Origin of the sequence: Acinetobacter sp. CIP 102129 (genome assembly GCF_000368305.1) — a bacterium.
GTDB classification, from domain to species: domain Bacteria; phylum Pseudomonadota; class Gammaproteobacteria; order Pseudomonadales; family Moraxellaceae; genus Acinetobacter; species Acinetobacter parvus.
The window spans coordinates 454,193-569,535 of sequence record NZ_KB849341.1 but is presented as its reverse complement, the minus strand read 5'-3'; the positions used below and the strand labels follow the sequence as shown (position 1 = coordinate 569,535).

At 41.5% G+C, this 115,343-nt stretch carries 100 protein-coding genes, 1 tRNA gene, 1 other RNA gene and 8 pseudogenes (2 of these 110 running past the window's edge); 64 read left to right on the top strand and 46 right to left on the bottom strand.

Features of this window, described 5'->3' with window-relative positions:
* On the top strand, nt 1-364 hold the end of the coding sequence (locus F973_RS10755) for a TIGR01777 family oxidoreductase (protein WP_004761770.1). 542 nt of this gene lie to the left of the window's left edge; 364 of the gene's 906 nt are visible here — the last part of the coding sequence; its start codon lies off the left edge, out of view; the stop codon is at nt 362-364.
* Here F973_RS10755 and thiO read toward each other — a convergent pair.
* Both thiO and hemB read right to left on the bottom strand, forming a co-directional pair.
* Nucleotides 350-1,471 (bottom strand): glycine oxidase ThiO, encoded by a 1,122-nt coding sequence (gene thiO, locus F973_RS10750; protein WP_004761768.1) that lies wholly within the window; start codon nt 1,469-1,471, stop codon nt 350-352. The genes F973_RS10755 and thiO overlap by 15 nt on opposite strands.
* Before the next feature lie 391 nt (nt 1,472-1,862).
* The gene (gene hemB, locus F973_RS10745) at nt 1,863-2,876 is read right to left on the bottom strand and encodes a porphobilinogen synthase (RefSeq protein WP_004761767.1); all 1,014 of its coding nucleotides are present in this window, start codon (nt 2,874-2,876) and stop codon (nt 1,863-1,865) included.
* Between the two features lie 171 nt (nt 2,877-3,047).
* Between hemB and F973_RS10740 the strand changes: the two genes are divergently transcribed.
* Nucleotides 3,048-3,545, top strand: coding sequence for a thioesterase family protein (locus F973_RS10740; RefSeq protein ID WP_004676633.1), 498 nt, complete (start codon nt 3,048-3,050; stop codon nt 3,543-3,545).
* A gap of 35 nt (nt 3,546-3,580) precedes the next feature.
* Here the strand turns inward: F973_RS10740 and F973_RS10735 are convergent.
* The 3 genes and pseudogenes from F973_RS10735 to F973_RS14785 all read right to left on the bottom strand — a co-directional run.
* Nucleotides 3,581-3,736: pseudogene (locus tag F973_RS10735) on the bottom strand (Arm DNA-binding domain-containing protein); the annotation flags it as partial.
* A gap of 179 nt (nt 3,737-3,915) precedes the next feature.
* Nucleotides 3,916-4,275, bottom strand: a transfer-messenger RNA (tmRNA) gene (ssrA, locus tag F973_RS14790).
* 173 nt (nt 4,276-4,448) lie between these two features.
* Nucleotides 4,449-4,765, bottom strand: a pseudogene (locus F973_RS14785) (integrase core domain-containing protein); the annotation flags it as partial.
* Here F973_RS14785 and F973_RS10730 point away from each other — a divergent pair.
* The 6 genes from F973_RS10730 to F973_RS15290 all read left to right on the top strand — a co-directional run bounded on the left by F973_RS10730 (nt 4,751) and on the right by F973_RS15290 (nt 9,076).
* A complete protein-coding gene (locus F973_RS10730; RefSeq protein ID WP_004676637.1) occupies nt 4,751-5,074 on the top strand; it encodes a hypothetical protein in 324 nt (107 codons plus the stop codon). The pseudogene F973_RS14785 and the gene F973_RS10730 sit on opposite strands and share 15 nt — an antisense overlap.
* Before the next feature lie 63 nt (nt 5,075-5,137).
* Nucleotides 5,138-6,601, top strand: coding sequence for an NAD-dependent succinate-semialdehyde dehydrogenase (locus tag F973_RS10725; protein ID WP_004761764.1), 1,464 nt, complete (start codon nt 5,138-5,140; stop codon nt 6,599-6,601).
* A gap of 322 nt (nt 6,602-6,923) precedes the next feature.
* A complete protein-coding gene (locus F973_RS10720; protein ID WP_004761763.1) occupies nt 6,924-7,244 on the top strand; it encodes a metalloregulator ArsR/SmtB family transcription factor in 321 nt (106 codons plus the stop codon).
* 6 nt (nt 7,245-7,250) lie between these two features.
* A complete protein-coding gene (locus tag F973_RS10715) occupies nt 7,251-7,724 on the top strand; it encodes an arsenate reductase ArsC (RefSeq protein WP_004761761.1) in 474 nt (157 codons plus the stop codon).
* A 7-nt stretch (nt 7,725-7,731) separates the two neighbouring features.
* Nucleotides 7,732-8,778, top strand: coding sequence for an ACR3 family arsenite efflux transporter (arsB, locus tag F973_RS10710; RefSeq protein WP_004761759.1), 1,047 nt, complete (start codon nt 7,732-7,734; stop codon nt 8,776-8,778).
* A 187-nt stretch (nt 8,779-8,965) separates the two neighbouring features.
* A complete protein-coding gene (locus tag F973_RS15290) occupies nt 8,966-9,076 on the top strand; it encodes a hypothetical protein (RefSeq protein ID WP_004799650.1) in 111 nt (36 codons plus the stop codon).
* A 328-nt stretch (nt 9,077-9,404) separates the two neighbouring features.
* Here F973_RS15290 and F973_RS10705 read toward each other — a convergent pair whose 3' ends face one another.
* The 5 genes from F973_RS10705 to carA all read right to left on the bottom strand — a co-directional run bounded on the left by F973_RS10705 (nt 9,405) and on the right by carA (nt 15,820).
* Nucleotides 9,405-9,842: a universal stress protein gene (locus F973_RS10705; protein ID WP_004761755.1), complete on the bottom strand. Its 438-nt coding sequence runs from the start codon at nt 9,840-9,842 to the stop codon at nt 9,405-9,407.
* A 230-nt stretch (nt 9,843-10,072) separates the two neighbouring features.
* Nucleotides 10,073-10,699 carry a CatB-related O-acetyltransferase gene (locus F973_RS10700; RefSeq protein WP_004761753.1) on the bottom strand — a complete coding sequence of 209 codons (627 nt, stop codon included), beginning with the start codon at nt 10,697-10,699 and terminating at the stop codon, nt 10,073-10,075.
* Nucleotides 10,700-10,767: 68 nt separating this feature from the next.
* Nucleotides 10,768-11,244, bottom strand: a complete 477-nt coding sequence (greA, locus tag F973_RS10695) for a transcription elongation factor GreA (protein WP_004761751.1) — start codon at nt 11,242-11,244, stop codon at nt 10,768-10,770.
* Between the two features lie 91 nt (nt 11,245-11,335).
* The gene (carB, locus tag F973_RS10690; RefSeq protein ID WP_004761749.1) at nt 11,336-14,569 is read right to left on the bottom strand and encodes a carbamoyl-phosphate synthase large subunit; all 3,234 of its coding nucleotides are present in this window, start codon (nt 14,567-14,569) and stop codon (nt 11,336-11,338) included.
* Nucleotides 14,570-14,665: 96 nt separating this feature from the next.
* On the bottom strand, nt 14,666-15,820 hold the full coding sequence (gene carA, locus F973_RS10685; RefSeq protein WP_004757565.1) for a glutamine-hydrolyzing carbamoyl-phosphate synthase small subunit: 1,155 nt from the start codon (nt 15,818-15,820) through the stop codon (nt 14,666-14,668).
* Between the two features lie 360 nt (nt 15,821-16,180).
* On the opposite strand from carA, the gene F973_RS10680 reads away from it, so the two are divergent.
* The gene (locus tag F973_RS10680; RefSeq protein WP_004761747.1) at nt 16,181-16,723 is read left to right on the top strand and encodes a hypothetical protein; all 543 of its coding nucleotides are present in this window, start codon (nt 16,181-16,183) and stop codon (nt 16,721-16,723) included.
* Between the two features lie 72 nt (nt 16,724-16,795).
* Here F973_RS10680 and F973_RS10675 read toward each other — a convergent pair whose 3' ends face one another.
* Complete coding sequence (locus F973_RS10675; RefSeq protein WP_004761746.1) at nt 16,796-17,332, bottom strand: DOMON-like domain-containing protein; 537 nt, start codon at nt 17,330-17,332, stop codon at nt 16,796-16,798.
* 3 nt (nt 17,333-17,335) lie between these two features.
* A complete protein-coding gene (yhbY, locus tag F973_RS10670) occupies nt 17,336-17,662 on the bottom strand; it encodes a ribosome assembly RNA-binding protein YhbY (protein ID WP_034432756.1) in 327 nt (108 codons plus the stop codon).
* 227 nt (nt 17,663-17,889) lie between these two features.
* Here yhbY and rlmE point away from each other — a divergent pair, with 227 nt between their 5' ends.
* The 6 genes from rlmE (at nt 17,890) to F973_RS10640 (ending at nt 24,586) form a co-directional block, all read left to right on the top strand.
* A complete protein-coding gene (gene rlmE, locus F973_RS10665) occupies nt 17,890-18,540 on the top strand; it encodes a 23S rRNA (uridine(2552)-2'-O)-methyltransferase RlmE (protein WP_004676658.1) in 651 nt (216 codons plus the stop codon).
* Between the two features lie 137 nt (nt 18,541-18,677).
* The gene (ftsH, locus tag F973_RS10660; protein ID WP_004676659.1) at nt 18,678-20,573 is read left to right on the top strand and encodes an ATP-dependent zinc metalloprotease FtsH; all 1,896 of its coding nucleotides are present in this window, start codon (nt 18,678-18,680) and stop codon (nt 20,571-20,573) included.
* Between the two features lie 139 nt (nt 20,574-20,712).
* A complete protein-coding gene (gene folP, locus F973_RS10655; protein ID WP_004682759.1) occupies nt 20,713-21,564 on the top strand; it encodes a dihydropteroate synthase in 852 nt (283 codons plus the stop codon).
* A 76-nt stretch (nt 21,565-21,640) separates the two neighbouring features.
* Nucleotides 21,641-22,399 carry an SIMPL domain-containing protein gene (locus tag F973_RS10650; RefSeq protein ID WP_004682758.1) on the top strand — a complete coding sequence of 253 codons (759 nt, stop codon included), beginning with the start codon at nt 21,641-21,643 and terminating at the stop codon, nt 22,397-22,399.
* A gap of 138 nt (nt 22,400-22,537) precedes the next feature.
* A complete protein-coding gene (locus tag F973_RS10645; protein WP_004761742.1) occupies nt 22,538-24,160 on the top strand; it encodes a vWA domain-containing protein in 1,623 nt (540 codons plus the stop codon).
* Between the two features lie 111 nt (nt 24,161-24,271).
* Nucleotides 24,272-24,586: a DUF5713 family protein gene (locus F973_RS10640; RefSeq protein WP_004682756.1), complete on the top strand. Its 315-nt coding sequence runs from the start codon at nt 24,272-24,274 to the stop codon at nt 24,584-24,586.
* Nucleotides 24,587-24,624: 38 nt separating this feature from the next.
* Here the strand turns inward: F973_RS10640 and F973_RS10635 are convergent.
* Nucleotides 24,625-26,220, bottom strand: a pseudogene (locus tag F973_RS10635) (CocE/NonD family hydrolase).
* Between the two features lie 125 nt (nt 26,221-26,345).
* Nucleotides 26,346-27,296, bottom strand: a complete 951-nt coding sequence (locus tag F973_RS10630; protein ID WP_004761737.1) for a DMT family transporter — start codon at nt 27,294-27,296, stop codon at nt 26,346-26,348.
* 399 nt (nt 27,297-27,695) lie between these two features.
* Here F973_RS10630 and F973_RS14775 point away from each other — a divergent pair.
* Nucleotides 27,696-27,803 (top strand): annotated as a pseudogene (locus F973_RS14775) (nicotinamide mononucleotide transporter); the annotation flags it as partial.
* 48 nt (nt 27,804-27,851) lie between these two features.
* Here F973_RS14775 and F973_RS10625 read toward each other — a convergent pair.
* A complete protein-coding gene (locus F973_RS10625; protein WP_004761734.1) occupies nt 27,852-29,465 on the bottom strand; it encodes a phosphoethanolamine transferase in 1,614 nt (537 codons plus the stop codon).
* A gap of 325 nt (nt 29,466-29,790) precedes the next feature.
* Here F973_RS10625 and F973_RS10615 point away from each other — a divergent pair, with 325 nt between their 5' ends.
* Entirely contained in the window at nt 29,791-32,898 is a 3,108-nt protein-coding gene (locus F973_RS10615; protein ID WP_004761732.1) for a multidrug efflux RND transporter permease subunit, read from the top strand.
* 130 nt (nt 32,899-33,028) lie between these two features.
* Here the strand turns inward: F973_RS10615 and tnpA are convergent, their stop codons facing one another.
* On the bottom strand, nt 33,029-33,442 hold the full coding sequence (gene tnpA / locus F973_RS10610) for an IS200/IS605 family transposase (RefSeq protein ID WP_004761731.1): 414 nt from the start codon (nt 33,440-33,442) through the stop codon (nt 33,029-33,031).
* A gap of 20 nt (nt 33,443-33,462) precedes the next feature.
* Here tnpA and F973_RS10605 point away from each other — a divergent pair, with 20 nt between their 5' ends.
* Together F973_RS10605 and F973_RS10600 are read left to right on the top strand one after the other, a co-directional pair.
* Nucleotides 33,463-34,521, top strand: coding sequence for an RNA-guided endonuclease InsQ/TnpB family protein (locus tag F973_RS10605; RefSeq protein WP_034432625.1), 1,059 nt, complete (start codon nt 33,463-33,465; stop codon nt 34,519-34,521).
* A 100-nt stretch (nt 34,522-34,621) separates the two neighbouring features.
* On the top strand, nt 34,622-35,212 hold the full coding sequence (locus F973_RS10600; protein WP_004761728.1) for a DUF4112 domain-containing protein: 591 nt from the start codon (nt 34,622-34,624) through the stop codon (nt 35,210-35,212).
* 59 nt (nt 35,213-35,271) lie between these two features.
* On the opposite strand, the gene htpX is transcribed toward F973_RS10600, so the two are convergent.
* Nucleotides 35,272-36,177, bottom strand: coding sequence for a protease HtpX (gene htpX, locus F973_RS10595; protein WP_004761726.1), 906 nt, complete (start codon nt 36,175-36,177; stop codon nt 35,272-35,274).
* 214 nt (nt 36,178-36,391) lie between these two features.
* The gene (locus F973_RS10590; protein WP_004761724.1) at nt 36,392-37,273 is read right to left on the bottom strand and encodes a lytic transglycosylase domain-containing protein; all 882 of its coding nucleotides are present in this window, start codon (nt 37,271-37,273) and stop codon (nt 36,392-36,394) included.
* 496 nt (nt 37,274-37,769) lie between these two features.
* Between F973_RS10590 and ttcA the strand changes: the two genes are divergently transcribed.
* A complete protein-coding gene (gene ttcA / locus F973_RS10585) occupies nt 37,770-38,675 on the top strand; it encodes a tRNA 2-thiocytidine(32) synthetase TtcA (RefSeq protein ID WP_004676692.1) in 906 nt (301 codons plus the stop codon).
* A 289-nt stretch (nt 38,676-38,964) separates the two neighbouring features.
* On the top strand, nt 38,965-39,348 hold the full coding sequence (locus tag F973_RS10580; protein WP_004682749.1) for an SCP2 sterol-binding domain-containing protein: 384 nt from the start codon (nt 38,965-38,967) through the stop codon (nt 39,346-39,348).
* A 57-nt stretch (nt 39,349-39,405) separates the two neighbouring features.
* Here F973_RS10580 and F973_RS10575 read toward each other — a convergent pair whose 3' ends face one another.
* Entirely contained in the window at nt 39,406-40,515 is a 1,110-nt protein-coding gene (locus F973_RS10575; RefSeq protein WP_004761721.1) for an MltF family protein, read from the bottom strand.
* Nucleotides 40,516-40,886: 371 nt separating this feature from the next.
* On the opposite strand from F973_RS10575, the gene greB reads away from it, so the two are divergent.
* Nucleotides 40,887-41,375, top strand: coding sequence for a transcription elongation factor GreB (greB, locus tag F973_RS10570; protein WP_004761720.1), 489 nt, complete (start codon nt 40,887-40,889; stop codon nt 41,373-41,375).
* 96 nt (nt 41,376-41,471) lie between these two features.
* A tRNA-Ser gene (locus tag F973_RS10565) sits at nt 41,472-41,561 on the top strand.
* Between the two features lie 16 nt (nt 41,562-41,577).
* Here the strand turns inward: F973_RS10565 and F973_RS10560 are convergent.
* Entirely contained in the window at nt 41,578-42,111 is a 534-nt protein-coding gene (locus F973_RS10560) for a site-specific integrase (protein WP_228127462.1), read from the bottom strand.
* A gap of 225 nt (nt 42,112-42,336) precedes the next feature.
* The gene (locus F973_RS10555; RefSeq protein WP_004761719.1) at nt 42,337-42,786 is read right to left on the bottom strand and encodes an Arm DNA-binding domain-containing protein; all 450 of its coding nucleotides are present in this window, start codon (nt 42,784-42,786) and stop codon (nt 42,337-42,339) included.
* A gap of 97 nt (nt 42,787-42,883) precedes the next feature.
* Between F973_RS10555 and F973_RS10550 the strand changes: the two are divergent.
* The 4 genes and pseudogenes from F973_RS10550 to F973_RS15285 form a co-directional block, all read left to right on the top strand.
* Nucleotides 42,884-43,081, top strand: a pseudogene (locus F973_RS10550) (transposase); the annotation flags it as partial.
* 7 nt (nt 43,082-43,088) lie between these two features.
* Nucleotides 43,089-43,322, top strand: coding sequence for a hypothetical protein (locus F973_RS15605; protein ID WP_314371664.1), 234 nt, complete (start codon nt 43,089-43,091; stop codon nt 43,320-43,322).
* Nucleotides 43,323-43,822: 500 nt separating this feature from the next.
* Entirely contained in the window at nt 43,823-44,032 is a 210-nt protein-coding gene (locus F973_RS10545; RefSeq protein WP_004682744.1) for a hypothetical protein, read from the top strand.
* Between the two features lie 141 nt (nt 44,033-44,173).
* The gene (locus F973_RS15285) at nt 44,174-44,314 is read left to right on the top strand and encodes a hypothetical protein (protein WP_004676713.1); all 141 of its coding nucleotides are present in this window, start codon (nt 44,174-44,176) and stop codon (nt 44,312-44,314) included.
* A gap of 67 nt (nt 44,315-44,381) precedes the next feature.
* Here the strand turns inward: F973_RS15285 and F973_RS10540 are convergent, their stop codons facing one another.
* The 3 genes from F973_RS10540 to F973_RS10530 all read right to left on the bottom strand — a co-directional run bounded on the left by F973_RS10540 (nt 44,382) and on the right by F973_RS10530 (nt 47,967).
* A complete protein-coding gene (locus F973_RS10540; protein WP_004761717.1) occupies nt 44,382-46,460 on the bottom strand; it encodes a catalase in 2,079 nt (692 codons plus the stop codon).
* Nucleotides 46,461-46,845: 385 nt separating this feature from the next.
* Nucleotides 46,846-47,529: a DUF421 domain-containing protein gene (locus F973_RS10535; RefSeq protein ID WP_004761715.1), complete on the bottom strand. Its 684-nt coding sequence runs from the start codon at nt 47,527-47,529 to the stop codon at nt 46,846-46,848.
* 54 nt (nt 47,530-47,583) lie between these two features.
* Nucleotides 47,584-47,967, bottom strand: coding sequence for a hypothetical protein (locus tag F973_RS10530; protein ID WP_004682741.1), 384 nt, complete (start codon nt 47,965-47,967; stop codon nt 47,584-47,586).
* A gap of 242 nt (nt 47,968-48,209) precedes the next feature.
* On the opposite strand from F973_RS10530, the gene F973_RS10525 reads away from it, so the two are divergent.
* From F973_RS10525 to F973_RS10510, 4 genes are all read left to right on the top strand, one after another.
* Nucleotides 48,210-49,778 (top strand): type I restriction-modification system subunit M, encoded by a 1,569-nt coding sequence (locus tag F973_RS10525; RefSeq protein ID WP_004761713.1) that lies wholly within the window; start codon nt 48,210-48,212, stop codon nt 49,776-49,778.
* The gene (locus F973_RS10520; protein ID WP_004761711.1) at nt 49,778-51,034 is read left to right on the top strand and encodes a restriction endonuclease subunit S; all 1,257 of its coding nucleotides are present in this window, start codon (nt 49,778-49,780) and stop codon (nt 51,032-51,034) included. The genes F973_RS10525 and F973_RS10520 overlap by 1 nt, the downstream gene beginning before the upstream one ends.
* 158 nt (nt 51,035-51,192) lie before the next feature.
* Nucleotides 51,193-51,567 (top strand): endonuclease domain-containing protein, encoded by a 375-nt coding sequence (locus F973_RS10515; protein ID WP_004761709.1) that lies wholly within the window; start codon nt 51,193-51,195, stop codon nt 51,565-51,567.
* A 137-nt stretch (nt 51,568-51,704) separates the two neighbouring features.
* Nucleotides 51,705-54,743: a type I restriction endonuclease subunit R gene (locus F973_RS10510; RefSeq protein WP_004761707.1), complete on the top strand. Its 3,039-nt coding sequence runs from the start codon at nt 51,705-51,707 to the stop codon at nt 54,741-54,743.
* 31 nt (nt 54,744-54,774) lie between these two features.
* Here the strand turns inward: F973_RS10510 and F973_RS10505 are convergent.
* The 8 genes and pseudogenes from F973_RS10505 to F973_RS10475 all read right to left on the bottom strand — a co-directional run.
* Nucleotides 54,775-55,023, bottom strand: a pseudogene (locus F973_RS10505) (transposase domain-containing protein); the annotation flags it as partial.
* A gap of 73 nt (nt 55,024-55,096) precedes the next feature.
* Entirely contained in the window at nt 55,097-56,440 is a 1,344-nt protein-coding gene (chrA, locus tag F973_RS10500; RefSeq protein WP_004761705.1) for a chromate efflux transporter, read from the bottom strand.
* Nucleotides 56,441-56,581: 141 nt separating this feature from the next.
* Nucleotides 56,582-56,866, bottom strand: coding sequence for a gamma-butyrobetaine hydroxylase-like domain-containing protein (locus F973_RS10495; protein WP_004761704.1), 285 nt, complete (start codon nt 56,864-56,866; stop codon nt 56,582-56,584).
* Entirely contained in the window at nt 56,856-57,131 is a 276-nt protein-coding gene (locus F973_RS15695) for a HEAT repeat domain-containing protein (protein ID WP_414630961.1), read from the bottom strand. Before F973_RS15695 ends, F973_RS10495 begins: the two co-directional genes overlap by 11 nt.
* A gap of 114 nt (nt 57,132-57,245) precedes the next feature.
* Nucleotides 57,246-57,530, bottom strand: a pseudogene (locus F973_RS15690) (serine acetyltransferase); the annotation flags it as partial.
* 62 nt (nt 57,531-57,592) lie between these two features.
* The gene (locus tag F973_RS10485) at nt 57,593-58,102 is read right to left on the bottom strand and encodes a rhodanese-like domain-containing protein (RefSeq protein WP_004761700.1); all 510 of its coding nucleotides are present in this window, start codon (nt 58,100-58,102) and stop codon (nt 57,593-57,595) included.
* Between the two features lie 332 nt (nt 58,103-58,434).
* Complete coding sequence (locus F973_RS10480; RefSeq protein WP_004761698.1) at nt 58,435-59,217, bottom strand: IS3 family transposase; 783 nt, start codon at nt 59,215-59,217, stop codon at nt 58,435-58,437.
* 81 nt (nt 59,218-59,298) lie between these two features.
* A pseudogene (locus F973_RS10475) lies at nt 59,299-59,532 on the bottom strand (AraC family transcriptional regulator); the annotation flags it as partial.
* 68 nt (nt 59,533-59,600) lie between these two features.
* Between F973_RS10475 and F973_RS10470 the strand changes: the two are divergent.
* The 3 genes from F973_RS10470 to F973_RS10460 are packed head-to-tail and all read left to right on the top strand — an operon-like array spanning nt 59,601 to nt 63,808.
* Nucleotides 59,601-61,337 carry a neutral/alkaline non-lysosomal ceramidase N-terminal domain-containing protein gene (locus F973_RS10470; protein ID WP_004761695.1) on the top strand — a complete coding sequence of 579 codons (1,737 nt, stop codon included), beginning with the start codon at nt 59,601-59,603 and terminating at the stop codon, nt 61,335-61,337.
* Nucleotides 61,334-62,626: a D-arabinono-1,4-lactone oxidase gene (locus tag F973_RS10465; protein WP_004761693.1), complete on the top strand. Its 1,293-nt coding sequence runs from the start codon at nt 61,334-61,336 to the stop codon at nt 62,624-62,626. The genes F973_RS10470 and F973_RS10465 overlap by 4 nt, the downstream gene beginning before the upstream one ends.
* An 18-nt stretch (nt 62,627-62,644) precedes the next feature.
* On the top strand, nt 62,645-63,808 hold the full coding sequence (locus tag F973_RS10460; RefSeq protein WP_004761691.1) for an alanine racemase: 1,164 nt from the start codon (nt 62,645-62,647) through the stop codon (nt 63,806-63,808).
* Between the two features lie 59 nt (nt 63,809-63,867).
* Here F973_RS10460 and F973_RS10455 read toward each other — a convergent pair whose 3' ends face one another.
* Complete coding sequence (locus F973_RS10455; RefSeq protein ID WP_004761690.1) at nt 63,868-64,308, bottom strand: universal stress protein; 441 nt, start codon at nt 64,306-64,308, stop codon at nt 63,868-63,870.
* Nucleotides 64,309-64,485: 177 nt separating this feature from the next.
* Here F973_RS10455 and F973_RS10450 point away from each other — a divergent pair, with 177 nt between their 5' ends.
* The 4 genes from F973_RS10450 to F973_RS10435 all read left to right on the top strand — a co-directional run bounded on the left by F973_RS10450 (nt 64,486) and on the right by F973_RS10435 (nt 68,091).
* Entirely contained in the window at nt 64,486-64,776 is a 291-nt protein-coding gene (locus tag F973_RS10450) for a hypothetical protein (RefSeq protein WP_026040014.1), read from the top strand.
* A gap of 109 nt (nt 64,777-64,885) precedes the next feature.
* Entirely contained in the window at nt 64,886-65,377 is a 492-nt protein-coding gene (locus F973_RS10445) for a DUF2505 family protein (protein WP_004682721.1), read from the top strand.
* Nucleotides 65,378-65,583: 206 nt separating this feature from the next.
* Nucleotides 65,584-66,066: a peptide deformylase gene (def, locus tag F973_RS10440; protein WP_004761688.1), complete on the top strand. Its 483-nt coding sequence runs from the start codon at nt 65,584-65,586 to the stop codon at nt 66,064-66,066.
* An 87-nt stretch (nt 66,067-66,153) separates the two neighbouring features.
* A complete protein-coding gene (locus F973_RS10435) occupies nt 66,154-68,091 on the top strand; it encodes a DNA cytosine methyltransferase (RefSeq protein ID WP_004761687.1) in 1,938 nt (645 codons plus the stop codon).
* A gap of 58 nt (nt 68,092-68,149) precedes the next feature.
* Here F973_RS10435 and metH read toward each other — a convergent pair whose 3' ends face one another.
* Nucleotides 68,150-71,836 carry a methionine synthase gene (metH, locus tag F973_RS10430; RefSeq protein WP_004761685.1) on the bottom strand — a complete coding sequence of 1,229 codons (3,687 nt, stop codon included), beginning with the start codon at nt 71,834-71,836 and terminating at the stop codon, nt 68,150-68,152.
* Between the two features lie 437 nt (nt 71,837-72,273).
* Between metH and F973_RS10425 the strand changes: the two genes are divergently transcribed.
* The 5 genes from F973_RS10425 to F973_RS10405 all read left to right on the top strand — a co-directional run bounded on the left by F973_RS10425 (nt 72,274) and on the right by F973_RS10405 (nt 79,707).
* Nucleotides 72,274-73,899, top strand: coding sequence for an inorganic phosphate transporter (locus F973_RS10425; protein WP_004761683.1), 1,626 nt, complete (start codon nt 72,274-72,276; stop codon nt 73,897-73,899).
* A 206-nt stretch (nt 73,900-74,105) separates the two neighbouring features.
* Nucleotides 74,106-75,341 (top strand): hypothetical protein, encoded by a 1,236-nt coding sequence (locus F973_RS10420; protein WP_004761682.1) that lies wholly within the window; start codon nt 74,106-74,108, stop codon nt 75,339-75,341.
* A gap of 265 nt (nt 75,342-75,606) precedes the next feature.
* A complete protein-coding gene (locus F973_RS10415; protein WP_004761680.1) occupies nt 75,607-76,782 on the top strand; it encodes a helix-turn-helix transcriptional regulator in 1,176 nt (391 codons plus the stop codon).
* Between the two features lie 131 nt (nt 76,783-76,913).
* Entirely contained in the window at nt 76,914-78,056 is a 1,143-nt protein-coding gene (locus F973_RS10410; RefSeq protein ID WP_004761679.1) for a helix-turn-helix transcriptional regulator, read from the top strand.
* A gap of 211 nt (nt 78,057-78,267) precedes the next feature.
* Nucleotides 78,268-79,707, top strand: a complete 1,440-nt coding sequence (locus F973_RS10405; protein ID WP_004761678.1) for a carboxypeptidase-like regulatory domain-containing protein — start codon at nt 78,268-78,270, stop codon at nt 79,705-79,707.
* Between the two features lie 154 nt (nt 79,708-79,861).
* On the opposite strand, the gene F973_RS10400 is transcribed toward F973_RS10405, so the two are convergent.
* Nucleotides 79,862-80,833, bottom strand: a complete 972-nt coding sequence (locus F973_RS10400; protein ID WP_004761676.1) for a Tim44 domain-containing protein — start codon at nt 80,831-80,833, stop codon at nt 79,862-79,864.
* 103 nt (nt 80,834-80,936) lie between these two features.
* On the bottom strand, nt 80,937-82,325 hold the full coding sequence (gene radA / locus F973_RS10395) for a DNA repair protein RadA (RefSeq protein ID WP_004761674.1): 1,389 nt from the start codon (nt 82,323-82,325) through the stop codon (nt 80,937-80,939).
* Between the two features lie 282 nt (nt 82,326-82,607).
* Here radA and F973_RS10390 point away from each other — a divergent pair, with 282 nt between their 5' ends.
* From F973_RS10390 to gyrA, 10 genes are all read left to right on the top strand, one after another.
* On the top strand, nt 82,608-84,023 hold the full coding sequence (locus tag F973_RS10390; protein ID WP_004761672.1) for an amino acid permease: 1,416 nt from the start codon (nt 82,608-82,610) through the stop codon (nt 84,021-84,023).
* Between the two features lie 121 nt (nt 84,024-84,144).
* Nucleotides 84,145-84,357: an LPS translocon maturation chaperone LptM gene (gene lptM / locus F973_RS10385; protein ID WP_004761670.1), complete on the top strand. Its 213-nt coding sequence runs from the start codon at nt 84,145-84,147 to the stop codon at nt 84,355-84,357.
* A gap of 22 nt (nt 84,358-84,379) precedes the next feature.
* The gene (gene lysA / locus F973_RS10380) at nt 84,380-85,630 is read left to right on the top strand and encodes a diaminopimelate decarboxylase (RefSeq protein WP_004761668.1); all 1,251 of its coding nucleotides are present in this window, start codon (nt 84,380-84,382) and stop codon (nt 85,628-85,630) included.
* A 6-nt stretch (nt 85,631-85,636) separates the two neighbouring features.
* Nucleotides 85,637-86,491, top strand: coding sequence for a diaminopimelate epimerase (dapF, locus tag F973_RS10375; protein WP_004761666.1), 855 nt, complete (start codon nt 85,637-85,639; stop codon nt 86,489-86,491).
* 74 nt (nt 86,492-86,565) lie between these two features.
* Complete coding sequence (locus tag F973_RS10370) at nt 86,566-87,168, top strand: alpha/beta fold hydrolase (RefSeq protein WP_004761664.1); 603 nt, start codon at nt 86,566-86,568, stop codon at nt 87,166-87,168.
* Nucleotides 87,169-87,205: 37 nt separating this feature from the next.
* Complete coding sequence (gene xerA, locus F973_RS10365; protein ID WP_171062347.1) at nt 87,206-88,093, top strand: site-specific tyrosine recombinase/integron integrase; 888 nt, start codon at nt 87,206-87,208, stop codon at nt 88,091-88,093.
* 427 nt (nt 88,094-88,520) lie between these two features.
* The gene (locus tag F973_RS10360; RefSeq protein ID WP_004761660.1) at nt 88,521-89,270 is read left to right on the top strand and encodes an electron transfer flavoprotein subunit beta/FixA family protein; all 750 of its coding nucleotides are present in this window, start codon (nt 88,521-88,523) and stop codon (nt 89,268-89,270) included.
* A gap of 18 nt (nt 89,271-89,288) precedes the next feature.
* Nucleotides 89,289-90,224 (top strand): electron transfer flavoprotein subunit alpha/FixB family protein, encoded by a 936-nt coding sequence (locus F973_RS10355; RefSeq protein WP_004761659.1) that lies wholly within the window; start codon nt 89,289-89,291, stop codon nt 90,222-90,224.
* 85 nt (nt 90,225-90,309) lie between these two features.
* A complete protein-coding gene (locus F973_RS10350) occupies nt 90,310-90,825 on the top strand; it encodes a DinB family protein (RefSeq protein WP_004761658.1) in 516 nt (171 codons plus the stop codon).
* A 356-nt stretch (nt 90,826-91,181) separates the two neighbouring features.
* The gene (gene gyrA / locus F973_RS10345) at nt 91,182-93,911 is read left to right on the top strand and encodes a DNA gyrase subunit A (protein ID WP_004761656.1); all 2,730 of its coding nucleotides are present in this window, start codon (nt 91,182-91,184) and stop codon (nt 93,909-93,911) included.
* Nucleotides 93,912-93,953: 42 nt separating this feature from the next.
* Here the strand turns inward: gyrA and F973_RS10340 are convergent, their stop codons facing one another.
* From F973_RS10340 to F973_RS10325, 4 genes are read right to left on the bottom strand one after another with little or no spacing between them, the layout of a single operon-like run.
* On the bottom strand, nt 93,954-95,063 hold the full coding sequence (locus tag F973_RS10340; RefSeq protein WP_004761655.1) for an ABC transporter permease: 1,110 nt from the start codon (nt 95,061-95,063) through the stop codon (nt 93,954-93,956).
* A complete protein-coding gene (locus F973_RS10335; protein WP_004761653.1) occupies nt 95,060-96,190 on the bottom strand; it encodes an ABC transporter permease in 1,131 nt (376 codons plus the stop codon). Before F973_RS10335 ends, F973_RS10340 begins: the two co-directional genes overlap by 4 nt.
* A gap of 3 nt (nt 96,191-96,193) precedes the next feature.
* Nucleotides 96,194-97,357 carry an HlyD family secretion protein gene (locus tag F973_RS10330; protein ID WP_004761652.1) on the bottom strand — a complete coding sequence of 388 codons (1,164 nt, stop codon included), beginning with the start codon at nt 97,355-97,357 and terminating at the stop codon, nt 96,194-96,196.
* A gap of 12 nt (nt 97,358-97,369) precedes the next feature.
* Nucleotides 97,370-98,866, bottom strand: a complete 1,497-nt coding sequence (locus tag F973_RS10325; RefSeq protein WP_004761650.1) for a TolC family protein — start codon at nt 98,864-98,866, stop codon at nt 97,370-97,372.
* 348 nt (nt 98,867-99,214) lie between these two features.
* Between F973_RS10325 and serC the strand changes: the two genes are divergently transcribed.
* Nucleotides 99,215-100,294, top strand: a complete 1,080-nt coding sequence (serC, locus tag F973_RS10320) for a 3-phosphoserine/phosphohydroxythreonine transaminase (RefSeq protein ID WP_004761648.1) — start codon at nt 99,215-99,217, stop codon at nt 100,292-100,294.
* Nucleotides 100,295-100,371: 77 nt separating this feature from the next.
* Here the strand turns inward: serC and F973_RS15280 are convergent, their stop codons facing one another.
* Nucleotides 100,372-100,515, bottom strand: coding sequence for a hypothetical protein (locus F973_RS15280; RefSeq protein ID WP_004761646.1), 144 nt, complete (start codon nt 100,513-100,515; stop codon nt 100,372-100,374).
* A gap of 36 nt (nt 100,516-100,551) precedes the next feature.
* A complete protein-coding gene (locus F973_RS10315) occupies nt 100,552-101,490 on the bottom strand; it encodes a hypothetical protein (RefSeq protein ID WP_004761644.1) in 939 nt (312 codons plus the stop codon).
* A gap of 200 nt (nt 101,491-101,690) precedes the next feature.
* Between F973_RS10315 and F973_RS10310 the strand changes: the two genes are divergently transcribed.
* Nucleotides 101,691-102,164, top strand: coding sequence for a YaiI/YqxD family protein (locus F973_RS10310; protein WP_004676796.1), 474 nt, complete (start codon nt 101,691-101,693; stop codon nt 102,162-102,164).
* Nucleotides 102,165-102,174: 10 nt separating this feature from the next.
* Nucleotides 102,175-103,068, top strand: coding sequence for a DMT family transporter (locus F973_RS10305; protein WP_004761642.1), 894 nt, complete (start codon nt 102,175-102,177; stop codon nt 103,066-103,068).
* A 19-nt stretch (nt 103,069-103,087) separates the two neighbouring features.
* Here F973_RS10305 and F973_RS10300 read toward each other — a convergent pair whose 3' ends face one another.
* Complete coding sequence (locus F973_RS10300; RefSeq protein WP_004676801.1) at nt 103,088-103,672, bottom strand: PilZ domain-containing protein; 585 nt, start codon at nt 103,670-103,672, stop codon at nt 103,088-103,090.
* Between the two features lie 25 nt (nt 103,673-103,697).
* Between F973_RS10300 and F973_RS10295 the strand changes: the two genes are divergently transcribed.
* From F973_RS10295 to F973_RS10285, 3 genes are all read left to right on the top strand, one after another.
* Nucleotides 103,698-104,933, top strand: coding sequence for a lipoprotein-releasing ABC transporter permease subunit (locus F973_RS10295; protein ID WP_004761640.1), 1,236 nt, complete (start codon nt 103,698-103,700; stop codon nt 104,931-104,933).
* Nucleotides 104,926-105,612 (top strand): lipoprotein-releasing ABC transporter ATP-binding protein LolD, encoded by a 687-nt coding sequence (gene lolD / locus F973_RS10290; RefSeq protein WP_004761638.1) that lies wholly within the window; start codon nt 104,926-104,928, stop codon nt 105,610-105,612. The genes F973_RS10295 and lolD overlap by 8 nt, the downstream gene beginning before the upstream one ends.
* Nucleotides 105,613-105,699: 87 nt before the next feature.
* Nucleotides 105,700-108,126, top strand: a complete 2,427-nt coding sequence (locus tag F973_RS10285; RefSeq protein ID WP_004761637.1) for a DNA internalization-related competence protein ComEC/Rec2 — start codon at nt 105,700-105,702, stop codon at nt 108,124-108,126.
* A 1-nt stretch (nt 108,127) separates the two neighbouring features.
* Here the strand turns inward: F973_RS10285 and F973_RS10280 are convergent, their stop codons facing one another.
* Complete coding sequence (locus F973_RS10280) at nt 108,128-109,084, bottom strand: lysophospholipid acyltransferase family protein (protein ID WP_004761636.1); 957 nt, start codon at nt 109,082-109,084, stop codon at nt 108,128-108,130.
* A gap of 142 nt (nt 109,085-109,226) precedes the next feature.
* On the opposite strand from F973_RS10280, the gene sppA reads away from it, so the two are divergent.
* Nucleotides 109,227-110,249 (top strand): signal peptide peptidase SppA, encoded by a 1,023-nt coding sequence (gene sppA, locus F973_RS10275; protein WP_004761635.1) that lies wholly within the window; start codon nt 109,227-109,229, stop codon nt 110,247-110,249.
* Between the two features lie 165 nt (nt 110,250-110,414).
* Complete coding sequence (locus F973_RS10270; protein WP_004761633.1) at nt 110,415-111,206, top strand: alpha/beta fold hydrolase; 792 nt, start codon at nt 110,415-110,417, stop codon at nt 111,204-111,206.
* Nucleotides 111,207-111,243: 37 nt separating this feature from the next.
* On the opposite strand, the gene purN is transcribed toward F973_RS10270, so the two are convergent.
* Nucleotides 111,244-111,885: a phosphoribosylglycinamide formyltransferase gene (purN, locus tag F973_RS10265; RefSeq protein WP_171062346.1), complete on the bottom strand. Its 642-nt coding sequence runs from the start codon at nt 111,883-111,885 to the stop codon at nt 111,244-111,246.
* A complete protein-coding gene (gene purM / locus F973_RS10260) occupies nt 111,882-112,952 on the bottom strand; it encodes a phosphoribosylformylglycinamidine cyclo-ligase (protein WP_004761630.1) in 1,071 nt (356 codons plus the stop codon). The genes purN and purM overlap by 4 nt, the downstream gene beginning before the upstream one ends.
* A gap of 133 nt (nt 112,953-113,085) precedes the next feature.
* Here purM and cxpE point away from each other — a divergent pair, with 133 nt between their 5' ends.
* The 3 genes from cxpE to rbtA all read left to right on the top strand — a co-directional run.
* Nucleotides 113,086-114,279 (top strand): chloramphenicol efflux transporter CxpE, encoded by a 1,194-nt coding sequence (gene cxpE / locus F973_RS10255; RefSeq protein WP_004761629.1) that lies wholly within the window; start codon nt 113,086-113,088, stop codon nt 114,277-114,279.
* 20 nt (nt 114,280-114,299) lie between these two features.
* Complete coding sequence (gene hda, locus F973_RS10250) at nt 114,300-114,998, top strand: DnaA regulatory inactivator Hda (protein WP_004676821.1); 699 nt, start codon at nt 114,300-114,302, stop codon at nt 114,996-114,998.
* Nucleotides 114,999-115,110: 112 nt separating this feature from the next.
* On the top strand, nt 115,111-115,343 hold the beginning of the coding sequence (rbtA, locus tag F973_RS10245; protein ID WP_004761627.1) for a rhombotarget A. It continues 1,666 nt past the right edge of the window; the window shows 233 of its 1,899 coding nt (coding positions 1-233); it begins with the start codon at nt 115,111-115,113; its stop codon lies beyond the right edge, outside the window.

Sequence of the window (115,343 nt, the reverse complement as noted above, 5' to 3'; positions counted from 1 at the left end):
CATTCGCTTAAATGCGGTAGGCAAGATTGGTTCAGGACGGCAGCCAATTGTCTGGATTCATATTCAGGATGTACTTAATGCAATGGTTTTTCTGCTGCAATCGAACAATAAGCAACAGGTTTATAATCTGGTTGCGCCTGAGCAATCCAATCAGCAAGAATTTGTTCAGGTCGCAGGGCAGGTTTTAAAACGTAGGCCTTTTATTCGAATGCCGAAATGTGTCTTTGAAATGGCTTTGGGTGAGCAATCCCAGTTGATTTTAAATGGTCAGTATGTAAAACCAAAAGCATTGCTGGACCAAGGTTTCCAGTTTCAGTATCCCGACCTGAAATCGGCCTTGAGCGAAATTTTAGGAAGAGATTAAATCCTGTTTTTTTAAGCGTTCTGGTGAATAGGCGATTGGCGAAACAAGGGTTTCTTGTCCTAGCATTAACTGGCGCAGTAAACGTGCTGAACCTGCTCCCATACACAGTCCGTTACGGAAATGTCCAAAATTGGCCCATAGGTTTTCTATTTCAGGCATTGCGCCAATATACGGAATGCCATGAGGGGAGCTAGGACGTAACCCAGCCCAGCGTTGCACAATCGGGAACTGTTCCAGCTTAGGCACCATTTCCAGACAGGCTGTTAAAATATCTTGTTGTGTTTGTTCATCCACTGTGGTGCTAAAGCCACAATCTGCCATGCTTGAACCGCAAACAATGTGACCATCCTGACGTGGAATCAGATACATCACCCGATTCATACACATGGTGGGCAACCAGTTTTCAGGCGTTTTAAACAGTAGCATTTGACCTTGTACAGGATGCACCGAGATTTTTCGTTGAACCTGTTCCGACCAATGCTGGCTCCAGGCACCACAACTCATCACAACATGATCTGCACTAAAGTTTCTGCCATCTTCGGTGTGTACACCTTGTACCTTTTTATTTTGAATGATCAGTTGTTCAATCGGGCAATGTTCAAAAAAACGCACTGAAGAATGCTGTTTTAAATAGCCAATCAGCGATTGTAATAGACGGGGATTACGTACATTGGAGAGCTGTGGAAAATAAATCGCTTGCTGGAATTGTGCTGAAATATGCGGATTAACCCGTTCAAGTTGCTTGCGATTGAGCAGGTCGCATTGCTGCATCGGTTCATTGAATTGGGCTGCGTAATTTAACCCTATGTCGAAATCTTCTCGGTCAAAAATCAGCATGCCCGTATCGTGGATTTGAAAATCAATGCCTGTGATCGGCAGCAGTTTTTCATTCCACATTTGATACAGCGATTTGCCATATTGCGCGAGTTGGTTGACCTCGGGCGCATATCGCCACGGATACATGGGGGAGAGGATACCGCCACCCGCCCATGAAGCAGCCTGACCAGCGTGTTGCTGATCAAAAATATCAACTGAGCAGCCTTGTTCAGCAAGCTCCAGTGCAGTCATTAAGCCACTAATACCTGCACCAATGATGGCGATATGCATAAAAATCTAAACCAAAGTCATAGTTTAATTTCAGCTTAATTTAAACTATTTTAGAATTACTATTAATGATATGCATGGCGGAGTCTTGCCGAGTTCTCATTATATTTCAGGATAAGCCACTTCGTCTTGCGCTTCACCAAAGCTTTAGTCGCTTTGGCTTGCTCAGGCTCGACTTACTTTGGTTTCGCCCAAATGAGAAGCAACGCTTCGCAAGAAAGGCATCTTGCGCTGCTATAATCGCAGCTCACCACAAAACTCGTTGACTACCATCAGCTTGTTGAATGGGTCGCAGAAACGGCATTCTTTTAGTGTCGTCCTGTCTCGAACAATTGTGGATGACGTTTCCGTGTATCCAGTTTCAACATAAGTTCTTATATTGAACTAGCAATAATTATTTCATCTCTTTCAGTTTACGTGCTGCTTCTTCAGCAAAATACGTCCAGATCCCATCGGCACCTGCACGGCGGCAGCACATCAAGGATTCCAGAATCACACTGTCCGATAACCAGCCATTTTGAATTGCGCCCGCAAGCATCGCATATTCACCACTGACCTGATAGATAAAGGTTGGGACACCAAAGGTATCTTTGACTTCACGCACAATATCCAGATATGGCATACCAGGCTTTACAATCACCATGTCCGCACCCTCCTGAATATCAAGGGCGATTTCATGCAGGGCTTCTGCACGGTTGCCTATATCCATCTGGTAGTTATATTTATTGCCCCCTTTGAGGTTGCTGGCTGAACCGACCGCATCACGGAATGGGCCATAAAAGCTGGATGCATATTTGGCTGAATACGCCATGATGTTGGTATAAATAAAGCCATTTTGCTCAAGTGCCTGACGAATCGCACCAATACGGCCATCCATCATGTCACTTGGCGCGACCACATCCGCGCCTGCTGCGGCATGGCTTAATGCCTGTTTGATCAGGCATTCCACCGTTTCATCATTCAGTACATAGCCTGTATTATCAATAATACCGTCCTGACCATGTGTGGTGTATGGATCAAGTGCGCCATCGGTGATCAGCACCATTTCAGGCAATTCTTTTTTAAGCAGGCGGCAGGTGTTTTGAACCAGACCATCTTCATGCCAGGCCGCCTCCGCCGTTAAACTTTTATCTTGTTGTGGGGTTACGGGGAATAGGGCAAGTTTTGATACGCCAAGTTCCAGCAGGCTTTCCGCCTTTTTGAGCAATAAATCGGCAGACAGGCGCTGCACATTTGGCATGCTTGGAATATCCTGGCTTTGTTGTTGGCCTGGTAGTACAAATACTGGATAAATCAAGTGATTAGCTGTGAGTTGTGTTTCGCTGACCATGGCACGGAGCTGGTCATTTTTACGGATACGGCGCATGCGAGTCGCAGGGAAAGCTGGACGATTGAACGTATAAGTCATAACAATCTCGATGTTCAGTATTACACTATAGAAATAATTGGCTCATTTAAGGCATGCTGGGGAGAGCTTGGCAGCCTGAACCAATGAAAGAACCTCGCTATTGTAGCCCCATAATTTTAGATTTGTACAAAATAGTGGGATGTTTATCGTTCCTTTGGATGTTGGCAGCGTATGAATGATGTAAAGAAAAACTGGACGGGTAATATTCAGTTGGGTGTGGAAGTAGATCATGCTGTGGTGTTAAAGCAACTTTGTAAATCCTTTAATGCCTGTCCATTCTTTAAATACAGTGGTATGGAGATGCGTGTGGTCGATGACCAGATTGAAGCCTATGTGGAAATGAAGCCTGAACTGGTGGGGAATCTGGCCTTTCAAATCCTGCATGGCGGCGTGGCTGCAACCATACTGGATAGTATTGGTGGAATTGTCGCGATGGAGCAGCTTTACCGTCATTCAACCCCTGAGAATTTGCCTGATACCATCAAAAAAGTTTCCCGTTTGGCAACAGTCGATATGCGTGTTGATTATCTGGCACCAGGGCGTGGCCAGTTCTTTATTGCGCGTGCTGAAACATTACGTTTAGGCCGTAAGGGCTGCACCATGCGTATGACCATGGTCAATGATGAAGATAAACCAATCGCAACCGCAATTGCCTCTTATGCGTACTAGGGCATTGAGCAAACATTTAAAGCGTCATTGGACGCTTTTTTATATCTGAATAGCCATGCTTTCTTACCATCAGGCTTTACACGGAAGTATAGGCCGTCGCCGTCCAGCTCCCTATATTCTTTCGTTTCGGGTTCAAGGTTAGCCAGTACGGTGTCTGATAATGGCCTGCGTTTAATTTCTGTTCTTTTCATGGCTTGTACACCAGCGGATTCAATAAATCTTGCAATGTACAAGGCAGTGTACACGGTGCATGTACACTATAGCTAGTTATATTTAGTTATGTTTGGGCAAGAAAAAAGGCTTAAACCCTTTAGATTCAAGCCTTTATCTTTTAAAACTTGGCATATTTTGCCATGTTTTGTTAGGTATATGGTGGAGGTGGCGGGAGTTGAACCCGCGTCCGCCAGCACTACACTCGAGAATACTACATGCTTAGATATCGTCTATTGTTTTAACACCAAGCGACCCGACGAACAGGGTACAAGGCGCGATCCTCTAAGTTTGGTATAAAGCCCCGAGGCTTGACTTTATACGGACTTGTGTGCGTGCGCTTCGGTCGGGTTCACTGACCACAAGTATTCAGTGAAGCGGACAAGCTGCCCTTAGGCAGCTAGAGCGTAAGTTTCGTCGTTTGCGACTATTAAAATGCAAATTTTATTTACGAGAGAAAATGCGCTCTCGGCATGCATCTATGAGCTTCATCACCAGCGTCGAAGCCAATAACACCCCCATATATGAACGAGCATCATAACATACTTATTGAAAATTGACATCTAAATCTATAAATCAGGGTGTTAATGATTGAAATATAAGCAAGTGTAGTCGCTGGATAAAGATTAAAAAAGACTTGTACTAGCTCAAAACTGATCTGACAGTTACCCATTTTTTATTGTGCCTGTCAGGTTAAATTTGAGCTAAATTCTTCTCAGCCCAAATCCGTTTTCCATCAAGTAAAGTTTCAAGTGGTGTACGACCCCAGCACATTTTTCCTTGATGAGTCCGTTCAGTATTATAGGATTTCAGCCAATCGTCTAGATCAACTTGTAATTCTTCCAATGAGCTATAAAGCTTCTTTCTAAACGTAATTTGATAGAACTCCTGCAAAATCGTTTTATGGAAACGCTCACATATACCATTTTTTTGCGGGGAAGCTGCTTTTCTCTTCGTGTGATAATATCATTGACTGCCAGATACAACTCATAGTCATGTTGTTCTACCTTATCGCGTTCCGTAAAGCCCCATTGTCTTCACTTTCTGACCAGACCTGCCAGTTCTGGCAAAGCCGCAATACCCGTTTTATTCAGGTCAACCGTTCCAAAAGTGGCCTAAACCGCAACCAGCCTTTAACAGCTTCAGATCAACCCATCCGTAATTATTTATGGCTGGTTCGAACTTTATTGGCACAGCATAAAAAGCTGCAAGCAGGTGAGGTGATTCTCACAGGTTCAATCATTCGCCCAATGGATTTAAAGGCTGGGCAATATCAGTTTCAAATGCTTGGACAACAAGTTTCACTAAAGGTAACTTGAATCAGTCAGGATTGCTGTTAAAAATAAGAAAAGCTCAATGTTTGATAATAGGGAAACAAGAAAATGGCACAGTTGAATGATCACGGGTTATTAAAGTCACAGGCATTGATCAACGGTCGGTGGCGGGATGCACTCTCTGGTCAGACCCTAAGCGTGACCAATCCAGCTACAGGCGAAAGTATTGGTACTGTACCCAAAATGGGCAAACAGGAAGCACTAGATGCGGTTGCCGCCGCTGAGCAGGCATTGCCATTGTGGCGTAAAAAAAGTGCCAAGGAACGCAGTAAGATTTTACGCCAGTGGTTTGACCTGATCATGCAGCATCAGGATGATCTGGCCTATATTCTCACCTTGGAACAAGGTAAACCCTTGAGTGAAGCCAAAGGCGAGATTGCTTATGGTGCGGCTTATATTGAATGGTTTGCCGAAGAAGCCAAACGGGTCTATGGCGATATTATTCCCGCAAATGGTTCTGATCAAAAGATTCTTGTGAATAAGCAGCCGATTGGGGTTTGTGCTGCAATTACCCCGTGGAATTTCCCGAATGCCATGATCACCCGTAAGGTTGCGCCAGCATTGGCGGCAGGTTGTACCATCGTTGTCCGTCCAGCTTCGCAAACCCCATTATCTGCCTTTGCGATTGCAGAGCTTGCCTTGCGTGCAGGTATTCCAGCAGGGGTATTTAACGTCATCACAGGCGGTTCCACTGAAATCGGTGAAGTGCTGACTACCGATGACCGAGTGCAGAAGTTTAGTTTCACAGGTTCAACCGAGGTGGGTAAAAAACTGATTGCCCAATGCGCCTCAACGGTGAAAAAGGTGTCGATGGAACTGGGTGGTAATGCACCGTTTATGGTGTTTGATGATGCCGATCTTGATGCTGCGGTAAAAGGCGCGATTGCCAGCAAATTCCGTAATGCAGGCCAGACCTGCGTCTGTGCCAACCGTATTTATGTACAGTCAGGAATTTATGACCTGTTTATAGAAAAACTCTCTGAGGCAGTAAGACAGTTCAAGATCGGCAATGGCTTGGAGGCTGGAGTAGACTTTGGCCCAGTGATTGACAGTGCAGCCATGCAGAAAGTGGAAGAACATATTGAGGATGCGGTCAGCAAGGGCGCTCAGGTGGTGCTGGGTGGAAAACCCCATCCTTTGGGCCAATTGTTCTTTGAACCAACCATTGTCAAAGATGTCACGGCTGACATGAAAGTGGCCAAAGAAGAAACCTTTGGACCTTTGGCACCTATATTTAAATTTGAAACTGAGGACGAGGTGGTGGGCTATGCCAATGATACCGAGTTTGGTTTGGCATCCTATTTCTACACTCAGGATTTAGGCAGGGCGATGCGAGTTTCCGATGCGCTGGAATACGGCATGGTGGCGCTCAATACAGGAATCTTATCCAATGAGGTCGCGCCGTTTGGTGGGGTCAAGCAGTCAGGTCTGGGACGTGAAGGCTCCAAATATGGCATTGAGGATTATCTGGAAATTAAATATGTGTTGCTGGCTGGTTTAGACAATAGATAACTATTGTATTGTTCAGTTTTATGGGAGGAAAGATATTGCATTTTTCCTCTCAGCTATTCTTCATTGTTTTAGATAACAGTAAATTGACCTAACTTTCTATACAGACTATATGGATGAAACTATTATTCAGCAAATAAAATCGATCAAAAAAATAAATCCGATATATGAAGTTGCATATATATGAAAAATCATATATAAATGGATATAAGCAACATCCATGAAAGGATTTTTTATTCATGCGGAAGATGATGATCAGAGAATGACTTTAACAATTTACTTATCATATATGTTTATCTATATATCCAAATAAATGGGAGTGAATATGGATCAGGTGACTTTCTTTAAATGCTTGTCAGATGAGACCCGTCTTAACATTGTGACTTTAGTTGCTGAAAATAAGGAGCTGTGTGTCTGTGACCTCACGGAAAAATTACAGTTAAGCCAGCCCAAAATTTCAAGGCATCTTGCGTTGTTACGTGCTTCAGGATTGTTGCAAGATAGGCGACAAAGCCAATGGGTGTATTACAGCATCAATCCACAGTTGCCAGCGTGGTGTCATGACATTTTAACGATCTTGGTTGCTCATCCATCAAAAAACCTCTCTAAATTAGCAGCATGTCATACCCCAAATTATTGTGAGTAATCGCCAATGAAATTTCTCTTTTTATGCACTGGAAACAGTTGTCGTAGTATTTTGTCTGAAGTACTGTTTAACAGTCGTGCGCCTGAGAGCTGGAAAGCGTACAGTGCAGGCAGCAAACCCTCTGGACAGGTACATCCATTGACCATTGAAACTTTACAGAATCTGGGCCTTTCGACCAATGGTTTGTGGAGCAAAACCATTGCTGACTGTGAACAATATCAGCCTGAGGTGGTAATCACCGTTTGTGATTCAGCAGCGCAGGAAGCTTGTCCGCTTTATTTAGGTGGAGCGATCAAGGCACATTGGGGATTGGCTGACCCATCGCATTTAGATTTACCGAAAGAGCAAAAGTTACAGGCGTTTCAGCTAACAGTAGATCACATCAATCGCCGTTTAGATGCTTTATTTGCATTAGATACGGCAAATATGACCCGTCCTGAATTGATTGCTGCAATCAATCAAATCTCAAACATCGAATGAGAATGTCATGGCTCAAGAAAGACTGTCATTTTTAGATCGTAACCTGACGCTATGGATTTTTATTGCGATGGGGGTAGGGGTTGCGATCGGTGTGTTTTTACCTCAAGCTTCCATTACTTTAGACAAAATGAGTGTGTATTCTGTCAATATTCCAATTGCGATTGGCTTGATTCTGATGATGTATCCACCTCTAGCCAAGGTGGACTATGCCGCTCTGCCACAAGTATTTAAAGATAAGAAAACCTTAACTTTATCGCTGGTACAGAACTGGCTGATTGCACCTGTATTGATGTTTGTGCTGGCAGTCGTATTTTTGCATGATTATCCAGAATATATGACAGGGCTTATCCTGATCGGTTTGGCTCGCTGTATTGCCATGGTGCTGGTCTGGAATGGCTTGGCCTGTGGTGATAACCAATATGTTGCGGCATTGGTGGCATTTAACAGTATTTTCCAGATTCTGTTCTTTAGCAGTTACGCATGGTTGTTCCTGACATTTTTGCCACCCTATTTTGGAATTGCAGGACAAGTCATCCATGTCGATTTTTGGACCATTACCCATGCAGTATTGGTGTATTTGGGGATTCCATTTTTCCTTGGCTTTATGACACGATTTACTCTCGTGAAAGCTAAAGGTTTGGAGTGGTATCAAAATGTCTTTTTACCCAAGATCAGCCCACTCAGTTTGTTCGCACTTCTATTTACCATTGTGGCAATGTTCAGCCTAAAAGGTGGTGATGTGGTGAGCTTACCCTTGGATGTTCTGCATATCGCAATCCCACTGACCATTTACTTTGTGGTGATGTTTCTCATCAGCTTCTTTATGAGCAGGTGGTTGGGTAATGACTATTCTAAAACCACAGCAATCTCTTTTACGGCTGCTGGCAATAATTTCGAGCTGGCTTTGGCGGTTGCAATTGCCACTTTTGGCTTGGCTTCACCTGTTGCGTTTACAACGGTAATCGGACCTTTGGTGGAAGTTCCTGTATTGATTTCACTTGTGACCGTCTCGTTGTGGCTAAAAAAGAAGTATTTTCTCAATGAGTCGAGTTAAATATAGTTTCAAAAATAATATTTCTGCTGATCAGGAAAAATCATTTTTTATTATCCCAAGGCAGAATTTTTATAACAGATCAGTTTGGCTGAACTGATCTGTTATATTTTTTTAAAGGTATTTTGTGTCTATTCTTGTTTTGTATATTCATCCAGAATCTAGCTTAGACAAGATTTGGGAGCAGAATATGAGTTTTTTAAAAAAGAAAAATAATGCCGCTTTTGTATTCTTTATTATCACACTTTACGCATTCCTAGGCTTTGGACTTGGCTTTATCATTTGGGAATATGTTTTATAAGTAGAGCAAGGCTTTATGTAGGTTGATCTTTATGGATCGATCAATCGCATTAGCAAGCTAATCGTCAAGTCTTAATCGTACAGAACTGATCGTTATCGTTGAGTTAGCGCAATAGACCCCATATGCGATCTGTCACAATGCGTTGAGGTTGGTTAAGAAAATTGGCCAAATCGCAGCGACGCTTACTGAAATTCTGATAGGAATAATAGCGATAAGGCTTGAATCTATAGATTTTATTAAAGTGAATTCGGTTTAAGCAGATTTTAATTTAATCATTTGAATCAAACAGGTATTAGACCAATGTTTTGATCCAATACCTGACTGAAATTTAACGCACAATCAACACTGGAACATGGCTTTCACCCAATACTTTTTGCGCCACACTTCCCAGAATAAATTTCTTGAAACCTGTTCTACCATGTGAACCCATAATGATCAGGTCTGCACCTAGGTTTTGTGCAGCCCCAATAATTTCCTGAGGGATAGAAAAACCCTCCAGAACCTGAGTGGCAACCGTTAAGCCCAGCTCTTCAAATTTCTGCTCGGCTTTTGCCAGATTTTCTTGCACATAACCACGAACACGCTCAATTAAATCATTGCTCTGACCAAATCGAACATAGGTATCGGCTAAATATGGGTCCAATGCCATCACCTCAACCACAGTAATTTCACTGTTGAGTGCTTTGGCAAGTTGAGCTGCTTGCTGAATGACATTGACCGAAATTTCTGAGTCATCAATCGCAACGAGGATTTTTTGATAAGTCATGTTTATTACTCCTTATAATTCCATTTTAAGATTCAGCAGGTTTATAAATATTTGTATAAAATAAGATCTATTTTTTTATGGTAACCCTATTTTTGAAAGAATAAAACCTAGTATTTTTATAGGGATAGGTAAGTTACTTATCTGTATTTAGGAAAAATGGCTAAAATAAAATTATGTGAAATTTCTATGAATATGAGAAGTGCAGGATATCAATAAGTTATCTTCATCATTTATAAGTTTTCTTGAAGAAAACTCTTTAGATGATCAATATTATCTGTTTGTAACAGTTCACGTATTTTTAAAATTTGCTTTTCATCTGAATCATAAAGTTTGAGTGCAAGCAGTTTTTCTATATCTTGGGGAGAAAAGCGGTACTTCATTACTTTGGCGGGAACACCAGCAACAATCGCATAGGGTGGCACATCCTGAGTGACAACAGCACCTGTTGCGACCACCGCTCCCTCACCAAGTTTTACTCCCTGCATAATCATGGCGCGACTGCCAATCCAGCAACCATCTCCAATGACAGTATCTCCAGCAGGCAAAAAACTACGTGTATCAAAGGGAAAGGTTGAAATCCAGTCTGGTCGATGCAACTGATTGCCACCCATCATAATCACACATTCGGCCCCAAAGCAGACAAAGTTGCCAATATAAAGTTGATCAATTGGTTTTTCAGGTGTAGCAGGTTTGTCATGTAGATAACGCACCACACAACGCTCAAAACCCTGATCCCAATAGGCTGAATAATAAGAATAATTACCCCTGATATGAATATTGGGATTGTTTACTGTTTTAGCAATAAATTCGAATTCACACCAGTGTTTGACAGGAGAGCTGATTAAGGATGAGTCCATTTATCTTCCATGAGTGACAGGATTTAAAGAAAAACCCCTCAATTTGAGGGGTTGATCATGTAGGAATATTACAGGTATTCCACACTGATAATTTCGTATTCAACTTCGCCATTTGGTGTTTGAATCTTGGCTTCATCACCTTCACTTTTACCTAAAAGACCACGTGCAATTGGAGAATTGACAGAAATCTTATTAATTTTGAAATCTGCTTCGTCATCACCTACGATCTTATAGGTTTTACGCTCTTCTGTGTCCAGGTTCTCGATGGTGACAGTCACACCAAAAACCACACGGCCTGTCTGCTCAAGTTCCTTAACATCAATCACCTGACAAGCACCAAGCTTTCCTTCGATGTCCTGGATACGGCCTTCACAGAAACCCTGCTGTTCACGGGCTGCGTGGTATTCAGCATTTTCCTTGAGGTCACCGTGTTCACGGGCCTCAGCAATCGCCTGTGTGATGCGAGGGCGGTCCACTGTTTTTAACTGTTGTAATTCTTTCTCTAAGGCAGCCTTGCCTTCAGGAGTCATTGGATAACGTTGCATGTTCATCCCCTTTTGAATTGTTGGGAAAATACAGGATTAAAAAAAGAAAAAGCCCGCCACCGATAAGGTGGCGGGGCTTATCGGTACAGAATTAACCTACAGTTTGTAAATCTTGCAAGCGGTAAACATCCATTGGTAATTTCACGGCAAATGCTTGGCAAACAGCCTCAGCACCATTAATGGTCGTGGTGTAATACACTTTGCCTTGTAGGGCAGCACGACGAATCATTGCAGAATCATATTGAGCCTGTTTGCCTTCAGTTGTGTTGACAATAAGATGAATCTCACCATTTTTCAAGCGGTCTACAATATGTGGACGACCTTCGGTGACTTTATTCACAGCTTCACATTCCAAACCTGCTTCTTTAAGCACGCGATAGGTACCACCTGTTGCAACCAGTTTAAAGCCATACTGGATTAACTGCTTGGCAATGTTTGCAATGTGTTTCTTGTCCGATTCACGAACTGACAGGAATGCATGCTTCACTTCACCTTCAGTCGGCAAACCTGGTAAACGTTCATTTGAGCCAAGTACAGCCTTATAGAAAGCTTCACCAAATGTTGTACCAACACCCATCACTTCGCCTGTAGACTTCATCTCAGGGCCAAGAATTGGGTCAACACCCTGGAATTTAGCAAACGGGAACACCGCTTCTTTCACTGCAAAGTGGGTCGGAATGATTTCCTTGGTAAAACCTTGTGACTCAAGGGATTGACCCGCCATACAACGTGCAGCAACTTTTGCTAAAGACTCACCAATACATTTTGATACGAATGGAACAGTACGGGATGCACGTGGGTTCACTTCAAGGATGTAAATATCATCACCCTTTACGGCAAACTGAACGTTCATCAAGCCGATTACGCCAAGTTCTTTTGCCATTGCAACAGTTTGGCGACGCATTTCATCCTGAACTTCTTGTGAAAGCGAGTAAGGTGGAATTGAACACGCGGAGTCGCCAGAGTGAATCCCTGCCTGTTCAATGTGCTGCATGATACCGCCGATCACAACGTCTTTACCGTCAGATACGCAGTCTACGTCCACTTCAGTTGCATCGTCAAGGAAACGGTCTAATAGGACAGGGGCTTCATTTGAAGCTTGAACTGCTTCACGAAGGTAACGTTTTAGCTCATCTTCGTTATACACGATTTCCATTGCACGGCCACCTAACACATAAGATGGACGAACAACCAGTGGATAGCCCACTTTAGCTGCTTCTGAAATACCTTCTTCAGCAGATTTTACGATGCTGTTGTTTGGTTGGCGAAGCTGTAGACGTTGAATCATTTGCTGGAAACGTTCACGGTCTTCTGCACGGTCAATCGCATCAGGTGAAGTTCCAATAATCGGTGTACCTGCTTCTTCTAAAGCACGCGCCAATTTCAATGGTGTTTGACCACCGTACTGTACGATTACGCCTTTAGGCTTCTCTGTACGTACGATTTCAAGTACATCTTCCAGTGTTACAGGTTCGAAGTACAAACGGTCTGATGTGTCATAGTCAGTTGAAACCGTTTCAGGGTTGCAGTTCACCATGATGGTTTCATAACCGTCATCACGCATTGCAAGCGCAGCGTGTACACAGCAGTAATCAAACTCAATGCCTTGACCAATACGGTTCGGACCACCACCAATCACCATGATTTTGTCACGGTTCGATGGATTGGCTTCACATTCTTCATCATAAGTTGAGTACATATATGCCGTACCAGATTCAAACTCGGCAGCACAAGTATCAACACGCTTGTAAACTGGATATACACCCAAGTTCCAACGTTGTTTACGGAATTGTTTTTGTGAAATACCCATTAAGTCAGCAATACGAAGGTCAGATAAACCTTTGCGTTTGAATGAACGGATATTGTCAGCGTTTAAATCGCCAAAGCCTAAAGTTTTTACTTGAGCTTCAGTTTTAACGATGTCTTCGATTTGGATCAAGAACCAAGGATCGATCTTAGTTGCTTCGAATACGTCATCTAATGAGAAACCATGACGGAATGCATCAGCTACATACCAAATTCGCTCAGGGCCTGGAACTTTAAGTTCTTTTAAGATGATATCTTTGGCATTAGCCGTACCAACTTCGATTTTTTCATCAAAGCCGCTGACACCTACTTCAAGACCACGAAGTGCTTTTTGAACAGATTCTTGGAAGTTACGACCAATTGCCATCACTTCGCCCACAGATTTCATCTGAGTTGTCAATACAGGCTCAGCTTGTGGGAATTTTTCGAAGTTGAAGCGAGGAATCTTGGTTACAACATAGTCAATTGCTGGTTCGAAGCTTGCAGGAGTGATACCACCAGTGATGTCATTTTTCAATTCATCAAGGGTATAGCCAACTGCAAGTTTTGCCGCGATTTTTGCAATCGGGAAACCTGTTGCTTTCGATGCAAGCGCAGATGAACGAGAAACACGTGGGTTCATCTCGATCACAACCATACGACCGTCTTTCGGGTTAATACCGAATTGAACGTTCGAACCACCTGTTTCAACACCGATTTCACGAAGAACCGCAACCGATGCATTACGCATGATTTGATATTCTTTATCTGTCAATGTTTGCGCAGGGGCAACCGTGATTGAGTCGCCTGTGTGTACGCCCATTGGGTCAAAGTTTTCAATCGCACATACGATAATACAGTTGTCGTTTTTGTCACGAACAACTTCCATTTCGTATTCTTTCCAGCCAATTAAAGATTCGTCGATCAATAATTGTTTAGTTGGAGAAAGATCGAAACCACGTTCACAGATTTCAATAAATTCTTCTTTATTGTATGCGATACCGCCACCAGAACCACCCATGGTAAATGATGGACGAATGATCACTGGGAAGCCGAAACGTGACTGAATTTCCAGTGCATGTTCCATACTTTCAGCAACATCGGCACGAGGACATTCCAAGCCGATTTTACGCATGGCGATGTCAAACAGTTTACGATCTTCTGCTTTTTCAATCGCTTCTTTTGATGCACCAATTAATTCAACATTGTATTTTTCTAAAACACCGTTGGCATCTAATGCAAGCGCACAGTTCAATGCAGTTTGACCGCCCATGGTTGGGAGGACTGCATCTGGACGTTCTTTTTCAATGATCTGTGCAACTGTCTGCCAGGTGATTGGCTCGATATAGGTTGCATCTGCCATTGAAGGGTCAGTCATGATGGTCGCTGGATTCGAGTTGACCAAAATAACACGGTAGCCTTCTTCACGAAGCGCCTTACATGCTTGCGCACCTGAGTAGTCAAACTCACACGCCTGACCAATGACAATAGGACCAGCACCAATAATTAAGATGCTTTTAATATCCGTACGTTTAGGCATTATTCGCTCCTGAGTGAGGGTAAAGCGGAGCGAAGCTCCGTCCGAACGCAAGACGAGAAGCTATGCTTCGAGTAGTCGCAATATTCATCTTAAACATCATTTTTTAGCCTGCTCAATCAAGTGAATAAAATGATCGAACAATGGTGCGCAGTCATGCGGACCAGGGCTTGCTTCAGGGTGACCTTGGAAGCTGAACGCTGGTTTGTCAGTACGATGAATACCTTGGTTTGTACCATCAAACAGTGAACGGTGTGTCACCTTTAAGTTTGCAGGTAAAGTACTTTCATCGACAGCAAAGCCGTGGTTCTGCGAAGTGATCATCACTGTACCGTGATGTTCGCTGAGAGGGTCAAGATTTTGTACAGGATGGTTCGCACCATGATGTCCATGATTCATTTTCATGGTTTTCGCGCCAGAAGCGAGCGCCAAAATCTGGTGACCTAAACAAATACCAAATACAGGTAAAGTCGTAGTTTCAACAATCGTTTTTACTGCTTCAATGGCATAGTCACATGCCGCTGGATCACCAGGACCATTTGACAGGAACACGCCATCTGGATTCAAGGCAAGCACTTTCTCCGCAGGAGTTTGTGCAGGAACAACTGTTAATTTACAACCACGGTCTGCGAGCATACGTAAGATGTTGGTTTTGACACCATAATCGTATGCAACGACATGAAATTTAAATTCAGGTTGAGCAAAGCCTTGACCTAAAGCCCAGGAACCTTCAGTCCATTCAAAGCCCTCAGGATCACAGCATTCTTTTGCAAGGTCTAAACCATTTAAACCACCGAAGGCACGCGCTTTCGCAATCGCCTCTTCTTCAGTGATATTTTCGCCAGCAAGGATGCAACCGTTTTGCGCGCCTTTGTCACGTAAAATACGTGTCAATTTACGCGTGTCAATATCAGCGATGGCAACAACATTGTGTTGTTCAAGGTATTCGCTCAGCGATTGTTCAGCACGGAAATTGCTGTGTAATAAAGGGAGATCACGAATAATTAAACCGTTCGCCCATACTTTATGGATGCGACCAGATTCAACGTCTTCGCTATTACAGCCTGTATTTCCAATATGGGGATAAGTCAGCGTCACAATTTGTTGCGCATAACTTGGGTCAGTCAAAATTTCTTGGTAGCCAGTCATGGCTGTATTAAAAACGACTTCACCAGTCGTACTACCCGATGCACCGATAGACGTTCCTTTAAAGATCGTTCCATCTGCGAGGGCTAAAATGGCGGGGGTGCTCAAACCAAAGCTCCTGAACTAAAACCACAAAAATAGGGCTGTAAAAAAGCGAGAAGACATAAAAAAAGGCAGGCTGTCTTTAAAAACATGCCCCTCCTTCCAGTCTGCTCGCTTGTAACTTAACAGCGCATTATACGCATGAGTAGGTGAAAAGTCTATGTGTTTTGTCTATTAAACTCAGGAATTGGTGTTTTTCTTTTATAAGTTTAAATGGACAGGTGTCTATTGCAAAATCAGTCATTCTTATAAGTATATCATGAGATATTATGCAAATTGTCTAACAATTTTTTAGGGCTTTAGGTGGAAAGCGCTTTATCTTATATATAGCCAAAAAATCAACGATCAATATAGAGGGGAATCAAGATGGCTGAGACAAAAACCGCACCTGCAACTGAAGAAGTGAAAGATGTTGTTGTTGAAAAAACTGCAAAAGCAAAAGAAGTTGTAGCAGAGAAAACGGCTGAGGTAAAAGAGGCTGTTGCTGAGAAAACGGCAAAGGCGAAAGAGGTTGTTGCTGAAAAAACCGCAAAGGCGAAAGAAGTGATTGCTGAGACTCAGGAACAGGCGAAAGAAGTCATTGCTGAAACTCAGGAAAAAATTGAAGCTGAAGCAAAAGAACTCAATGATGCTGTTCAAAATCAGTTTGCACAAATCAAGCAAGACATTTTACAGCGTATTGAAGTGATCAAGGGTCAGTTTAACTTGTCTCAAGAAGACTTGGTTGAATTTAAGAATGCCTTGAAAACTGAGTTAAACGCTTTGGTTGAAGACTTAAGCAAAGTCAGCAAAGAACTGAAAGATGACATTAGCCAGATTTCAGTAAAACACAAAGACACTTTGACTGAGAGCTTTAAACGTACCAAAGAACAAGCAGTTGAAGCCTGGAATAAGGTGCGTGCAAGCTAAGTCATCGCTTGCCAATAAAAAAGCGAGAATTGAGTTCTCGCTTTTTTTGTTTTTTAGACTTATTAAAAAAAGTTAAAACTGATGCAGCCAATCCCGTTTGTTATGGAAATCGGCCTGAGGGCTGCTATGCTGCATTGCAAAGTAATGCATGCCTTGAGTGGTATTTAACACTGCAGTTAAACCAAGGTACAGGTCAGCCCATTTCAATTTATTTTGCTGCATAAACTGGGATAAATCCACACTGACATTTAAGCCATAGTGGGTACGCTGTAAATGGTTCAGTTCAATATCATAGGCAGCTACGGGCGGCATATTTTCTGGAAAGCGATATTCTTCAAATTGATAGGCCTGCCATGCCTGAGAGGGAGAAAGATTGATTTCACGATAGAAATCTTCATCTTTTACACCAATAAAAATCTCAAAGCAGGTCTGTTCCCATAAAAAGTCATGGCGGGGATGTGCCGAAACCTGATCGGGATAAATCAGAAACTGATTTGGGTCACGCACCCAGAAACCAACATTCACAGTTGCTGGTGTTTGCTGCTCAATCGCCCCAACCACCGTAATGGCGTTAAAGCGATCAAAAGCCGACAATTCATAACTTGCCATTGCTTAGTTATTACTGAGGTGAGCAAAACGAACGAGGTTGGAAAGATGCTGGTTTTGTTTGGCTGCCTTTTTATAAAGCAAAACAATTTTACCAATTTTCTGTACCGATTCCGCACTAGTCGCCTCAACAAGGGCATCAATCACTGCCGCACGCGCCTCACGGTCTTCACCCGCAACTTTCACCTTAATCAGTTCATGGTCATTTAGCGCACGATTTGTTTCTTCAATGACGTTTTCTGTAAGACCGTGGCTACCAACCATTACAACTGGGTTAAGTGCATGACCAATTTGACGCAAACGCTTACGTTCATGGATAGATAAAGCCGCCATTAAAAATACCTGATTTGAAAAACGACCTAGTATAGCCTGCATCCCAAACCTAAGATAGATTCAGTAGGCAGACTGATCATAAATATTCAGAAAACTGTTGAAATAACCAATGATGTTGATCGAAAAAAATCTGTAAAAGTTCGTGTGATTACGCTACATCCGTACTGTAATGAGAGTAATTTTCACGTACAATGACCAATCAGAAGTGTTTTGAAATTTAGTGAGTTATGGCGACACGCATTACCAATCAAAAATTGTCGAAAAGCAGTCGTGCGTGGATGAGAGAGCATCTGGATGATCCTTTTGTTAAAAAGGCGCAGAAAGAGGGGTATCGCGCACGCGCAGCATATAAGTTACTCGAAATCCAAGAAAAATATAAACTGATTAAACCTGGCATGACCGTTGTCGATCTGGGCGCGGCGCCTGGTAGCTGGTCACAGATCGCAGGTAAGCTGGTCGGTGCCAATGGTTTGGTGATTGCATCGGATATCCTGCCAATGGATGCGCTTCCAGATGTGACCTTTTTACAGGGTGACTTTAGGGAAGAGGAAGTCTTCGAAAAATTGTTAAATATTTTAAATGGTCGTCAGGTAGATATTGTAATTTCTGATATGGCCCCCAATACATCAGGTAATAGGGCTGTCGACCAGCCACGCCAAATTTATTTGTGTGAGTTGGCACTGGATTTTGCTCAGAAAGTTTTAGGACCAAATGGACAGTTTGTGGTTAAGGTGTTCCAGGGTTCAGGATTTGATGAGTTTAGAAAACAGGTGGTTGATGGTTTTGATGTATTAAAAACAGCCAAACCTGCGGCGTCACGCGCTCGGTCAAAAGAGGTTTTTTTGATTGGACAGGGTCGTAAAAAGGCATTGCAATAAAAAGTGTACTTGCCAAGATGTTAAAAATTGTGCATTTTGTACCTTTTAAGTTTTTTGCAACGCAAATTCATTGCTGTTTTTGTGAAGGTCAGCCAAGATTAGGTATGATCAAATTAGATTGATATGGGAATAAAGCCTTGAGCGATTACTTCAAGAATGCCGTATTGTGGCTCATCATACTCGGTGTTCTGATTTTGATTTTTAGCAACGTCAGTGACCGCAATAAGCCTGCAGCGATGAAATATTCAGATTTCGTTGCAGCGGTAAATGCTGGGCAAATTAAACAGGTCACCATTGATGGATTGAATATCAGTGGTGAGAAAACCAATGGTTCTTCATTTGAGACGGTTCGCCCACAAGTAGAAGACACTGAGTTGCTACCAAGCTTGAACAAACAAAATGTAGTGGTTGAGGGCACAGCACCACAACGCCAGGGCATTTTGATGCAACTTCTTATTGCGAGTTTCCCTGTATTACTGATCATCCTGTTGTTCATGTTCTTCATGCGTAATATGGGCGGTGGTGCTGGTGGTAAAAACGGTCCGATGAGCTTTGGCAAGTCAAAGGCAAAAATGCTGTCTGAAGACCAGATCAAGGTCACATTTGCTGATGTTGCAGGCTGTGACGAAGCAAAACAGGAAGTGGTTGAAATTGTAGATTTCCTGAAAGACCCTGCTAAATTTAAGCGTCTTGGTGCAACCATTCCTCGTGGTGTATTGATGGTGGGTCCTCCAGGTACAGGTAAAACATTATTGGCAAAAGCCATTGCGGGTGAAGCCAAGGTTCCTTTCTTCAGTATCTCTGGTTCTGACTTTGTTGAGATGTTTGTTGGTGTGGGTGCGTCCCGTGTTCGCGATATGTTCGAACAGGCAAAACGCCATGCACCATGTATCATCTTTATTGATGAGATTGATGCGGTGGGTCGTCACCGTGGTTCAGGTACAGGGGGTGGTCATGATGAGCGTGAACAAACCCTGAACCAGATGCTTGTTGAGATGGACGGTTTTGAGGGTAATGAAGGCGTGATCGTCATTGCCGCAACCAACCGTGTCGATGTGCTTGATAAAGCCTTGCTTCGTCCAGGTCGTTTTGACCGTCAGGTGATGGTGGGTCTGCCAGACATCCGTGGTCGTGAGCAAATTCTGAATGTTCACTTGAAGAAACTTCCTTCAGTGACTGGTGTGGATGTTAAGATTCTTGCCCGTGGTACGCCTGGTTTCTCTGGTGCGCAACTTGCGAATTTGGTGAATGAAGCTGCATTGTTTGCTGCCCGCCGTAATAAAAATACGGTTGACATGCATGACTTTGAAGATGCAAAAGACAAGATCTACATGGGTCCTGAGCGTAAGTCGATGGTGATCCGTGAAGAAGAGCGTCGCGCAACGGCCTACCATGAAGCTGGACATGCGATTGTTGCTGAAATCCTACCAGGTACAGATCCTGTGCATAAGGTAACGATTATGCCACGTGGTTGGGCATTGGGCGTGACTTGGCAGCTTCCTGAACAAGACCAGACCAGCCATTATAAAGACAAGATGTTGAATGAACTTTCAATCCTGTTTGGTGGTCGTATTGCGGAAGAAATCTTCATCAACCGCATGTCAACTGGTGCATCCAATGACTTTGAACGTGCAACTAAGATGGCACGTGCAATGGTCACCAAATATGGTATGTCAGATGCGCTTGGTGTCATGGTGTATGAGGACGAAAACCAGAGTGGTTTCTTCGGCAATGTTGGTAGTCGTACCATTTCAGAAGCGACTCAACAAAAAGTAGATGAAGAAGTACGTCGTATTTTGGATGAGCAATATACCGTTGCACGTAATATCTTGGAAAATAATAAAGATATCGCGCATGCAATGGTGAAAGCACTGATGGATTGGGAAACGATTGATCGTGATCAAATCCGTGACATTATGGAAGGTCGTGAACCACAACCACCTAAGGTCTATATTCCTGAAAATCCAGTGGCTGCATTTGAACCACCGAAAGATGGTCCATCTACACCACCACCATTACCAGCAATGGGCTAATGGTTGAAATCAAGAAGAGTCGCTAAAAGCGGCTCTTTTTTTGTCCTTATTTTAGCCAAGCTGAAAATAAATCAACAATGTTCTTAGGACAGTCTTGTTAAAATAAAGTGATTCGTAAAGTGTTAAGAGTTTTTTGATAATGCAGTTGATGCCATTACCACAGTGCCAGTTACACTGTGGTCGTTTTATACTGGATTTATCCCAGCCACAGATTATGGGTATTCTCAATGTCACCCCTGATTCTTTCAGTGATGGTGGACAGCATCATCATAAGGAACAGGCCGTTCAACGTGCTTTACAGATGATAGAAGAGGGTGCAAGCATTATTGATATTGGTGGAGAATCCACGCGCCCCAATGCGTCACCTGTTGAGCTTGAGGAAGAAATTCAGCGTGTGATTCCTGTGGTGGAAGCATTGGCAAAATATGATGTTGTTATTTCAATAGATACCAGCCAGCCAGAAGTAATTCGTGCTGCTGTAAAAGCGGGCGCACATATCTGGAATGATGTTCGTGCCTTAACCCGTCCGCAAGCATTGGAAACGGCTGCTGAGTTGAATATTCCTGTGATATTGATGCATATGCGTGGTGAACCAACCAATATGAACCAGCTTGATCAATATACAAATGTCACAGAAGATGTGATGTATGAGTTAGAGCAACGCTTGGATCAGGCACTCGAAATGGGAATCAAAAAATACAATATCATCCTTGATCCTGGTTTTGGTTTTGCTAAAAATGCTCAACAGAATTTTCAATTATTAAATGAATTCTGGAAGCTGAACCAGATGGGCTATCCGATCTTGTCAGGTTTGTCCCGTAAGCGTTTTATTGGTGAAGCCTTAAATGGTATACCTGCACAAGAACGTGCAGTGGGCAGTGTTGCAGGACATCTAATGAGTATTCAGCAGGGTGCCAGTATTGTCCGTGCGCACGATGTCAAAGCGACCAGTGATGCCATTAACGTCTGGAAAATGATGTTCAATCAATAATAGTTTAGGGTATTGATACAACCGTAAGATTCTATTGGCTTGCTCCATAAATATATCAGATGAGTAATTTTTAAAAATGGAAAATAAAACAATTACATATAAAAGCTTGTGGGTGTTTGCACTCATTCTCAGTCTAGGATTTATTGTTTCGGCTGCGGTGATTGGCTATGCCGTGAAGCAGTTTAATAACAGCAGTAATTCAATTACCGTCAAGGGACTGGCAGAAAAACCGATTCAGGCAGATTCGGCCCGTTGGGAAATTAACCTGCAAACCAGCCACACTTCAGAAAGTATTCCACAGGCCTATCAGTTACTTGATCAGCAAATGAAAACCTTGCAGGGTTTCTTTGTTGAGCATGGGTTTAAAGCCGCTGATATGCAATTGGGTAATAAGAGTTCCCAGTCTTATTATGAAGAGGTGGAGACGGATGAGGGACGAACCCGACGTGAGTTTAAAGGCTATATTGCAATGCAGTCTTTGGTGATCAACAGTCGTGATATTCAAAAGATTGAAAAGGCAGCCAAAGATGCGTATTTGCTGGATGAAAAAGGCATTGCAATTGCCCAAAAACCTGATTATCTGGTGTCTAATTTAGAAGAAATTAAAATGTCATTGATTGCCAATGCCACCAAAAATGCCTATAGCCGTGCCAATGAATTTGCCAAGGTCGGTGGTGCGAAAGTGGGTAGCATGCGTTCAGCCAGTCAGGGTGCATTTTATATTTTGCCTGAAAGTGGTTCGGATGAAGATAGTGATTATGGTGGAGCCTATGATAAAGCTACCATTAATAAGATTGCCCGTGTGGTGGTGACCATTAATTATGCGATTGAATAATCAATCAAAATAAGACAGTAAAGTGCGATTATGAAGATCAGGATACATTCAAATATGGTGTATCTTTCTTTTCTTGCATACAATGATTTTGATCTAGCCATATATTTGAAAAGATAAATAAAATTGGGGAAATGAAAAATGCATCATCTTGCAAAAATATTTGCTTTAACCGTACTTGGCAGCATGATTGCCGCTTGTCAATCAGTTGAATCACAGCATCGTGAAGTTGCAATAGAAGCCCATGATCGCGCGATGGCCGCAAATATGAAACGTATGGTTGCACCACGTCCTGTATTGGCAATTGCAGCCATGCCCGCACCTGCAATGGAACGCCAGCGTTTGCAACAAAACACCGAAAAATATCAGAAAAATGATGTGAATCCTGTGCATCGGGTTGCAGATCAGGCAGTTTCAACCTTTAGCATTGATGTTGATACAGGCAGTTATAGCAATACTCGCCGTTTCCTGAATGATGGGCGTTTACCGCCAGTCGATGCGGTTCGTGCTGAGGAAATGATTAACTACTTTGATTATCAATATCCACAGCCAAACAGCATTCACCCATTCTCGGTCACGACTGAAATTGTTGATTCACCCTGGAAACAACATGCCAAACTGATCAAGATCGGGATTCAAGCCAAAGACTTGGCAACCAAACAGTTAGCACCAGCCAATCTGGTTTTCCTTGTCGATGTCTCAGGCAGTATGGATGCACCAGATAAATTGCCCTTGGTTAAGCAAACTCTACGTTTATTGACTGAGCAACTACGTCCGCAAGATAAGGTCACGATTATTACCTATGCCAGTGGTGAAAAACTGGTTTTGGAACCTACTTCGGGCGATCAAAAAGACAAGATTTTGCGTGTGATTGATGCTTTGCAGGCGAGTGGTGCAACCGCAGGCGAGCAGGCGATTCAACTGGCTTATCAACAGGCAGAAAAAGCCATGCTGAAAAATGGCATCAATCGAATTTTGCTGGCAACGGATGGTGACTTTAATGTCGGGATCACCGATTTTAGTACCCTAAAAGGCATGGTGGCGGAAAAACGAAAAAGTGGTATTTCGCTCACCACGTTGGGCTTCGGCACAGGCAACTATAATGAACAGTTGATGGAGCAGCTTGCCGATGCGGGTGATGGTAATTACAGTTATATCGACAATAAGAATGAAGCCAAAAAAGTGGTGCAGCGTCAGCTTTCATCCACACTTGCGACAGTAGCGCAGGATGTCAAAATTCAGGTCGAGTTTAATCCAGCGACTGTAAAAGAATACCGTTTGGTCGGCTATGAAAATCGGATGCTGAAACAGGAAGATTTTAATAACGACAAGGTTGATGCAGGTGATATTGGGGCGGGGCATAATGTCACTGCCATTTATGAGATCATTCCAGTCGGGCAGCAAGGCTGGCTCAGTGATTCACGCTACCAAACCCCGACAAAAACCAGTGCAGGAAATACCTCGGAATATGCTTTTGTCAATGTGCGTTATAAATTACCGAATCAGGATAAAAGTATTTTATTGAATCATTCTGTGCCAGTAGGTCGTAAATCTTTATCCCAAGCCAGTAATGATACCCGTTTTGCGATTGCAGTGGCTTCCTATGCCCAGCAGTTAAAAGGTGGAGAATATAATGGTGCAATGGGCTGGGATCAGATTATTCAACTGGCGCAGCAGTCAGCCAAACCCGATCCTTATTTAATGCGAGAGGAATTTGTTGAATTGGCAAAAATCGCAAAAAATCTCAGTGCTAAAAAGGACTAGAGATTAAATTGATGAAAAGCGGTCGGAAAAACCGCTTTTTTATTGCCTAAATCTCGTGATTTGCAGCAGATTATGCTATAAGCATGGCGTTTTATTGACATCTTATTGTGTATGTTTGAAGATTTACTCCTCCCCATGTTTGATGATGAATATTATCCCGATATTCTGGTGGCCGAAGTCAAACAGCATATTCAGCAATTCTCAAAAAAAGTAACTGGTTCAGGCGTATCTGAATCGGATATTTATCGTTTCGCCCATCAAACCCTGATTGAAATTAACGAAATGAAACCGCAGTTTGATGATCTGGATTCAAGCCTGGATGATACGGCTGCCGATTATATTGCTGAAGCCATGATGATGATTGTGCAGGAGGCGGGATATTTGGAGATTGAAATGGAAGAGTTGATTGCCAATCGGGAGTGGTAAGCTACACTCCCGAGCTAAAGTTTCTCTTTAAAAAGTGATTATTGCGCTGTTTCACTCCAAAGTTTGGGTAAAACAATTTGCCCTGAAATCCCTGCCTCAATTTTAGGCTGTCTGATTTTTTGATAATAGATACTTTCACTATTGATCAATAAACCCAAAGTATCATTTTTATGCAATTTTGCATTGACACTTGAAAGTTCAATATTTTGACCCTCACCATCTTGCTGTAATGAACCCTGTATCACCTGATCATAAAGACGTTTTTTTGCTGGATTCAAGGGTGTAGTCTGTTCATTTAGAATCTGGTATTTGCCCGTACTGGCTGATTTTACTGCAACGGAAATAAACAGGGTTGGGGCGATTTGCCCAAACTTTGACTCAATGTTGAGTGTCAGCTGTGGTGAACCCGTCATATAAGTGGTTTGGGTTGCGCTATGAATGGGAATAAACACCGCCTGTTTCGGTGTTGCTGCAATCCACGTTTTGGCAATGCTGTAGTGTGTGCTAGGCGTTAAATCACTCAGATGATTCACAGGGCTATGGTCAATACATAATTCAGGCAATGTTATGGGTGTCTGATCTTTAAGCTTCTGGTTAAACCACGCCATAATGGTATCTTGCAAATTATAGTGTTGTTTATTGCCACAACTGACTGACTTGCCAATATACCAAAATGGTGTGTTGCCCAATGGTGAATGTTGGGCAAAAGGCTGTAAATGACCACCTTGAACACCGATTAAATGTACCTCATGCTGGGCATGCTGAATACATTGTGCAGCTTTGACTCCCTCATTAAATGGAAACAATACATCCCGAAATCCCTGAATAATCAGGGCATCTGCTTTTGGTGCCTGGGCATGTTCACAAAACCAGCTGGCCTGATGGGTTTTAAGGAAGTTATAGGTAGAATCCTTTAATTGACCTTGCTGGGTATCGACATAGGCCTGCTTGAGTTCAGGATGAAACTTGTTCCAGTTCCACCAGTCACCAATCAGGTTCAGGAATGCAATCCAGTTAGTTTTGGGAATGCCATTTGGGGCAAGGCTATTCATAATGTCATACCATGTTGTGATCGGTACAATCGCCTGTAGACGGGGATCTAAAGCGGAAACCAAATACTGTATGCCACCCGCATAGGACTAACCAATCATACCTGCACGGACACCGTTCTGATTTTTTGACAATTGAGGAAGATTCTGTTCAGCCCAGTTCATAATGCTGATCACGTCCTGAGCTTCCTTTTCAGGATCGGCAAGGCGAATTTTACCCTGACTATTGCCATGCCCACGCTGGTCATAACTAATCACCCAATAACCATTTTGCCAGGCTTTTTTTGCCACTTGTCCAGTCGGTAGCAGAAAACCATACAGGCTCAGGCTAGGGCGTTTCATACGGGACAAGCCAAAACCATGCGTATGCAATAACAAAGGCGCAGTTTGGCCGATCTTTAAATGTGGCTGATAAACAGTAAACGCCAGTACCGTGCCATCAGGAGCGATGGTTTTTGCCTGATAATAACGCTGTTTTAATTCACTGGCCTTGACTTGAGTAGGGATAGGTTGAACAGCGGCATGCATACAACCTTGTAATGCCAGAACTAAGCCAAACCATAGCCATAAAAGGTAGGTACGCATCGATTTTTTTCATCCTTGAGCAAATCTTTGGGAGTTCACAATGTGAGTGGCTATAGTTTAACGTGGCTCATCAATGGATACCATCCACTGATAGATCATTTTGGCTGACCTATCAGTTTTAATCGTTACAACACACGGGCTTTGTTGCGATAGGCATATAGAGACAGGCCTAGGCATAAAAAAATTAAACCTATAATCAAGTGTGAGCTAAGAGATTCATGGTTAAAAAATACACCCCAAAATGTGGCCAATACAGGTGTAAGGATCGTGATCAGCATCACTGTGGTTGGATTCAACTTCTGGATGAGGTGAAAATAAAAAATCATTGCGAGTATGGAAGAAAAAAACGCACTATAAAGTATAGCCAGACTTGCCTCTAAGCCTGGCAGTTGTGTTGGCATCTCATTCATAAAAAAGGGCAACAGGCACACATAGCCCAACCATGATACTAGGGTTGAACCTGTGGTCTGAATGATGGGATGGATGTCAGCACCAACTTTCGCCACGGCAAACATTGAAATGACATAAAGAAATACGGCCAGCATCACATAGCCAACGCCCAGCATATCCATCTGAATATGATCAGCACCAATTCCCATCGTGAGTGCTAAACCGAATATGGCAAGACTCAGTCCATACCATTGACGTTTTAAAAAATGTTCACGTTTTAAAATAAACACCGCAATCAAGCCTGACCATAATGGGGCTGTGCCAAAAATAATCGAGATCATGCCAGATGAAATTCGGGTTGCGCCGATATAGCAAAAGGTCATTGAACCAAACAATCCCAATGCTCCTGCGGCATAACTCATCAGGGATTTTTTATTGATGATAAGTTTTAGTCGAAAATAAAACAGACAGATCAAGGCCAGAGGAATGGCAATACTGAATCGTAGAAACAAGCCCCACGCCCAATGAATTTCATGCACTGTCCAGACGGCTGCCAATGGGGTCAATGACCAGATCAGCACCACAGCAATGAATTGACCGACTGTAGCAAGGCGAGGGTTGGCAGGGACTACAGTCGGTTGTACCTGTGTGGTGTGTATAAAATTCTTTTGCTGAAATTGTGACATGAGAAATCTCCTATTATTGTTGCAATCGCAACGGTGTGTTTTTTAGATTTAAAAAAAAATAGGGCAATAAAAAAGGTCGCTACTGAGGCGACCTTGCTGTTCAAATGATGCTTTTAAATTGTCATCGGCTGAATATTTGCAAAGTCCCCCGCATTAAAATGCAGACACGTCGCCATGCCGCACTGGCGGGAATGCTGTGCAGAATCATAATCAGGCGTGTAGAGGAAACTTGCTTTGCCAACATGAGCATGATTTAAAAATAAACGATAGATTTTTATAACATAAGCTTGGGTTGAAAAATAGTTATAATCTCAAATCATGATAAAAATATCAGTGAATAAAATAAAGAATTTGTGATTGCTTAACATGAGAATCTTTCCATAATGATGTCATCCAGTTAGCCTGGTGGCAACCTACTGGACCAGCCGTAAGCATATTGCGACTTGGGTATTGTGGGTATTTGTGGATATTGTCTATGTGGGTATGTTTATCTACAAGGAACTGTTCCATAAAAAATCCAGTTTTAATCTATGGTCAAACTGGATATTCAGTGTGTTATGACTTATGTTTCCAATAAGGCCAATTTTCCTCAGGACTAAACTGATAATTGTCATCCAGCCAGTACGTCCGTTTGAGCGCAGATTTTTCTTTCAGTCCCATGATATGCATCAGGTTATTATCCAGTTCTGCCGTGTTCAGTGTCCTGGTTTTATCCACCCCAGTTGAGGGGATATGGTCATACCACATGATCATGGGAACCTGATAACCTGCCTTGGTATTTGGGCTGTGGCCTGCATAGTCAATTTCATGCCCAACTTCATTGCCATGATCCGATACCACCATGAATGACCTGAAGTCTGGCACATGATCGGCCTGCAACTCATCCAGAAATTTGGCCAACAACCAATCTTCATACAACAGCGCGTTGTCATAATCGTTGCGTAGCGAACGAATCCACGGGTCAATATCCCTGTTTTTAAGGTCATTTTCCACCGCATCATTACTGGTGCTGGTAAAGCGGTTAAAGGCTGCTGGATAACGTTCCTGATAGTTGGGATGGGCACCAATCAAATGCAGGATAATCAATTTTTTCGGTTCAGGATCAGCCAGTGCCTGCTGATAATCAGGGAACAGGTTTTCATCAAGAGAACTGCTGCTACGCCCTGAACGCCTGTTTTTATAAATGGCTTTATCTGTATAAGAACCAAAAAGGGAGGAGAGATAAACATCGTCCTGATTGCTGATCCAGTAAATTTTATAGCCTGCCGCTCGGGCATAGGCCAACACACTTTCAGGGGAATATTTATCATGTTCCGATGCGGGACTTTTCGTCAATAAAACCCGTAAGGCATTGATGGTGGAAGGAACAGGTGAAAAGGCGTTGCAAAAAACCTTAAGCTGATCCAGTCGTTTACTGAGTTCTGGTGTGGTATCTCTTGGATACCCACATACACCATAATTTAGGCTGGTGATACTTTCTGAAAGTACCAGCACATGGGTTTGTTTGCCCTTTGCCTGATCAGTTAAGACCAGATTTTGTTTTGCGCTGAGATCCCATTGCTGATGTACAGCTTTATGTTGCTTGATCCTGTTTTTAAAATTCTGGATTTTGGCATGATAGTCTTGCCAAAATACCACAGGATGAACTTTGCGCGAGGGCTTCATTAAATAACTGGTTACAGTTAACAGCATCAGAAAAATGATGCAAATCCGATAAATACGGCTATTCCAGAGCTGGCTAAAATGTACAGGTTTAACTAATTTAAAAACAGCATAGCTATAAATGCCAAGCAACACCACAAGACTGAACAGTACAGCAGCCAGCAAGGCGAGATGAAGCTGGAAAAACTCCAGAATTTCATGTTTGTTGGTGTTGGCAACTGCCTCGATAATAAAATAGGCTTCATTATCACTGTTGAATAAAAACCATGTACTTGAGCGTAGCAAGGCATCTATCCATGCAACCAGCCACCAGAGGATAGACAGGATATACCAGTAATTTTTATGACGCGTAATCGCAAGATACGTGAAAACAACACCAAGCAAGGATAGGAAGCCCAGTCGTAAACCATCGGTTAAATTTCCAGCAAAACTCAACAGGCCACCCGTGATTAATGCAGGCAGCACAATAAGCAGCAAAATCTTAAAATTTTTTAAGCTGGCTTTCATATGGTTCTAATGCAGTGGGAGAGAGTAACAAGCGTGCTAATATCGGTTTAAGTGGAGGATGTGTCAATTCAAAATTGGGAAGTGTTTGATTGCACAGCAAATTAAATTGATTAGCCCAGCTTAATTTCTAATGGGAATGAACATTAAAATTATTTCCCTTAAGTCTCCAAAATCCATTATTTCTCCGCAATTTCCTTTTTTTTGCAATGATATGTTAATAGAGATGGTGTTTGCTGGAAAGCTCGGTAACGATCATAGGCTGAAAGTCACCATATTTGTTTATGTTTTTGAAAAATTGACTGTTTCAACCATGGAATGAACAGCCGTGCTATCTAAGTTTTTTATTGAGCGACCCATTTTTGCAGGTGTACTTGCCATTATCGTCATGGCTTTAGGGATACTCGCGATTCTCAACTTAGCTGTGGAACGTTATCCTGATATTGCACCTCCCAAAATTACCGTCTCAACAAACTATAGTGGCGCAGATGCCAAAACTGTTGAGCAGAGCGTCACTCAGGTGTTGGAACAGCAAATCCAGGGGCTTGACCATTTACTGTATTTTAGTTCAACCAGTGATGCCTCAGGCCGTAGCCGTATTACCATCAGTTTTGAAAATGGCACCAATCCAGATACCGCACAGGTTCAGGTACAAAATAAAATCAGTGGTGTGATTCGACGTTTACCCGATGCCGTACAGCGTCAGGGCGTCAATGTCAGCAAGTCACTTGGCGATATTTTCATGGTGGTGGGGTTGTATGACAGTACAGGAAAATCAACCAACATCGCCTTATCCGATTATCTTTCAACCCATGTACTGGATAATTTAAATCGTATTGATGGGGTGGGTGAAACCGATGTGTTTGGTTCACAGTATGCCATGCGAATTTGGCTGGATCCCAATAAACTGATCCAGTACCACCTCATCCCCAATGACATTGTTGCAGCGATTAGCACCCAAAATACGCAGGTTGCCGCGGGTGCAATTGGTGATCTGCCTGTGGTGGATGGTCAATATCTCAATGCCAAAGTGACTTCAGGTTCCCGATTAAAAACCATTCAGGACTTTGAGCAAATCGTGGTTAAATCCAATGTCTCGGGCAGCTTTGTTTTACTCAAGGATATTGCGCGTATTGAGTTGGGTGCGGAAAACTACCAGTCTTTTAACACTATCAATGGCTATCCAGCGGCAGGTTTGGGAATTTCGCTTTCTTCGGGCGCCAATGCCATCCAGACCTCTAAACTGATTCACCAGACGCTGGATGAGTTATCTAGCAAACTACCTGCTGGCTATAAAATCGTTTATCCACGGGACAACACACCTTTTGTTCAGGAATCCATCAAGGAAGTGGTCAAGACACTGGTTGAGGCCATTGCTCTGGTGATTCTGGTGATGTTCCTGTTCCTGCAAAGCTGGCGTGCCACGCTGATTCCCAGTATTACTGTACCGATTGTGATTCTCGGTACTTTTGCTGTGCTGGAGCTGCTTGGGTTTAGTATCAATACCTTAACCTTATTTGCTTTGGTCCTTGCCATTGGCCTGTTGGTGGATGATGCCATTGTGGTGGTGGAAAACGTGGAAAGATTGATGCATGAGCAGCATCTCTCTCCCAAACAGGCTGCCACTGAGTCGATGCAGGAAATCAGCGGGGCACTGATCGGGATTACGTTGGTGCTGACTGCGGTCTTTATTCCAATGTCTTTCTTTGCAGGTTCAATCGGTGTGATCTATCGCCAGTTCTCCATTACCCTGGTTGCTGCCATGATATTGTCACTGCTGGTGGCATTGGTATTGACGCCTGCATTGTGTGCCTTGATTCTAAAACCAAACCATCAACCTAAAAAATGGGCTGTTCACTTCAATAACGGAATTGAACGCTTAAAAACCAAATACCTGAATTTAGTCCAGACCACATTGCGCTATAAAGCACCTGTTTTGGTGGTGTTTGTTGCATTGATTGCGGTATTTGCCTTGTTCTATAAAGGTTTGCAAAGCAGTTTCTTGCCGAAAGAGGATCAGGGAATCCTAAGTGTGCAATTTAGGCTGGTGGATAGCGCACCGTTGTCCAAAAGTCAGGAAGTGGGTGAGTTGATTCGACAATATTTTCTCCAGAATGAACAACACAACGTCAAGCTGGTACTGATTCGTTATGGACGCAATAACTCAGGTACAGGGCAAAACTTAGGACAGGGTTTTATTGCACTGAATCATTGGGATGAACGCACGGGACAGAAAAATTCTGCCGAAGCCATTCGTAAACGGGCGCTTAAATATTTTAGCCAATTTCCGAATGCCCAGATTAATGTGAGCTTACCTGCTTCGGTAAATGGTCTGGGTTCAACCGATGGACTTGATTTCTGGATTCAGGACCTGAATGGTCAGGGCGACCAATTCCTTGATCAAAGCTTTAAGCAACTACAGCTGCTCGGTCAGAAATTTTCCAGCTTTGAAAATCTGGACAAGCAGTCAACCGACAGTAAAGCCACCCTGAATGTGAAGATTGACCATAAACAGGCGTTGGCAAATGGCCTAAACCTGAATGATATCAATAGCACCTTGTCAACGGCATGGGGTGGAAACTATGTAAATGACTTTATTGATCGGGGGCGGATTAAGCAGGTGATTTTACAAGGAGATGCACCTTTTCGTTCCAAACCAGAAGATTTATATCAATGGTCAGTCCGCAACAGCCAAAACCAGATGGTACCATTCAGTTCATTCTCAAATACTGCCTGGGCAGGAAATCCAAGTATTGTGCAGCGTTATATGGGCTATAGCGCCTTGCAACTGCAGGCCAATGTGGGCAGTGGCCAATCGTCTGGACAGGCCATGAAAGATATTGAGCAGTTGGTGGGCCAGCAACAGGGACTGGGATTATTGTGGACAGGACTTTCCTATCAGGAAAAGCAGTCAACCAATCAGGCCATCTGGCTATATTTAATCTCCATTGCATTTATTTTCCTATGCTTGGCCGCCCTATATGAGAGCTTGCGTATCCCAATGGCGGTGATGACTGCAATTCCCTTGGGGATTGGAGGCAGTATTATCTTTGCGCATAGTTTTGGTTTGCCGAATGATGTGTATTTCCAGATAGCCTTGCTGACCACCATTGGCCTGTCCTGTAAAAATGCGATTCTGATTGTTGAGTTTGCGGCAATGGCACAGGCACAAGGGAAAAATGCCATTCAGGCCGCATTACAGGGTGCAGGCTTGCGTTTACGCCCGATTCTGATGACATCCTTTGCTTTTGGCGTGGGGGTGATTCCCTTGGTTTTTGCTTTTGGTGCGGGTGCGGTCAGCCGTCAGGAAATCGGGATCAGTGTTTTGGGTGGAGTGGTCTTTGGAACGGTCTTGGTGCTGATCTTTATTCCATTTATGTTTGTACTGGTTGCCAATATGTTTAAACCTAAACACAAACTGGAAACCATTGAATAAGACAGTCTTTAAAATTCAGGTCTATGAGTTAAGCTCATAGACCTGAATTATTAATTGCTTCAATGATTTTATCCATTGGAGCGTAAAACCTCGGGGTTTAGCCCGAGGATATAAGCGACTGGCGTAAGCCTTAATGCGGTGTTTGCTGTTGTTGAATATACTGCTTAATAATCCCAATAGGCGCACCTGCGCATGATGCAGCGAAGTAACTAGGCGACCACAAGGCATTACCCCATAATTTGCTTTTAATTTCAGGGTGTTTGGTTCGTAAAATTCGACTAGATGCACCTTTCAAGCTATTTACCAAACTAGAAATAGCGACTTTAGGCGGATAATTGACGAGCAAATGTACATGGTCATGTTCACCGTCAAACTCTACCAACTCAGCTTCAAAGTCCAAGCATACACGCTCAAATACTTCACGCATCGTTTCAAGCATTGCTTTAGTAAAAACATCACGCCGATATTTAGCCACAAAGACTAAATGAACGTGCATATTAAAAACACAGTGGCGACCTGTTCTAATCTCTTGACTATTACTCATAGACCAAATATATTTTAAGTATGAAAACACTTAAATTACGCATAAAAGACAAACATTGCAAGGTGCTAAATCAGATGGCATCTGAGGTGAATTTTGTCTGGAATTACGTGAATGATTTGTGTTTTAAACATCTACAACGAAAACAACAATTCTTTTCAGCATACGACATTGCCAAATACACAAAAGGCACATCGAAAGAATGTAACTTGCACAGTCAAACCATTCAAGCAATAACAGAAGAACTCATGACAAGCAGCAAGCAATTCAAAAAAGCAAAACTGAAATGGCGAGTCAGCAATAAAAAATCAGCTAGGCGTTCATTGGGCTGGATACCGTTCAAGAAAGTAGCAATCAAATATGCTGATGGATATGTTCAATACGGCAAGCATCAATTCAAACTATGGGACAGCTACGGACTAAGCAAATACAATGTTAAAACAGGCTCGTTTGTAGAGGATAGTCGTGGGCGTTGGTATGTCTGTCTTGTAGTTGATTCAATTAAAACAGAGAAAACCAGCGCTAAAACCTCAATTGGTATAGACTTGGGTTTAAAGGACTTAGCCACTTGTTCAGATGGAGTAAAGCTCAAAGCCCCTCAAATCTATCGGCAATATGAACAAAAACTTGGCATAGCTCAACGTGCGAGAAATAAAAAGCGCGTCAAAGCGATTCACGCCAAGATTAAAAATATACGTCAAAACATGTTGCATCAATTCAGCCATAAACTGGTGAATGAACATGCAGCAATCTTCGTTGGCAATGTGAATGCCAAAGCACTAGCACGGACTAAATTAGCTAAGTCTGTATTAGATGCAAGTTGGACAACACTAAGAACCATGCTCAAGTATAAATGCGAGAACGCAGGGGTATGGTATGAAGAAGTCAATGAAGCGTATACCACCCAAACTTGTTCGTGCTGTGGCTCACGCTGTAGTAGTCCGAAAGGTAGAGCAGGCTTAGGAGTAAGAGAATGGCAGTGTATGGAGTGCGGTACGCTCCATGATCGGGATGTAAATTCCGCACTGAATATTCTTGCGCTCGGACATGAGCGTCTAGCAGTAGGAATCCCCGTCCTTTAGGTCGGGGAGGGTGTCAATCTGAACTGTAATAATAATTGTACCGACAAAGCTTAAAAACTACTTTATTCTCAAGCATAAACAAGGTTTTTAGGTTGAGTGAATGACTGGTCCAACACAAAAAAAATTAACCCAGCAGCAGGCGATTGCGGCGGAACGTGATCTGGCAAAATTTGCCAATACCATGGATAGTCTGGTCAGAATTCCATTTACCAAGCAGGGCTTGGGAGCCGATGCTGCGCTCAGTACCATTCCCTTTGCGGGCGATGTTGCAGGTTTTGTCCTGACGCTCTACGCCTTTAAAAAGGCAAGGGAAGTGGGTGTTCCACAATATAAACTGAAAGGTGTGGTCAGACTGGCGATTATGGATATGCTGGTGGGTTTTGTACCGATTGTTGGTACCCTGTTTGATGTGTTTATTCGTCCGAGCCGCAAGACACTGGACATTGTGCATGAGCATATCCGTGAGGAATATCAAGTATACAATGACATCCATGTGGTGCATCCATTCCTGCATGAATCACTTGAGCAAAAGCAGAAAACCTCGGCATTTTGGCGTAATCCAATCGTCAGCTGGATTTGGTTAAGGATTCCTGATCTGCTGGGTATTGCGGTACTTATTCTATTGGTGATTGCCGTGTGGGCGGGCTTTAGCTATCTATGGCAACTGTATCAGTCTTTCAAGGCTGGTTAGATGAAGCAGGTAAAAACAAAGCCTCCATTTTGGAGGCTTTATCGTTTATCTGGTTTAGATTATTGAACATTTAATTGCTGTAATGCAGCAACACGTTGTTCAATGGTTGGGTGAGTCTGAAATAAAGCCGCCAAGCTAAAGCCTTGTTCCTTACCTTCCGTAATCGCAAAAGCTTTCATTTCTTTCGGCATCTGGTCTGGCATTTCAGATTCCGCCTGTAAACGAAGCAGGGCAGAGATCATCGCCTGTTTACCTGCCAAACGTGCACCAGCCTCATCTGCACGGTATTCACGTTGACGGGAGAACCACATCACAATGGCAGAGGCCAAAATACCGAATAGAATGTCAAGCACAATGGTAATGGCAAAATAGGCCAGGCCTGGGGCTTCACCATCTTCACGACCAAACACGTTACGGTCGATAAAGTCACCTGCAACACGTGCAAAGAACATCACGAAAGCGTTGACCACACCTTGAATCAAAGCTAGTGTCACCATGTCACCATTGGCAACGTGTCCGATTTCGTGGGCCAGCACAGCACGAAGTTCATCTTTGTTCATGCGCTCAAGTAGACCCGTGGAAACGGCAACCAGCGCATCGTTTTTATTCCAACCCGTAGCAAAGGCATTGGATTGGTACGATGGGAAAATACCAACTTCAGGCATTTTAATGCCTACACGTTGGGCTAATTGAGCAACTTCCTGCAATAACCATGCTTCCGCCTGATTACGAGGTGCATTTGGGTCGATTAATTCAGTCCCAGTGGTTTTTTTAGCCATCCACTTCGACATGAAAAGGGAAATAATAGAACCCACCATACCAAAGACAAAACAGATGACCATCAGGTTGCCTAGATTCAAGCCACCCGCGCCATGGTAACTACCGACACCGAAGAGTGACAGGATAATGCCAGCTACAACCAGTACCGCGAGGTTGGTTAGCAAGAACAAACCAATCCGCATCATTGAGAAAACCCTCTTATAAAGAAAAAGTGATCTGATTTATAAATTATAAATCATAATGCTAATATGCAGGGTGAACCCCAAAAATTCAAGAAAAAAATATGGATGGATACATTTAATCAATAAAAGGATGAACTGACGCTTAAACAGAGACTTAAAAGCAATTTTTTATAAAAAAACAGCTAAAATCATAAAATGAGAATAGATGAGTAAATTGCTAGTCACTCAAGCGGATTCGGGCAGATGCAGTGGCATTGCTGGTGGTATAGGTTCCCATTGGTGCATCGGTGAAAGTGCCATCCGACAAGGTGATAATTTGACGGCTGTACTGTTTGGCCATTGGTACGGATTCAGTACTGTTGTTGGTATTCGTGGAGTAATTGGCGGATTGCGCCAGCACTTGTCCGCTTGGAGTATTGCTGTTTGATTCAGAAAGCGGGGTGCCCAGACCTGATGCATAGAGATTTTGATAGCGACTGGTCACTCGTTTTACATAATCACGAGTTTCTCGGAAAGGTGGTACATCGCCATATTTATCTACATTGCCTTCACCCGCATTATAGGCGGCAATCGCAAGACGGGTGTCGCCGTTAAAACGTTTTAATAGCCAGCTTAGATATTTAACCCCACCAAAAATATTCTGCTGTGGATCGTAGGCATTACTGACATTAAAGCGACGGGCTGTTGCAGGCATGAGTTGCATCAGGCCCTGTGCCCCTACAGGTGAGCGTGCATTAATGTTAAAGCCAGATTCGGTATGCATGATGGCCTTAACCAAACCCTCTGAAACGCCATGATGCTGGGCGGCCTGCCGAATCAGTTGGTCAAATGCGTTTTTATTACGACTGTAACTTGGCAGAACAGAAGCTTCGCTCGCGCCCCAGTTACTATAACTGTGAATGTTACTATCAGGATAATAGGTGGCTTTCACCACTTTTAAATGATTATATTCTGCTTTCTTGCGGTTGGTCAGCAGGGTGGTGCCATTGGTATCTTTAAATTGATAAATGGTCTGCCCAGCATACGAGGTCGATACTGTGCTATGAAAAAAACCAATTGACCCCAAACAAAGAGCAAAAAAATAAGTTGTTTTGTCCATCGTTATAATATTCACAAAAGATGAGCTTAAGTTCTTCACAGTAGTTTAACAAAAAAAAGCATAAAAAGTACTTTGGCTACAATTTTTTTATTTTTCAGTGTCTGACAAAAATCAAGTCATTTTGTGCGAATGTTCAGCAAAAAAAATTAAAATATTTTTTTTAAAATCGAAGTATTGACTTATATAAACTATTGATTTTATTTTAATAAAAATATTGGTTAAAAAATGATCAATCTAATTGAACGCCTTGTTTTAAGATAAAAACAGTTTGTCAATAGCGTAGAAATCCACAATTTTATCCACAGGTTTTGTGGAAAACTGTGGAGAAGTTTGAAATATAAGCAATCCAGCCCATTTTTACTTATCTGGGCCAGAATTTTATCAGTATGAAGCCCAAATATGACGATTCAGGGAAATTGGAAAATTCTTTAGGTGCGGATTTTTTCGGAATCAGATAAAATCTTGCGGTATTTTTGTTTATGGGTAAATCACGTCTATGTACGCGCCAGTCGAGTCCAACCAAGGATTTAATTTCAAGCCTGAACTTCCGACCAGTTCGGCATATTATCGCCTGTTGAAAAAGCTGCGTCGTCAAGTTGGACATGCGATTCGTGATTACAACATGATCGAGGATGGCGACAAGGTCATGGTCTGTGTTTCGGGCGGTAAGGACAGCTACACCTTGCTGGATATCCTGTTGCAGTTCAAGCGTATTGCACCCATCAATTTTGATATTGTTGCGGTCAACCTGGACCAGAAACAACCTGGCTTCCCAGAAGACGTTTTGCCACGTTATATGGAAGAGAACAACATTCCCTACTATATCCTTGAAAAAGACACCTATACCATCACCAAGCGTTTAACGCCTGAGGGCAAGACCTATTGTGCCGTGTGTTCACGCCTGCGCCGTGGTTCGCTGTATGGCTTTGCGCAGGAGATTGGTGCGACCAAGGTCGCGTTGGGACACCATCGTGATGACATCATGGCCACGTTCTTCCTGAACCTGTTTCATGGTGGTAGTTTGAAAGCGATGCCACCGAAATTACTGTCTTCAGATAAAAAGAATATCCTGATTCGTCCTTTGGCCTATGTTGAGGAAAAAGACATTATCAAGTATGCAGAATTGCGTAAGTTTCCCATCATTCCGTGTAACCTGTGTGGTTCACAGGAAAACTTACAGCGAGCCATCATCAATGACATGCTGCGTGAGTGGGATAGACAATATCCGAAACGCCTGCACAGCATCTTTGGCGCATTACAGAACGTTTCTCCATCACAGTTGGCTGACCGTGAGCTATTCGACTTTGAAGCGTTGGATGGGCAACGTGAGTTTGACATGAAAGATCCTGAAGAAATGAAGAAGCGTCTTGATGTGGTGAACCTCAGCTTTGCTGCGGAATAATTCCTCCATCTATAAATAAGACAAATAATGCCGCCGCAATATATGATGAATATCTGTATTGCGGTTTTTATGTTTTTATTGGAAATGGATTTGCACTCAAACAATTCAAATTTTGACCAATAAGCGATACAGGTAGCAATAAGCATCTAAAAAATTCGGTTCGATGTACAAAAAAGCATAGCCTAAACTAAAAATTACATGCTATAACAGGGCACAAGCAAATTGCTTCATTTGATGTCGTCTGGATAGATGGCACAAGAAATTGAACAAATACATTTGAGGAAGAATCATGGCTGCATTTTTAACTGATGATTGGTTTGCAACTGTTGAAAAACTTACTGCGGAAGCGGGTGATTTAAACTTACCACCAGCACTTGCGAATTTAGCGATTAACTTGGTTGTTACAGATGCGGCTGGTAATACAGAGTTGGCTTTAGATGCGGGTAAAATCCAAAAGGGTTTATCTCCAAACGCTAAAACCACTTTGAACATGGATGCGGAAACTTTACGTAAAGTATTCCTTGAGTTTGACATGGCTGCTGCGATGCAGGCATTCATGACAGGTAAAATCAAGGTTCAAGGCGATATGTCCCAGCTTATGGCTTTACAGACGGCTAAACCAAGCCAAGAACAAAAAGACCTATTCAAGAAAGTACTTGAGCAAACTACTTAATTGTTTTCTGAACAAAAAAGCTTACCCAATGGTAAGCTTTTTTTTGCCTGTCTGGATTCAGACATCGATGCGGTTGCTGGTTTTGAGGTGTTCTAGATAGGTGCGGATACGGGTAACGTATTGAACCGCTTGCTTATATCGACCATTGCGTGCCTGATTGCGCTGTAAATAGTCATATAGGTTCACCCACTGATTTGGGTCCTTGCCTTGAGCCTTGATCTGTTTCTGAATCTGGTTCACTGCACCAGGTCCCATGTTGTATGCCACCAGTGCATACCAGTTACGGTCTGGGTAGGGTACATTGGCAAATTGATCCAGCATTAGATCATAATATTTCGCGCCACCCTGAATACTCTGTATTGGATCAGATCGGTTACTGACACCCATTGCCTGTGCTGTACTGTTGGTCAGCATCATTAAGCCGCGGACGCCCGTGGGAGACACCGAGCTAGGCTTTAGGTAAGACTCCTGATAGCCAATTGCCGCCAGTAGATGCCAATCCAGATTGTACTTTGCAGCACTCTGTTTAAAGCTCGCCTTATAAATAGGTAAACGTTGATTCAGGTCTTTATGAATAGTTGACCAGGATTCAGGTTTGACCACATTCCTATTATAGAAAGAGGCGAGTTGTTGAGTGGTGCCTGATTGCTTGCTCTGACAGACAAAACCACTGGCTGTCAGGGTAAGGGGGTCATCAGCCTGTTTAAACACCCAGTTAAGCTGGGGATTTAGCCCGTTCTTACTCAGGCTTGCCTGATCACCACAGCTTGCCGAGAAAGAAACCAGTTGTTTGCTCTCAATTGTGGCAAGCGGTGCTGTGGTCATGGCTAGGTTGGCCTTGCCTTGGTTAACCCATTTCAATGCAGTTGCATTGTCTGGAACCGTTTTAAAGTCAAGTTTTACGTTGAGGCTTTGTGCATAGTTGCGGGCTAAATCATAGCCGAAACCATGCAGAAACTGACCGTCTTTAAAAACAGTAGTTGGGTTTTCAACTGCAACCACTGTTAAAACATTGGTTGTGACAACCGTGTTGTATTGATGTGATTTTTCTGCATTCAAGCTATTGAATGGCATAATGACGATGCCTAAAGCAAGGGCCTGAAATGGTAACTTGGAAGATAAAGAGTTAAGGCCAGGCCTAGACCCAGAACTTGAATTACTGTGCATGTTGTCTCCGCTACAGGTAATTTATGCCCTAAAAATTGAGGCAAAACTTCACCACAACTTCTAAAAGTTGATAAATTAAATCGGGGTGGGCAAGTCATGAACGTCATTCAAAATGACATTGGGTTAATGGAAAAATGATGAAAATGTTTCACATCATTTACAAAGTGTATAAAAAGTAAACAAAAACCAACTTATGGGCGCATATTAAGCGTCAAAAAGGAGCTTGTCAAATTTTGATCAGTAAAAATATGATAAATACATCACAAACACATGATTTGAAAAAGAATAAAATTTATACACTTTAGTCGTGTTGAAATAAGGAATACAATGCAAAAACTTGTAAATGGATTGTTGTTGTAGCGTTTTTAAATATGAAATCGAACTTGATCACACGTACTGGACATGACTTGCTGGTTGCCGAATTAAAAAAACTGTGGCATGACGAACGTCCAGAAATTACCAAAAAGGTAAACTGGGCCGCAAGTTTGGGAGACCGTTCAGAAAATGCAGATTATTTATATAATAAACAATTACTTAGAAAGATAGACCGCCGTGTTCGCTATTTGGGTAAGCGTTTAGAGGAGTTGAAAATTGTTGACTTTGTGCCTGAGCAGGAGGGAAAAGTCTATTTTGGGGCCTGGGTTGAAATAGAGAATGATGATGGTGAACAGAAAATCTTGCGTATTGTGGGGGTGGATGAAATCTATGACCATCATCCTCAGCATATCTCAATTGAATCTCCGATAGCGCGGGCACTGTTGAGCAAACAGGTGGATGATGAGGTTGAGGTGCATACCCCATTAGGTAAAAAAATCTGGTATATCAACTCAATTCGATATGAAAAACCTGAAAATACTTAAAATAACAGGATTTTGGTTTTATTTTGAACATTTAGTGTGGGCTTTTAAATAAAATATTTGCCAAGTTGAGCTTTTATTTATATGATAGCCGCCATTGGAAGCGTGGCAGAGCGGTTTAATGCACCGGTCTTGAAAACCGACGAGGGTGTGAGTCCTCCGTGAGTTCGAATCTCACCGCTTCCGCCAAATATCTTAAAGGGAATCAAACACATAGTTTGATTCCCTTTTTATTTGGCACAATTTTGGCACTATTGGAAATTTTAGCAATCTCTTCTTTGTTCTTATCTGAATTAATCCACTTCGCATAACGCATCATTAGCATTACTAAACTATGACCCAACTGTGAAGCCACATAGACTGGATTAAGTCCATTCATTAAACATACAGTCGCATATGTATGACGAGTGTTATAGGCAGGGCGATAGCGTATGCCATTCGCTTTCAGTGAGGCTACAAACTTTTCGCTCAATGATTTTTGCGTAGTAAATTCTTCACCAGTTTCATCACAGATAAATACATGCTCATATTTGAGGTAGGTTAGTAATCTGAGTTGTTGGAATGCTTCGAAAGCAAAATCATTTAAATCTACAAATCTAGCTTTATTTGTTTTAGTGGTTTCCTGCTGAACGCCGTTCACTCGACCTTTATTGATGTGGATCTGCTTATTCAAAAAATCTACATCCTGCCATGTGAGTGCGATAATTTCAGACGGCCGGCAACCTGTCCAAAATGCCACCACAAAATACCAATACACAGTCGGATAGTCAAAAAGATATTTCTCTCTTAATCAGTTCAGTATTCTTTCTCGTTCAATCTCATTAAATGGATCAGGTTCAGCTTCCTGCGGTTTCTGATTCTTCAATCGATCACATGGATTCTTATCAATAATTTCATCATCATGGGCCAACTCGAATGCGACTCGTAATGGAATCAAAGCATCATTTCGAGTCTTTGCTGATGACTATTCACGTCCATTGACGGCTGTACCCAACATTTGACTGGTGATCGTATTAATCGGCATATCTTCGAATAATGGCATCCAGAGCCTTTCCAAAATTGATAGATATTTTTTCTTGGTGCCTTGCTTATGATCTGAAAGGTTATAAAGGTATTCTTGGGCATAGTGAGCAAATGTCGGAGCATTTGACGCTGGCAATGTTTTTTGCGCAGCGTCAGCTTTTTTGATGGGTTTGGCGGTGACAGCTTCGATATCCTCGATTTTTAATATCCCGTATTTAGCCTTGTTTACAAAATCTTCTCTAATCTTAGCCGCCTTAATGAAGTTGGCTGGGGTATCGATGAGGTCGAGGGTGAACCACTCGCGCTTGTCGTTCCATTTAAAGTTAATCTGTATTTTTCCCGATCTTGCTCTTATGCCTTTTGGAAGACCTGAGCTGCTTGTTCGACCCATGCGTTATAACCTTTCAAACTATATAGGTAATCCCCCCCAAAAAATAATTGAGTTTAAAAGTAGAAAATGGAATAACCTTGATTTAAGGAGATTTTCTATGAAAACATCTAAGTATTCAGACAGCCTAATCATGAGTATTTTGAAGCAAGTTGAAGCAGGAACACCCATACCGAACTTGTGCAGCGAACATGGTATGAGCTCTGCCTACAAATGGAAGTCCAAATATGGCGACATGGATCTTTCAATGATGACGCGGCTTAAAGAACTTGATGCTGAAAATGCCCGTTTAAAACGTTAGCCAGATCTATGACTTTTTAGTTCAAAGAGAGGCGTTTACCTCACTAAACCTTGATCGGAAAGTTATGGAATTTTTTCGGGAAGTACATGTAGGGCAAGAAGAAGATTTTACAATTCTTGTATCAAATAAAATCTCAGGAAACTTTGGTGAAGTTTCCTATATAAATTTATTGAAGGTCCCTAATTTCAACGATAAAGATAAATTTCTGAAATGGGCACATAAAGCTTTAAATTTATAAGTTGTAATAACTCAGTGTAGTTTGATAGGAATTGTTTCATTATTTAACAAATTCAATTACATAAGTAATAATGTGATTACATTATGAACAGTAATTCATCAGAAGGCGGTTAGATAAATACAAATCACAGTGATATGTTTGAATCATAAGTTATACATGGATGGAATTAAAGATGAAATTATTAACATTGGTGAGCATAGGTACGGTAGCAAGTTTCTGTTTATTGTCAAAGCGTCACACTACTGAAAATTTATTTCATTCAAACTTCGATAAAGTTGTTCGAAATGCTGTCTTACAGGGATTCATATAAATATAGATGCCTAAGATATATAGCTTTTAAGTACTTAAAGAAGGAATAAGATGATCAGATTATTAATGTGTATATTTGGCCTTCATGGTGCTAGAGAGATTGATTACACCAATGACCAAAAGAAATTTGTGTATGCCGCGAGTGCTTGAAGAAAATCAAGAGTCCTCATGATTAGGTATAATTTCTTTTTATGAAAAGACAGTCTAAAAAATCTGAGCATATAACCTCAAATTGGACAACCGAGCAAGATAGTTTCTTAATTGAAAATAGTTTTATGGTGATTGAGCAGCTTATCAATCATCTGCCTTTTACTGAAGATGAAATTATTAAGCGTAAAGATGTACTAGGTCTCACTAGAAGACATAGACAGATGCGTAAATTTTTAAGCAATCCATCTTAAGAGAGTTCTAAGCCTCTATTTTTTTTAAAACGGATCAGTGCTAATTATTTTACAGGGTAGTATTGCGTAACATATCTATTATTGATAGATAGAGCCTGATGTCATATCTATTATTATAGTATTTCACGTGATGGAACCGACATGATCAATAAGCAAAATCCAGAATCAAAACCTCAAAAAGAATCAAACGATGACAAGGGTGATCAGAAAACCTATCAGAATCCAGATCCCCAAAAAAAACCAAATCAAGAACCTGAGAATCCACTTAAAGAGCAAAAGTAGATCAAAAAGCCCTCGATGAGGGCTTTTTGAAATCATATGCTTACACTACTTTTAAGCTCAAATAAAGTCATGCTGGAATAGCTGCGACAACTTTTTCTCTATCCCACAAACGGTGATTTTGAATAGCTTGTTTGAATTGATCTTGGATCTCTTTAAAATTTTGAGTAGAGAATAGAGCTGCATCCTTAGTGAGCTGAAACTCATCTATTAAAGCGCATTTATCACCCAGGAAAACAATGGGCTTGAGATGTTTATATGTCTCTAATACATAATGTTTAGAAACTCCATCAGCCTTAAATACTTCTAAATTATTCCCATCAATCACGATTACGGCATCATAAGTCACTGAAGGCTCGCCATTTTGTCTTCCATCTACTGGTATTTCATTGCCATCACTAGATTTAACAGGGGCTGCGTTCGGTGCTAAAGTTTCCACAATAGCTTTTTCTGCTTCAGCCCATATTTTAATATCATCTATTGATGACGCATTTACACCGTTATGAACGAGCAAGGCAATTTTTCGCTGTTTAATATCAGATGCAGGAAAAGATGAGGTACTTAATCTTTTCGAAGATGCAATTACGGGTTGGTGCAGACTATCTTGCTGTTTAGGGGGAGTTTTAATACCTAACTCTTTCGCAACATATTCAGCTAAGTCCAAGTCAATATTAGCTAAGACAGCGTAAACTACACGTCTGCGGATATCTTCCGATTTAACCTTAGATAATTCAAAAGAATATGCATCCTTAATATGCTGTTGTTCATATTTTTCCAAACTATGGTAGTGCATTGTGGCTTGCGAGAAATGATCAGCGAAACTTTCTGGTCGAACTCTTAGTTTGCTGCCTTGTACTTCTTCAGGATGTGTCTTGAAGGCACCACTGTCATTAGGTGATTCTCTTGGCCAATTTTCATCAACAGAATTAGGTTCATAATTTGCCTTTCCTTTATAAACTTCGTGATTAGCATAACCACCTCGTCTATTCGTATGAAAAGGACAAACGGGTTTGTTAATTGGAATTTGATTAAAATTTACCGTACCTAGTCTGTGTAAGTGAGTATCCGTATAGCTAAATAGCCGTCCTTGTAAAAGGGGATCGTTACTAAAATCTATACCTGAGACAATATTTGCAGGACTAAAAGCAACTTGTTCTGTTTCTGCGAAAAAATCATCTGTATTTTTGTTTAAAATAAATTTACCTAGTGGAGTAACTGGTACAAGTTCTTCTGGGATTAATTTTGTGGCATCTAAGACATCAAAGTCCCATTGTTTTGCATCTTCTTCAGAGAAAATTTGTGCGCCTAATTCCCATTCTGGGTAATTGCCACGCTCAATAGCATCCCACAGATCACGTCTGTGAAAATCGGGATCTTTGCCATTAATTTTTAGAGCTTCATCCCAGACGACTTGAGCTACCCCTTGCTTTGGAGTCCAATGGAATTTCACTAAGAATGCTTCATTATTCTTATTAATCAATCTAAATGTATGGACACCAAAACCTTGTATAGAGCGTAGATTTCTTGGAATTGCTCTATCAGACATTATCCAAGTAGTCATATGTGATGCTTCGGTGTTTAAAGAAATAAAATCCCAGAAAGTATCATGGGCAGATTGACCAGTTGGAACTTCATTGGCATCTTCTGGTTTTACTGCATGAACAAAGTCCGGAAATTTAATAGCATCCTGAATGAAGAAGACAGGGATATTATTCCCCACCAAATCATAATTTCCTTCTTCAGTATAAAATTTTATAGAAAAACCTCGTACATCTCGAACGACATCAGCCGAACCTCGCCCACCTTGAACTGTAGAAATACGGACAAAGATAGGAGTTCGATTATTTGTGTCCGTTAGGAACTTGGCTTTAGTCCATTTTTCATTACCTGTATAAGCTTGAAAGTAACCATGAGCACCGACCCCTCGAGCATGTACAACACGTTCTGGAATACGCTCACGATCAAAATGAATAAGTTTATCCCTTAGAAGAAAATCCTCGAGAAGAGTAGGGCCTTTCTCATTAATTTTTAGACTATTTTGATTATCAGCTACGGGAACACCTAAAGAAGAGGTAAGGGTTTTACCTATAGGATCCACGTATGCTTCCTCAGAAAGTTGGTCGATTTTTGGTGTATTTGGTTCTTTCATATCACATTCTCTTATACATTTGCTTTATAACGTTTTATGAAAATAAGTATTTATTTTCACTTAAGTTAATGGCTTGTTTGTTGACGGATATTGTGTGCTTATACAATTTAATTATAGTCAAATCATTATAAAACTAATACAACTCAGTCGATGAGTTATTTCGATTTTTTTTCGAATCCTGTATGAATAATAAAGTAGTTTGACTATAGGTTATCTACAATCGAATATGAGTTACTTGCAAGAAAACTCTTTTTTGGATCAAAGATACCCATATAAACTTTAAGTATTTATGCTTTGAGTAAGGTAAAGAAATGTGTATTTTTTGTTCGCTTAAACTATTCATTTTAAATAATATTGAATTAATCTAAGTCAAAACAAAAGCTTATTAATTTTGATATTCCTCGCAATACAAACAGGATTTAGCCCATTTTGTATTTTGACAGCGAGGGCATTCTTCTTTTAAATGATTTAAAAGTTGGGTTTGGCCACACAACATACAAGAATAAAAGTGATTGACATTATGATGATCTGCGATTTGGTATTCATCGGGAAACAAAGGAAGACCCCATTTTATATTTTCTTTAGAATATGGGATCACGCTTAGGCAGCCATCAGTCTCAAGCAGTGCCATTTTAACTTGTCCAAGGTGCTCTATTTTCTTTTGGCGCATTTCAGCAAAGAACTCATCATATGAATACTTTTCTCGGTTAATATCCTCAACAATCAGTAAACCATTTTTGACGATGTATATTGGTCGACCTTCCAATACGGTCTCAATAGCATCGGATTTCATCATTAAATAAGTTGTTAAGCGATATAAAGCCATAATTACTGCAAAAACGATGACAGCATGAATGATCGGAACTTCTTCATAGAACATAGCATCGCCAGCAGCAGATCCTAAACTAAGAATAATTGCGATTTCAAAGATGGAAAGTTGCCTAACACCACGTTTACCAGAAAATCTTAAAACTAAGATAATCAGGAAGTACATCAAGACACTACGAAGTACAATTTCTGCTGCAAAAGTAAATGTAGTATCAGCTAATAGTATTTTTATAAAGTCCATTTTACACCTATTTAATTTTCTTTTTAGTAAAACTTCAAAGTATTTTCAGTAAGATTACCTTTCCTCTATTAATTGACACTTAATATTTACAAGTCTAGATAATATTCCCTCTACACAGCTTTTATGCCGCTCAAACAATGGATCTTCTGTATTTTTCCAGTTATTAAGAATTTCTTGACCAACTTTGAGTTCTTTTTCTAGTTCACTAATTCTCTGTTGAAGTGCCATTTTTTTGTTCCATTGAAGTAATAACTCAGCTTCCACTTCTGCTCGTGTGACCTCTCCACTAACGATTCTCTCAAAGTCTTCCTCAGATCGCTTTTCTGCAGCCTCTATGACATTTTGAGGGTAAGAGTGACCCATGATACTTTTTGCTAACATATGGGCTGTACGGAGCTCTACAGCTTCTTCATCTGTATATACACGCTCTACATTCATTTAGATTCTCCAAACCTCTTCGGAATATCCTACCTCTACTACAGAAAACATGGAATACTTGATCACTCTGATTTTATTGATACTTTACTCAACCATGCAGAAATGATTTCTGATCCTAGACAGTATCGTGGACAACCAGCCCCTCTAAACTTTTAATATATTTCTGTTCAAAGGCTGCTGAAAAAACTTTAATTTTCGGTACACTAGTCATGTTTTATTCATTTCATCGGACTCCTATAACAATGACCCACGTACAACTGCAACAATTACAAAAACAACTTTGGAATATTGCCAATACTTTGCGCGGCACTATGGGCGCCGATGAATTCCGTGATTACATTCTGGGTTTTATTTTCTTTAAATATTTATCAGAAAAATCGGTCAACTTTGCCAATGAATTGCTCGATGGTGAAGACCTCAGCTTTTTAGAATTAGATGAAAATAATGCTGAGCATGTGCCCTACATCGAAGAAATTAAAAAGAATGCCATTGCCGAAGTCGGTTATGCGCTCACACCAAAACAGCTATTCCATACCTTAGCCGAGCGTGGTCGTCAGGGCGAATTCATTTTGGATGATTTAACTGCAACCTTAAAATCAATTGAACAAAGCACGTTAGGCACCGACTCTGCCGATGACTTTGCCAACCTGTTTGAAGATTTGGATTTAAACTCGACCAAGCTCGGCAATAATGCCAGTGATCGTAATGCACTGGTGGCGAAAGTCCTCAGTCATTTAGATGATATTGATTTTGATATTAGTAATACCGAAGCCGATGTACTGGGGGATGCCTACGAATACCTGATTGGTGAGTTTGCCTCAGGTGCGGGCAAGAAAGCTGGTGAGTTCTATACCCCGCAAACCGTATCGACTTTACTGGCCAAGATTGTCACCCAAGGCAAGGAGCGTTTACGTTCAGTCTATGACCCGACTTGCGGTTCAGGTTCTTTGTTGCTGCGGGTAAAACGTGAAGTCAAAGATGTGGATATGATTTATGGTCAGGAGATGAACCGTACCACTTACAACTTGGCGCGCATGAACATGATTCTGCATGATGTGCATTTTGCCAAGTTCGACATCAAACAGGAAAACACTTTAACCCGTCCGCAGCATCTGGATAAAAAGTTTGATGCGGTGGTGGCCAATCCGCCATTTTCAGCCAACTGGTCAGCCGATCCATTATTTTTACAGGATGAACGCTTTGCTGCTTATGGCAAACTGGCGCCAAGTTCCAAAGCCGATATGGCTTTTGTGCAGCACATGCTGTATCAACTGGATGACAACGGCACTATGGCGGTGGTGTTACCTCATGGCGTGTTGTTCCGGGGTTCCAGTGAGGGCGTGATTCGTCAGTACCTGATTGAACAGATGAACGTGGTGGATACCATTATTGGTTTACCTGCCAATATATTCTATGGCACGTCTATTCCAACCTGTATTTTGGTGTTGAAGAAAAACCGTGAGAATAGCGGCAATATTCTGTTTATTGATGCCAGCAATGATTTTGAAAAGCAGAAGAATCAAAACAAGTTATTGCCTGAGCATTTGGATAAGATTGTTGCGGCATTTGAAAAGCGTGAAAATATTGAAAAATATGCGCATGTCGCGACCTTGCAAGAAGTCAAAGATAACGATTACAACCTGAATATTCCGCGTTATGTGGATACCTTTGAAGCGGAAGCCGAGATTGATTTAGATGTGATTGCAAAACAGCTTCAAGCTTTGGAACACGACAGCCAAAAAACCGATGCCATCATTGCAGATTTCTGCAAAGAGCTAGGCATTGCTTCGCCTTTTGTGGAGGTGAAGTAATGGCTACGCCAAAGTTAAGATTTAAAGAGTTTGATGGGGATTGGAACAAAAATACTATTGGTAATTTTGTATTAAATTACAAAGGTGGTGCATCTCTAACACCAGCAGATTTTGTAGAATATTCAGATTGCGAAGTTATTCCTAAAAAAGCTATATCTTCTGGTGGATTACTTCAATTGGATAAAGTTGTTCCAACTTTTTGCACTCTTGAATTTTTTAATTCAAATCAAAATTATATTGTAGATAGTGAATATTTAATTACAACTCTACGAGATCTTGTGCCTAGTGGTCCAAGTATTGGTTATATCGTTAAATATGAAAGTAATAAGAAATATATTTTAGCTCAAGGTGTTTATGGATTCAGAATAAAAAATGATCTTAATAGAGATTTTTTAATCCAGTTCTCAAATACTTCTAAATTTAGACTACATATGCAATCTATCATGGTTGGCAGTACCCAAGTGCATATTAGAAATCAAGATTACTTTTCTACTGAGCTTTATACTCCGTCGTTACTTGAGCAAACCAAAATCGCTACTTTTCTTTCCGCAGTCGATGAAAAGATTAGCCAACTCACGCAAAAACACGAACTACTAAGCCAATATAAACAGGGCATGATGCAAAAGCTGTTTAGTCAGCAGATTCGTTTTAAAGCGGATGATGGCAGTGAGTTTGGGGAGTGGGAGGAGAAGATACTAAAAGACTTATTTCCTAAAATTAGAAATGGATTTGTTGGTGTTGCTACTCCTTATTATGTGAATTATGGGGTTAAGTATTTACAAGGTAAAAACATTAAGAATGGTAAAATTGATGCCACAGGATTGATATTTATCAATCAGGAATTTCATCAGAAAAAGACAAACTCCATTCTAAAGACAAATGATATTTTGATGGTACAAAGTGGACATGTAGGTGAATGTGCTGTTGTTACAGAAGATTATGACAATGCTAACTGCCATGCTCTTTTAGTTCTATCTCCAAAGTCTTCAAAGTTAATAAACTCTAAATTTGTTGTTTATTATTTTTATTCAGAGATCGGAAAGAAAAAAATTGCCTTAATAAAAACAGGTAATACGATTGAGCATATTTTAGCGTCAGATATTAAAGAGGTAGCTTTATTATTTCCTTGCCTAGAAGAACAAACCAAAATCGCCAACTTCCTCTCTGCGATTGATCAAAAAAATGAAGTGGTGGCACAGAAAATTGAACAAGCCAAACAGTGGAAAAAAGGCTTGTTACAGCAGATGTTTGTGTGATGAAACCCCACCTAACCTCCCCTTATTAGGGGAGGAACTCCCTCCCTTTTTAAGGGAGGGCTGGGGAGGGTAAAAAACCTAATAAGGGGAGATTTAGAGGGGTTCTAAAACCCTGACAAGTGGAATTGAGGGGTTAAATTGGAAATCCGAGAAAAACCATGACACAAAAAATATTTAACAAAATAGAATATAAGCAACGCCGTCAAACATTACGCAATAACATGACCGAACCTGAAAAACGGTTATGGGGGATTTTAAGAAACCATCAGCTTGGTGTGAAATTCCGTAGGCAACATGGTATTGGGCATTATATTGTTGATTTTTATTGTCCAGAATTAAAATTGATTATCGAGGTCGATGGTGAAAGCCATTTTTCCGAAGATGCCCAAGCTTATGATAAAATTAGAGATAAATTTATGCTAGAGTTGGGTTTAACGACCATTCGATTTAGCAACCATGAAATTATGACGAATATTGATGGTATATGTCAATTAATACAGCAGGTTGTAAAAACCCCCTCTAACTCCCCCTAAAATAGGGGGAGAACAGCACGAATCCCATGACTTATAAGATTCGTGGTAAGTCTCCCCTTAATAAGGGGAGATTTAGAGGGGTTTAGATTTAGCAGGTTAAAATTAGGGCGATTAATCATGGATAAATTGAGTTTTAAATGACAGTACAAAGCGAATATCAACTTGAAAATAAACTGATTGGCCAGCTCAAGCAATTGGGATATGCTGCGGTGACCATCAAGGATGAACGCCAACTACTGTCTAATCTCAAAACACAAATTGAACGTGCCAACGGACTTGCACCACTGTCAGAAACTGAATGGAAGCAGGTGATTAGCTTTCTAAATACAGGCACGGTATTCGAAAGAGCTAAAAATCTACGTGACCAGTTTCCTGTCAAATTTGATGATGGTTCAAGCAAGCACATCTTCTTTTTATCAGATGAGCCAAGCAAAAATATCTATCAGGTCACCAACCAGATCACCATCGACCACCGCGACTATAATGGCAGAACCAGCCGTTTTGATGTGACCTTACTGGTCAATGGTTTGCCTTTGGTACAGATCGAGCTGAAAAAACGCGGCATGGAAATTGCCGAAGCTTTCAATCAGACCCAACGCTATATTCGTGAAGCATACTGGGCAGGGCAAGGGCTATTTGGTTTTATTCAGCTTTTTGTCATTAGTAATGGCGCCAATACCCGTTACTACTCCAACGGTACAACAGGCATCGAATTTGCCTTTCCATGGGCAGATGTTGCCAACAAACATATCAATGAAATTGTTGATTTTGCTGATGCCTTTTTAAATCATCAGCATCTTACAGACATGCTGACCCAATACATGGTAATGCTGGAAACCACCAAAAGCCTGATGGTACTGCGTCCCTATCAGATTTATGCAGTACAGAAAATTGTGGAGCATGTGCAAAACTCCGATCAGAACGGCTATATCTGGCACACTACAGGTTCAGGAAAAACCCTGACTTCATTTAAAGCCAGTCAGATCATCATGCAAATGCCCGATGTTGAAAAGGTATTATTTGTGGTGGATCGTAATGATCTCGACACACAAACCTCACGTGAGTTTAATGCTTTTAAAGCTGAGAGTGTGGATAGCACAGACAGCACGCATACTTTGGTCAAGCAACTCGATCAACGCCACGACAAGCTGATCGTCACAACCATTCAAAAGTTAAATCGTGCGATTAGCACAGACCGCTATTTAGAATCGATTGATTATCTTAAAAATAAAAAAGTGGTGTTTATCTTTGATGAGTGTCACCGTAGCCAATTTGGTGAGACTCATCAGAACATTAAAAAGTTCTTTAGTAATGCACAGATGTTTGGATTCACGGGAACACCGATCTTTGAGGAAAATAGTCAATCTAAAGCAGGTTTGAAACTCACCACAGATTATTTATTCAATCAATGTTTGCATCAATATGTCATTGTGGATGCGATTCGAGACCGCAATGTATTGCAGTTCCAGATTGATTACCGTGGCAAATATACTGCTAAAGGTATGGCAAGCAATGACCAGATTGATGAAGCGAGCTCGGCTGGGGTTTTTGACCCCCTAAATTCCCTTTATCAGGGGGACTTGCCAACACTTAATTCCCTCCCTGCAAAGGAAGGAGAGGCTTTACCCCTTCCCCTTTTAAAGGGGAAGGTCGGGATGGGGTTAATAGAAAATCATGAGCAATTTGACGAAGATGTCGAGGGGATTGATACCCAAGAGCTATATGACAATCCGCAGCGATTAGAAATGATTGCCCGTTATATCGTTGATACGCACGATACCAAAACCAAAAACCGTGAATTTACCGCAATGTTTTGTGTCAGTTCAGTGGATACCTTAACGCAGTATTATGAGTTATTTGAAAAGGTGCAGGCTGAGAAGCAACAACAAGACGAAGCGGAGGGGCGATTATTTAAACCTCTCACCATTGCGACTATTTTCTCCTACGGTGCGAATGAAGCTGTTGAGAACAACGACCAAAATGGATTGATTCAAGAAGAATCAACTGATGCTCCGAACCAAATCAATCAGTCTAGTCGTGACAAATTGGATCGCTACATTGCCAACTATAATGCCCAGTTCGGCACGAATTATAACTCTGGTGATGGATTCTATGCCTATTACCGTGATATTGCAGATCGGGTAAAGAAAAAGCAGATTGATATTTTACTGGTCGTAAATATGTTCCTCACGGGCTTTGACTCAAAGCCGTTAAATACCTTGTATGTCGATAAGAATCTTAAATATCATGGTCTAATTCAGGCTTTTTCACGGACTAACCGTGTCTACAATGATAAAAAACCATTTGGGAATATCATTAGCTTCCGTAACCTAAAACGTGCTACAGATGAAGCACTCGCATTATTTTCAAATAAAGAAGCACGGAAGACTGTACTTGTCCCAAGTTTTGATGAAATCAAACAAGATTATGAGCAAGCGGTTGAAAAGCTACTCAGTATTACGCCTGATTATCAAACAGTAGATGATTTAGTCACAGAAGATCAACAACTAGAGTTCATCAAGGCATTCCGTGAAGTGATGCGCTACAACGCCCAGCTACAAACTTTTATTGAGTATGATCAAGACGACACTAAGCTTGATAAACAGCACTTTGCGAATTTTGCATCCAAATATGCTGATCTCTGTCGTGCCGTTAGAAAGACCAGCAAGAAAGAAAAAGTATCGGTACTGGATGATGTCGATTTCCAATTGGATTTACTGCACAGTGACCGCATTAATGTGGGGTATATCCTGACACTGCTACAGATGGCAGTGAATGCTGAAACAGATGAGCAGCGTAAGAAATACGAAGCTCAAGTCCATGATCTGATTGGTAGTGATATTAGCTTGCATGATAAGCAAGATTTGATTCAAAAGTTCATCGAAGAAAATATACCTAAGATGATCAACGGGCAAAGCGTCCAAGTGGCTTTTGCTCAGTTCTGGGATGCGGAAAAAGAGCAAGCCTATCAGCATTTTTGTAAAGAAGAAAACCTGAAACCAGAAGCAATGAAACAGGTTTTAGATAATTATGAGTTTAATAAACGTCTTCCACGCAAAGAGGAGATGAAAGAACTGCCAAACTATAAAGTCAAGTTATTTGAACGGGATAACGTGTTGACCAATTTATTGGTGAAAACACGACAGTTGATTGAGAAGTTTTATGTGGGGTTGTAGTGTAAGCGTCCGCTGAACCCCATGCTATTTTTTAATTTTGGTCGGATTTCCAGCGGTGTGGTAGCAATTCTTCTATTTGGGTCACTTTATGCGTCGGCAACCTTTTCAGCTCATCACTGAGATAGGCATACGGATCCAGCCCATTCAGCTTTGCGGACTGGATTAAAGTCATGATATTGGACGCTCGTTGACCACTACGCAGCGAACCTGCAAATAGCCAGTTCTTGCGCCCCAACGCCCAGGGACGCATCTGATTCTCTATCCAATTGTTACAAAGCGGCGCTGTTCTGCTATACCGTCAGTCTTTTTCCTGATCCACCTCTCTTATAATTGCTTAAGTTGTGTATGCATGTTTAAACACCCATATAGAGGATTAAACCACAAAAGGCCGAAGCAAAAATCACATACACCACATTGAGCTGAAATTTGAATAGTGCAATACATGCAGCCAAAGTAATAAATGCCGCTTCATAATTAAAAGGGTGATGAAAGCCGTTTGGCCAGAGCACATGATAACTAAAGAACAAGGCAAGATTGAGAATGACACCGACCACAGCAGCAGTAATCGCCGTGAGTGGCGCAGTAAATTTAAGTTCATTATGCGTGGATTCAATCATCGGAGCACCTGCGAGTATGAACACAAAGGAAAACAGGAATGTAAACCATGTGACAATAACTGCTCCAATTGTCCCAGCTAAAAATAAATGATCAGCACCCAATAATGCATGGTTATATGCGCCTAGAAAGCCAACAAAAGCCACCACCATGATTAGTGGGCCTGGGGTACTTTCACCCAGTGCCAGTCCATCAATCATCTGGGTTGGATCCAGCCATGCATAATGATTGACCGCACCTTGATAGACATAGGGTAAAACCGCATACGCACCGCCAAAAGTCAGCAAGGCAGCTTTGGTAAAGAACCATGCCATTTGGGTATAGGCATGTTGCCATCCCAGTCCCAGAGTCAAAACCAGCATTGGAACAAACCAGAGTAATGCTGCAATGCTCAGGATTTTGGTGAGTCTGGCCCAATGGAAAACTGCATGGGCAGGCGTCGGTGTATCATCATCTATCAGGGCTGCCCCATAACTTTTATGATCATTTTGATGGGAAGCCTGAGCGTTAAATAAATCTGGTTTTTGCTTACTCAGCACATAGCCAGCAATCGCAGCCGCTAAAATGATTAAGGGAAAAGGGGTGTTGAACACAAAGATGGCAATAAACGCAGCCACAGCAATCAACCAAAGATAAGCATTTTTTAGTGAGCGGCTGCCAATGCGGTAAGTTGCATGGAATACAATTGCGGTTACGGCAGGTTTAATCCCGTAAAACAGGCCTGCAATAATCGGTACATCACCAAACTGAACATAAATCCATGATAGGGCAATCAGGATAAATAATGATGGCAGAACAAACAAAATGCCAGCAACTAAGCCACCTGCGGTTCGGTGCATGAGCCAGCCAATATAAATGGCAAGTTGTTGTGCTTCTGGGCCAGGGAGTAACATGCAATAGTTGAGTGCGTGCAAAAATCTTTTTTCAGAAATCCAGCGTTTATTTTCCACAAGTTCCTGATGCATTACCGCTATTTGGCCAGCAGGCCCGCCAAAGCTGATAAACCCCAATTTAAGCCAGAAGCGAAAAGCATCCCAGAAGGAGACAGATTGAATCGGAGGTAGGGTATCTGATGGTTGCATGGAAATTTCCAAAGAATTTGTTTTTATGGCGAATGATGAATAGCTGGACTGATTTAACCTCGATATTTTAAGGAGTGAATCATTCAAAATGATGAAATGGCAGAGTTGTTAAAGATATTTTCATCACTTTGAATGTTTTTATTAAACCATAAGTTTTTTCAAAAATGCCCACGGAAATATGCCTTTATCATGTCCATCATCAAAGCAGATTTGAATGCCGTAGCCTTGTGAGTAAATCGCTGAAATGGCAACATTTTCAGGATACTGAATCTCTTTCTGTCGTAAACGACTGGCACGGCAAAATCCGCAGGGGCAATTGGCTCTCAATTGCTCATGGCTAAAATTCTTATGCTGACCATCTGCCCAACTCAGCAATAAAAGTTGTTGTTCAACATTGACCTTGATTTCAGTTGGTTCAAGCTGCATTAAGTTTCTCCTGAATCAAGGCCAGTCCAATACGAATCGATTTACGTACTTCTGGATCGGGGTCTTCGGCGTGTTGTAATAAAATATTCTGAGCCTGTTCGCCGCCAATTTCACCTAATGCAATTGCCACTTCCTTACGCAAGTTGCTGATGTCATGCTGGAAATTTTCCTGTAATTTTGTAATCGCAGATTTGGCTTTCAGTAAGCCCAGACTACGCGTCACTGCAATTCGCACTTGCCAATAGCTGTCATCCAGTTGTTGCAACAGGATATTTTCCAGTTCGACCGCTTTCAGCTTGCCAATGGTCTTGGCCAAAGCAATTTGCTGCTCGTAGAGCAAATGGTCATTACTGGAGACAGGAACTTGCTTTACCCGACTTTTGGCCTCGTAATTCAAGGCCAGCTTAACCTGTGAGAACAGCTCATTCAGCACACGATCAAGCGTATAGGCAATGTAATAGTCCTCCGTTTCCTGACGCAGGTCACTTGGTCCTAGTCGCATTGGAAATAAAATGCCACACAAGTCATCCAGTATGGATTTAAGAGATTCCCTGGAAGGCAGTTCACGTCCGCCAAACTCCTTGATGCGATGTTGACGTTCACGCCATTCATGACGTGCTTGTTGTAAGCCCTCAACAACAGGCTGGATTTTCCATTTGCTCACGCTGATTCCTTGCAAAACCAAGTATTAAATTAATCTGAAAATCGCTGGGTGAAAAAACAGCATCAATCTTGTAACCACGGTAACTGGTGGGTACGCCAGCCATTGCTTTGGTTGCGTTGCTGCAATTCATTCAGGTCACCCTCAAAACCCTCAAGCACATTGTAGACCTGGGCAAAACCCACGCTAAATGCAGCAGTTGCGGCCAGAGCCGAACGTTTGCCACTTCGGCAGAGCAACAGAATGGTTTTATCCTTGCCGACCTTGCTTTCAAGTTCTTTCAGGAAGCGCGGATTGCGGTTGAATGAGGTGCCAGTTGCCCATGCAACATGGATACTTTCAGGTACATAACCGACAAATTTGCGTTCCTCACTGGTACGCACATCAACTAAAACAGCATGACCCTGTTCAACCAGACACCATGCTTCGACAGGCGGCACACTGCCCGTAAAATCGAGTTCATTTTCTTCCGCGTAGTGTTGTGCGCGCTGTAAAATGTCTTGTGGGTTTGCAGATAAACCGTGAGTTGTAGTAATGGATTCTACGGCTTGGGTAGAATCAAATTGAGCATTCATTTTTATAACCTTTCATACATCAGCGGGATGATGTTTTTATCTTATGACTGTTTTTATATTCAGGAAAATAAGCAAAATTTATTTATATATCTATTTTTTATAAATAATCGAATTTTATTAAATGAGTGTGGATATGGATTTTAAAACTAAAAATCTTATTTTAAGTGGATTGTATGATTAGAGATTTATTTATCACAATTAAATATTTTAAATTTACATCAAACCCACACCTATATAAGTTAACCTTAAATCGAATTCAGGGTTAATGTATATAGGGTGGATCAAGTAAAACCTGAACCGTATCGGGTTTGTCGGAGACTTTTTTATTTAAGTTAGGCCAACTGACCTAACGGATTAATCTTATCATAGTAGATTTCTTCAAACTCAAAAGGCAATACATAACCCAGTGCACTGTGTACACGCTTTTTATTGAACCAATCTACCCAATTTAATGTCGCAAGTTGTACATCTGCTAAACCTTGCCAATCTGCTTTTAAATATTCAATCACCTCTGTTTTGTATAAGCCATTCACCGTTTCAGCCAAAGCATTATCGTATGAATCACCTGTCGTACCGACTGATGCTCGTAAATTTGCTGCTTCTAAACGATTGGTATAGCGAATAGAAAGATATTGAACACCTCTATCGGAATGATGAATCACATTCTTAGGCATGCCTCGATCGTGCAATGCTTGCTCAAGTGCATCGAGCACCATATCTGTATTCATGCGTGTCGATACTTTCCATCCAACAATTGCTCGTGAAAACACATCAATAATAAAGGCGGTATAGACCCAGCATTTGTGTGGGCGGTCGAGCTCCGCCTGGATGAAAAAAGCGGCTGCTTTACGTAGAATTTCATTGGCACGCTTTAATTCTTTAATTTCACGTTCCATTTGCTTCATTTTTTCTTGGTCAGATATCTGTTGTACTTTAATGGGATTTTGCTGATCTAAATGCTTTTGATACCAAACATGTAGAGTTTCAGGAGTACAGCCAATTTTAGGCGCAATTGCAGAAACTGCTGCCCAGTTCGATGGATAATCTTTTTTAGATTCAATCAATAATTGAACAGCTCTTTCTCTGATTTCAGGGGTATATTTTAATTTTGTCATCGGGACCCTACGCTTCGCTACGTCTTGCGAAGCAATGCTTCTCATCTCAGAATATTGACTCTCCGACAAACCTGGTACTCACATTTGGGTAAAACGAACGACACCATTTGTTTGCTGGATTTGCCCTATATCCAGACCTGAATCTTTAAACCATGTTAGATAATCCCAATGCTGTTGTTCCGCATAGTGGATCAGGCTGGCCAGAATGGTCGGTGGTGTAAATTGTTGCGCACCAGTTTTATGAATGATTCGTTTAGGCATAAGTCCGTTTTGCCCTCCAAAATAAACTCTTTTTAACCCTTTTGGATATCGTATAATTTTGTTTAACTTTCAACATGCTTTATAACAGACAGCTAGAAAAAGAACTTAAAAGGAAAATACCAATGTATCAGGTTGGTTGGGATAAACAGGAAATTAAAATTACACCAAAAGGCTATGCCATGTTTGGCTATGGACAATGGTCACATCGTGCCTATGAAAAACGTACGGCGTTATATGCACGTAGCTTTAGTATTATTGATCAGCAACAGCATCGGCTCATTATCTGCTGTCTGGATTTGGGTTGTATTACCCATGCCATGCGCAGTCAATCTATGCAGCGATTACAGCAAATATTGGGTTCCCAGTTTGATGAAAATCAATTGGTGTTGATGGCAACCCATACCCATTCTGGGCCAGGGGGCTGTGCCCATGAAGCCTTATATAACATGCCAACCCCAGGTTTTGTGCCCGAACATTTAAATGCAATTGTGGATGCCATTGTACTGAGTATCCAAACTTGCATTAATACTGAACAAGACACTGAGATTTGTCTTAGCACCCAGCATTTTGCCGCAGATACACCTGTGGCATGGAATCGCTCGATTAAGGCTTATAACCGTAATCCAGAGGTGAAGCCATATTCAGAGCGTGAAACACATTTGGCTTTAAACCGTGAAATGCAACTGATCGGTTTTTATCGGGAACAAAAGTTACAATCCTTTATTTCATTGTTTGGTGTCCATGCCACCTGTCTTGGTAATAAATTAAAGGCTTATGATGGAGACAATAAAGGTTATGCCGCTGCATTTTCTGAGCAGGCTTTAATTGAGCAAGGTATTCAAAATCCAGTCACCATTTTTGCTCAAGCCACTGCAGGCGATGTCTCTCCGCATTTTCATGGCAAAGATCAGCTTAAAATTCGTAACAAGATTAAAGGCGAACAGGAATACCAATATGCACAGCAAAATGGACGCTATCAAAGTGAACTGGCTTTGGCTGCATTCCAGCAATCTGTAAAGCCAATACAAGGAAAAATTGATGCGATATGTTCCTATGTGGATTTAAGCAATATTGAGATTCCAACTGAATTTGCACAAGGGCAGATTGGCGCAAAAACCAGTCAACCCTGTCATGGCACCGCTTTTTTTGCAGGTACGCCTGTCGATGGATTAGGCGCACCAAAGCCATTAATTAAAGGTATGCAGTTTTTGGCAGACCAATTGCGTAAACAAAAGAGCAAAAATCCCAAGGCAGCAGATTTTGTCAACTATCAACAACTCTATGCTTCACAGGGGCCGAAACAGATTGTATTAGAGGCAGGCTCTAAAAAGATTTTGGGTCAGCCGATTGGTTTTCCGCCCAGTATTCTTGATCCTCTCATTGCAGAGATGAACCGACAGGTCAAGGCAGGCGCGATTCAGCAGAGTCCATTGGTGCCAAACGTTGTGCCATTACAGATGATTCGATTGGGGAATTTGGCAATAGTCTGCTGTCCAGGCGAGTTCACCACCATTGCAGGACAACGGGTTGTGGATACGGTAAAACAGGTATTTGCTAATCAGTCTGATATAGAGCGCGTTTGGTTGGCCTCCTACTGCAATGATTATATGGGCTATGTCACCACCTATGAAGAATATCAGGAACAGGCCTATGAGGGTGGACATACCTTATTTGGACAATGGACACTGGTGGCTTGCCAAAGCAAATTCAAGTTATTGGCTGAACAATTATTGCTGGATAAAAATCAGCGTAATTATGATCAAGTCACACGACCAAAACCGATTCCAGAACAGGAACTCGCAAAACGAAGCAATTATGGTAATTTAAAAACTGCCACCAGCCAGGGAGAGGCAGTATGAGTGATTTAAAACAAGGCATCTGGTCGAACTGGTCGGGCTTCCAAAAAGCCAAGCCGCAACAGATTCTACAACCCACCAATATTCATGAATTGCAGTCTATTGTTCGGGATCATGCAAAAATACGGGTGGTAGGTGCAGGGCATTCCTTTACCCCGTTAGTGTGTACCGATGCAACCTTAGTATCTTTAGATCGAATTTCAGGTGTTGCATCTTTCGATCTAGAACGTTGTCAAAGCAATATTTATGCGGGCACACGTTTATACGATTTAGATCAGTATTTACAGCAGCAATCCATTAATCAGGCTTTGATCAATCAGGGTGATATTGATCAGCAAAGTCTGGCAGGTGCGGTGTCAACGGGAACACATGGGACAGGAGCCGATTTGCACTGTATTTCGGCTTATGTGGAAGCCTTTGAGCTACTTACCGCTTCGGGTGAAATTTTAAAATGTAGTCGAACCGAAAACCCTGAAATCTTTGCCGCTGGGCGTGTTTCCCTAGGAAGTCTGGGAATATTGACCCAGATCACCATGCAAAATCGTCCACGCTATAAACTCAGGGAACACATTGAGCTTTGTCCTGTTGAGGACATGATGCAGCACATCCAGCAATGGAAACACCAGCATCGGCATATTGAGTGTTTTGTATTTTCCTATGAAAAACAGCTGATGCTGAAAACGCTGGATGAAACCGATGAGGAGATTTTGCCACGCAAGGAAAATTTCCCCTCGGATGATACCTTGCTGACCATGTGTTCTGAATTGACCAAAAGCTTTCCCTCACTGAATCCGTATTTACAGAAATTGTTGGGTATTTTTGTCAAACCAAGCACCTATATTGACTGGTCGAGCAAGATATTTCCAACGCCACGCAATACCAAGTTTAATGAAATGGAATACCATGTTCCCGTTGATCAGGGCATTGCATGTCTGGATGAGGTGTTGCGTGCCTTAAGAAAGCATCAGGTTGCCACCTTTTTTCCACTGGAATTTCGCTTTGTCAAAGCTGATGATATTTGGCTCAGTCCGTTTTATCAGCAGGATTCAATTTCGATTTCAGTACATCAATATCATAAACAGGACCCACGTTTAATCTTTGATGTGGTTGAGCCAATTTTGCAGAAATATCAGGGACGGCCGCATTGGGGCAAAATGCATCATATGACTAGCACACAGCTTCGTGCCTTATATCCAAAGTGGGATGATTTTATGGCCTTGCGTCAGCAGCTTGACCCACAGGCCAAGTTTTTAAATCCATATCTGGAAAAGTTATTTTTAGCAAAAGACTAAAACAACAAGGACATCAGTATGCTGGATTATTTTTTTAAACAACTCAATCTTGATCTAAAAAAGCAGGGGATGGCGACACCGCAACTCATCGTGGACGAGGCTGCCTTAAAACAAAATATCCAGCATGTTCAAGTAAGACTTACCCATGCCCAACACTTAAAACCACGTCTGGTGGTAAAATCTCTGGCTTGTCTGGACTTGCTCAAATTATTATCAGAGCAGATCAATACCCAGCGATTTATGCTATTCCATCAACCGCATATCATTGCAATATTAGAAAACTTTGCCGAAGCGGATATTTTGCTGGGCAAGCCGATGCCAGCCCAAGCGGTACATCATTTCTATGAACAGCACTCGCAATGGTCTGATGCAAAGATTCAATGGCTGGTGGATACCACGCAGCGTTTAAAACAATATTTAGAGATTGCACAGGCGTATTCAATCTGCTTGCAAATGAATATTGAAATTGATGTCGGCTTGCATCGCGGTGGGGTGCAGTCAACCCAGCAACTCACTGAAATATTAAAGCTGATTCAGCAATATCCACAGTATTTAAAACTGTCGGGTTTAATGGGTTATGATGCGCATGTCACCAAGATTCCAGCCTTAATTAAAAAGCCAGGACAGGCGTATCAGCAATCACAACAGGTTTATTCCGGATATCAAAAACTGATTCAAAAACAGTTTCCTACGTTGTGGAATGATAATCTTTGTTTCAATGGCGGGGGCAGTCCTACTTTTAGTTTTCATACCACAGAAAGTGTTTGCAATGATCTGTCTTTTGGTTCGATGTTATTAAAACCAAGCGATTTTGACAGTCAGTTTTTAGCCGCTTTACGGCCAGCTTTATGGATTGCTACGCCAGTATTAAAAGTATTGTCTTATACCCAACTTCCCGCCATGTCTGTACTGGATAAACTGCCACACAAATCTAAAGCCCTATTTATTTATGGCGGCTATTGGCTGGCCAATTACGTCTATCCGAAACAAGCACATCCGCATTTTCTATATGGACGGAGTAGCAATCAGGAGTTAGTCAACGTTCCAAGAGATTGTGATATTCAGGTCGATGATTTTGTGTTTTTAAGACCAACGCAAAGTGAGGCGATTATTCCGCAATTCTCAGTACTAAAGCTCTATAAGCAACATGCTTTTGAAGTATGGGAAACGTTTCGAGAATAATAATACCTCAAGAAAAACCTTGTTGTAGAACACAAGATTTTTCCATTCGAAACAGTATGTTATTGCTTAACGATCAGCACAGGAATATGGGATTCAGTTAAAACAGCACGCGCAACGCTACCCAATAGCAGACGTTTTACCCCTGTACGCCCATGCGAACCCATAATGATAAGATCGGCTCCCACTTCATCGGCGACAAAGATAATACCCTCACTGGCTGGGCCATGATGAATTTTGGTTTGAACCTCAATTCCATCGCGAATGAAAGATTGAGAAATATCTTGTAGTTGGGTTTTAGCATGCGCTTCAGCCTGCATAAAATGATCGGTAATTGCTGGTACCACTTGATAAAAATCAACACCGACATATGGATCAACGGCCACCACGCTGAGTACAGTTACTTTTGCCCCTGATAATTTGGCCAGTGAAAGTGCGTGTTCAACCGCCGCATAGGAAATAGGAGAATCATCAACAGCGACTAAAATATTTTGATAAGACATATTTACTCCTTATAGTTTATCGTTGTAAAAGATAAAAGTATAAGCAGTTGATAACATATTGAACGCGGCCTAGCAAAATATAACGCTAGGAATATCATGGTATTTTTGTAATTCGGCTAAATATTAACTTTAGACACGATGCTGAATTTAACACTATTTAAAATCATGGGAACATTTGTGCTACTGAGTCTGGAAGCATTTAAACAGCAAAAATTTGATCAGATGGCCGCCAAAATTATGGATGACCCTGATAGCTATCTGGCTTTTGACTCCGTTTCGGATTTTTATAAAGCCACATGGCTGGATGAATTTCCACAGGGCACCACATGGTCAGCGACAGGACTGGATGATGGTGCTGAACACTTCTATGCCATCATTGAATACGGCAACCATTACCTATACATCAGCCATATTGAGCACGTAACGGTAAAACTATGTATGCGGTATCATTACAATAAAAATAACTAATCCGTGCAGTCACCCATTTTTTTCAAGAAAATTCTTTGTTCTACAAGAGACAGTGCTATAATTTTGTACAATCCCGAAATCCTAAATACAATGAAACGGAAGTTTAAAGATGGCACATCAATTTACAGTTAACGAAACAATTCACGGTGTTTCAATTGAAGATTTTTCAAGACTGGTTGCCGACACCTCATTGCATGAAGCAGTGTGTAAACGTATTCCAGGTGAGAATCTGGAAATTATTGAATCCAACATCAATGGCGACATTTATACCCTACGCCGTGAATATAACCTTGATGTAAATATTCCAGAAGTTGCGAAAAAATTATTAAAAAATGCGTTCCGTTTAAAACGTTCAGACATCACCAATTTGAAAAACCTGACTTCAACGGTTGAGCTGGGCGCAAACCTGCCACTGGAAGCGAAAGCTGAGCGTAAGGTAACAGGTAACGGTAACCAAGTAGACATTACTCTGACCTGGACGGTAAAGGTGAAAGTACCTTTGATCGGTGGAATGCTTGAAAAGCATGCAGAGGGCGAAATTCGTAAGTTTAGCCAACTTGAGATTGAAATTGTTGAAGATGAATTAAAGAAAAACCTTTAATTTAGATGCGATAAAAGAACTCTCCGTCAGGGGAGTTTTTTGTTTTTAGAAGCGTAGAAAACAGGGCAGAAGCGCAAGAATGACACCAACCACACTGAGTAAAGCGGTACTTTGACAAGATTCTTAAATGAAAATTATGACAACCCGATTCAATATCCAATACGATATTATTTACGATTTGATCAAAACAATTATAAGGTTATGCGATGAGCGTGATTTTACCTGTGGCACAACGTGGTGAAGACATTTTAAAGCTGAAAGCGGCATTGGTGGCCGATGCAGAATTTAATAGTGAATGGTTGATGGCGCTTGCATCTGCCATGCATGCCACCATGCTTGAACGTAATGGTGTTGGCATTGCAGCACCGCAGGTTTATATTTCCAAGCGTGTGATTATTGTGGCGTCCCGACCAAACTTACGTTATCCAGATGCACCAGAAATGGATGCTGTTGTGATGGTCAATCCTGAGATTTTAGAGTTTTCTCAAGCGACCTGTTTTGGTGAAGAGGGGTGTTTGAGTGTGCCGAATGAACGTGGACAGGTTGAACGTGCTCAAATGGTTAAAGTGCGTTATTACACTTTACAGGGTGAAGTGGTTGAAACCAGCTACGAGGGTTTTCCTGCACGTATTGTGCAGCATGAAGTTGATCATTTGGATGGGGTGCTGTTTGTGGAAAGAATGCATTGATTATTGATCATACGTTTGTCAATACATTTAACAATCCGATTTTATATTTGGCTATAATAGGACAATGATTTTTTTAGCTTGCAGTGAATGAGTACAAATTTAGAATTTGATTTTTCTGAAAAATTTAAGTTTATAGACTTATTTGCAGGGATTGGTGGTTTTCATCTTGCTTTATCTCAATTGGGTATGCAGTGTGTTTTTGCATCAGAATTTGATGAACATGCCAGAAAAACCTATTTAAAAAACCATAAAATTGATGAAAAAGATTTTAATCGAGATATTCGTTCAGTCTCCTATGAATTGATTCCTGAACATGACATCTTATGTGGCGGATTCCCGTGTCAGGCCTTTTCTCATGCAGGAAAAAGAGAGGGGCTAATTGATGGGGCCAAGTCGGAAAGAGGCAATTTATTTTATTGTATTCTGGAAATTTTATCGAAAAAAAGGCCCAGAGCATTTATTTTGGAAAATGTACGTGGACTGGTGAATCATGATGAAGGCCGTACTTTTCAAATTATCAGGCATGAGCTGGAGTCGTTAAACTATTCAGTTCACTATAAAATCTTAAAGGCCAGTGAATACGGCCGTCCACAACATCGACCACGTATCTTTATTGTTGGGTTTAATAAAGATTTGGTTGAGACTCAGCAGGCGTTTCAATTTCCAGCACCAGTCCCACTTAAATTAAATATGTCGGATGTATGGGAAGCAGAATGTAGTCGCGAAATTGGTTTTACCTTAAGGGTCGGTGGTAAAAGTTCACCAATTGATGATCGCCGTAACTGGGACGGTTATCTGGTCAATCATGAAGTACGCCGTTTAACCCCTAAACAGGGAAAACGGATGATGGGTTTCCCTGATGATTTTGAGTTTCCTGTGAATCAAACCCAGGCCATGAAACAACTGGGGAATAGTGTCTGTGTGGATGTGGTCTATCATGTAGCAAAAGCAGTGCAGAATTATTTACAACAACATACCATACAGCGTACAGAGGAAAAGGATTTAATGAAATTCAATAAAGGTGAATGGAGTGAATTATATGCTTTCCTGAAGCTTATGCATGATAAAAAGTTATCATTTGGTAATGCTCGGTTAGAAGAAAAACAACCCAATGAATTTATTAAAATTTATGCTCTACAACATATTGGTTCCAGTAAATTTTATGTCATTGGTGACGATCACTTAAAAATTATTGAGGGAAATCAAACGATTGATTTAGGCTGTATTCAGCATATTTTAAATGATGAAGTGCTTGCCCAGATTAAGAACACGATTTTAAATCCTGAAACAAAAACTTTTAATATTGAACAACAGAGTTTATTGGAATTATTAAAGATTAGCTCTTTTAAAGGCAACTCATATACTAAGGCTGATTTAAATATTTCTTTTGAATTTCAAAATCAAAGTTATCAATATGACCCATTGGGAATAAAATCATTTTTAGGCAGTGCGCCAACACTACTCAATGCAGGATCGACAACTAATTTTATTTATGAAGTGAAGAATTTTACAGGTACATTACAGGATGTCAATCAAATTGAAACTTCATCAAAAATAAAGGATCGTTTAACTAAAATTGAAGAATTAGGAGGGCAACTCGAATTTTATAAATGTGAAAATGACGTATTTAATGATAATTTACGAAAAGCAGACTCGCTAATGCCAGAATATTTGGCAGAAACACTACTTAAATATTATAAAGGTCAAGGGCGTTATTTAAGAGATTTAGTCGATGATGAAATCAAAACGATTCGGGTTAAGGATTTTCTAAAAGCAATTTTATTAGGCATGTTCTCTGGTACGCCGTGGGATGGTGCTTATACCTGTAATGGTTTGGTTGTGGTCAGAAAAGATGGTGATCTTTTACTTTATCATGTAATAAAAGATGCAGATTTAAAAGAATATTTATTTTTAAATACCAAACTGGATACAGCTTCCAGTACACGTCATCGTTTCGGTACCATTTACCAGGAAACCAATGGTAAATATTATTTTAAACTGAATTTACAAATCCGTAACACCTGATGATTTAAAATCCCCTCTATTCTTTTAATAAAGGGGATCGTTTTTGGTGTGTGCTTAATTACGCAATTGAATCATCTAAATTCGGCGCTAACCAACGTTTCGCTTCATCTAAAGTCCAATTTTTACGTTTGGCATAATCTTCAAGCTGGTCTTGTGAGATTTTACCTACATTAAAATAATCACTATCAGGATGAGAATAATAGAAACCACTCACAGAAGATGGTGGCATCATGGCAAAGTGTTCAGTCAGCTTGGTGCCAATTTTTTCCTCAGAACCTAACCAGTCAAACAACACGGCTTTTTCCGAATGTTCAGGGCAGGCAGGGTAACCAGGTGCAGGACGAATCCCCACATATTTCTCTTTGATCAGTGCTTCATTATCCAACATTTCATCGGCTTTATAGCCCCAGAATTCTTTACGAATCCGCTCATGCAGATGCTCGGCAAAAGCTTCGGCAAAACGATCCGCCAAAGACTGTACTAAAATTGCAGAATAATCATCGCCTTTGGCTTTATATTCATTTGCCAATTCTTCTGCACCAAAAATGGATACAGTAAAACCGCCCAAATAATCTTCTGGTTGAGCAGATGGCTTAATATAATCCGCTAAAGACAAGTTTGGTTTACCTGTGACTTTATCGGATTGTTGGCGTAAATGTTCAAAGGTATGTGTGACATTCTGACCATTTTCATCAAACACACTCACGGTATCTGCATCGGTACGTTGTGCAGGATATAAACCAAACACGGCACGGGCATCAAAACGATGATTATCAATAATGTCTTTTAACATGATCTGTGCCTGATTATATAAATCAGTGGCTGCTTCACCCACCACGTCATCTTCCAGAATTTTCGGGAATTTGCCCGCCAAACTCCAAGAGATAAAGAATGGAGTCCAGTCAAAATACGGTACTAAGGTTTCAAGCGGATAATTTTTAAGAACCTGTGTACCTAACGTATTTGGTTTTGGTGGTACATAGTTGTCATCAATTTTAAAACCATTTTCAATGGATTCTGCATAGCTTAGTTTGGCTGCTTTCGGTTGCTTGTTGGCTAAACGTTCACGAATCTTGGCATATTCCGCACGATGTTCAGCAATAAAGTTACCACGCATTTCTTTAGACAGTAGGGTAGTCGCCACACCCACTGCACGAGAGGCATCTGCTACATAAATCACCGCATCATTTGAATATTGCGGATCAATCTTCACTGCGGTATGGGCTTTCGATGTGGTTGCACCACCAATCAGTAAAGGAATGGTAAAACCTTTACGCTGCATTTCTTTGGCAACAAACACCATTTCATCCAGCGATGGGGTGATCAGGCCAGATAAACCAATGATGTCACATTTCTCATCAATCGCGGTTTGCAGGATTTTTTCAGCAGGAACCATGACACCTAAATCGACAATATCATAGCCATTACAGCCCAACACCACGCCCACGATATTTTTACCAATATCGTGTACATCGCCTTTTACGGTTGCCATCAGGACTTTACCTTTAGACTGGCTACCTGTTTTTTCCGCTTCAATGTACGGATTCAACCATGCTACAGCTTGCTTCATAACACGGGCAGATTTTACCACTTGTGGCAGGAACATTTTTCCTGAGCCGAACAGGTCACCGACCACGTTCATGCCATCCATTAATGCACCCTCGATCACATCAAGAGGGCGTTTGGCTTTTAAACGGGCTTCTTCGGTATCTTCATCAATATAAGTGGTAATCCCTTTAACCAGTGCATATTCAAGACGTTTCTCAACTGATTGATTGCGCCATTCAAGGTTCTCAGCTTCACGTTGTGCGCCACTATGACCACGGAATTTTTCTGCAACTTCAAGCAATTTCTCTGTGGCTTCCTGTCCACTTTCACCCTGATTTTGATTCAGGATAACGTCTTCAACCGCATCTTTCAGTTCTTTTGGAATATCGTCATAAATCGCCATTTGACCAGCGTTCACGATCCCCATCGTCATGCCTTGTTTAATGGCATGGTAAAGGAATACTGAGTGAATTGCTTCACGCACAGGTTCATTGCCACGGAAAGAGAATGATACGTTGGACACACCGCCTGAAATCATGGCATGTGGCAAGTTTTGTTTAATCCAGCCTGTCGCTTCAATAAAGTCAACGCCGTAGTTATTGTGTTCTTCAATTCCTGTTGCGACAGCAAACACGTTTGGATCGAAAATAATGTCTTCGGCAGGGAAGCCCACATCATTCACTAACACATCATAAGAACGTTTACAGATCTCACGTTTACGTGCAGCGGTATCTGCCTGACCTGTTTCATCAAATGCCATGACGATAATCGCTGCACCGTATTGACGGCATAGGCGAGCTTTTTCGACAAACTCATCATAACCCTCTTTGAGGGAAATCGAGTTCACCACAGGTTTACCTTGAACGCATTTCAAGCCCGCTTCAATGATTTCCCATTTAGATGAGTCAATCATGATCGGCACACGTGAGATATCTGGTTCAGAAGCGACAAGGTTAAGGAAATGCACCATCGCATTTTGCGAATCGAGCATGCCTTCATCCATGTTGATATCGATAATCTGTGCGCCAGCTTCAACCTGTTGCTGTGCAACTTCTAAAGCTTCGGCAAAGTTTTCTTCACGGATTAAACGCAGGAATTTTTTTGAACCTGTGACGTTGGTACGCTCACCGACATTGACAAATAAAGAGTCATCATAAATGTTAAATGGTTCTAAACCACTTAAACGGCAGGCTGGTTTGGTTTCAGGAATTTGACGTGGTTTTATATCTTTAACAGCATTGTAAATGGCACGAATATGATCTGGTGTGGTACCGCAACAACCACCTGTAATATTGATGAGACCACTTTCTGCAAACTCTTTTAAAAAAGCTGCGGTTTGCTCTGGCGTTTCATCATATTCACCGAACGCATTCGGTAAACCAGCATTTGGATGCGCTGAAACAAAAGTATCCGCGACATCACTAATGGTTTTAACATGTGGGCGCATGGCATCCGCACCCAATGCACAGTTAAAACCAATCGACAATAAATCACCATGACGCACCGAGTTCCAGAATGCTTCAGCCGTTTGACCTGTCAGAGTACGACCTGATGCATCGGTAATGGTGCCTGAAATCATTAAAGGCAATTCATAACCGATTTGCTTAAATACTTCCTTAACCGCAAAAATCGCTGCTTTACAGTTCAGCGTATCAAATACCGTTTCAATCAGAAGAATATCGGCACCACCTTCGATGAGGGCATGTGTCGCCTCGATATAGTTTTCTTTGAGTTCATCAAAAGTAATGTTACGGAAAGCAGGGTCGTTCACATTCGGTGAAATTGAACAGGTACGGGAAGTGGGACCAAGCACACCTGCAACAAAACGAGGTTTGTCTGGGGTTGAATATTTGTCACATGCCGCACGTGCTAGGCGTGCTGCTTCACGGTTAATCTCGGGTACGAGGTCTTCCATGTGGTAGTCCGACATGGAAACACGAGTGCCGTTAAAGCTGTTGGTTTCAATAATGTCTGCGCCAGCATCCAGATAGGCTTCATGAATGCCCTGAATAATCTGTGGTTGTGTTAGCACCAATAAATCATTGTTGCCTTTAAGGTCTGATGCCCAATCTGCAAAGCGTTCACCACGATAATCTTCTTCTTGTAATTTATGGCGTTGAATCATGGTTCCCATTGCACCATCAATAATCAGGATACGCTGGGCAAGAAGTGATTTCAGGGTGGCAAGTGTGGACATAAGGAACCCCAGTACATAGCAAGTTTAAAAAGCAGTCGCATTGTAACAGAAGCTACGCCAAAGCGTGTATTTTCAATGCCCAGTCAGGGTGATTCATCAGACTAAATGGAGAATGTCATAAAAGCTTCATGAAATTGCAATAATTTCGGTGAATAATGCTTTAAAAGACAACATATATTTCGAAATATGATAAATAAGTTTCATATTTTGTTGTGTTTGTTGCAAAATCAGACAAATAGTTTTAGTTTAAAAGTATTTTTATTAACATGCTGTTTTTAATAATTAATTTTTTAAAAAAGAGTGAGATTTTCCTAATAAAATCCCAGAAAATGTGACAAAACTATGAAATTTTGGCTTCATGTGACAGTCCTTTGTCATATAATTGTCATAATTTAATTAAACAATACAGGGGATTTAATTATCCTCTTGCCGTCTACATGAATTCTAATCTTCCTCCTGTTTCGGATTCACCGCTTGCCAGTTCACAGGCAAAATCGACGAATGTGCATGTCCCTACACCGAAATTCTTTATGCCGGTGTTTTTAACAATTATTATTGCAACACTTATTTATATTGGTTTTCAGGTGAGCGCTGACTTGGCGCACGTTCCAGCATTAAGTTTATATTCAGTTATTCTTCTATCAACGGCACTTTTTATTGCGCTGGGCTTTGAGTTTGTTAATGGTTTTCACGATACAGCAAATGCTGTAGCGACGGTGATCTACACCAATGCATTACCTGCACCTGTTGCAGTGATGTGGGCTGGTTTCTGTAACTTCCTTGGGGTTATGGTAGCGAGTGGTGCTGTTGCTTACGGTATTATTGCGTTGCTGCCCGTTGAGTTGATTATGAATGTCAGCTCAGGCGCAGGTTTTGCCATGGTGTTTGCCATGTTGATTGCTGCGATTTTGTGGAATTTGGGTACATGGTTCTTGGGTATTCCAGCATCGAGTTCACACACTTTGATCGGTTCGATCTTGGGTGTGGGCATCATGAACTACTTGATGCATTCAGGCAGTGGTGCTTCAGGTGTTGATATGGATCAGGTGATTAAAGTCGGTAAAGCTTTACTGTTTTCACCCATGATCGGTTTTGCTTTTGCAGCAGTGTTATTCTTATTGGTGAAAAAAATCTTTAAGAAACAACTGGAACTGTTCCAACCACCTGAAGGCAACAAACCACCACCTCCACTGATTCGTGCCATTTTGATTTTTACTTGCACAGGTGTAAGTTTTGCTCACGGTTCAAATGATGGTCAAAAAGGTATGGGTCTAATCATGTTGATTTTGATTGGTATCGTGCCTTTGGCTTATTCTTTAAATAAGAATTTAGATTCACAGCATATTCAGTCATTTGCTCAACTTTCAGGTCAAACTGCGGCTGTGATTTATCCGAATCATAACGATATTGCAGATGAAAAAGCCCGTACGGTGATCACGCAATATATTCAAACCAAAGAAATGACTCCAGAAGTTGTACCTGCTTTAGCCAGTTTGACAGATCATTTGGGTGAGCGTGTTGGCCATTACGGAGATCTTAAAGATATTCCTGAAGCTGAAGTTTCTGCACTACGTAATGACATGTACTTAAGCACGACAGCGTTCAAACGCTTGGATAAAGCGGATCAATTGCCAGCGATGTCGGAAGCGGGCAAAAAGACAGTAAAAGAATATCGTAGTAACTTAGATTCATTCTTACAGTATATCCCAACATGGGTGAAAGTGGCTGTAGCATTGGCTTTAGGTCTAGGTACGATGGTGGGCTGGAAGCGTATTGTCGTGACTGTAGGTGAGCGTATTGGTAAAAACCATATGACTTATGGTCAAGGCATGTCAGCAGAATTGGTGGCGATGACCACGATTGCAGCCGCGGATGGCTTTGGTATGCCAGTATCGACCACCCACGTGTTGAACTCTGCGGTAGCAGGGACCATGGTGGCGAATAAGTCAGGTCTGAATTTTGCGACAGTGAGAACCATTCTTTCGGCTTGGATCTTTACCTTGCCAGCAACGATTACAATCTCAGGCGGACTATACTGGTTGTTCCTACAGTTCGTGTCTTGATTGCAAAGAGTCGAATCTAACGTTTTAAACGCCTTGCTTCAGCAAGGCTTTTTTTTGATCAAAATACCTGTTTTGCATCCCCTTATCTAAAAAAATATAAAAAGTCTATTCCTCAAATGAGGAATATTTTTTCAACAAAAAATAACATACCATTTACCAGTTGAAATATTTGTTTTTGAAATGGATTCATTCGGGGGAATGGTTAAATGAATATCAAGATTTGGACAACGGGTCTGGCAATTGCTGTGATGGGAACAGGTTCAGTATTTGCAAAGGATATCTTCACAGCTGAACTACAAGTGGATGGTGTGACCCAGATAATTGGCTATAACAAGATCCTGAATGTTGCCGATCAATATGAATCTGAAAATATGCGTAAAATATTCCCAAATTATTCAGATACATCAGCATTGAATGCAAAACTTGATTTACGTAGTGTTCCTGTCAATATCAGTTATGCCCAGAACTCATCTACCTTGGTTTTCAAGATTCCATCTTTAGGCATTGAGCGTAGCTATATGGGTGCAACCCGTGAGGAAAGTAAGGAAAAATTTATTGATGCGCTGGAAGGCATGGATAAAGACCTGTTAAAGGCATTAACCAAGGAATGGGTAAAGAACTCACCAGTTGATCCTGTTGCAGGCAACCCAACCAGTTTGCTTTCAAATATGGCTGTTTCAATGACAGACAGTTTATCTGACATGGCAACCAATCAGGCTTTCGGTTTAAAAGACCAGTCATCTTCCAGTTTTTCGATAATGCCACGTTTTGGTCGCTATACCCAACAGGGCTATGGTCTCAATGTCTATAACCTGCCATTGGCTTACTCACACTGGTTTGACTCTAAAAAAATGGGTTTGGTAATTGATGCGCCAATCACCCTGGTGGATACAGAGGATGCACTTTCTGGTAGCTTGAATCTTGGGGTAGGCCTTAATTTTCAGGTAACTTCAAATGATGCAATGACCTGGTATCTCATGCCACAGGTTCGTGTGGGCGCAACAGGTTCACAGGATTTTGGTACAGCGGCACTGATTTATGGTGGAGGTTTAAGCAGTAATGCCCAATTCCCAATCAATGAAAGTTCTAATATCTCGATTATCAACATGATTTCTTACTATAAGACGGATGCGCTGCAAGTGGGTGATTTTGACAGTGGTTATGACCTGCAAAACACCATTTTCCGTAATGGGGTCGAGTATAGCCATGTCCTGCATAAAACAGTTGCAGGTAGTCCATTGATTGCCAAGTTACAGTATGCAAGAACAGATTTCTATGGCGATCAACTTTATTCTGACTTCCAGCATGATCTTTCTGGCTCAATTGGCTTTAAAAACCTTAAACCAAAAGCATGGATTGATGAATACCGTGTTGGATTTACCTACACCTACGCGGACAATAACTTAAAAGGCTTTATGGTAAATGCGGGTTATACATTCTAATACGTCTGATCTAAAAATTACTCCCCAAATGAGGGATGGTTCTTAGACTGGTTTATCTATTAAGATAACAATAATAATAATCTGGTGATGGATTTTACATTTTAATGGAATCACATGACTGGGTAGCTTACCTTTACACTCCGCCATTCTCTATATAGGGAATGGCTTTTTTTATCGTATTTTGTAGAGATGCATTTTAAATACTTGAAATAACAAATTAAATACAATATGGTGATACAGGAATGAAACCTGATACATAAATGTAATGGATTTACTTGAAAATTACTATAATGAATTATGTGAACTGATTTATCAGATTCCCCTAAATAAAGATGGATGGTTTAACTTTTCCAAAGAATTACTTAAAATCTTGAATGTGTCTTATGTGCATATTCAGGCTATCGACTTTTCCTATAATGTATTGTCTTTTAGCAATGGTGTTGGTTCCCTGCCATTAGAGGCGTATGCCTTGGCTGAACTGGATTATCTGCGTTATCCAACTGAGGCAGACCCACGCTGGGTGAAATTTCTGGACCCTGAACGAAAGGGCTGGTATCAATGCCATACGCATGTACCTGAAGAATTTGTGAAAAATTCTGATTTATATCAGAAAATCCTTTTGCCTTATGGCCTAAGGTATGTGGCAACCCATGAACTGATTCTGGATGAAAAGCTATGCGTGTTCTGGAGTATGAGTACATCACAGCAACGGCAACCGCTGAACCCGCAGGAGTTGGCATTTCTGGATCGCTTATTGCCACATTTAAAACGTATTGTCATGGCACAGCGGCATTTATATGAATTTTCCCTGGATAATATCGTTGGCTATAACCTGATTGATAAATTGGCGCAGCCGATTATGCTGCTGAATTTATCTGGGCAGGTTGTCCATAACAATCCAGTGATGCAACGTTTTTTGGCGGAAAATGAATGTGTACAGGTCACCAATCAGCGACTGACTTTACCAGAAAAAGATCAGATTCAGTTTTTAGAAAAGCTTTATCAAATTGAGGAGGTATTTCGATATAAACAAGCACAGTTGGAACAGTATAAAGACATAAAGTTTTTAATTAAAGAAACAGGGCATAGCTTATCCTGCACAATTAATTTGTTGGCTTCTGAAAAGGAAATGTCATTTTTTGGTATTCGCCCTTTGGTGATGCTGAGTTTTGATGATGTGCAAATAACATCCATTAAAAATCAAGACATTCAGAAAAAATATCACTTAAATCATGACTATCTAAAACAAACCTATAACCTGACCAAAAGGGAACTGGAGCTTTGTGACCTGTTTGTGAATGGCATGAATCTGGAACAGGTTGCAGAAAAAATGGGGCTGACCAGAAGCTCAATACGTACCTATCTTAGAAATATCTTTGCAAAAACACCTTGCAGCTCTCAGGTGGAGTTGATGCAGTTACTGATGAGTATCCGTAGTTAATATTAAGCCAACGTGGTTTTATAGCGGTAAAGCTTAAATTTTGTTTAAAACATCCTTAAATGAGGATATGTGCAAATTGTGTGACTCAGTTAGCATGAACCTGTGTACGATTTAACTCGGGGGATACACGGATGTTGGCTGAACAAGAAAACAAAGTGATTGGCATGATCTACGAGGCTGCCTTAAACCCAGCCTTATGGCAGGATGTACTGACTGAAATTGTTGATTTTACTGGAAGTACCACCGCGATTTTTACCGCAACCGACCAATTAAGCCCGAATTATGATTTTGTCTTTACCCATAATATACCGCCTGAAAGTATGCGAGCCTATCAGGATGAGCAAGTCAAAGTACTGGATATGCGTTTACACACACCTTATTGGGCAGAAAAAGCTTTAGGTGAGACGGTTCTGCAAACTTTTGCTTTTTATGCAGATATGCCCAAAGACACAGATCAATTTATCTTTTATGAAAAATGTGCCAAACCCACTAACATTACGCATGTGGCGGCAGTTTTGTTGGAACGGAGTGCCTATAGTTGGGCGGTATTTGCTGTACACCGTTCACCACAATTAGATGAATATAGCGAACAGGAAGAAAAAATATTAAAGCGTTTAGGGGTACATTTACGCCGTGCATTACAGATCTACCGTCAGATCACACTATTGCAGGAAGATAAGAGGAATATTTATCAAGTATTGGATCGTTTTAAAATAGGCGTGATCTTAATAAATCAGGATTACCGCTTATGCTATGCTAATGCAATTGTAAAGAAAGTATTTGAAAAGTCATCTATATTGGAACTGGATAAAAATAATAGTTTAAAGACCTTAAAAATTTTTCAGGAAAAATTAAATCAGCTTATCCGTAGTGCCTTGTTTGAGAATGATGACCTGAATAATGAAGCTGGTGGAGTGCTCGCACTTTATGGTGATAATGATAGCTCATTAATGCTCAGTATTTTACCTTTTTCAGAAACTGAGGCGCAGTATCATCAAAAACAGGCGATTATTTTCGTGACCCAAACCAATCAAGCACAATATTTAGCTAAAGATTATCTTATCCAAAAATATAAACTGGCAAAACGTGAACTGGAAGTCTGTGATTTATTTGTCAATGGTTTAAGTCTTGAACAGATTGCCGAGCACATGGATATTACCTATGGTTCCATTCGTGTCTATATTAAAAATATTTTTTCCAAAACGGATTGTACTTCCCAAACTGAATTGATGCAGTTGTTGATGGGAATAACACTTGAGTTTGAGCATATTTAATTTCATCTGTTTTATTTAATTGTCTTAATTTTAAAATCATTTGATAGACCCGTATTCGATAGCAGGGCGAACTGCCCATACGGGTCTATCAAATGATTTACGCCTTGATTTTATCTTAATTTTTTATGATCTGATATTCCCATTTGGGAATGTCTATAAAGTATGTGATTCAGTTAGCATATTTATTAATATCTATTGGTGGGGAAAAGTTATGAAACGTTCAATTTTATATACAGCAGTTTTTAGTGCTATGTTGGTGATGACAGGTTGTGGTGGTGGGGAGAGTGGTGATGGAAACAAAGAGACCAATCAAAATACTAGTCAAAACAACAATTCAGGCAGTAATAATGAGAACAATCAGAACATAGGAACTAATAATAATCAAAATAGTAATCAGAATACTCAACAGCCTGAAAAAGATGCCTGGGTTGTGAAAGGTCGGGTTGTAGATAACAATCAGCAAGTGGTAGAGAATGCCAAAGTTTCAGTTTTGCTGGAAAATGTAGAGTATTCAACAAAATCTGATAAAAATGGTGAATATGCTTTAAAGCTGCCAAAAGACTTTAAGTATCCTGAGCACCTTTCAGGTATTGTGTATGCAGAGGGATATAAACCCACAACATTATTATTAAGTTATCAAAATAAGACGTTGTATATTGATCAAGACAGTAATAATCCAATCATTAAGAAGATGCAAGAACAGGATGTCATTTTCTTCAATGGTCTAACAGTCATTCATTTGGGAGATGATTTTGCTACAGGAAGTGCAAATTCACAATTCCAGATTAAGGCTCAAGGAATTTCATGGAAAGATAGCTTTATTTATAGTGCAGCTAAAAAATCAAAATATGATCAAATTTGTATATCGCTAATGGGTAAAGGAATTCAGACTGATAGTGATGTAAAAAATATTATTGCCTTGTCTAAAAATGGTCAAGCAGGAACGAGTGTATCTCAACCATTTAAGGCAAGTGCAGAATCAGGTGAATATACTAATCTTGAGCATTGTTTTTCTTTACAAAGCTTTAATGCTGAAGATCAGATTGAACTTTTAATCCAATCATATGATGGTGGAAATAGTTATGATGACTTTGAGATGATTAATATAGAAGGTGTATTTAAAAGCAGTGGTAATACATCTAATAGTGGTAATATCAGCACAGATGGTTCTAATACTGGTTCGGGCAATGCATCTAGTAATGGAAATACCAATAATGGTACTAATGGCGGATCCAATAATTCCAATAGTTTACCGTTATGTACTTCGAGTTCGACATCTGCAGGAACTGTACAATGTGTAGGTAAGGATAATATTAATTATCTATTTGGTAGTTTTAACAGTCATATTGGAAATGTTGCAGGATATAGTGATCACACTACTGGTGATATACAAACTGCTACATCATGTTCGGTAACACGTTCAGGAAATGATATTACAGTTAATATCCCATCATTAGGTGTTTCTGCCAAAATAACAGGTGAGGCTTTACAGGTGATTACTCCATCAACGGTAGAGGGACAAAGTTTAATTTTCTTAACAAGCCACACTGATAAAGCTGGCTATATGCAGAATACATCTTATAACGGACAAGTAATTAAATCTTCAGCAGTGACAGTGGGAACAAAAACCTATACTTGTGCACAATACTAAGATTGGAAACAAAAAATTAATTCAATTTTAGAAATACCCTTAAGCTTTTAAGGGTATTTCTATTTACTTTAATTTTGATCTCGTTTTATTAACAGAAGACTCTAAGGGATAAAAATGGCTACTTTAAGGTAGCCATTTTATTTACTAACACGTTTTAAGCCTGTTGAATTCCAGCAACAACCCAATCCTGTTGTGAACCAGCAGGTTTAACAAAATGCCAGATTTCAGTAAATGGTTGAGGCAGGCTGTTTAAATCTTCACTGACTGTACCTGTAAAACGTACACTGACAATATATTGACCATTCTCAGTTGCAGTATCTGCCACCATCGCATTCAGGTTACTAAATTCAGCAACATCCTGATCCTGATTGGCCATGATGTCCTGATACATTGAATTAAAAAGCTCAGGTGTTAAATAACGACGAATTTCTTCAACATTACTTGCACTATTGATAGATTGAATGTGGTTGAAACGCTGACGTGCAACACGCAGGAATGCAGCAGGTTCAGTACCATCAGGAAGCTGATTGCCATTACTCATTGAAGCGCCACCAAAAGGTGCTTGAGTTGCAGCACCACCAGCGACGGATTGACCAAAAATATTGGTGTTATCGCCAGATTGACGAGCTGTTGATTGAGGTGAGCTAGGGCGGCCAAAATTATTCTGACCACCATTGTTTGGTGCATAAGGATTATTCGCCGCTAATTTTTTTTTTGCGCCCAATTTACGGAACACAAAGAAAGCGATAGCAGCTGCAAGAAGAACCCAAAGCCAGCTAGGAATGCCACCTTTTTCTTCTTGTTGAGCTTGTTCAGCAGTTTGTTGTTCTGTTGCAGTTGGATTCTTATCATCAGCAAGCGCATTTGCAGCAACAGCACCTACAGCAGCACCTGCCACACCAGCAGCAACCATTGAACCTACACCAGGACCTGATTTTTGCGGAGCAGTTGTTTGTTGTTGAGTCGGAGTCGCTTGACGAGGTTGTTGGTATGACTGGCTAGTTGAGCTAGAACGGCTCATACCATGACTTTTACCGCCACCTGCACGTTTTGCCTCCGCAATCGGTGCTGCAACCAAGGTTGCCATTAAAAGAGCTGCCATCAAGCCACGCTGGTGTACTTGCATCGAAAATTCCTATCTAAACCCAATTTGTCAGTGTATTTATGCAGGCATTTGTTGGTAATTTCAACTAGAAAAATATATTTTTATGTCAGTCAATTATTCAATTTCAACCTAATTCATCACTCAGCTGCATGGCTTCAGTCAAGGCCTCATGTAAACGTGCCACAGCAATGATCTGAACCCCCTCAACCGATTTCTGTGGTGCATTGGCCCTTGGTAAAATCACATATTTAAAACCATGCTTGGCTGCTTCTTTCAAGCGTTCCTGACCATTTGGAACAGGGCGTATTTCGCCAGACAAGCCGACTTCACCAAACACAGCCAATTGCTGGGGCAGTGCCTTGCCACGTAAGCTGGAGGCGCAGGCCAGTAAAACGGCAAGGTCTGAGCCTGTTTCGGTAATTTTTAGACCACCCACCACATTGACATAGACATCCTGACCAGACGTCTGCACGCCGCCATGGCGATGCATCACGGCCAGCAGCATATTTAAACGGTTTTGTTCCAAACCCAGTGCCACACGTCTTGGCTGCCCATGTGCATCATCTACCAGTGCCTGTACCTCAACTAAAAGCGGACGGGTGCCTTCACGGCTAATCATCACAATTGAACCAGCAATGGCTTCATCATAGCGACTGAGGAAAATGGCGGATGGATTGGCGACTTCACGCAGACCTTTATCGGTCATGCCAAACACGCCCAGTTCATTGACTGCACCAAAACGGTTCTTGACTGCTCGAATCATGCGGTAACGTGAGTCAGATTGTCCCTCAAAGTACAATACACAGTCGACCATGTGTTCCAGAACACGAGGACCCGCAAGCGAACCCTCTTTGGTAACATGGCCTACAATAAACAATGCTGTACCACTATTTTTAGCAAAACGGGTCAGTAGGGCGGCAGATTCACGAATCTGTGATACGCCACCTGGGGCAGACTGTAGGGTTTCGGTATAGAGTGTTTGAATTGAATCCAGAATTGCTACGACAGGCTTTTCCTGTGCCAAAACCTCACAAATACGTTCCACACAGGTTTCTGCCATTACCTTAAGCTGATCTGTGGGAAGATCAAGGCGTTGTGCGCGTAGTGCGACTTGAGAAAGGGATTCTTCGCCTGTGACATATAAGGCATTGCTTTTCTTGCTTGCCATGTGTGTTGCGGTCTGGAGCAGAATGGTCGATTTGCCAATACCAGGATCACCGCCAATCAGCACCACCGAACCTGTGACCAGCCCACCGCCGAGCACACGGTCAAATTCACTGATTCCTGTAGAGAGGCGGGTTTCACGTGAGACTGAAATTTGATTCAATGTGGTGATATTGGCGACCTGACCTGCATACCCCCCCATTTTGGGGCGGGCACGATGGGAAATTGTTGATTCTAAACGTACCTCGGTCAAGCTGTTCCATTCACCACATTCTGAACATTGTCCTGCCCACTTGGGGTGATCAGCGCCACACTGTTCACAACGATAAACTGTTTTAACTTTGCTCATATTTAAGATACGTGATGGATCAATCAAAATTATTGAAAATGTAGCAATAGCGTATCCGAAATACAAATTTTATCTACAGACAGTCGCCAAATTTGAGTTTGGCACGTAAACTGCTAGGCACAAGGAATGCCAGTTTAAATATAAAGGAGAGGAAAATTGAGTGAAAAAGCAACTAAAAAACCTGAAATTTTAAAAATCTGAAGAAAATCTGCAAAAACTTTTTCTATTGTTAAAGTTTTTAAGCTAATTTTGTGACATAAAAACTGAGAGTTGAATATAACAATGTCAAATGAGTTTCTTGAGCCATCCAGTGAAAATGGAGGGCTGCACCGTAGTTTGTCCAACCGACACTTACAGTTGATTGCAATTGGTGGAGCAATTGGAACAGGATTGTTTATGGGATCGGGCAAAACCATTAGTTTGGCTGGTCCATCCATTCTGTTCATTTATGGCCTAATTGGTGTGATGGTGTTTTTCGTCATGCGTGCATTGGGCGAACTGTTGTTATCCAACCTGAATTATAAATCTTTTATTGACTTATCCACTGATTTAATTGGTCCCTGGGCGGGTTATTTTGTGGGCTGGACCTATTGGTTGTGTTGGGTCACCATTGGTATCGCCGATCTGTCTGCCATTATCTACTATCTGGAATTTTTCAATGGGGGGGAATCCTTTACACCAATGGGTGGATTGCTGATCAGTACTGTTGCAATTCTATTTGTACTTGGACTGAATCTGGTCACTGTGAAGCTGTTTGGTGAAATGGAATTCTGGTTTGCAATGGTCAAGATCACCGCGATTATTGTGTTGATCGCCGTTGGTTTATGGATGATCTTTACTGGATTCACCAGCACCAATGGTACGGTTGCGAGCATTTCCAATCTTTGGACACATGGGGGTATGTTTCCGAAAGGTCTGGATGGTTTTCTGGCTGGATTCCAGATTGCCATCTTCGCCTTTGTTGGGGTGGAACTGGTTGGTACAACTGCTGCTGAAACACAGGACCCAAAGCGCAACTTACCTAAAGCAATTAACTCAATTCCAATCCGTATCATTATTTTCTATGTATTGGCATTGTTTGTGGTGATGTGTGTTACTCCGTGGGATCAGATTAACCCTAAAGTCAGCCCATTCGTGAATATCTTCTCACAGGCGGGTGTTGCCTCTGCTGCAATTATCATGAATCTGGTGGTGCTGTCCTCGGTCATGTCATCCATGAACAGTGGGGTATTCTCAACCAGCCGTATGCTGTTTGGTTTATCAACGGATCAACAGGCACCAAAATTATTTGGTAAATTGTCTAAATCTGCCGTTCCTTCAAAAGCATTGGTTTTCTCATCAATCTGTATCTTTATTGGTGCATTTGTACAGTTCATTTATAAAGTACAGACGGGAACCAACGATGAAGTGACAGCATTTACTCTAGCAACCACTTTATCAACCATCCTGTTTATCTGTGTGTGGATTATCATTATGTGGAGTTATATCAACTACCGCAAAAATAGACCTGAGCTGCATGCACAATCAACTTTTAAACTCCCAGGTGGCGTGTTTACCTGTTGGGTGGTGATTTTATTCTTCCTTGCAACCATCTATTTCCTTGCGCTGGATGAAACCACGCTGGAATCGTTAAAGGTCAGCCCAATCTGGTTCGTTATTTTGGCAATTGGTTATTTCTTTTATAAAAAGAAAAACTAGCAAATAGCAGAATGCTTTTCTAAAAACGTCAGCGAAACGCTGGCGTTTTTTATGGTTTTAGGCTTTAGCCAATCTAATGATCACGCTATACTGCTCCGAATTGTAAAAGTTAGGTGCTCAGATGCTTAAAGTCATTTGTTCCATCAGTTTATTATTGAGCAGTATGTTACTCACGGCATGTGGTCAGTCAGGGGCGTTGCAATTGCCATCTGACCCAAACCATGACAAACGCGCAACATACCTGCTGTATAAAAATGAAGCCGCTCAGGCCAAGGCTTCATCTAATGTAAATACTGAAAGTCAGGCAACACCATCACAGATCACCTCACCTTAAGTTTGTAAATAAGGACATCTTCATGAGTTTCACTCGTATTAATGGGGTATTGCATGCTGAGCAATGTTCATTGGACCAGCTCGCACAGCAATTCGGCACGCCTTTATATGTTTATTCAAAAGCAACTTTTGAGAAGCATTATCTGGATATGCACCGTGCCTTTGATTTTATTGATCATCAAATCTGTTTTGCAGTGAAGTCAAACTCAAATATTGCAGTGTTGAATGTTCTGGCAAAATTAGGTGCTGGTTTTGATATTGTGACGGGTGGAGAATTAGCGCGTGTGCTTGCGGCTGGTGGAGATCCAGCAAAAATCGTCTTCTCTGGTTTGGGTAAATCCGAAGCGGATATTGAAAAAGCTTTAAATGTTGGTATTGCCTGTTTTAATGTGGAGTCGCATGCCGAGCTGGATCGTATCCAGAAAGTAGCGGCGAAACTTGGTAAAAAAGCCCCAATTTCCTTACGTGTTAATCCAGATGTGGATGCGAAAACTCATCCTTATATTTCTACAGGCTTAAAGGAAAACAAGTTTGGTATTCCAAGTGATACAGTCTATGAAACCTATCAATATGCAGCTTCACTGCCGAATCTTGAGATTGTCGGTATTGACTGCCATATTGGTTCGCAATTGACTGAGACCAAACCATTTGTGGATGCGCTTGATCGTGTCATTGTCATGATTGAGCAGTTGAAAAGCTTGGGTATCAACCTCAAACATATTGATATTGGTGGCGGTCTAGGCGTTTGTTATAAAGATGAAACACCACCAAGCGTTGAGGAATATGCCAATGCGATGCGTCCAGCTTTGGAAAAACTGGGCTTAAAAGTCTATATGGAGCCAGGGCGTAGTATTTCTGCCAATGCAGGTGTATTACTCACCAGGGTGGATTTACTTAAACCAACCAATCACCGTAACTTTGCCATCATTGATGCAGCGATGAATGACTTAATTCGCCCCGCTTTATATGAAGCATGGATGGATATTCAGTCGGTGAATCCAAATCCTGATGTTGAAGTCAAAACCTGGGACCTGGTTGGTGCAATCTGTGAAACTGGCGATTTTCTCGGTAAAGAGCGTGATTTGGCATTGCAGGAAAATGATGTTCTCGCTGTATTGGGCGCAGGTGCCTACGGTTTTGTCATGAGTTCAAACTACAATACCCGTGGTCGCGCTGCCGAAGTCATGGTCAATGGTGATCAAGCCTATTTAATTCGTGAACGTGAAAGCATAGAATCACTTTGGGAAAAAGAGCGTTTGTTGCCTGAGGAGTAAATTGAGATGTATTTAGAATTTACCAAAATGCATGGTTTGGGCAATGATTTTATGGTTGTTGACCTGATCACGCAGCGCGCTTATTTAGATGCGGTTACTATTCAGCGTTTGGCAGATCGTCATTTTGGCGTGGGTTTTGATCAACTGCTGATTGTTGAGCCACCTGATTTTCCAGATGTTGATTTTAAATATCGAATTTTTAATGCTGATGGTTCAGAGGTGGAACAGTGTGGTAATGGGGTACGTTGCTTCGCCCGTTTTGTGCATGAGCGTCAATTGACCACCAAAACCAAAATTCGTGTGCAGACCAAGGCTGGGATTGTTGAACCTGAATTAGGTGCAAATGGTTGGGTTCGGGTCAATATGGGACCGCCAAAATTTCTTCCTGAAGAAATCCCATTTATTACTCAGGAACATGAAGATGCTGAGGGCTTATATCAACTGGAACTTGCAGATAATAAAAGCATCAAGATTGATGTGGTGAACATGGGCAACCCTCATGCTGTGACTATTGTACCTGATGTATTAACTGCTGATGTTGAGCGTATCGGCCCCCAAGTAGAATCACACGCACGTTTTCCTGCACGTGTAAATGCGGGTTTTATGCAAATCATTGATGAAAAGCATATCCGTTTGCGTGTATATGAACGTGGTGTGGGTGAGACCTTGGCCTGTGGTACAGGGGCTTGCGCGGCCGCGGTCAGTGGTATGCGCCGTGGCTTGCTTGCCAATGAGGTTGAGGTTCAGCTTGCAGGCGGTAAGCTACATATTGCCTGGCGTGAGGGGGATGTGGTCTGGATGACAGGTCCAACCACGCATGTTTATGATGCGCGTCTGGATTTAAGATATTTTCAAAGCTAAAATTATGATAACTAAACACCCTGAGTTGCAGGGTGTTTATTTTTTAAAATAAAAATATAATTTCAAAGGATAAAATGAATAACTTGGTTTTTCTTCCAGGCGCATCTGGAAATACCCAATTCTGGAATCCCTTGATCGCACAATTGCCTAAGAGCTATACCAAACAAATAATTCATTATCCAGACTTTCATGGTGTGGCTGCACATCCAGATATAAATAGTTTTGATGATTTAACCGATTATGTGGTTGCACAGATTCAACAACCCTCGATTTTAATTGCTCAATCAATGGGTGGTATTTTTGCCATCGCAGCCACATTACAAAAGACTGATCTGGTCAAAGGCTTGGTTCTGATGGCAACTTCGGGAGGTATCAATTTAGACCCGTTTCAAGTTCAGGATTGGCGACAGGGGTATCAGCAAGAATATTTGCAATATCCTGATTGGTTTGTTACAGCAAAGGTAGACTATGAAGCCGAATTGGCACATATTCAACAACAGGTTTTATTATTGTGGGGAGATCAGGACCTGATTAGTCCTGTTACTGTGGGACAACATTTACAGCATATCTTTAAGAAATCTGAACTTTATGTGATTCAATACGGAGAACATGATTTTGCTGAACAGTATGCAGATGAAGTTGCTATTTATATCAATGCTTTTATAAAGCAATTTTAGGGAGTTGAGTGTGCAGACAGCTTTACAACTACTTTCCATGTGGTTAAAAGAGCGGACAATTCAAAATCAGTCTGAACATACCATTACGGCCTATCAACGTGATCTTACTGATTTTTTTAAATTTTGTGAAAATAAACAATTACAACTACATGATGTTGAAGCTTCGGACTTGCGAGAGTATTTGGCTACACGTGTTGAACAAGACCAACTGAGTTCTAGTAGTTTACAACGTCATTTAACATCAATTCGCCAATTTATGAAATGGGCTGAGCAGGGACAATATTTACAGCAGAATCCCTCAGAAGATTTTAAGTTAAAACGTCAACCCCGTCCCTTGCCAGGCATGATTGATATTGAAACCATCAATCAGATTCTGGATCAGCCTGCACCTGAAAAACCAATTGAGCAGCAATTATGGTTAAGGGATAGGGCGATGCTTGAGCTGTTATATTCGAGTGGTCTACGTTTAGCCGAGTTACAGGGTTTAACTGTCAAGGATATTGATTTTAATCGACAGTTATTACGCATTACAGGTAAGGGCAATAAAACCCGAATTGTGCCTTTTGGAACCAAAGCTAAACAAAGTCTGGTTGAGTGGTTAAAAATCTATCGGATATGGCAGGGTGGTTTTGTAGCAGATTCAGCCGTGTTTATTTCACAGAAAGGTAACGCACTGACTTCACGACAGATTGAAAATCGGGTTAAGTTACAGGCCCAACGGGCAGGAATCAGTGTCGATTTGCATCCACATTTATTACGACATTGTTTTGCCAGTCATCTGCTTTCTGCCAGTGGCGATCTACGTGCAATTCAGGAAATGTTGGGTCATAGTAACCTATCCACCACCCAAATCTATACCCATCTCGACTTTGAGCAATTGATGAATGTATATGACAAAAGCCATCCTCGGGCACAAAAAAGCTGAATCCTGATATATTATGTTGCAAAATTGGACGTTAAATAGGCAACTCATTTTACAGAGCACACTTAAACAATGTTCTTACTTTATTGACCATTTTTTGCAAAAAGTGCTGAGTATTTGGATTTGCCCGAAATGATCAGTTACAGAACATCTGCTTTTTGTCTGCAAGATCTATTTTAGGTTGTTGAATTTTATAAAATATTAATAAAATCAAAATGTAATATTGATAAGAGCGGATAGCTCAATTGAGTTGATTTCTCAGTGCTCTAAATTAGTGAACTGAGCATTTCATCTTTTTTACAGCCACATGGGAAATTGTGACTTGACCGAAATGCCAAATACATTGCAAGATAGGGCACCTAAAAAGTTTCGATCGAAGAGTTAGAATGCTCTTCACTACATTTACTTGCTTAGAACAGCCGAGGATTACATGAAGGCTCTTGTCGCTGTAAAACGTGTGGTTGATGCCAACGTTAAAGTTCGTGTTAAGCCGGACAATAGTGGGGTTGACCTTACCAACGTTAAGATGTCAATCAACCCATTCTGTGAAATCGCAGTGGAAGAAGCGGTTCGCTTAAAAGAAAAAGGAACGATTTCAGAAATCGTTGTTGTTTCAGTGGGTTCTAAAGACGCGCAAGAACAAATTCGTTCTGCAATGGCTTTAGGTGCTGACCGTGGTATTTTAGTTGAAACTGCTGACGAAGTTGGCGCTTTAGAAGTTGCTAAAATTCTAAAAGGCGTTGTTGATGCTGAAAAACCAGAACTTATTTTATTGGGTAAGCAAGCTATTGATGACGACTCTAACCAAGTTGGTCAAATGCTAGGTGCTTTACTTGGTGCAGGTCAGGGTACTTTTGCTTCAGAAGTAAAAGTAGATGGCGACAAAGTTCAGGTAACACGTGAAATTGACGGTGGTTTACAAACTGTTGAGCTTGCACTTCCTGCAATCATCACCACTGACTTACGTTTGAATGAGCCACGTTATGCGGCACTTCCAAACATTATGAAAGCACGTAAAAAACCGCTAGACATTAAATCTCCTGCAGATTATGGCGTTGCAACAGGTTCTAAGTTGAAAACTATAAAAGTTGAAGCACCTGCTGAGCGTAAAGCGGGCGTACAAGTGAAATCTGTAGACGAACTTGTAGAAAAATTGAAAAACGAAGCGAAAGTGATCTAATACAGAAGGATAAAAATCATGAGTATTTTAGTTATCGCTGAGCACGACAATAAAGCACTAAATGGTGCAACATTAAACGTTGTTGCTGCAGCTCAAAAAATCGGTGGTGATATCACTGTATTGGTTGCGGGTTCTGGTGCACAAGCAGTTGCAGACCAAGCAGCTAAAGTTGCAGGCGTAAGCAAAGTATTGCTTGCTGATGATGCTGCTTATGCAAATCAATTGGCTGAAAACGTTGCTAGCTTAGTTGCTGACATCGCAAAAGGCGGTTACAAATACGTATTAGCTGCTTCTACAACAACTGGTAAGAACATTCTTCCACGTGTTGCTGCACTTCTTGACGTAAGCATGATTTCAGACATTATTGCTGTTGAATCTGCAAATACTTTCAAGCGTCCTATCTATGCAGGTAACGCAATCGCAACTGTTCAATCTGACGAAGCAATCATCGTTGGTACAGTTCGTGCTACAGCATTTGATGCTGTAGCTGCTGAAGGCGGTTCTGCTGTAGTCGAAGCTGTTGCTGAGGTGAAAGATGCTGGTGTTTCTAAGTTTGTAAGTGAAGAAATCGTGAAACTTGATCGTCCAGAATTAACTGCTGCGCGTATCGTTGTTTCTGGTGGTCGTGGTGTAGGTTCTGGTGAAAACTATCACAAAGTACTTGACCCATTAGCTGACAAGCTTGGTGCTGCTCAAGGTGCTTCACGTGCTGCTGTAGATGCTGGCTTTGTACCAAACGACTTCCAAGTAGGTCAAACAGGTAAAATTGTTGCACCTGACTTGTATATTGCTGTTGGTATCTCTGGTGCGATTCAGCACTTGGCAGGTATGAAAGATTCTAAAGTTATTGTTGCAATCAACAAAGACGAAGAAGCACCAATCAACAGCGTTGCTGACTACTGGTTAGTGGGCGACTTGAACACTGTTGTACCTGAATTGGTATCTAAACTTTAATTCGCTCTGAATAAAGTTGAAGAACGCCCCGAAAGGGGTGTTTTTTTATGTTAAAAATAAGAATAAATAAATGAGAGCATTACCGATGAATTATACTTTTAAGACCTATTTTCTGATGCTGGCTCATTATAATCAGTGGGCAAATAACAAGTTGTTTGCAGTTTTAGAGGCTTTGCCTGAAACACAGTTGAATCAGGACTGTGGCGCTTATTTTAACTCACTGATTCAGACTGCAAATCATGTGTTGGTTGGGGATTTCCTCTGGTTTGAACGTATCTGTGGACTACAACCCTCGCGTTATGCACTGGATGATGTTTTATATCCAGACATAAAGGAATTAATTCAAGTTCGTAAAAACCATGATCAATCTTTAATTGATTATGTCCAGGTTCATGATCAATCAGCTTTTCATCAAGCATTGACCTATATTCGCCGTAACCAGACCTATACAGAGCCATTGATTGAAGTGTTGGCTCATATGTTTAATCATCAAACCCATCATCGTGGGCAAATGCATAATATGGTTTTCCAGTTGACAGGTATATCACTTGAGCTGGACTTGATTTATTTCCAAAGGGAAAATGCTTGCCTATATCATTAAATCGCGAGTACCAGACGCTGGAAAAATGAGTGATGTTACCTATCTTTAGTTGCTTATTTTTTAAGGAAAATATAAGTGAAATGGTCGAATTTTCGAGGATGCTGTGAGGTGAATCAAACAACTGGCCATTATAGGATGATCAAGAATCATCATCTAATTTTAACTATATAATTTATATAATATTTTTATTGTAAAAAAATGCTATTTTTCATGCTGAAAACTCCCAGTTAACCCGTCCTTTATGCTATAATTTTTCGCTGTATTTTTTATTTTAGTTCAAGTTTTTGAACTGAATTTTTGCAAGATTGAAGACATAAAAACAGGTGGAACCATCGACCTGTAAACAAGGAGTATGCATGAGCGTATCGGAAATTAGACCGATTGCCATTGAGGACGAACTCAAGCATTCATATCTAGATTACGCCATGAGCGTAATTGTATCTCGTGCATTACCAGATGTGAGAGACGGTCTTAAACCTGTTCACCGTCGTGTATTGTTTGCGATGCACGAATTGGGCAATGATTATAACAAAGCATACAAAAAGTCTGCTCGTGTTGTCGGGGACGTGATCGGTAAATATCACCCTCATGGTGACAGTGCAGTATATGAAACAATCGTTCGTATGGCGCAAAATTTTAGCTTGCGTTACATGTTGGTTGATGGTCAAGGTAACTTCGGTTCTGTCGATGGGGATAGCGCAGCAGCAATGCGTTATACCGAAGTTCGTATGCAAAAGTTGACCCATGAAATCTTAGCAGACTTAGAAAAAGATACTGTTGATTGGGAAGATAACTACGACGGTTCTGAGCGTATTCCTCAAGTGATGCCGACACGTATTCCAAATCTTTTGATTAATGGTGCGACGGGTATTGCGGTAGGTATGGCGACCAATATGGCGCCGCATAACATGACAGAAGTGGTGAATGCATGTTTAGCCTATGCCAATAACCCGAATATTTCTATCGAAGGCTTGATGGAGCATATTACGGGTCCAGATTTCCCTACGGGCGGTATTATTTACGGTAAATCAGGCATTGTTGATGCCTATCGGACTGGTAAAGGCCGTTTGCATATTCGTGGTAAATATCACTTTGAGGAAGACCCAAGAACAGGCCGTACCACCATCGTCTTTACTGAGATTCCTTACCAAGTTAACAAAGCAAAAACCATTGAGCGTATTGCCGAGTTAGTCAAAGAAAAGAAACTTGAAGGTATTTCCGAACTGCGTGATGAGTCTGATAAAGAAGGCATGCGTATCGCGATCGACCTGAAGCGTGGCGAAAATGCAGAAGTGGTGGTGAATAACCTGTTCCTGCATACACAACTTCAAAACTCGTTCAGCATCAACATGGTCTGTCTGGATAATGGTCAGCCTAAGTTGATGAACCTGAAAGACATCATTGCGGCGTTTATCCGTCACCGTCAGGAAGTGGTGACCCGCCGTACCATGTTCGAATTGCGTAAAGCACGCGAGCGTGGACATATCTTGGAAGGCTTAACCGTTGCCTTGGCCAATATTGATGCCATCATTGAAACCATTAAAACCTCTGCAAACCCAGCCGAAGCGCGTGAACGTTTACAGGTAGGTGAGTGGGCTGGCGGTGGCGTGGTGGCATTGCTGGAAAAAGCAGGTGCGATCTCTGTTCGTCCAGATGAAATTGAAGGCGAAGACCCAACTCGCCCATTTGGTTTGTCAGGTGAGATTTATCGCTTGTCACCTACGCAAGTTGCAGCAATCTTAGAATTACGTTTGCACCGTTTAACGGGTCTCGAACAAGACAAGTTACATGCAGAATATTCTGAAATCTTAGGTCAAATCGCTGAATTAACAGCAATTCTCAATGATTTTAATTTATTGATGAATGTGATCCGTGAAGAGCTTGCTTTAATCTTGCAACAATATGGTGATGGGCGTCGTACTGAAATTGTTGAATCAGGCGTTGATTTCTGCCGTGAAGATTTGATCCCAGAAGAACAAGTGGTATTGACTGTTTCTCAAACAGGTTATGCGAAAACTCAACCACTTTCTGACTATCAAGCACAACGTCGTGGTGGTCGTGGTAAGTCTGCAACTTCGATGAAAGATGATGATATTATTCAACATTTAATTGTGGCATCAAACCATGCAACAGTTTTATGTTTTACCAATGTCGGTAAAGTCTATCGTTTAAGAGTGTTTGAGGTTCCGCAAGCTTCACGTGGTGCAAAAGGTCGTCCAATTATTAATTTGCTCCCATTGGATGCAAATGAAACCGTGACTGCAATCTTACCGTTGACTGAATTCCCTGAAAATCACTATGTATTCATGGCAACAGCATCAGGTACGGTTAAACGTGTTGAATTAGCACAATTTAGTAATGTTCGTTCTAACGGTTTACGTGCGATTGAGTTGAACGAAGAAGATACTTTAATTGGTGTTGCAATTACCGATGGTAATCAGCAGATCATGTTGTTCTCGAACGAAGGGAAGGCAATTCGTTTTGCTGAAACAGATGTTCGTGCGATGGGACGTACTGCAAAAGGCGTGCGTGGTATGCGTGTGAGTTTTGCAAGCAATACCATTGAAGCCGAAGATGCTGACGTTGAAAATGATGATAGCGATGACAATGATGATTCAGTAGATTCGAATGTTGTCAGCCGCATCGTTTCACTGGTGGTTGTGCCTGTCACAGGTGAAGTGTTGTGTGCTTGTGCAAACGGTTATGGTAAGCGTACACCTGTTGATGACTTCCCGACCAAGAAACGTGGTGGTAAGGGTGTGATTGCCATTAAAACTAGCGAGCGTAATGGTGAACTTGTTGGTGCTGTGTCTATTGATGAAAGCAAAGAACTAATGCTGATTTCTGATGGTGGTACATTAGTGCGTACCCGTGCGGCTGAGGTTGCAACCACAGGTCGTAATGCACAAGGTGTTCGTTTAATTCGTTTAAGCGATGCTGAAACACTGGTGGGTGTGGTTTCAATTGAAGCTGTTGAAGATGACGAAGTGTTGGAAGCGACAGAAGAAGTGGAGGCTACTGAGGTTGAAGCGGTAACTTCTGAAGACGTTACGGCAGAACCAAAAGATGATGCTACTGAAGAGTAATTAGTCTCTTGGCAAAAAACCCAAAGTCAGCTTTGGGTTTTTTTATGCTTGTTGTTTTATGGGTTTTATCATTACCAGGCGATAATAGGAAAGCGCCAATAAAATAGCGCCTACCGTTGCGAGATAAATCAGTTTTGGTACAACAACAGAGGTGGGGACACCCATCTGGTTGAGTTGTACAAACATCTGTACCCCATGAGTTGAGGGCAGTGTCCATGCAAACCACTGCATCCATTCAGGCATTGCTGCATGTGGCCATGCGGTGCCTGTCAGTAAAAACAGGGGAACGGAGGTCACCACAATCAAATGCCCAACCCGTTCAGGCATATCCACCAGTGAACCCACCAGCATCGCCAAACCTATAATACAACTCACATAAATCGGTACAGCAAGCAACATGCCCCAGAAATTGCCGCCATGAGGATACTCATAGAACCAGAAAGTAAAACCGAATAGATACAGGCAACCCAGACAACTGATGGTGAGAATGGCTGCAAAAATCGCCCAGAATTCTAATCTTTCAGCAATCCAGCCTTTTTCACGGTAACTGGCAATCAGCATTGCCAAGCCAAGTAAAATGGTCTGATGAATAATCAGGCTGGCCACCGCAGGAAAGATATAACTCCCGTAACCTGACAAGGTATTAAACAATGGGATTTGGTGAATTGAAAGTTCAGGATGAAATTGTGAAGCCTCACCAAACTTTTCAAAATAGTCCTGTAAGGTCGATTCAATCGAACCCGCCAAGCCTGTTCCCACTTCCTTGGTTCGGATGAAGTAGGCGGTGCTGAGATACAGACCGATCCCACCTATTTCGCCATGTTTTAGGCTATTGGTCAGGTTTTCTGGTAATAACAGGATACCCTCAGCTTTCTGGTTTTTAACCAATTGCTCCGCTTCGAGAAAATTATCAGTCACCGTGATGATGTGGATGTGTGGGCTGTTGGAAGCCTGAGTGATGATCTTTGAAGTCAGAATGCTTTGTTCCTCATCCACAATCACAATCGGAATATCTTCTGCTGACTGGGCTTTATAGGCGGTTGGATAGAAAAAACTATAGAGAATGATTGCTGCAATCAGGGTGGTAAATACTGAGGTATTGGCGACAATATTTTTAAAGGTTTGAATGTAATAACAGAAAAATGACTTCATGAGCGTTGCTCCAAGGTATTTTTCCTTAACAGGCGAATACTTAAAGCAAAATACAACGCCGAGAAAATGATCAGGATACCAAAGGGAAGCAGTGATACCCATAAATCACTACCGATTACCCATTGCTCGGTCTGTAGTTTTGCATAGGGGGTATAGGGAATAATCATTGACCAGAACTGGGTAAATGCAGGTGCATTGTTCAAGGGTAGGGTAATGCCCGAAAAACTTGGGGATGAACCGCCATACAGGGCGATAAAACCAAAGGTTTTGGGTAAATCCTTGGTTGCCAACACCACCGTGCTGCTAATCACTGCATAGGCAAAATACAGAACAAACTGGGCAATTAAAATCAGGCTGAGTGAACCAGCAATAAAATAGCCACGAATATGTGCCAGCCAGAACATCCAGGACCATGTCCAGAAACAGAAAATGCAAACATAGACTAGGATTTTTCCAAGAAAACTGGAAACAATCTGTTGGGGATTAACCCATTCAGCAAAGGTATTTCTTTTAAATTCCTGTCCAATAGCAAAAGCCACACAACAGCAAAGCAATAAATGTAGCACCGCAGGCACCATGAATGGTTCCAGAAACAGTTCATAGCTCATGCTGGGATTATACAGTGTGGAAATCTTGATATGCGGTGTGGGCATGTCCAGATAGGGAATGTTATTTGATAAATAACTTTCCCCCATGTAATCCGCCATACCATTTAATGTGCTGATCAGCATGGCGGAGGAAATGGTATTACCAATACTAAAAAAGGACTGGTTATAGGCAATGCTGATTTGGGCATCCTGTGCCTTGACCAAACGCTGTTCCGCACCATCTGGAATCAAGACAAATCCCCATACCTCTGTGCTATTGACCAGCCGTTCGGCTTCATCCTGACTGGCAGTAATGGTTTTGACCTTGAGGGTATGGTTGATGCTGAGCGCGTGAATCACCTTGCGGCTCATTTCACTTTGGTCTTGGTCGATAATGGCGATAGGCAAATGATCAGCCTTACCTGATGAAAACATGCTTGCAAAAAGAACAATCACCAGCAAAGGGGCAATCACTGCCATAAAAAGATCGGCTTTATGGCGTTGTAAATAGCGTAATTCCCGAAGCATGCCAGCAAACATCAGTTATTTGGCCTCTTCAATCTTGAACAGGACACTCATGCCTACTTTTAGGTCAGGAATGGATTGTTCAGGAACCAGGTGAAACTTGAAGCTGCGAATATCATAGCCACCTGTCTGGCGTGTAGTTTTAATGGTGGCAAAGTCACCCTCAGCATCAATATTCTTTACTTTGAAGCTGGCCTTGCGATTCAGTGCAGGGATAAAGCCATCCAGGGTTTTGTTTTTATAGATGGAGCTATACATATCTTCACGGATATTCAGGCTCACCCATAAATCATGGTCTTCAATGATGCTCACCACTGGAATACCAGTCGCCACCAGTTCAGTGGGTTTGCCATAGGTTTTGGACACGGTTCCATCAGTCGGGGAATACAGCTTGGTTTCTTGATCCAGTGCATTGGCTTCTTTCACCGCAGCCTGAGCCATGGCAACCTGTGCATCAGCAGTGGACTTCTGCTGTTCGGTACTGCCACGTTTGGCGCGTGCATATTGTTGATAGGATGCTTCCGCCGTTTCACGGGCAGAGGTCTGTGCCGCCAGCATTTCATCACGTCGCTGACGGGAAATCACCCCTTGCTGGTAAAGGTTTTCACCCCGTTTATAGGTGGTTGCCGCCAATTCAGCCTGAGTTTTCATGGCTTGCCAGTTGGCATAGAGGGTATCAATATTTTCCTGCTGGGTACCACGGTAGACGGTTGAATGGAATGCCATTGCACTTTGCAGGGCTGCCTGTGCCTGCTCCTTTTTAGCCTCCAGTTCAGGACTGACAAAACGCACCACAGCCTGACCCTTTTTAACGGTTTGCCCCTCAGTGACATAAAATTCCTCAATGCGGCTAGGCACCTTAGTGCTGATATGTACCGTTTCCGACTCAACCCGACCTTGCAACTCAACAGTTTTCGGAAGATAGGCTTTCCATAAACCATAGGCAATCAGACCAAGTAAAAGGACGACTACAATAAACATGATCAGTTTCAGTTTATTGCCTTTGCCTGATCCAGTTGAGTCAGCTTTGCTGTTCGGAGTCGTTGTGTTGACTGAAACATCCTCATGCTGTTTTTCTGGTTGAATAACAGGTTCAACAGAAGTTGCTCCCTGATGTTCAGTAGGAATCGTCTCTTGACCTATATCACGTTCTGAATTGGATGATGATTGATCTTGACTCATAAATTTCTCCAATTAACGGATATAGTCAGTACGTGGTTGATTGACATACAGCTTAAATTCATCAATCGAACCATAGCTTTGCAGTAAGGTTGCCAGTGACAGGATGTATTTATAGGCATTAACTGCCATTTCAGTTTTTAAACCGTTTAGGGCATTCTGGGCATCAATAACCTGGGTGGCTGTACCCATGCCTTCCTTAAAGGACAGTTGCTGGATGCGCAGGTTTTCCTGAGCTGCTTTGATATTTTGGCTGAGAAGCTGATGGCTGGTTTGAGCAGTATTTAACTCACTGAAAGATTTATACAGCACATTTTCAACTTCCTGCTTGGTGCGCTCAGTCATCAACTCTGAGGCATATTTTTTTAACTCGGCCGCACGAATATTCTTGTTGTTATCAATTCCCGAAAATAGGTTGTATTTTGCCATCACACCGACAATCCAGTTCTCTTTACTGTCCAATTCATATTCCCCAAAAGCAAAAACACTGGGTTTCTTGGCTGATTGCTGCACCTTAACATTCTCGGTGGCAAGCTGGGTATCCATCTGCAATTTCCTGATCAGGCTTGAATTTTGATCATAGTTTGCAAGTAGTGTATCCAAGGAATGATTTTGGGTTAAATTCACAAAAAGCGGGGTGGAGAGCTGAACACTTTGCTTGGTTTGCAACAGGTTTTGCAGACTAAACTGGCTTGCCCTTAAGTTTGCCTGTGCATTTTGGTAGCTGCGTTCCGCATTGTTGCGGGCAACTTCAAACTGCATCCGTTGGCCTTTGTTAATAAAACCCTGCTGCTCAAGCTTGACTGCGTTGCCGTAGTGTTCCTGCATGGCATTTAAATTAAACAGGGCAGAATTGACCAATTGTTGCTGCAACTGCACATTAAAATAGGCCTGAATCATTTCAAAGCGCTGTGTGTCCTGTTGCTGCTTTTCACTGATGTTGGAACGCTGTGCCTGAATATTGGCGATTTGCTTGGCGCTGTTGATTTTCCCGCCCATATACAGGGGCATCACCATAGAAACTGAGGTGCGGACATCGTGGTCCTGAATAGTGACATCCAGATCGTTTGGCACCTTATTCAGTCCGTCACTGACCACTTGATCAAAGCCCTGGCTAACCTGGTCAATCACTTCTGGCGGAAGTACATTTTGCCATTGCGATAATTTGTCATCAAAACCACGGGTCAGTGAGTTTTCCAGTCTACGTTTACTGGATTCCAGAGGTACACTGGTTTCACTGTGAAATGCATAGGCACGGGCATTTAAATCAATACGGGGTAGGCCAAGATTCTTTACCGCCTGCATTTCAAGTTGAGAGGCTTGCTGTAGCGCCTGCTGCGCTTGTGTGGCATAGGCATGCTCCACAACATATTGTTCAGCTTCACCATAGCTCAGGGTTTGGGCAAATACAGGCATGGAGAACAGGGCACAGCTAATTAAACTGATACTCAAACTCAACTGCTCTGAAAACCGTTTGACCTTAAAATTCAGTCGATGATGCCGTTTCAACATGATCTGATGTCGCAATTTAATAATATCCTGCGTTAGTCTAAATTATTTTTATAAAATTAAAATATTATGTTTTTAATTAAATAGTTATATGTCCAAGAATGGTGTAGTGAATTTGTAAAAAATAGAGTTTTTAGTCTAGTTTAAACATGGAGTTATCCAGTTTTTTGATGATAAAAAAATCCACTTAAAAATGGGTAAATGAACGAAATAGGGTACAAAAACACGATTGAAAAATTACCGATTATTTTCAGTTAAATCGAAATATTTACGCGATAAGCTGCTGCAAGCTTTAGCAATCTGTGATTAAATGCCCATTTCAATTTGTTTCACTTTGACAAGGGAAAATTCATGCGTGCTTATAATTTCTGCGCTGGTCCTGCTGCACTGCCTACTGCCGTTTTAGAAAAAGCTCAACAGGAAATGTTGGATTGGCAGGGTAAAGGCTTGTCGATCATGGAAATGAGTCATCGTAGTAATGACTATGTTGCTGTGGCAGAAAAGGCGGAAGCTGATCTACGCAAGCTCATGAATATCCCTGAGAACTATAAAGTATTGTTCCTGCAAGGTGGTGCATCCTTACAATTCTCCGCGATTCCTTTAAATCTGCTTGGAAAAAATAACAAGGCAGATTATATCCATACAGGAATCTGGTCTGAAAAGGCACTAAAAGAAGCGAAACGTTATGGCGATATTAATATCATTGAGGCAAGCACTTTAATTGATGGCAAACATGCGATCACTGAACAAAGCACTTGGAACCTTTCTGATCATGCGGCTTATGTGCATTATGCAGATAATGAAACCATTGGTGGTTTACAGTTCGCCGATGTTCCAGAGGTAAATGCGCCGTTGGTGTGTGACTTTTCTTCAAGTATTTTGTCTGCGCCATTGGATGTGAGCAAATTTGGCCTCATCTACGCGGGTGCGCAAAAGAATATTGGTCCTGCGGGATTAACCATTGTCATTATTCGTGATGATTTGCTGGATCAGGCAAAACCTGAAATTCCAAGCATCCTAAAATATGGCGACCAAGCCAAGAATGGTTCAATGGTCAATACGCCAGCAACCTATGCATGGTATTTGTCTGGTCTAGTATTTGAGTGGCTGCTTGAGCAGGGTGGTGTAGATGCAATCTACAAAATCAACCAGGACAAGGCAAAACTCCTGTATGGTTATATTGATGCTAGCGATTTCTATAACAACCCAATCGCCATTGCAAACCGTTCAATGATGAACGTGCCATTTACCCTAGCTGATGAAGCACTTGAGAAAACATTCCTGAAAGAAGCTGAACAGAACCATTTACTTAATCTAGCAGGTCACCGTTCAGTAGGTGGTATGCGTGCAAGTATTTACAATGCAGTTCCTTTAGAGGGTGTTCAGGCACTTGTGAACTTTATGGATGATTTTGCGAAACGTCACGGTTAAGCAATAACTGATCTTAAACAAAAGCCCTCAACATTGAGGGCTTTTGTTTATATGTATAAGTTGAAAATGGTCAAAAATTAGAACAAGCCAATTTGATGAAAAATAAGTGCTGCTAAAAACATACCAAGTAAAAAAAAACAAAAAGCACCAACATCAAGTTTCAGACCTTGATCACTCGATGGAATAAGACTGGTGGTCGTTTGTTCTGGTATAATTTTCATTAGAACGCCTAAAAATGCCATTTATGCGATTTTTTGTCACTTTAGTGCAGTTTTAGCATAAATATTCGCCTGAATCCAGATGTTGCCGCGAATATATTCACCAATGTTAAAGTTTTTATACAAAACATTTTTAGTGGCAATACGTATTAAAATTGCAGGTAAATCATCTTCCAATACCAGTGTTACATCATACAGGGTATATTCATCCTGCATAAACTGCATGGTGGTTTTACCCACGATATTTCCCTGAAACCATGCTTCATCTTCCTGACCTAATGTCTCACCATATAGATAGGCGACCATTTTAGAAAAGTCGACAGTGACAGGTTCTTGATCTTCTGGGGTTTTTGGCTGCCACTCATTAATCAGTTCCTGTAGGTTGTCGGGAGCAATCCCATTATGTTCCGCCAGAATTGCATTTAATGCGCGGTGGTGCTTAATTGAGGCTGGATCATCAACAATGATTTTTTCATCTTTAGAAACGGTTTCCAATTCATATGCCCAGGCATTAAATTGAACCTGATAACTCTGGTTTTTGTCATATTGACAGCGATTTACACTAAATAAACTATCAAAGGCATAAATAACCGTATTTTTATTTACGCTTAATCTTAATACCGCCTGAGTTGCGGAATCACAGGTAATTACTCGTTCAATTTTTGCATCGTATTTATATGGGCTTTCAAAACTTGGAAACGCAGTTTTTAATGCGCGTGGCTTTTGGTCCTCAACCGCAATAATTTGATTAATTGAGATCGCCTCACCGCTTGGTCCCTGAATCAGCCAGAATGACTGGTCCATCTCCTGTTCATCTTCACATAGACCCATGGGCATCACAGGTGCATCCAGCGCCAGTCCTAACCATTGTGGTACATCTGTTTCGGGTGTTTCTGTCAACAGGTTCCAATGCTCGACATGATGACCGAAATTTTGATCTTGAATTTTAATGGTTTCTGGACTGTTCTGATTTTTCATAAAAACATAATACAAAGAGATTGAACTTATTCTATTAAATCGAGGGTCACAGCGTTTTTTCAAGTCTGGATATGTAATTCTATGGAATTTAATTCATTTTTAGATGAAAAAAATACCTGTCTCAACATTGGCAGTATTGTTCACTCCACTGTCATGGCAATCTGCTACACTATATTTTTTCCTTGTTGAGCCTATCCAACGTGCTGCCATTTAAATTGTGGGTGGATGCTGATGCGCTGCCTAAAATTTTGCGTGAGGTGATTTTACGTGCCTCTGATCGTTACCAACTGGAAGTGACTTTTGTAGCCAACCAAAATGTGGGGATTACCCCATCGGTGCGGATTAAATCAATTCAGGTGATGAGTGGGGCAGACCGAGCCGATCAGGAAATTGTAGAACGGATGCAGGAAAATGACATTGTTATTACGCAGGATATTCCGCTTGCCGCCCAGGTAATTGAAAAGGGGGGTATTGCCATTCATCCTCGTGGTGAGATTTATACTACTGCGAATGTTAAAGCCCGTCTGCATTTGCGCGATTTCATGGACACACTGCGTGGCGCAGGTGTGCAAACAGGCGGACCACCGCCAATCTCGGAACGGGATAAACGTGAGTTTTCAAGCTCATTGGACCAGACCATTTTAAAGCAAAAACGGAAAACAGCTTCTTCTTGAGCCTGCCATTATGCCATCACGTATGAATCTCATGCTTAGCTATGCATTGCTGGTGTTTATCTGGGCAACCACACCGTTGGCAATTGTCTGGAGTGTGGCTGATTTGCATCCTATGTGGGCATTGGTGTTACGCTTTTTCATTGCCTTACCTCTGGCTGCAACCATTTTAATGCTGTTAAGGGTTGAGTTTCCCACGCATAAAATTGCATTATTTAGCTATATCGCAGGTTCATTAAGCCTGATTGGTTCACAGATCTTTACCTATGCCGCCACCGCCTATTTAAGCTCAGGTTTAATCGCATTGATGTTTGGGTTGGCACCGATTATGGCGGGACTTATTGGGCGATTTGGCTTCCAGCAAAAACTGGCGGGATTGCAGTGGCTGGGCATGGGTACATCAATTGCTGGATTGGCCATGATCTGTCTCAGCGGTAGCCAGAAGCATGTACAGCCGATAGGCATTATACTGATGCTGATCAGTGTATTTGCCTATTCACTCTCGATTTTTCTGGTGAAAAAGATTAATGCGGATGTGCAGCCTATGGCGCAGGCGACAGGTTCAATCCTCGTCTCAACTGTGTTGGCAGCTTTGCTTTTGCCGTGGATTTGGCAGTATGCACCCACTCATTTGCCCTCAGTCAAATCGCTATTGGCACTTGCTTATACTGTGGTTATGGCCTCACTGATTGCCATGTTCTGCTATTTTAAACTGGTGCAGAACCTAAAGGCGACCACACTGTCATTAACAACGGTGATGACGCCAATGCTGGCGATATTGATCGGGGCTTACCTGAACCATGAGCAATTGTCAGCTCAGGTATTTGTAGGTGCTGTGGTAATTTTGTTTGGCCTATTCCTTTATTTCTATAAAGATTTAGGCCTGTATCGCCGTTTAAAGATATAAGTTATATCTCACATTGTGACTAATTCGGCTCATCCTGTTGCGACTGTTGAATACTGGCAGCCAGCTTGGCACGGTCCTGCGGATGTAGGGTGATGAAATAGGCACCTATACGAAATTTATGTGGCTCTTCTGTTTCATTGCAATAAGCCACTTGGGCAATTGCTGCAATATGAAAGAAATTTTCAGGATGGCTCAGAGTAATATGGATATAGGCATCTTGGGCAAGCGGCTGCGAGCTAAAAAAGCTTAGACCTTGTTCAGAAACATTAACCTGCTCAGGTACAGGCAATAGCGACTGCACGATATTGTCATAAAAAGAGCCTGTAATCAGGTTCAGTTTTTGATTAAAAAGGGATAAGATACGGGCAATTTGTTGATCTTTTTCATTTAATTGTTCTAATTCGTAGCCAAGCGCATGATCAAATTGATCTAATTCAGCAAGTAGTAGAAAATAGCGAGGCAATACAAAATGAGAATCATAGGGATCATTCAAGGCAGCATCTATTGGAATGATTTGATAATTGATTCTTAACACCGCATCAATACGGGACATCGTGCGACGTTCAGTTTTGTCGTCAGTAACATGATGCAGTGTATTTTCCATAATAAATCACCTCGGACTAGATGGTATGTTTAAACCAATTTCGCTGTATATAGGGTTGAGATACACTCGTGCTCGGCGGAGTAATCATTTTATTTCTTTCATCGCTCTGGTTTCCATGATTGGTTTAACCTTGGGCGTTGCTGTCCTCATTACAGTGTTATCTGTCATGAATGGTTTTGACCGCGAATTAAAAAATCGTGTTCTGGGAATGGTTCCACAAGCCACTGTTTCTTCTACTCAAATTCTAACAGATTGGCCTGAGCTTGTAAAAAGAGTTGAACGCCATCCGCATGTCACTGGAGTCGCGCCATTTACCCAGTTACAGGGCATGTTGACTGCCCAGGGACAAGTAGCTGGCATTATGGTAACAGGGATTGAGCCTGAATATGAAAAAAAGGTTTCGATCATCCAAAACCACATGGTTTCTGGTGATTTAAATGCATTGAAAAAAGGTGAGTTCGGTATTGTCCTGGGTAAGGATATGACTGATGCACTGGGCTTGGGCCTAAATGACAACGTGACTTTGGTTCTGCCAGAGGCGACGCCATCCCCAGCAGGTGTGGTGCCGCGTTTTAAACGTTTTAAGGTCGTGGGTATTTTTAGTGTGGGGGCAGAGGTGGATTCAATGGTCGGCTATATCGCCCTGAATGATGCCTCAACCTTGTTGCGTCTGCCAGATGGTGCGCAGGGCGTGCGCTTAAAACTGGATGATATTTTTGCTGCCCCTAAAGTGGCCAATGATATTGTGAGCCAGTTGCCAAGCAACTTCTATGCATCCAACTGGACCTATACGCATGGCAATTTGTTCAATGCGATCCAGATGGAAAAGACTCTAGTCGGTTTATTATTGGTGCTGATTATTGTAGTGGCCGCATTTAACATCGTTTCATCGTTAGTGATGGTCGTGACTGATAAAAAATCTGACATTGCCATCTTGCGTACATTAGGTGCATCACCCTCCATGATTACCAAAATCTTTATGGTACAGGGTACAGTGATTGGGGTTATTGGAACCATTGCAGGGACAATGTTAGGTGTGACCTTGGCCTTGACCATCAGTGATATTATTTCATGGTTCAATACTGCTTTAGGCTTGAACCTGTTTGATGCCTATTTTGTGCATTACCTACCATCCTATCTCAGATGGCAGGATGTGGTGGTGATTGTCACAGTTTCATTATTGTTAAGCTTCCTTGCCACTATTTACCCTGCATTGCGTGCAGCCAAAGTTCAACCAGCCGAGGCATTGCGTTATGAGTAAGATTGTTTTAGAAGCCAAAGACATCTATAAACATTTTGATGATGGCAAAAGCAAGGTTGAAGTGATCAAAGGCTTGTCACTGCAAGTGAACGCGGGTGAGTTCGTCTCTATTGTCGGTTCGAGTGGTTCAGGTAAAAGTACACTGCTGCATGTGTTAGGTGGCTTGGAACAACCCTCACAGGGAAAGGTCTTTTTACAAGGACAACGTTTTGACAATCTAGGTGAAGCGGAGCGTGGCTATAAGCGTAATCAATATCTGGGTTTCGTTTATCAGTTCCATCATTTACTGCCTGAGTTTTCGGCGCTGGAAAATGTGGCAATGCCGTTAATGTTGCGTCGTGAAAGTAATTTCAAGGATGTTAAGAAACAGGCTGAATACTTGCTTGATCGTGTGGGCTTGTCACACCGCATGGGCCATAAACCTGGTGAGCTTTCAGGAGGTGAACGCCAGCGTGTGGCTTTAGCCCGTGCCTTGGTGACCAAGCCTGCTGTAGTGCTTGCGGATGAACCAACAGGCAACCTTGACCGTAAAACAGCCTTGAGCATTTTTGAGTTACTGACTGACTTGAAAAAAGAGCTGAATATGGCAATGTTGATTGTGACGCATGATGAGCAGTTGGCACAGTCAGCCGATTCAATTCTGCATATGCAGGATGGTTTATGGATTAATCCAAAATAATTTATTTTGCTTAATCTCTTGTTAAAGCCCTGAAAACGGGCTTTAATTTTGCGTTCAGAAAAATCAAAAACTTAATTAAAAAATCACATGTTAAAAATTATTTTATTGGGCTGGATTGCTGGTATTGCAATCATGGGCAAAAGTCTGCCTTTTGTGGACCAGACATGGTGGATCTGGCTGCTTTTGGCAATCGCAATATTCAGTTTTGGCTTATATGCAAAACGATTCTATCTGAATCAGACTTTATATAAATTTCTTATCCTGATCAGTGCCAGTTGGGCACTCTTTTGTGGTGGATATCATTTTGCAGATACGGCTTTAGAACATCGGTTGCAACTCAGGGAGCTTGAACTACAGCCATTTGAAGCCATTGTTTATATTAAAAACCTAGATGAACTGACAGAAGATGGACACAAACAAATTGCGGAGGTGCTTAATCGACATGCTCAACCCGTAAATTGGTTTCTGTATTTAAAGAAAAATAAAGATCAAACTGTTCAGTCTCAATCCTTACAGCTTGGTCATTATTACCGAGTCTACGGCAAGATTAAGCCAGCACATAGTTATGCAGTTGCAGGCGCATTTGATCAGGAAAAATGGTTTTTACAGCAAAATGTGATGTCTGCATTTTCCGTACAGCAGATTCAGCCTTTAAGCCCTGACGAGATTTATGCCTTGAGTTATCAGCAGCACTTAAAGCAGCAACAGGGCTTTCGGGCTAAGTTACTGTTAAATGTTGAAACAAAACGTTTGGCATTTCGGCAGATGCTAGGAAATTCAAACCTACAGCACAAAGGTCTGCTTTTGGCGTTGCTGACAGGTGATGAAAGTCTATTATCCAATACTTTAAAACAACAGTTTCAACTGCTCGGCATCTCTCACTTATTGGCGATTTCAGGGCCTCATGTATTGATTTTTGCCTTAATGTTGACTTGGATTTTGCAAAGATTGGTGCAACGTTATTACCCGAAGTTGTATTTGTGGCAACCACGACAGATTTTAGTGCTACTGCCATTTGGGTTAAGTGTTCTGTTATATGTCACTTTTGTCGGTTTTGAAATTCCAGCAATTAGAACCTTGTTAACTGTCATCGTTGCCAGCCTTTTTATTTTATTTCGGCAAGAGATTCAACCTTTTGCATTGCTGGTGTATAGCGCAAGTTTGTTATTAATTTATGATCCATTTAGCATTTTATCGGCAGCTTTTTGGTTGTCTTATGGCGCATGTTTTATTCTGCTCAGGGTTTATCAAACCATCAATAGCTTACCCAAAGATCAGGTGGCAACAAAAAAAGAAAAAGCTATTTTTGCAATCAAAGTTTTGATCGAGTCTCAATGGAAAATATTCGTTGCCTTATTGCCCTTGGTCTTGATTTTCTTTCAGCAAGTTTCATGGCTTGCACCACTCACTAATCTGATCGCTATTCCGATATTAAGTGGCTTGGTTGTGCCCTTGGATATTATTGCTGCATGTGTCTGGCTGATCATTCCAGCATTGGGGCAATTACTGTTTCAGCTCAATGATATTTTATTATCTTTGTTAATATGGATTTTAAATGGATTACAGCAGATTTCTCCTGATATGTATGGTGTCAGTTGCACACCATTAATGATGGTCAGTTTGATTCTGGGTTTAATCATTTTATTTATGCCTAAAGGGACGCTGCCAAAAGCCTGGGCTTTGGTTTGCTTTTTACCTATTGTATTGGGGGTAAAATCACAACCCACGATTTTAAATATTCTGGACGTGGGGCAAGGACAATCGGTTCTTTTACAGCATCCTCAGCAGATATTAATGATTGATACAGGTGGGTCATATGATGAGAGTAAGTTTAGTTTAGGTGAACGGGTGGTGATTCCATTCTTACGCCAACAGGGCGTTCGACATTTGGATCATGTGATTCTATCGCATCTCGATCAAGACCATAGTGGCGCATTTCCTGCGATTCAAAATGCCTTTGCAATCACCCAGGTTCAGTCCAATGAACGCAGTGACAAAATGCCGTTTAAGGATAATTTTTCATTTTGTCAGCAGGGTCAAAACTGGTCATATGCAAATGTAAAAGTTGAAATTCTATTTCCACGCCCTGAAGAATTGGTTTATGCAAAAGATCAGCAAAATGAACAATCCTGTGTGGTGTATCTACAGTTTTTAGATGCCCAGCCGTATCAAAACTTCCTCATTATGGGCGATGCAGGCTGGGAAACTGAATATAAATTGTTGCAACAATATCCTGATTTGAAAGTGGATGTCTTGCTACTTGGGCATCATGGCAGTAAACACAGTTCAGCCTATGATTTTCTGGCAACATTAAAACCGAAACTTGCGATTGCTTCGGCTGGTTTTAATAACCGTTATGGGCATCCAACTCAGGAACTACAAAACCGTTTGCAGGCGTTAAACATTCCTTTGCTTACGACAGTACAGGCAGGAACCATCAGTTTTGTATTTGAAAATGGCAAAATGGAGCTAAGACAACAACGTCAACAGGTGAAATGGCTGGAAAGAAAATAGCCTAAGCATTTTCCTGAGATAGGTTTTGCTGACGAACTTCTGCAACTTTAACCAAAGCTTCATTCTCGTCAATATCATAAATTTTCTTGAGGGCGGGGTTGGCACTAAAACGTTTATAACTCCAATGGTAATGCATAGGGTAACGTTGAATCAGTTGCTCCAGAGTCTGGTGAATGATCAGCGTGCCATCTTCAGCACTTCCCTCATAAATCTGCGGATTGATCGGTTCAATATGCATGTCAAAACCATCTTGCTTATTTCTCATGGTATAGAGCAATAGTGCTTTGGCCCTGGTTTTTTGAATGAGTTTTGCACTCAGACTGCTTGAGGCGAGTGGAATACCAAAATAGTTGATCATTTCACCGCCATGATCAGGTGTGTGATCAGGCAAAATAATAGTTGTCCCACCTTGTTTCAAGGCCTTAAAAATCTGCCGAACACCGCTTTCATCGGTAGGGACAAGATGAGCCTGTTCACGACAGCGTGCATCACGGACAAATTGGTCAGCATCAGGATTTTTGACAGGTTTATACAAAATAGTCATCTGTGTATATTTTGAGAGCCATGCATTCATCACTTCCCAAGTTCCAAAGTGAGGAATAATCAAAACCAGACCTTTTTGTTCTGCCAATGCTGCATGGAAATAATGTTCACCATGAATCTTTTGAATTTGTTGAATATTCTTTTGATTGGAAGCTCCCCAAATACTGAAAAACTCAAAATAAGAGGTCAGTTCATTACGAATTGCCTGTTTGGTCAGTTGTTCTCTCTCTGGTTCAGCCAAGTCAGGAAACACAATCTGTATGTTGAGTCGAATGATTTTTGAAAATTTGGAAAGCTGAAATATGGTAAGTAAGACTGCAACCAAACGTGCAAAAAAACGTCCTAACTGAATCGGCTGGCGACTAATGAGCTTGAGTAGGCGATAACTTGAACGGTTTGAATTTGGCTGAGTCATTTATTTATTGCAAATTGGAAAATTACAAGAGACCAGTATAATGCAAAAAATAATTATAAGTTCAAACAAGTTATTTAAACAGTTTTGTGCCCATCAGCGTATATAATAAGGCCACTTTTAAAATACATTGGATTGGAATCTTATGTCCGATTGGCCACCAAAACCACAAAATGAATCCACAAATCCGAATAATGTGACAGGCAAAGAATGGCAGATTTTAGAAAAAGCTGTCTTGGCTTCTGTCGAAGAACAACGCCGTAGCCGCCGTTGGAGTATCTTTTTTAAATGTTTGGGTTTTGCTTATTTACTGATTGTGCTGATTGCAATGAGTAAGGGATGTTCGACCAGCACAGAAAAATCAACCAGCAGCATTGGCAGCAGTCATTTGGCAATTGTTGATATTGTTGGCACCATTGATTCCTCTGCGGGTCAGTCCACAGTCAATAGTGAAGATACCAACAAGGCTTTAAAACGGGCATTTGAAGCAAGTGGCAGCAAGGCAATTGTCCTCAATATCAACTCACCTGGTGGATCACCTGTGCAGTCGGATGAAATCTGGCAAGAAATTCGTTATCAGAAAAAACAGCATCCGAATAAAAAGGTCTATGCTGTCATTGGCGATATGGGGGCTTCTGGTGCCTACTATATTGCCTCGGCTGCGGATGAAATCATTGTAAATCCATCAAGCTTGGTCGGGTCAATTGGTGTGATCATGCCGAACTATGGTTTAAGTGGTTTGGCACAGAAATTGGGTATAGAAGACCGTACCTTAACATCGGGTAATAACAAAGATATCCTGAGTATGACCAAACCGATTAATCCTGAACAGCGTGCGCACGTTCAGGCGTTGCTGGATAATGTTCATGGTCACTTTATCAATGCGGTTAAAGAGGGACGTGGCAAACGTTTAAAATCGAATGATCCAGCGGTTTTCTCTGGTTTATTCTGGACGGGTGAACAGGCAATTGCACTTGGTGTTGCAGATCGTAGTGGTAGCATTACCACCCTGATGCGTGAGTTAAAGGTTGATCAAAAAGTTGATTATACCGTTCAACGTAATCCTTTAGAGTCTGTTTTGGGGCGTATGGGTGCAAAGATTGGCGAGGGGATTAGTAGCTCTCTTGCAGCACAACTGGAAACTCAGCAAAATGCGAAAATACAATAACATATCTGATGCATCGCTTCGATAAAAGCGCTGTGTTGATCTTAATCAGGCTGTGTATATCACAGCCTTTTTATTGTAAAAATAACTGTACAGTTCTCCCTTTTATTTGCAATACATGTGTAGAACTAGATAATTGACCAATCAGTGAAAATAAAAGACAAGCTTATGAAACCTTTGATTCATTTTGCCCATGCTAATGGTGTTCCATCAAAAGTCTATCAAAAACTGTTTGATCAGCTCAAAGATCAATATGACATTATTTATGTGGCAGAAATTGGAACAGATAAGCGTTATCCAATTACACATGGCTGGGCATATTTGGTTGACCAGATCATTGATAGCATTGTACAGCAGGCCCAGGGACGAAAAGTCATTGGTCTGGGACATTCCCTGGGTTCAGTACTCACCTTGATGGCAGCGTATCGCCGACCTGAACTTTTTTCACAAGTGATTATGCTCGATCCACCCCTGATTATTGGCAAGGCCTCGTTATTTTTTCATCTTGCAAAAATCTTCAAACCGAAGCTGGTCGACAAAATTACGCCAGCAGGTTTGTCAGTGCGTCGACGCGATCACTGGGAATCCCGTGAGCAAGCGGCTGAGCTACTAGGTTCGAGAGGGTTTTATCAACATTTTGATGCTGATTGCTTTCAGGCTTATATTGATTACGCCCTGACCAATGATCCACAGCGTGGTGGTGTGACTTTAACCATTCCAAAAAATGATGAAGTGGCGATGTTTAGAACCACACCATCAATGTGGTGGTTGCCAATGCCTAAACCACCTGTTCCTGTAAATCTCGTGGTTGGAAGTGACAGTGTATTTTTAAAAGAAAAATTTCCGCAAGTGGCAAAAAGAAAACTAGGCATTCCATTTTCAATTGAGCAGGGAGGGCATATGTTTCCTCTTGAGCATCCTGTGGAAACTGCCGAAAAAATTAAAAATCTGGTTATTTAACTCAAATAAAAAACGCATCCGAAGATGCGTTTTATTTTTAAAACTGGGCAAACTGAATTGGTTTTTCTAATAGTTTCTGGTTGAAATAAGCCTGACCATTTTCCCAGGTGAGCTGACCATTACATAACCATTGTGCTACTTGAGGATAAATAAAATGCTCAAGTTCATGTACACGCTGTGCCAAACTTTCTGCTGTATCCTGTAAACTCACCTGAATCACAGACTGGGCAATACTTTGTCCCGCATCCAGTTCGGCTGTTACAAAATGAACCGTACAACCATGCAATCGATCTCCTGTATTTAACACACGTTGATGTGTATTCATCCCTTTATAAAAAGGAAGCAGGGAGGGATGGATATTTAACATCTTGCCTTGCCATTTACTGACAAATTCTGGTGTTAAAATCCGCATAAAACCCGCAAGAATCACAAGATCAACTTGCCATGCCAACAGTTGCTGATGCATGGCTACATCAAAACTTTCCCGATTGGGAAAGTTTTGATGGGAAATCACAGCGGTGGCAATATTGGCGTCCTCGGCACGTCGTAATGCATAGGCATCAGCTTTGTTGGAGAGAACACCAACGATTTGCCCTGACAACTGTTTACCATGTTGGGCGTCGATCAGGGCCTGTAAGTTGCTACCATTACCAGAAACAAGTACCGCAATTCTCATTATGCAAAGATCACACGAATTTTTTCGTCTGCACCCTCAACTGATTCTGCATTTTCCTGAATGTGACCAATTTTCCAGGCTTTTTCGCCTTGAGCTGTTAATACTTCAATGGTTTTATCCGCTTCGCTTGCATCAACAGCAATCACCATACCAACGCCACAGTTAAAGGTACGATACATTTCAAAGCGTTCTACATTACCTTCACGTTGTAACAGTTGGAATAACTCTGACCATTCCCAGCTAGATTCATTGATAACTGCTTGTGCGCCATTTGGAAGTACACGTGGCAGGTTACCTGGTAAACCACCACCTGTGATATGAGCCATTGCATGAACATCGACTTGTTTGCAAAGCTCTAACACTGGTTTTACATAAATACGGGTTGGCTCCATAGCAACATCTGCAAGTGGACGACCATCAATAATTTGAGTTAAATCAACGTTCTTAACGTCTAAAATTTTGCGTAGCAATGAGTAACCATTAGAGTGAGCACCACTTGAAGCAACGCCAATCAACACGTCACCAGATTTTACTTTGGAACCATCAATAATTTTGCTCTGTTCAACCACACCCACTGCAAAACCAGCGAGATCGTAATCTTCGCCCTCATACATGCCTGGCATTTCGGCAGTTTCACCACCGACCAATGCACAGCCAGCAAGCTCACAACCTTTACCAATACCTGTCACTACATTTGCAGCCACATCAACATTCAAATGACCCGTTGCATAATAGTCCAGGAAGAACAATGGTTCAGCACCACACACCAGTAGGTCATTGACACACATTGCCACCAAATCTTGACCAATGGTATCGTGACGATTGAGATTCAGTGCCAAACGTAATTTAGTCCCTACGCCATCTGTTCCTGAAACCAATACAGGTTCTTCATAGCCTTTTGGAATTTTGCATAGGGCACCAAAGCCACCTAAACCGCCCATGACTTCAGGACGAGTGGTACGCTTAGCGACAGATTTGATACGATCGACCAGTGCGTCGCCCGCTTCAATGTCGACCCCCGCATCTTTATAGCTTAAACCAGTATTTGGGGTAGAAGTTGAGTTGCTCATAGTGAAGTCTCCGCATTGGCGGCAGATTATAACCCGAATATACGAAACTCTTCTGTTATTTATGCCCGAAAATGCTATCTTTATTAAAAATTTTTTCCATTTATAACGATTACACCAAGAAAGGCTAGATTTTATGCAAGATCAGGTATTGCGTCGTATCTTTATTCTCGCGGGACTCGCATTACTACTCTGGGTATTATATCTGTTGAAGCCAGTGGTATTGCCATTTGTAGGGGCATTCTTTATTGCCTATCTGTTTAGTCCGCTTGTTGACACACTTGTAAAGTTTAGACTGCCACGTTGGTTGGCAATTAGTGTTGTATTTGTTGGCATTGGTGTTACTTTAACCGTAGTTTTATGGTTTCTTGTGCCACTGGTATGGGAACAATTAATTTACGCCCGTGACAGTATTCCCGCAGGGATTCATTGGATTAACTCAACGTTTCTGCCGTGGGTATCCAAAACATTTAATGTGATTCCAATGGAACTGGATACCGAACAAATTTCCAAAACGATCATGGAATATGTCCAGACCAATTATAGTGCGGATAGTATTCAAACCATGTTGCTAAGTCTAGCTCAATCAGGTCTGAATTTTATTCAACTGGGCGGGGTGGTGATTTTAATTCCAATAATTTCATTCTATTTCCTTCTTGACTGGGAAAGAATGTTGCAAAGCTTTAGACGCTTGATTCCTCGGCCTTACGAAGCATCGACCTTGAGAATTGTGGGTGAATGTCACAGTGTATTGGGTGCATTTGTGAAAGGGCAGTTTCTGGTGATGTTATTACTGGGAATTGTATATGCTGTTGGATTGCAGTTGATTGGGCTGGAGGTTGGCCTGATTATTGGGATGATCGCTGGTTTGGCGAGTATCATTCCTTATCTAGGTTTTGCGGTTGGTATTATTGCAGCGGTTATTGCCACCTTGTTCCAATTTGGACTGGACTGGACACAGCTTCTCTTGGTCGGTGTTGTGTTCATGATTGGACAAATGGTTGAAGGATATATTCTGCAACCTTTCTTGTTGGGCGATAAAATTGGCTTATCTCCAGTTGCGGTGGTGTTTGCAGTATTAGCTGGCGCACAACTGGGTGGTTTCCTTGGGATGTTGATTGCATTACCTGTCGCAGCAGTGATTGTGGTGTTGTTAAAGCATGCGCGTGACAATTACGAAAAAAGCCGTCTTTATGGGTTACCGATTGAGGTGAGTGTTCCCCAGGGTGAAATTCAGCACATCAATGTTGATGCGGGTGATGTAGAACTTGATATTGAAATGAAAAACTCTCAAGATACAGGCACTTCAAATTCAAATGACTTTAAGTAATTGGGGAATATATTAACGATATGCGTCAACTGCAACTGGATATAGAACCACAACTGGATGCTCGAATCAGCGATTTTTCAGGTCCAGGTTGGGGAAATGTGGTTGATGCGGTCCGACAGTTACATGCAGGCTTGGTCAGCCGATTTTATGTCTATGGCGGAGCTGGAACAGGCAAGAGCCATTTGCTGTCTGCAATTTGTGATTCATATCTGGAATTAGGCCGCCGAGCAATAAAAGTATCTTTGCTGGAACTATTGGATGCGCCTATAGAGGCCATTACCTCATTAGAGTTTTACGAATTGGTTGCTTTAGATGACATTGATGCAATCAGTGGGGTCCCTCATTGGCAGAAAGCAGTTTTCCATTTAATCAATAATCATGAAGGGCAACTGGTATTTTCTTCCCGTGTGGCACCTATTGAGTTAAAACTTGAACTACCTGATTTGCAGTCCAGATTAACGCAGGCGGTAAGCGTAAAAGTTCCAAATGGAAGTTCATATGCAGACCGACAAGCCTTACTTCAGTCTGTTATGATAAGACGGGGTATTCATTTTGATCAGCAAATCGTTGACTATTTATTGAATAATGGCCCTCATCAAGCGTCAGTATTGTTACAAACGCTGGCCCAACTTGAAAAAATGCTAAAAGGCGAAAAAACCAGGCTTTCCAATATGACACTCAAGCAAATCTATGCATTGATTGATGAATATCGTCAATAATATAAAATTTCTTGAGAAATTGTGAGAGCTATGACAAAGTACGCACAAAGGATGTGGTTGCAAATTTAAATTTTGCAATATCAAGAAAAATGAAAAATAGAAGGAGATCGGTATGCTCAAACGGACGCTTGCCTGCGCTTTATTTGCGGTTACTGGGCATGTTTATTCTGCGGATATTCAAGTCACAACGTTGGTTGATGAAGACAAGGATGATACCGTTTGTTCATTACGAGAAGCCGTAGAATTTTTAAATAAACGTAGCCAGACAGCTTTTGAGAATGGTTACCATGGTTGTGGTAACAAGGAAGCTTCCTCTACTATTTTATTGGGGCGTGATAAAGAATA

What these genes read in the sequence shown, in the direction of transcription:
- F973_RS10470 (WP_004761695.1), top strand. Translation starts at nt 59,601, where the DNA reads ATGTATCAGGTTGGTTGGGATAAACAGGAAATTAAAATTACACCAAAA.
- F973_RS10510 (WP_004761707.1), top strand. Translation starts at nt 51,705, where the DNA reads ATGACAGTACAAAGCGAATATCAACTTGAAAATAAACTGATTGGCCAG.
- F973_RS10285 (WP_004761637.1), top strand. Translation starts at nt 105,700, where the DNA reads ATGTTAAAAATTATTTTATTGGGCTGGATTGCTGGTATTGCAATCATG.
- F973_RS10485 (WP_004761700.1), bottom strand. Translation starts at nt 58,102, where the DNA reads ATGAATGCTCAATTTGATTCTACCCAAGCCGTAGAATCCATTACTACA.
- F973_RS10580 (WP_004682749.1), top strand. Translation starts at nt 38,965, where the DNA reads ATGGCTGCATTTTTAACTGATGATTGGTTTGCAACTGTTGAAAAACTT.
- F973_RS10400 (WP_004761676.1), bottom strand. Translation starts at nt 80,833, where the DNA reads ATGCAAGTACACCAGCGTGGCTTGATGGCAGCTCTTTTAATGGCAACC.
- F973_RS10465 (WP_004761693.1), top strand. Translation starts at nt 61,334, where the DNA reads ATGAGTGATTTAAAACAAGGCATCTGGTCGAACTGGTCGGGCTTCCAA.
- F973_RS15290 (WP_004799650.1), top strand. Translation starts at nt 8,966, where the DNA reads ATGAGTTTTTTAAAAAAGAAAAATAATGCCGCTTTTGTATTCTTTATT.
- F973_RS10535 (WP_004761715.1), bottom strand. Translation starts at nt 47,529, where the DNA reads ATGGACTTTATAAAAATACTATTAGCTGATACTACATTTACTTTTGCA.
- F973_RS10730 (WP_004676637.1), top strand. Translation starts at nt 4,751, where the DNA reads ATGTTGTTCTACCTTATCGCGTTCCGTAAAGCCCCATTGTCTTCACTT.
- F973_RS10545 (WP_004682744.1), top strand. Translation starts at nt 43,823, where the DNA reads ATGAAAAGACAGTCTAAAAAATCTGAGCATATAACCTCAAATTGGACA.
- F973_RS10715 (WP_004761761.1), top strand. Translation starts at nt 7,251, where the DNA reads ATGAAATTTCTCTTTTTATGCACTGGAAACAGTTGTCGTAGTATTTTG.
- F973_RS10575 (WP_004761721.1), bottom strand. Translation starts at nt 40,515, where the DNA reads ATGCACAGTAATTCAAGTTCTGGGTCTAGGCCTGGCCTTAACTCTTTA.
- lolD (WP_004761638.1), top strand. Translation starts at nt 104,926, where the DNA reads ATGAGTAAGATTGTTTTAGAAGCCAAAGACATCTATAAACATTTTGAT.
- F973_RS15280 (WP_004761646.1), bottom strand. Translation starts at nt 100,515, where the DNA reads ATGAAAATTATACCAGAACAAACGACCACCAGTCTTATTCCATCGAGT.
- arsB (WP_004761759.1), top strand. Translation starts at nt 7,732, where the DNA reads ATGGCTCAAGAAAGACTGTCATTTTTAGATCGTAACCTGACGCTATGG.
- purM (WP_004761630.1), bottom strand. Translation starts at nt 112,952, where the DNA reads ATGAGCAACTCAACTTCTACCCCAAATACTGGTTTAAGCTATAAAGAT.
- F973_RS10740 (WP_004676633.1), top strand. Translation starts at nt 3,048, where the DNA reads ATGAATGATGTAAAGAAAAACTGGACGGGTAATATTCAGTTGGGTGTG.
- F973_RS10390 (WP_004761672.1), top strand. Translation starts at nt 82,608, where the DNA reads ATGTCAAATGAGTTTCTTGAGCCATCCAGTGAAAATGGAGGGCTGCAC.
- F973_RS10360 (WP_004761660.1), top strand. Translation starts at nt 88,521, where the DNA reads ATGAAGGCTCTTGTCGCTGTAAAACGTGTGGTTGATGCCAACGTTAAA.
- F973_RS10455 (WP_004761690.1), bottom strand. Translation starts at nt 64,308, where the DNA reads ATGTCTTATCAAAATATTTTAGTCGCTGTTGATGATTCTCCTATTTCC.
- gyrA (WP_004761656.1), top strand. Translation starts at nt 91,182, where the DNA reads ATGAGCGTATCGGAAATTAGACCGATTGCCATTGAGGACGAACTCAAG.
- greB (WP_004761720.1), top strand. Translation starts at nt 40,887, where the DNA reads ATGAAATCGAACTTGATCACACGTACTGGACATGACTTGCTGGTTGCC.
- F973_RS10725 (WP_004761764.1), top strand. Translation starts at nt 5,138, where the DNA reads ATGGCACAGTTGAATGATCACGGGTTATTAAAGTCACAGGCATTGATC.
- F973_RS10630 (WP_004761737.1), bottom strand. Translation starts at nt 27,296, where the DNA reads ATGTCACAATTTCAGCAAAAGAATTTTATACACACCACACAGGTACAA.
- F973_RS15285 (WP_004676713.1), top strand. Translation starts at nt 44,174, where the DNA reads ATGATCAATAAGCAAAATCCAGAATCAAAACCTCAAAAAGAATCAAAC.
- F973_RS10420 (WP_004761682.1), top strand. Translation starts at nt 74,106, where the DNA reads ATGAATATCAAGATTTGGACAACGGGTCTGGCAATTGCTGTGATGGGA.
- radA (WP_004761674.1), bottom strand. Translation starts at nt 82,325, where the DNA reads ATGAGCAAAGTTAAAACAGTTTATCGTTGTGAACAGTGTGGCGCTGAT.
- F973_RS10415 (WP_004761680.1), top strand. Translation starts at nt 75,607, where the DNA reads ATGGATTTACTTGAAAATTACTATAATGAATTATGTGAACTGATTTAT.
- F973_RS10280 (WP_004761636.1), bottom strand. Translation starts at nt 109,084, where the DNA reads ATGACTCAGCCAAATTCAAACCGTTCAAGTTATCGCCTACTCAAGCTC.
- chrA (WP_004761705.1), bottom strand. Translation starts at nt 56,440, where the DNA reads ATGCAACCATCAGATACCCTACCTCCGATTCAATCTGTCTCCTTCTGG.
- F973_RS10540 (WP_004761717.1), bottom strand. Translation starts at nt 46,460, where the DNA reads ATGAAAGAACCAAATACACCAAAAATCGACCAACTTTCTGAGGAAGCA.
- F973_RS10435 (WP_004761687.1), top strand. Translation starts at nt 66,154, where the DNA reads ATGAGTACAAATTTAGAATTTGATTTTTCTGAAAAATTTAAGTTTATA.
- def (WP_004761688.1), top strand. Translation starts at nt 65,584, where the DNA reads ATGAGCGTGATTTTACCTGTGGCACAACGTGGTGAAGACATTTTAAAG.
- folP (WP_004682759.1), top strand. Translation starts at nt 20,713, where the DNA reads ATGCAGTTGATGCCATTACCACAGTGCCAGTTACACTGTGGTCGTTTT.
- carB (WP_004761749.1), bottom strand. Translation starts at nt 14,569, where the DNA reads ATGCCTAAACGTACGGATATTAAAAGCATCTTAATTATTGGTGCTGGT.
- lysA (WP_004761668.1), top strand. Translation starts at nt 84,380, where the DNA reads ATGAGTTTCACTCGTATTAATGGGGTATTGCATGCTGAGCAATGTTCA.
- F973_RS10675 (WP_004761746.1), bottom strand. Translation starts at nt 17,332, where the DNA reads ATGGCAAGTTATGAATTGTCGGCTTTTGATCGCTTTAACGCCATTACG.
- F973_RS10405 (WP_004761678.1), top strand. Translation starts at nt 78,268, where the DNA reads ATGAAACGTTCAATTTTATATACAGCAGTTTTTAGTGCTATGTTGGTG.
- F973_RS10355 (WP_004761659.1), top strand. Translation starts at nt 89,289, where the DNA reads ATGAGTATTTTAGTTATCGCTGAGCACGACAATAAAGCACTAAATGGT.
- F973_RS10425 (WP_004761683.1), top strand. Translation starts at nt 72,274, where the DNA reads ATGAATTCTAATCTTCCTCCTGTTTCGGATTCACCGCTTGCCAGTTCA.
- metH (WP_004761685.1), bottom strand. Translation starts at nt 71,836, where the DNA reads ATGTCCACACTTGCCACCCTGAAATCACTTCTTGCCCAGCGTATCCTG.
- F973_RS10495 (WP_004761704.1), bottom strand. Translation starts at nt 56,866, where the DNA reads ATGCAGCTTGAACCAACTGAAATCAAGGTCAATGTTGAACAACAACTT.
- F973_RS10295 (WP_004761640.1), top strand. Translation starts at nt 103,698, where the DNA reads ATGTTTAAACCAATTTCGCTGTATATAGGGTTGAGATACACTCGTGCT.
- F973_RS10645 (WP_004761742.1), top strand. Translation starts at nt 22,538, where the DNA reads ATGCATCATCTTGCAAAAATATTTGCTTTAACCGTACTTGGCAGCATG.
- F973_RS10325 (WP_004761650.1), bottom strand. Translation starts at nt 98,866, where the DNA reads ATGTTGAAACGGCATCATCGACTGAATTTTAAGGTCAAACGGTTTTCA.
- F973_RS10300 (WP_004676801.1), bottom strand. Translation starts at nt 103,672, where the DNA reads ATGGAAAATACACTGCATCATGTTACTGACGACAAAACTGAACGTCGC.
- F973_RS10640 (WP_004682756.1), top strand. Translation starts at nt 24,272, where the DNA reads ATGTTTGAAGATTTACTCCTCCCCATGTTTGATGATGAATATTATCCC.
- F973_RS10520 (WP_004761711.1), top strand. Translation starts at nt 49,778, where the DNA reads ATGGCTACGCCAAAGTTAAGATTTAAAGAGTTTGATGGGGATTGGAAC.
- xerA (WP_171062347.1), top strand. Translation starts at nt 87,206, where the DNA reads ATGTGGTTAAAAGAGCGGACAATTCAAAATCAGTCTGAACATACCATT.
- thiO (WP_004761768.1), bottom strand. Translation starts at nt 1,471, where the DNA reads ATGCATATCGCCATCATTGGTGCAGGTATTAGTGGCTTAATGACTGCA.
- lptM (WP_004761670.1), top strand. Translation starts at nt 84,145, where the DNA reads ATGCTTAAAGTCATTTGTTCCATCAGTTTATTATTGAGCAGTATGTTA.
- tnpA (WP_004761731.1), bottom strand. Translation starts at nt 33,442, where the DNA reads ATGAGTAATAGTCAAGAGATTAGAACAGGTCGCCACTGTGTTTTTAAT.
- F973_RS10625 (WP_004761734.1), bottom strand. Translation starts at nt 29,465, where the DNA reads ATGAAAGCCAGCTTAAAAAATTTTAAGATTTTGCTGCTTATTGTGCTG.
- F973_RS10340 (WP_004761655.1), bottom strand. Translation starts at nt 95,063, where the DNA reads ATGAAGTCATTTTTCTGTTATTACATTCAAACCTTTAAAAATATTGTC.
- F973_RS10555 (WP_004761719.1), bottom strand. Translation starts at nt 42,786, where the DNA reads ATGGGTCGAACAAGCAGCTCAGGTCTTCCAAAAGGCATAAGAGCAAGA.
- sppA (WP_004761635.1), top strand. Translation starts at nt 109,227, where the DNA reads ATGTCCGATTGGCCACCAAAACCACAAAATGAATCCACAAATCCGAAT.
- hda (WP_004676821.1), top strand. Translation starts at nt 114,300, where the DNA reads ATGCGTCAACTGCAACTGGATATAGAACCACAACTGGATGCTCGAATC.
- F973_RS10270 (WP_004761633.1), top strand. Translation starts at nt 110,415, where the DNA reads ATGAAACCTTTGATTCATTTTGCCCATGCTAATGGTGTTCCATCAAAA.
- F973_RS10650 (WP_004682758.1), top strand. Translation starts at nt 21,641, where the DNA reads ATGGAAAATAAAACAATTACATATAAAAGCTTGTGGGTGTTTGCACTC.
- htpX (WP_004761726.1), bottom strand. Translation starts at nt 36,177, where the DNA reads ATGATGCGGATTGGTTTGTTCTTGCTAACCAACCTCGCGGTACTGGTT.
- F973_RS10590 (WP_004761724.1), bottom strand. Translation starts at nt 37,273, where the DNA reads ATGGACAAAACAACTTATTTTTTTGCTCTTTGTTTGGGGTCAATTGGT.
- rlmE (WP_004676658.1), top strand. Translation starts at nt 17,890, where the DNA reads ATGGCGACACGCATTACCAATCAAAAATTGTCGAAAAGCAGTCGTGCG.
- F973_RS10720 (WP_004761763.1), top strand. Translation starts at nt 6,924, where the DNA reads ATGGATCAGGTGACTTTCTTTAAATGCTTGTCAGATGAGACCCGTCTT.
- yhbY (WP_034432756.1), bottom strand. Translation starts at nt 17,662, where the DNA reads ATGGCGGCTTTATCTATCCATGAACGTAAGCGTTTGCGTCAAATTGGT.
- serC (WP_004761648.1), top strand. Translation starts at nt 99,215, where the DNA reads ATGCGTGCTTATAATTTCTGCGCTGGTCCTGCTGCACTGCCTACTGCC.
- F973_RS10335 (WP_004761653.1), bottom strand. Translation starts at nt 96,190, where the DNA reads ATGTTTGCTGGCATGCTTCGGGAATTACGCTATTTACAACGCCATAAA.
- F973_RS10305 (WP_004761642.1), top strand. Translation starts at nt 102,175, where the DNA reads ATGCCATCACGTATGAATCTCATGCTTAGCTATGCATTGCTGGTGTTT.
- ttcA (WP_004676692.1), top strand. Translation starts at nt 37,770, where the DNA reads ATGTACGCGCCAGTCGAGTCCAACCAAGGATTTAATTTCAAGCCTGAA.
- F973_RS10700 (WP_004761753.1), bottom strand. Translation starts at nt 10,699, where the DNA reads ATGGACTCATCCTTAATCAGCTCTCCTGTCAAACACTGGTGTGAATTC.
- greA (WP_004761751.1), bottom strand. Translation starts at nt 11,244, where the DNA reads ATGCAACGTTATCCAATGACTCCTGAAGGCAAGGCTGCCTTAGAGAAA.
- F973_RS10480 (WP_004761698.1), bottom strand. Translation starts at nt 59,217, where the DNA reads ATGACAAAATTAAAATATACCCCTGAAATCAGAGAAAGAGCTGTTCAA.
- F973_RS10515 (WP_004761709.1), top strand. Translation starts at nt 51,193, where the DNA reads ATGACACAAAAAATATTTAACAAAATAGAATATAAGCAACGCCGTCAA.
- hemB (WP_004761767.1), bottom strand. Translation starts at nt 2,876, where the DNA reads ATGACTTATACGTTCAATCGTCCAGCTTTCCCTGCGACTCGCATGCGC.
- F973_RS10350 (WP_004761658.1), top strand. Translation starts at nt 90,310, where the DNA reads ATGAATTATACTTTTAAGACCTATTTTCTGATGCTGGCTCATTATAAT.
- F973_RS10370 (WP_004761664.1), top strand. Translation starts at nt 86,566, where the DNA reads ATGAATAACTTGGTTTTTCTTCCAGGCGCATCTGGAAATACCCAATTC.
- F973_RS10315 (WP_004761644.1), bottom strand. Translation starts at nt 101,490, where the DNA reads ATGAAAAATCAGAACAGTCCAGAAACCATTAAAATTCAAGATCAAAAT.
- F973_RS10530 (WP_004682741.1), bottom strand. Translation starts at nt 47,967, where the DNA reads ATGAATGTAGAGCGTGTATATACAGATGAAGAAGCTGTAGAGCTCCGT.
- F973_RS10525 (WP_004761713.1), top strand. Translation starts at nt 48,210, where the DNA reads ATGACCCACGTACAACTGCAACAATTACAAAAACAACTTTGGAATATT.
- F973_RS10460 (WP_004761691.1), top strand. Translation starts at nt 62,645, where the DNA reads ATGCTGGATTATTTTTTTAAACAACTCAATCTTGATCTAAAAAAGCAG.
- F973_RS10410 (WP_004761679.1), top strand. Translation starts at nt 76,914, where the DNA reads ATGTTGGCTGAACAAGAAAACAAAGTGATTGGCATGATCTACGAGGCT.
- cxpE (WP_004761629.1), top strand. Translation starts at nt 113,086, where the DNA reads ATGCAAGATCAGGTATTGCGTCGTATCTTTATTCTCGCGGGACTCGCA.
- F973_RS10445 (WP_004682721.1), top strand. Translation starts at nt 64,886, where the DNA reads ATGGCACATCAATTTACAGTTAACGAAACAATTCACGGTGTTTCAATT.
- F973_RS10600 (WP_004761728.1), top strand. Translation starts at nt 34,622, where the DNA reads ATGACTGGTCCAACACAAAAAAAATTAACCCAGCAGCAGGCGATTGCG.
- dapF (WP_004761666.1), top strand. Translation starts at nt 85,637, where the DNA reads ATGTATTTAGAATTTACCAAAATGCATGGTTTGGGCAATGATTTTATG.
- F973_RS10705 (WP_004761755.1), bottom strand. Translation starts at nt 9,842, where the DNA reads ATGACTTATCAAAAAATCCTCGTTGCGATTGATGACTCAGAAATTTCG.
- F973_RS10605 (WP_034432625.1), top strand. Translation starts at nt 33,463, where the DNA reads ATGAAAACACTTAAATTACGCATAAAAGACAAACATTGCAAGGTGCTA.
- F973_RS10680 (WP_004761747.1), top strand. Translation starts at nt 16,181, where the DNA reads ATGGCTGAGACAAAAACCGCACCTGCAACTGAAGAAGTGAAAGATGTT.
- F973_RS10330 (WP_004761652.1), bottom strand. Translation starts at nt 97,357, where the DNA reads ATGAGTCAAGATCAATCATCATCCAATTCAGAACGTGATATAGGTCAA.